The 111572-nt window shown below is 65.0% G+C and carries 107 protein-coding genes (2 of these 107 cut by a window edge); 45 read left to right on the forward strand and 62 right to left on the reverse strand.

Annotation, left to right across the window (positions count from 1 at the left end; translation table 11 throughout):
* From LOY33_RS00830 to LOY33_RS00905, 15 genes are all read left to right on the forward strand, one after another.
* Nucleotides 1-1430, forward strand: the 3' portion of a protein-coding gene (locus LOY33_RS00830; RefSeq protein ID WP_258660694.1) for a TonB-dependent receptor. Its footprint begins 910 nt before the window's first position; the window shows 1430 of its 2340 coding nt (coding positions 911-2340); the start codon falls outside the window, past its left edge; its stop codon occupies nt 1428-1430.
* A 252-nt stretch (nt 1431-1682) separates the two neighbouring features.
* On the forward strand, nt 1683-2483 hold the full coding sequence (locus LOY33_RS00835; RefSeq protein WP_043859904.1) for an energy transducer TonB: 801 nt from the start codon (nt 1683-1685) through the stop codon (nt 2481-2483).
* A gap of 29 nt (nt 2484-2512) precedes the next feature.
* Nucleotides 2513-3235 (forward strand): MotA/TolQ/ExbB proton channel family protein, encoded by a 723-nt coding sequence (locus LOY33_RS00840; protein WP_258660696.1) that lies wholly within the window; start codon nt 2513-2515, stop codon nt 3233-3235.
* A 1-nt stretch (nt 3236) separates the two neighbouring features.
* Nucleotides 3237-3638: a biopolymer transporter ExbD gene (locus LOY33_RS00845; RefSeq protein WP_043859906.1), complete on the forward strand. Its 402-nt coding sequence runs from the start codon at nt 3237-3239 to the stop codon at nt 3636-3638.
* Between the two features lie 226 nt (nt 3639-3864).
* The gene (locus LOY33_RS00850) at nt 3865-4446 is read left to right on the forward strand and encodes an alpha/beta hydrolase (protein ID WP_043859907.1); all 582 of its coding nucleotides are present in this window, start codon (nt 3865-3867) and stop codon (nt 4444-4446) included.
* Between the two features lie 66 nt (nt 4447-4512).
* Nucleotides 4513-5454 carry a sigma 54-interacting transcriptional regulator gene (locus LOY33_RS00855; RefSeq protein WP_258660702.1) on the forward strand — a complete coding sequence of 314 codons (942 nt, stop codon included), beginning with the start codon at nt 4513-4515 and terminating at the stop codon, nt 5452-5454.
* Nucleotides 5455-5617: 163 nt separating this feature from the next.
* Nucleotides 5618-6256 (forward strand): hypothetical protein, encoded by a 639-nt coding sequence (locus LOY33_RS00860; protein WP_258660704.1) that lies wholly within the window; start codon nt 5618-5620, stop codon nt 6254-6256.
* 211 nt (nt 6257-6467) lie between these two features.
* A complete protein-coding gene (locus LOY33_RS00865; protein ID WP_043859910.1) occupies nt 6468-7253 on the forward strand; it encodes a MetQ/NlpA family ABC transporter substrate-binding protein in 786 nt (261 codons plus the stop codon).
* Nucleotides 7254-7703: 450 nt separating this feature from the next.
* Nucleotides 7704-8369: an amino acid ABC transporter permease gene (locus LOY33_RS00870; protein WP_043859911.1), complete on the forward strand. Its 666-nt coding sequence runs from the start codon at nt 7704-7706 to the stop codon at nt 8367-8369.
* Complete coding sequence (locus LOY33_RS00875) at nt 8350-9009, forward strand: amino acid ABC transporter permease (RefSeq protein WP_043859912.1); 660 nt, start codon at nt 8350-8352, stop codon at nt 9007-9009. Before LOY33_RS00870 ends, LOY33_RS00875 begins: the two co-directional genes overlap by 20 nt.
* Nucleotides 9006-9779 (forward strand): amino acid ABC transporter ATP-binding protein, encoded by a 774-nt coding sequence (locus LOY33_RS00880; protein WP_043859913.1) that lies wholly within the window; start codon nt 9006-9008, stop codon nt 9777-9779. Before LOY33_RS00875 ends, LOY33_RS00880 begins: the two co-directional genes overlap by 4 nt.
* A complete protein-coding gene (locus tag LOY33_RS00885; protein WP_054915897.1) occupies nt 9776-10654 on the forward strand; it encodes a transporter substrate-binding domain-containing protein in 879 nt (292 codons plus the stop codon). The genes LOY33_RS00880 and LOY33_RS00885 overlap by 4 nt, the downstream gene beginning before the upstream one ends.
* Before the next feature lie 353 nt (nt 10655-11007).
* A complete protein-coding gene (locus tag LOY33_RS00895; RefSeq protein ID WP_043861586.1) occupies nt 11008-12096 on the forward strand; it encodes an efflux RND transporter periplasmic adaptor subunit in 1089 nt (362 codons plus the stop codon).
* The gene (locus tag LOY33_RS00900; protein WP_043861587.1) at nt 12093-13160 is read left to right on the forward strand and encodes an efflux RND transporter periplasmic adaptor subunit; all 1068 of its coding nucleotides are present in this window, start codon (nt 12093-12095) and stop codon (nt 13158-13160) included. Before LOY33_RS00895 ends, LOY33_RS00900 begins: the two co-directional genes overlap by 4 nt.
* Entirely contained in the window at nt 13157-16204 is a 3048-nt protein-coding gene (locus LOY33_RS00905) for an efflux RND transporter permease subunit (protein WP_058541695.1), read from the forward strand. The genes LOY33_RS00900 and LOY33_RS00905 overlap by 4 nt, the downstream gene beginning before the upstream one ends.
* A 66-nt stretch (nt 16205-16270) precedes the next feature.
* On the opposite strand, the gene LOY33_RS00910 is transcribed toward LOY33_RS00905, so the two are convergent.
* The 12 genes from LOY33_RS00910 to LOY33_RS00965 form a co-directional block, all read right to left on the reverse strand.
* Entirely contained in the window at nt 16271-16726 is a 456-nt protein-coding gene (locus LOY33_RS00910; protein WP_258660710.1) for an REP-associated tyrosine transposase, read from the reverse strand.
* A 651-nt stretch (nt 16727-17377) separates the two neighbouring features.
* Complete coding sequence (locus LOY33_RS00915; protein ID WP_054915900.1) at nt 17378-18022, reverse strand: methionine ABC transporter permease; 645 nt, start codon at nt 18020-18022, stop codon at nt 17378-17380.
* Nucleotides 18012-19133 (reverse strand): methionine ABC transporter ATP-binding protein, encoded by a 1122-nt coding sequence (locus LOY33_RS00920; protein WP_258660716.1) that lies wholly within the window; start codon nt 19131-19133, stop codon nt 18012-18014. Before LOY33_RS00920 ends, LOY33_RS00915 begins: the two co-directional genes overlap by 11 nt.
* 1 nt (nt 19134) lies before the next feature.
* Nucleotides 19135-19941, reverse strand: a complete 807-nt coding sequence (locus tag LOY33_RS00925) for a MetQ/NlpA family ABC transporter substrate-binding protein (RefSeq protein WP_054915901.1) — start codon at nt 19939-19941, stop codon at nt 19135-19137.
* Complete coding sequence (locus LOY33_RS00930; protein ID WP_258660719.1) at nt 19934-21316, reverse strand: LLM class flavin-dependent oxidoreductase; 1383 nt, start codon at nt 21314-21316, stop codon at nt 19934-19936. Before LOY33_RS00930 ends, LOY33_RS00925 begins: the two co-directional genes overlap by 8 nt.
* Nucleotides 21316-22521: an SfnB family sulfur acquisition oxidoreductase gene (locus tag LOY33_RS00935; RefSeq protein WP_258660721.1), complete on the reverse strand. Its 1206-nt coding sequence runs from the start codon at nt 22519-22521 to the stop codon at nt 21316-21318. The genes LOY33_RS00930 and LOY33_RS00935 overlap by 1 nt, the downstream gene beginning before the upstream one ends.
* Before the next feature lie 21 nt (nt 22522-22542).
* Nucleotides 22543-23784 carry an SfnB family sulfur acquisition oxidoreductase gene (locus tag LOY33_RS00940; RefSeq protein WP_054915904.1) on the reverse strand — a complete coding sequence of 414 codons (1242 nt, stop codon included), beginning with the start codon at nt 23782-23784 and terminating at the stop codon, nt 22543-22545.
* Between the two features lie 183 nt (nt 23785-23967).
* Nucleotides 23968-24693 (reverse strand): hypothetical protein, encoded by a 726-nt coding sequence (locus LOY33_RS00945; protein ID WP_258660727.1) that lies wholly within the window; start codon nt 24691-24693, stop codon nt 23968-23970.
* Nucleotides 24694-24875: 182 nt separating this feature from the next.
* A complete protein-coding gene (gene tcyN, locus LOY33_RS00950) occupies nt 24876-25637 on the reverse strand; it encodes an L-cystine ABC transporter ATP-binding protein TcyN (RefSeq protein ID WP_058541691.1) in 762 nt (253 codons plus the stop codon).
* A gap of 3 nt (nt 25638-25640) precedes the next feature.
* Nucleotides 25641-26309 carry a cystine ABC transporter permease gene (gene tcyL / locus LOY33_RS00955; protein ID WP_088514101.1) on the reverse strand — a complete coding sequence of 223 codons (669 nt, stop codon included), beginning with the start codon at nt 26307-26309 and terminating at the stop codon, nt 25641-25643.
* The gene (tcyJ, locus tag LOY33_RS00960) at nt 26306-27100 is read right to left on the reverse strand and encodes a cystine ABC transporter substrate-binding protein (protein ID WP_100632959.1); all 795 of its coding nucleotides are present in this window, start codon (nt 27098-27100) and stop codon (nt 26306-26308) included. Before tcyJ ends, tcyL begins: the two co-directional genes overlap by 4 nt.
* A 21-nt stretch (nt 27101-27121) precedes the next feature.
* On the reverse strand, nt 27122-28135 hold the full coding sequence (locus LOY33_RS00965) for a D-cysteine desulfhydrase (protein ID WP_043861602.1): 1014 nt from the start codon (nt 28133-28135) through the stop codon (nt 27122-27124).
* 193 nt (nt 28136-28328) lie between these two features.
* Between LOY33_RS00965 and epsC the strand changes: the two genes are divergently transcribed.
* Together epsC and betT are read left to right on the forward strand one after the other, a co-directional pair.
* Nucleotides 28329-29261: a serine O-acetyltransferase EpsC gene (gene epsC / locus LOY33_RS00970; protein ID WP_043861603.1), complete on the forward strand. Its 933-nt coding sequence runs from the start codon at nt 28329-28331 to the stop codon at nt 29259-29261.
* Nucleotides 29262-29497: 236 nt separating this feature from the next.
* Nucleotides 29498-31495, forward strand: coding sequence for a choline transporter BetT (betT, locus tag LOY33_RS00975; RefSeq protein WP_054915907.1), 1998 nt, complete (start codon nt 29498-29500; stop codon nt 31493-31495).
* A 150-nt stretch (nt 31496-31645) separates the two neighbouring features.
* On the opposite strand, the gene tauD is transcribed toward betT, so the two are convergent.
* Genes tauD through tauA form a run of 4 tightly spaced genes read right to left on the reverse strand, consistent with a single transcriptional unit; the run spans nt 31646 to nt 35124 of the window.
* Nucleotides 31646-32479: a taurine dioxygenase gene (tauD, locus tag LOY33_RS00980; protein WP_054915908.1), complete on the reverse strand. Its 834-nt coding sequence runs from the start codon at nt 32477-32479 to the stop codon at nt 31646-31648.
* A gap of 21 nt (nt 32480-32500) precedes the next feature.
* Nucleotides 32501-33340 carry a taurine ABC transporter permease TauC gene (tauC, locus tag LOY33_RS00985; protein ID WP_043861606.1) on the reverse strand — a complete coding sequence of 280 codons (840 nt, stop codon included), beginning with the start codon at nt 33338-33340 and terminating at the stop codon, nt 32501-32503.
* Nucleotides 33337-34131, reverse strand: coding sequence for a taurine ABC transporter ATP-binding subunit (tauB, locus tag LOY33_RS00990; protein WP_043861607.1), 795 nt, complete (start codon nt 34129-34131; stop codon nt 33337-33339). The genes tauC and tauB overlap by 4 nt, the downstream gene beginning before the upstream one ends.
* Before the next feature lie 15 nt (nt 34132-34146).
* Nucleotides 34147-35124, reverse strand: a complete 978-nt coding sequence (gene tauA / locus LOY33_RS00995; protein WP_043861608.1) for a taurine ABC transporter substrate-binding protein — start codon at nt 35122-35124, stop codon at nt 34147-34149.
* Between the two features lie 490 nt (nt 35125-35614).
* Between tauA and LOY33_RS01000 the strand changes: the two genes are divergently transcribed.
* From LOY33_RS01000 to LOY33_RS01035, 8 genes are all read left to right on the forward strand, one after another.
* Nucleotides 35615-36955, forward strand: a complete 1341-nt coding sequence (locus LOY33_RS01000) for an OprD family porin (RefSeq protein ID WP_258660737.1) — start codon at nt 35615-35617, stop codon at nt 36953-36955.
* A gap of 160 nt (nt 36956-37115) precedes the next feature.
* Nucleotides 37116-37754: a peroxiredoxin gene (locus LOY33_RS01005; RefSeq protein WP_054915909.1), complete on the forward strand. Its 639-nt coding sequence runs from the start codon at nt 37116-37118 to the stop codon at nt 37752-37754.
* Between the two features lie 277 nt (nt 37755-38031).
* The gene (ssuE, locus tag LOY33_RS01010) at nt 38032-38625 is read left to right on the forward strand and encodes an NADPH-dependent FMN reductase (RefSeq protein WP_043861611.1); all 594 of its coding nucleotides are present in this window, start codon (nt 38032-38034) and stop codon (nt 38623-38625) included.
* Nucleotides 38626-38722: 97 nt separating this feature from the next.
* The gene (locus tag LOY33_RS01015; RefSeq protein ID WP_054915910.1) at nt 38723-39688 is read left to right on the forward strand and encodes a sulfonate ABC transporter substrate-binding protein; all 966 of its coding nucleotides are present in this window, start codon (nt 38723-38725) and stop codon (nt 39686-39688) included.
* A gap of 58 nt (nt 39689-39746) precedes the next feature.
* Entirely contained in the window at nt 39747-40895 is a 1149-nt protein-coding gene (gene ssuD, locus LOY33_RS01020; RefSeq protein ID WP_078481609.1) for an FMNH2-dependent alkanesulfonate monooxygenase, read from the forward strand.
* Between the two features lie 10 nt (nt 40896-40905).
* Nucleotides 40906-41700, forward strand: coding sequence for an aliphatic sulfonate ABC transporter permease SsuC (ssuC, locus tag LOY33_RS01025; protein WP_258660741.1), 795 nt, complete (start codon nt 40906-40908; stop codon nt 41698-41700).
* A complete protein-coding gene (ssuB, locus tag LOY33_RS01030; protein WP_043861615.1) occupies nt 41697-42509 on the forward strand; it encodes an aliphatic sulfonates ABC transporter ATP-binding protein in 813 nt (270 codons plus the stop codon). The genes ssuC and ssuB overlap by 4 nt, the downstream gene beginning before the upstream one ends.
* 28 nt (nt 42510-42537) lie before the next feature.
* Entirely contained in the window at nt 42538-42753 is a 216-nt protein-coding gene (locus tag LOY33_RS01035; protein WP_043861616.1) for a molybdopterin-binding protein, read from the forward strand.
* 78 nt (nt 42754-42831) lie between these two features.
* On the opposite strand, the gene LOY33_RS01040 is transcribed toward LOY33_RS01035, so the two are convergent.
* From LOY33_RS01040 to LOY33_RS01055, 4 genes are all read right to left on the reverse strand, one after another.
* Nucleotides 42832-43458: a TetR/AcrR family transcriptional regulator gene (locus LOY33_RS01040; protein WP_043861617.1), complete on the reverse strand. Its 627-nt coding sequence runs from the start codon at nt 43456-43458 to the stop codon at nt 42832-42834.
* Nucleotide 43459: 1 nt separating this feature from the next.
* A complete protein-coding gene (gshA, locus tag LOY33_RS01045) occupies nt 43460-45046 on the reverse strand; it encodes a glutamate--cysteine ligase (RefSeq protein ID WP_043861618.1) in 1587 nt (528 codons plus the stop codon).
* Nucleotides 45047-45199: 153 nt separating this feature from the next.
* On the reverse strand, nt 45200-45586 hold the full coding sequence (locus LOY33_RS01050; protein ID WP_258660745.1) for a PaaI family thioesterase: 387 nt from the start codon (nt 45584-45586) through the stop codon (nt 45200-45202).
* A complete protein-coding gene (locus tag LOY33_RS01055) occupies nt 45583-47898 on the reverse strand; it encodes a Tex family protein (protein WP_258660747.1) in 2316 nt (771 codons plus the stop codon). The genes LOY33_RS01050 and LOY33_RS01055 overlap by 4 nt, the downstream gene beginning before the upstream one ends.
* Before the next feature lie 242 nt (nt 47899-48140).
* On the opposite strand from LOY33_RS01055, the gene ompR reads away from it, so the two are divergent.
* Together ompR and LOY33_RS01065 are read left to right on the forward strand one after the other, a co-directional pair.
* Nucleotides 48141-48881 (forward strand): two-component system response regulator OmpR, encoded by a 741-nt coding sequence (gene ompR / locus LOY33_RS01060; RefSeq protein WP_043861620.1) that lies wholly within the window; start codon nt 48141-48143, stop codon nt 48879-48881.
* A 124-nt stretch (nt 48882-49005) separates the two neighbouring features.
* Complete coding sequence (locus LOY33_RS01065) at nt 49006-50319, forward strand: ATP-binding protein (RefSeq protein ID WP_043861621.1); 1314 nt, start codon at nt 49006-49008, stop codon at nt 50317-50319.
* Between the two features lie 12 nt (nt 50320-50331).
* On the opposite strand, the gene rimK is transcribed toward LOY33_RS01065, so the two are convergent.
* A complete protein-coding gene (gene rimK / locus LOY33_RS01070) occupies nt 50332-51237 on the reverse strand; it encodes a 30S ribosomal protein S6--L-glutamate ligase (RefSeq protein WP_043861622.1) in 906 nt (301 codons plus the stop codon).
* Entirely contained in the window at nt 51234-51716 is a 483-nt protein-coding gene (locus LOY33_RS01075; RefSeq protein ID WP_054915912.1) for an ATP-dependent zinc protease, read from the reverse strand. The genes rimK and LOY33_RS01075 overlap by 4 nt, the downstream gene beginning before the upstream one ends.
* A 109-nt stretch (nt 51717-51825) precedes the next feature.
* Between LOY33_RS01075 and LOY33_RS01080 the strand changes: the two genes are divergently transcribed.
* Nucleotides 51826-52227 (forward strand): RNA-binding S4 domain-containing protein, encoded by a 402-nt coding sequence (locus tag LOY33_RS01080; RefSeq protein ID WP_043861624.1) that lies wholly within the window; start codon nt 51826-51828, stop codon nt 52225-52227.
* On the opposite strand, the gene LOY33_RS01085 is transcribed toward LOY33_RS01080, so the two are convergent.
* Nucleotides 52224-53027, reverse strand: coding sequence for a phosphatase PAP2 family protein (locus LOY33_RS01085; RefSeq protein ID WP_058541684.1), 804 nt, complete (start codon nt 53025-53027; stop codon nt 52224-52226). The genes LOY33_RS01080 and LOY33_RS01085 overlap by 4 nt on opposite strands.
* A gap of 105 nt (nt 53028-53132) precedes the next feature.
* On the opposite strand from LOY33_RS01085, the gene hslO reads away from it, so the two are divergent.
* Both hslO and LOY33_RS01095 read left to right on the forward strand, forming a co-directional pair.
* Complete coding sequence (gene hslO, locus LOY33_RS01090; RefSeq protein WP_043861626.1) at nt 53133-54035, forward strand: Hsp33 family molecular chaperone HslO; 903 nt, start codon at nt 53133-53135, stop codon at nt 54033-54035.
* Nucleotides 54036-54214: 179 nt separating this feature from the next.
* A complete protein-coding gene (locus LOY33_RS01095) occupies nt 54215-55756 on the forward strand; it encodes a phosphoenolpyruvate carboxykinase (RefSeq protein WP_043861627.1) in 1542 nt (513 codons plus the stop codon).
* A 63-nt stretch (nt 55757-55819) separates the two neighbouring features.
* Here the strand turns inward: LOY33_RS01095 and LOY33_RS01100 are convergent, their stop codons facing one another.
* Both LOY33_RS01100 and LOY33_RS01105 read right to left on the reverse strand, forming a co-directional pair.
* A complete protein-coding gene (locus tag LOY33_RS01100) occupies nt 55820-56107 on the reverse strand; it encodes a DNA-binding transcriptional regulator (RefSeq protein ID WP_054915914.1) in 288 nt (95 codons plus the stop codon).
* The gene (locus LOY33_RS01105) at nt 56107-56421 is read right to left on the reverse strand and encodes a hypothetical protein (protein WP_258660755.1); all 315 of its coding nucleotides are present in this window, start codon (nt 56419-56421) and stop codon (nt 56107-56109) included. Before LOY33_RS01105 ends, LOY33_RS01100 begins: the two co-directional genes overlap by 1 nt.
* Nucleotides 56422-56600: 179 nt before the next feature.
* On the opposite strand from LOY33_RS01105, the gene LOY33_RS01110 reads away from it, so the two are divergent.
* Nucleotides 56601-57029 carry a thioesterase family protein gene (locus tag LOY33_RS01110; protein ID WP_258660756.1) on the forward strand — a complete coding sequence of 143 codons (429 nt, stop codon included), beginning with the start codon at nt 56601-56603 and terminating at the stop codon, nt 57027-57029.
* A 12-nt stretch (nt 57030-57041) separates the two neighbouring features.
* Here the strand turns inward: LOY33_RS01110 and LOY33_RS01115 are convergent, their stop codons facing one another.
* The 13 genes from LOY33_RS01115 to LOY33_RS01175 all read right to left on the reverse strand — a co-directional run bounded on the left by LOY33_RS01115 (nt 57042) and on the right by LOY33_RS01175 (nt 70839).
* A complete protein-coding gene (locus tag LOY33_RS01115) occupies nt 57042-57698 on the reverse strand; it encodes a response regulator transcription factor (RefSeq protein WP_043861630.1) in 657 nt (218 codons plus the stop codon).
* A 39-nt stretch (nt 57699-57737) separates the two neighbouring features.
* A complete protein-coding gene (locus LOY33_RS01120; RefSeq protein ID WP_258660758.1) occupies nt 57738-58805 on the reverse strand; it encodes a chemotaxis response regulator protein-glutamate methylesterase in 1068 nt (355 codons plus the stop codon).
* Nucleotides 58802-59614: a protein-glutamate O-methyltransferase CheR gene (locus LOY33_RS01125; protein WP_258660761.1), complete on the reverse strand. Its 813-nt coding sequence runs from the start codon at nt 59612-59614 to the stop codon at nt 58802-58804. The genes LOY33_RS01120 and LOY33_RS01125 overlap by 4 nt, the downstream gene beginning before the upstream one ends.
* Entirely contained in the window at nt 59615-60127 is a 513-nt protein-coding gene (locus LOY33_RS01130) for a chemotaxis protein CheW (RefSeq protein ID WP_043861633.1), read from the reverse strand.
* Between the two features lie 13 nt (nt 60128-60140).
* A complete protein-coding gene (locus LOY33_RS01135) occupies nt 60141-61763 on the reverse strand; it encodes a methyl-accepting chemotaxis protein (protein WP_043861634.1) in 1623 nt (540 codons plus the stop codon).
* Between the two features lie 2 nt (nt 61764-61765).
* A complete protein-coding gene (locus LOY33_RS01140; RefSeq protein WP_043861635.1) occupies nt 61766-63784 on the reverse strand; it encodes a chemotaxis protein CheA in 2019 nt (672 codons plus the stop codon).
* Between the two features lie 2 nt (nt 63785-63786).
* Nucleotides 63787-64113, reverse strand: coding sequence for a lipid asymmetry maintenance protein MlaB (locus tag LOY33_RS01145; RefSeq protein ID WP_258660769.1), 327 nt, complete (start codon nt 64111-64113; stop codon nt 63787-63789).
* Between the two features lie 5 nt (nt 64114-64118).
* Nucleotides 64119-64484 (reverse strand): response regulator, encoded by a 366-nt coding sequence (locus LOY33_RS01150; protein ID WP_043861637.1) that lies wholly within the window; start codon nt 64482-64484, stop codon nt 64119-64121.
* Between the two features lie 17 nt (nt 64485-64501).
* On the reverse strand, nt 64502-65578 hold the full coding sequence (locus tag LOY33_RS01155; protein ID WP_043861638.1) for a methyl-accepting chemotaxis protein: 1077 nt from the start codon (nt 65576-65578) through the stop codon (nt 64502-64504).
* 325 nt (nt 65579-65903) lie between these two features.
* The gene (locus LOY33_RS01160; RefSeq protein WP_043861639.1) at nt 65904-66383 is read right to left on the reverse strand and encodes a glycine zipper domain-containing protein; all 480 of its coding nucleotides are present in this window, start codon (nt 66381-66383) and stop codon (nt 65904-65906) included.
* Between the two features lie 304 nt (nt 66384-66687).
* The gene (locus LOY33_RS01165) at nt 66688-69024 is read right to left on the reverse strand and encodes an FdhF/YdeP family oxidoreductase (protein WP_258660771.1); all 2337 of its coding nucleotides are present in this window, start codon (nt 69022-69024) and stop codon (nt 66688-66690) included.
* Entirely contained in the window at nt 69021-69857 is an 837-nt protein-coding gene (gene fdhD / locus LOY33_RS01170; RefSeq protein ID WP_043861641.1) for a formate dehydrogenase accessory sulfurtransferase FdhD, read from the reverse strand. The genes LOY33_RS01165 and fdhD overlap by 4 nt, the downstream gene beginning before the upstream one ends.
* 94 nt (nt 69858-69951) lie before the next feature.
* Nucleotides 69952-70839, reverse strand: coding sequence for a LysR family transcriptional regulator (locus LOY33_RS01175; RefSeq protein ID WP_054915921.1), 888 nt, complete (start codon nt 70837-70839; stop codon nt 69952-69954).
* 84 nt (nt 70840-70923) lie between these two features.
* Between LOY33_RS01175 and lysM the strand changes: the two genes are divergently transcribed.
* The gene (gene lysM / locus LOY33_RS01180; protein ID WP_058541679.1) at nt 70924-71364 is read left to right on the forward strand and encodes a peptidoglycan-binding protein LysM; all 441 of its coding nucleotides are present in this window, start codon (nt 70924-70926) and stop codon (nt 71362-71364) included.
* A gap of 83 nt (nt 71365-71447) precedes the next feature.
* On the opposite strand, the gene yrfG is transcribed toward lysM, so the two are convergent.
* Nucleotides 71448-72110 carry a GMP/IMP nucleotidase gene (gene yrfG, locus LOY33_RS01185; RefSeq protein ID WP_258660774.1) on the reverse strand — a complete coding sequence of 221 codons (663 nt, stop codon included), beginning with the start codon at nt 72108-72110 and terminating at the stop codon, nt 71448-71450.
* Between the two features lie 73 nt (nt 72111-72183).
* Between yrfG and nudE the strand changes: the two genes are divergently transcribed.
* Complete coding sequence (nudE, locus tag LOY33_RS01190) at nt 72184-72750, forward strand: ADP compounds hydrolase NudE (RefSeq protein ID WP_043861645.1); 567 nt, start codon at nt 72184-72186, stop codon at nt 72748-72750.
* Nucleotides 72747-73574, forward strand: a complete 828-nt coding sequence (gene cysQ / locus LOY33_RS01195; protein WP_229589770.1) for a 3'(2'),5'-bisphosphate nucleotidase CysQ — start codon at nt 72747-72749, stop codon at nt 73572-73574. Before nudE ends, cysQ begins: the two co-directional genes overlap by 4 nt.
* Here cysQ and LOY33_RS01200 read toward each other — a convergent pair.
* From LOY33_RS01200 to LOY33_RS01250, 11 genes are all read right to left on the reverse strand, one after another.
* Nucleotides 73563-74015, reverse strand: a complete 453-nt coding sequence (locus LOY33_RS01200; protein WP_043861647.1) for a YiiD C-terminal domain-containing protein — start codon at nt 74013-74015, stop codon at nt 73563-73565. The two genes, cysQ and LOY33_RS01200, sit on opposite strands and share 12 nt — an antisense overlap.
* Nucleotides 74015-75427 carry a sigma-54 dependent transcriptional regulator gene (locus LOY33_RS01205; protein ID WP_043861648.1) on the reverse strand — a complete coding sequence of 471 codons (1413 nt, stop codon included), beginning with the start codon at nt 75425-75427 and terminating at the stop codon, nt 74015-74017. Before LOY33_RS01205 ends, LOY33_RS01200 begins: the two co-directional genes overlap by 1 nt.
* Nucleotides 75424-77238 (reverse strand): ATP-binding protein, encoded by a 1815-nt coding sequence (locus tag LOY33_RS01210; protein ID WP_081315192.1) that lies wholly within the window; start codon nt 77236-77238, stop codon nt 75424-75426. Before LOY33_RS01210 ends, LOY33_RS01205 begins: the two co-directional genes overlap by 4 nt.
* Before the next feature lie 144 nt (nt 77239-77382).
* Complete coding sequence (rfbD, locus tag LOY33_RS01215) at nt 77383-78243, reverse strand: dTDP-4-dehydrorhamnose reductase (RefSeq protein ID WP_258660780.1); 861 nt, start codon at nt 78241-78243, stop codon at nt 77383-77385.
* On the reverse strand, nt 78240-78785 hold the full coding sequence (gene rfbC / locus LOY33_RS01220) for a dTDP-4-dehydrorhamnose 3,5-epimerase (protein ID WP_258660781.1): 546 nt from the start codon (nt 78783-78785) through the stop codon (nt 78240-78242). Before rfbC ends, rfbD begins: the two co-directional genes overlap by 4 nt.
* Entirely contained in the window at nt 78776-79657 is an 882-nt protein-coding gene (gene rfbA / locus LOY33_RS01225; protein ID WP_054915924.1) for a glucose-1-phosphate thymidylyltransferase RfbA, read from the reverse strand. The genes rfbC and rfbA overlap by 10 nt, the downstream gene beginning before the upstream one ends.
* Nucleotides 79654-80736, reverse strand: coding sequence for a dTDP-glucose 4,6-dehydratase (gene rfbB / locus LOY33_RS01230; RefSeq protein ID WP_043861652.1), 1083 nt, complete (start codon nt 80734-80736; stop codon nt 79654-79656). The genes rfbA and rfbB overlap by 4 nt, the downstream gene beginning before the upstream one ends.
* A 124-nt stretch (nt 80737-80860) precedes the next feature.
* The gene (locus LOY33_RS01235) at nt 80861-81538 is read right to left on the reverse strand and encodes a metallophosphoesterase (protein WP_054915925.1); all 678 of its coding nucleotides are present in this window, start codon (nt 81536-81538) and stop codon (nt 80861-80863) included.
* On the reverse strand, nt 81519-82496 hold the full coding sequence (locus LOY33_RS01240) for an ATP-grasp domain-containing protein (protein ID WP_258660785.1): 978 nt from the start codon (nt 82494-82496) through the stop codon (nt 81519-81521). Before LOY33_RS01240 ends, LOY33_RS01235 begins: the two co-directional genes overlap by 20 nt.
* Nucleotides 82493-83377: an NAD(P)-dependent oxidoreductase gene (locus LOY33_RS01245; RefSeq protein ID WP_258660786.1), complete on the reverse strand. Its 885-nt coding sequence runs from the start codon at nt 83375-83377 to the stop codon at nt 82493-82495. Before LOY33_RS01245 ends, LOY33_RS01240 begins: the two co-directional genes overlap by 4 nt.
* Complete coding sequence (locus tag LOY33_RS01250) at nt 83374-84063, reverse strand: WbqC family protein (RefSeq protein ID WP_258660787.1); 690 nt, start codon at nt 84061-84063, stop codon at nt 83374-83376. Before LOY33_RS01250 ends, LOY33_RS01245 begins: the two co-directional genes overlap by 4 nt.
* 134 nt (nt 84064-84197) lie before the next feature.
* On the opposite strand from LOY33_RS01250, the gene LOY33_RS01255 reads away from it, so the two are divergent.
* The 4 genes from LOY33_RS01255 (at nt 84198) to LOY33_RS01270 (ending at nt 89651) form a co-directional block, all read left to right on the forward strand.
* The gene (locus tag LOY33_RS01255) at nt 84198-87080 is read left to right on the forward strand and encodes an aminotransferase (protein WP_258660788.1); all 2883 of its coding nucleotides are present in this window, start codon (nt 84198-84200) and stop codon (nt 87078-87080) included.
* A gap of 198 nt (nt 87081-87278) precedes the next feature.
* A complete protein-coding gene (aguB, locus tag LOY33_RS01260; protein ID WP_043861659.1) occupies nt 87279-88157 on the forward strand; it encodes an N-carbamoylputrescine amidase in 879 nt (292 codons plus the stop codon).
* A gap of 2 nt (nt 88158-88159) precedes the next feature.
* The gene (gene aguA, locus LOY33_RS01265) at nt 88160-89266 is read left to right on the forward strand and encodes an agmatine deiminase (protein WP_054915931.1); all 1107 of its coding nucleotides are present in this window, start codon (nt 88160-88162) and stop codon (nt 89264-89266) included.
* A 184-nt stretch (nt 89267-89450) separates the two neighbouring features.
* Nucleotides 89451-89651: a hypothetical protein gene (locus LOY33_RS01270; protein WP_078481589.1), complete on the forward strand. Its 201-nt coding sequence runs from the start codon at nt 89451-89453 to the stop codon at nt 89649-89651.
* A gap of 142 nt (nt 89652-89793) precedes the next feature.
* Here the strand turns inward: LOY33_RS01270 and LOY33_RS01275 are convergent, their stop codons facing one another.
* Nucleotides 89794-91884, reverse strand: coding sequence for a TonB-dependent siderophore receptor (locus tag LOY33_RS01275; protein WP_123753344.1), 2091 nt, complete (start codon nt 91882-91884; stop codon nt 89794-89796).
* A 395-nt stretch (nt 91885-92279) separates the two neighbouring features.
* Here LOY33_RS01275 and LOY33_RS01280 point away from each other — a divergent pair, with 395 nt between their 5' ends.
* Entirely contained in the window at nt 92280-93557 is a 1278-nt protein-coding gene (locus LOY33_RS01280; protein ID WP_258660794.1) for an OprD family porin, read from the forward strand.
* Nucleotides 93558-93584: 27 nt separating this feature from the next.
* Here the strand turns inward: LOY33_RS01280 and LOY33_RS01285 are convergent, their stop codons facing one another.
* Together LOY33_RS01285 and LOY33_RS01290 are read right to left on the reverse strand one after the other, a co-directional pair.
* Nucleotides 93585-95252: an FMN-binding glutamate synthase family protein gene (locus LOY33_RS01285; RefSeq protein ID WP_054915933.1), complete on the reverse strand. Its 1668-nt coding sequence runs from the start codon at nt 95250-95252 to the stop codon at nt 93585-93587.
* A gap of 114 nt (nt 95253-95366) precedes the next feature.
* Entirely contained in the window at nt 95367-96257 is an 891-nt protein-coding gene (locus tag LOY33_RS01290) for a LysR family transcriptional regulator (protein WP_088514127.1), read from the reverse strand.
* A gap of 97 nt (nt 96258-96354) precedes the next feature.
* On the opposite strand from LOY33_RS01290, the gene LOY33_RS01295 reads away from it, so the two are divergent.
* Together LOY33_RS01295 and LOY33_RS01300 are read left to right on the forward strand one after the other, a co-directional pair.
* Nucleotides 96355-97488, forward strand: a complete 1134-nt coding sequence (locus tag LOY33_RS01295; RefSeq protein WP_258660797.1) for an MFS transporter — start codon at nt 96355-96357, stop codon at nt 97486-97488.
* Nucleotides 97489-97666: 178 nt separating this feature from the next.
* Nucleotides 97667-98845: an MFS transporter gene (locus LOY33_RS01300; RefSeq protein ID WP_258660800.1), complete on the forward strand. Its 1179-nt coding sequence runs from the start codon at nt 97667-97669 to the stop codon at nt 98843-98845.
* On the opposite strand, the gene LOY33_RS01305 is transcribed toward LOY33_RS01300, so the two are convergent.
* Nucleotides 98839-99993: a lysozyme inhibitor LprI family protein gene (locus LOY33_RS01305; protein ID WP_258660804.1), complete on the reverse strand. Its 1155-nt coding sequence runs from the start codon at nt 99991-99993 to the stop codon at nt 98839-98841. The genes LOY33_RS01300 and LOY33_RS01305 overlap by 7 nt on opposite strands.
* A 10-nt stretch (nt 99994-100003) precedes the next feature.
* A complete protein-coding gene (locus tag LOY33_RS01310; protein WP_043861668.1) occupies nt 100004-101167 on the reverse strand; it encodes a lysozyme inhibitor LprI family protein in 1164 nt (387 codons plus the stop codon).
* A 148-nt stretch (nt 101168-101315) separates the two neighbouring features.
* On the opposite strand from LOY33_RS01310, the gene LOY33_RS01315 reads away from it, so the two are divergent.
* The gene (locus LOY33_RS01315; protein WP_258660807.1) at nt 101316-101723 is read left to right on the forward strand and encodes a hypothetical protein; all 408 of its coding nucleotides are present in this window, start codon (nt 101316-101318) and stop codon (nt 101721-101723) included.
* Between the two features lie 57 nt (nt 101724-101780).
* On the opposite strand, the gene LOY33_RS01320 is transcribed toward LOY33_RS01315, so the two are convergent.
* The 3 genes from LOY33_RS01320 to LOY33_RS01330 form a co-directional block, all read right to left on the reverse strand.
* Entirely contained in the window at nt 101781-103160 is a 1380-nt protein-coding gene (locus LOY33_RS01320) for an NAD(P)-binding domain-containing protein (protein WP_100632945.1), read from the reverse strand.
* A gap of 379 nt (nt 103161-103539) precedes the next feature.
* Nucleotides 103540-104358: an AraC family transcriptional regulator gene (locus LOY33_RS01325; protein ID WP_258660809.1), complete on the reverse strand. Its 819-nt coding sequence runs from the start codon at nt 104356-104358 to the stop codon at nt 103540-103542.
* Nucleotides 104359-104404: 46 nt separating this feature from the next.
* Nucleotides 104405-105022, reverse strand: coding sequence for a LysE family translocator (locus LOY33_RS01330; RefSeq protein ID WP_043859804.1), 618 nt, complete (start codon nt 105020-105022; stop codon nt 104405-104407).
* Nucleotides 105023-105503: 481 nt separating this feature from the next.
* On the opposite strand from LOY33_RS01330, the gene LOY33_RS01335 reads away from it, so the two are divergent.
* Together LOY33_RS01335 and LOY33_RS01340 are read left to right on the forward strand one after the other, a co-directional pair.
* Nucleotides 105504-105797, forward strand: a complete 294-nt coding sequence (locus LOY33_RS01335; RefSeq protein WP_082405771.1) for a DUF3077 domain-containing protein — start codon at nt 105504-105506, stop codon at nt 105795-105797.
* A gap of 74 nt (nt 105798-105871) precedes the next feature.
* Nucleotides 105872-106219 (forward strand): hypothetical protein, encoded by a 348-nt coding sequence (locus tag LOY33_RS01340; RefSeq protein ID WP_196932874.1) that lies wholly within the window; start codon nt 105872-105874, stop codon nt 106217-106219.
* 143 nt (nt 106220-106362) lie between these two features.
* Here LOY33_RS01340 and LOY33_RS01345 read toward each other — a convergent pair whose 3' ends face one another.
* Nucleotides 106363-106860: an SMI1/KNR4 family protein gene (locus LOY33_RS01345; protein WP_258660813.1), complete on the reverse strand. Its 498-nt coding sequence runs from the start codon at nt 106858-106860 to the stop codon at nt 106363-106365.
* A gap of 181 nt (nt 106861-107041) precedes the next feature.
* Here LOY33_RS01345 and LOY33_RS01350 point away from each other — a divergent pair, with 181 nt between their 5' ends.
* Nucleotides 107042-107869: a DUF2314 domain-containing protein gene (locus LOY33_RS01350; protein WP_258660814.1), complete on the forward strand. Its 828-nt coding sequence runs from the start codon at nt 107042-107044 to the stop codon at nt 107867-107869.
* A 313-nt stretch (nt 107870-108182) separates the two neighbouring features.
* Here the strand turns inward: LOY33_RS01350 and LOY33_RS01355 are convergent, their stop codons facing one another.
* The 3 genes from LOY33_RS01355 to LOY33_RS01365 form a co-directional block, all read right to left on the reverse strand.
* Complete coding sequence (locus LOY33_RS01355) at nt 108183-108470, reverse strand: HigA family addiction module antitoxin (protein ID WP_229589755.1); 288 nt, start codon at nt 108468-108470, stop codon at nt 108183-108185.
* Nucleotides 108471-108482: 12 nt separating this feature from the next.
* A complete protein-coding gene (locus LOY33_RS01360) occupies nt 108483-108761 on the reverse strand; it encodes a type II toxin-antitoxin system RelE/ParE family toxin (RefSeq protein WP_058541662.1) in 279 nt (92 codons plus the stop codon).
* 568 nt (nt 108762-109329) lie between these two features.
* Nucleotides 109330-111572: the 3' portion of an AAA domain-containing protein gene (locus LOY33_RS01365; protein ID WP_088514136.1), read on the reverse strand. It continues 2002 nt past the right edge of the window; the window shows 2243 of its 4245 coding nt (coding positions 2003-4245); the start codon falls outside the window, past its right edge; its stop codon occupies nt 109330-109332.

Below are 111572 nucleotides of genomic sequence, written 5' to 3' on the forward strand. Positions count from 1 at the left end.
GCAAGGTCAACCTGGACGACGACCAGAAGGTCACGGTGTTCCAGGGCGGCACCTCGCTGGAGGCCAACTGGACCCTGGACAACGACTTCACCCTGACCTCCATCAGCAGCTACCGCTGGTGGGACTTCACCCCGCGCAACGACGACGGCCTGGATGTGCCGGCGACCTACAACGCCGGGGTGTCGGTGCAAGACAAGCAGTACTCCCAGGAATTTCGCCTGGCCTCGCCCACGGGCGGCTTCTTCGACTACGTACTGGGCGCGTACTACTTCGGCTCCAACCTGGACAACAAGTCCTTCGCCTTCTACGGCCCCCAGGCCGACGTGTGGAACGGCACGCCGACCGGTGCGCTGGCCAACGTCAGCTCGGTGGGCAAGGGGCACATCAAGACCGACAGCTTCGCCCTGTTCGGCCAGGGCACCTGGCACCTCACCCCGCGCCTGGACTTCACCGCCGGGATACGCGGCACCTACGAAGAGAAAAGCGCCTGGGTCAACCGCAGCGCCCCGGTGGGCGGCGCTGCGGTCAGCGGGGCGGCGGCAGCGGTACGCCAGGGACGGGCCGGTGCGTATGACTCGGGCGACCTTAACCAGTACAGCACCAGCCCCTCGGGCCTGCTCAACCTCAGTTACCGCTTCACCGACGACCTGCTGGGCTACGCCACGCTGTCCCACGGCGAGAAGTCCGGCGGGGTCAACCTGGCGGTGGGCACCGCACCGGTGGCTGGCGCCGACTCGTTGCTGATCGGCACCGAGCGCGCCAACAACGCCGAACTGGGTTTCAAGAGCACCCTGTGGGACCGCCGCCTGCAACTGAACGCCAACCTGTTCTGGACCCAGGTCAACGGCTACCAGACCAACGCCTACGACGACGCCAACCGCGTGCAGTACCTGACCAACGCAGGCTCGGTGCGCTCACGCGGGGTCGAGTTCGACAGCACCCTGGTGCCGCTGCGCGGCCTTACGCTGAACCTCAACGGCTCGTTCAACGACGTGCGTTACCTCGCCTACAAGGACGCCCCGTGCGCGCCGGAGGTGGCTCTGCAACCGGGTGCCCCGGCCGCCTGCGACCTCAGCGGGCATCAGGTGGTCGGCGCCTCCAAATGGATCGCCAACGCCAACGGCCAGTACCAGTGGGACCTGGACAACGGCCTGCAGCCCTATGTCACCGCCAGCTATGCGTTCCGTTCCAGGGCGGTGGGCACGGTCGAGGACTCGGACTTCGCGCAGATCCCCAGCTACGCCGTGGTCAACCTCAGTACCGGCCTGCGCGGCGATGCCGGGGGCGGGCAGTGGGACGTGTCGCTATGGCTGAAGAACGCCTTCGACAAGACCTACTACACCACCCTGTGGAGCGCCGCCAACGGCGGCTACGAAGGGCTGCTCGGCACCCCGCGGACCCTGGGCGTGACCGGTCGCTATGACTTCTGAGGGGTTTTTCGATGCCTTTGGCGAATATTTTCGATGCCGCAAAGGCATTGCCAGATCAGCAATGCCCTCCAGCCCTTGATTGGCGCGGGCTAGAGCGGTTCAGCGGTTTTGTATATGCGATCAGGTTCTATCCATAACTTTAAAGATTACTTTAAGAGATAAGCAGCACGCGTCGATCATCCACCTCAGCGAAGGCCGGCCAGACCGGGCGGCCTCCGATGCACATGCACCGAACTTCCCAGGAGTTGATCAATGGGTAATGTCCAGACCGCCGCCAGTGCTCTCGATGTGCTTTGGCGCCAGGCGCCGGGCGGCGAGCTGGTCGACCTCGGTCGGCCGCACCGGTTGCCGCTGGCGCAACAGCGCTTGCAGCGCACCCCGCGTAGTGCCTTGAAGGGCCGCGAGAAGGTGCTGCTCGGGGTTTTCGCGCTGGTGCTGCATGGTGCCGTGGCCTACTGGGTCAGCCAGGCACCGGCCCCGGTGTTGCCGGTGGTTCCACCGGAAATCCCGCCGATGACCATCGAGTTTTCCCAGCCGGCGCCACCGGTTGTCGAGCCGCCGCCCCCGGCGCCGGCCGAGCCTGTGGTGGAGCCGCCACCGCCGGTGGTCGACGAGTTGGCCGTCAAGCCGCCGCCACCGCCCAAGCCGGTACCCAAGCCCAAGCCAAAGCCGGTGCCCAAGCCCGAGCCCAAGCCTGCGCCCAAACCGGTCGAGCCGCCGCCGGCACCGCCGCAACCTGCCGCCCCGCCTGCGCCACCTGCCCCGGCGCCGGTGACCCCGGCTTCGGCCAGCGCGGCGTACCTGAAGAACCCGGCGCCGGAATACCCGTCGCTGGCCCAGCGTCGCGGCTGGGAAGGCACCGTGCTGCTGCGGGTGCATGTGTTGCCCAGCGGCAAGCCTGGCGAGATCCAGTTGCAGAAGAGCAGTGGTCGCCAGCAGCTCGACGACGCCGCGCTGGCGGCGGTAAAGCGCTGGAGCTTCGTGCCGGCTAAGCAGGGCGACGTGGCTCAGGCGGGCTGGGTCAGCGTGCCGATCGATTTCAAGATTCGCTAAAAATTTCGCGCTAACAGAGAGAAACCATCATGAGTGTATTGGCATCCCCCCTTGAATCCATCGAAAGCGCGGTGATCTGGCTGCTGGTGGTGTTTTCCGTCGCGACCTGGGGCCTGGCCCTGGTCAAGGGCTTGCAGTTCGCCCGTCTCAAGAACCAGGACAAGCGCTTCCACAAGCAGTTCTGGGCGGCCTCAAGCCTTGATTCGGCCGCCGAACTCACCCAGACCCAGCCCGGCGCCGCCGCCCGCGTGGCCCAGGCCGGCTACGCCGCCATCGCGGTGGGCGAGCCCGGCCAGGCCAATGACCTGAGCCAGGCGATCAACCACCAGGACCGCCTCGAACGCGCCCTGCGCCAGCAGATCGTGCGTGAGCGCCGCTCGCTGGAAACCGGCCTGGCGGTGGTGGCCAGTATCGGCAGCACGTCGCCGTTCATCGGTCTGTTCGGTACCGTGTGGGGCATCATGGAAGCGCTCAAGGGCATCAGTGCGGCGGGCTCGGCGAGCCTGGAAACCGTGGCCGGGCCGATTGGTGCGGCGCTGGTGGCCACGGGTGTGGGGATCGCGGTCGCGGTGCCGGCGGTGCTGGTTTACAACTACTTCCTGCGTCGCCTGAAACTCACGGCGGCCGACCTCGACGACTTTGCCCACGACTTCTACAGCCTGGCGCAGAAGAGTGCCTTCCGCGTGCTGGTGCACCCTGCGCTTTACAAAGCTGCAACAGTGAGCGGCCAACCTGTGAAAGAGGCGTCCTGACATGGCCTTTTCTACCCAGGACAGTGACGAGGTACTCAGCGAGATCAACGTGACGCCGCTGGTGGACGTGATGCTGGTGCTGCTGGTGGTGTTCATCGTGACCGCGCCGTTGTTGACCAACGCGATCCCGATCAGCCTGCCCAAGACCGAGGCCGTGGCCCCGGTGGAGCAGAAGGACCCGCTGGTGGTGAGCATCGATGGGGGCGGCAAGTTGTTCATCAACAAGGACGAGATCCAGCCGGACTTGCTGGAGACCAGCTTGCAGGCGGCCAAGGCCAAGGACCCGGAGGTACGCGTGCAACTGCAGGCGGACGACGGTGTGAATTATGGGGAAGTGGCGCGCGCCATGGCCTCGATCGAGCGGGCGGGTATCACCAAGCTTTCGGTGATCACCGCGCGTTGAACACGATGCAACGGTAAGGGCAACGCATTCGGGGGCCGTATCCTGGCAGGGGACGGCCCCTTTTTTTATGCCCGTTCCGAAGGCGCCGATACCAGCGCCCACAGGGTTGCACACAGTATTCGGAAAGCAGTTTTGGTTATTAATAAATAGCTTCTTATTCCTTTACGAATATAACCCCCGCCCTATACTTGCCCTCATGCAATGCAAACCCAGCAGGAGGCATCTCATGCGCAATGAGTCGATTCGTTACCTGATTGTGCCGGGCTGGCAAGGATCGCCAGACGATCACTGGCAAACCCACTGGCAGAACAGCCTGCCCAACAGTGCCCGCGTCGAACAGGCCGACTGGATCACCCCGCGTCGTGAAGACTGGGTTGCCGCGCTCGAACATGCCATCGCCGCCGACACCTCGCCGGTGATCCTGATCGCCCACAGCCTGGGCTGCATCACCGTCGCGCATTGGGCCGCCCACGCCAGCGAAACCCTGCTGCAGCAGGTACGTGGCGCACTGCTGGTGGCCCCGGCCGACGTCGAACGCCCGGCCTGTGCACCGGCCCTGCGCAACTTCGCGCCGATTCCGCAGAACCTGCTGCCGTTTCCCAGCCAGGTGGTCACCTCCGACAACGATCCGGCGGTCAGCGCGCCACGGGCGATGCAACTGGCTCGCGCCTGGGGCGCAGAAGCCGGTGTGCTCGGCGGCGCCGGGCATATCAACGTCAAGTCTGGACACCGGCGCTGGGAGCAGGGCTTTGCCTACCTCTATCGCCTGCAGAGCCGCCTGGAACAGCACGCACTGCGTCGCGCCTGACCCCGGGCGCTACCCTCTTTTTCATCAAGACGTCCGCGCCGTGAGTCGCTCGGGCGGGAGTTTGCCATGAGCCTTCACGACACCTACGGCCAGCCACTGCTGACCTTCCCCGAGAGCGACAAGAGCCCGTTGAGCATCCGCGCCAAGGCGCTGGTGTTCGTCGACCCGCGCTCGCGCCAGCTGCGCGAAGAGCTGGAGCTGCTGGCGCCGCTGGCCTTGCCCGTGCTGATCCGCGGCGAAAGCGGCACCGGCAAGGAGCTGCTGGCCCGGCAGATCCACCGCGCCAGCGACCGCGGCGGGCTGTTCGTCTCGGTCAACTGCGGCGCCATCAGCCCCACCTACGCCGACGCCGAACTGTTCGGCTACAGCGCCGGCGCCCACAGTGGTACCGCCAGCAGCCGCGCCGGCTGGTTCGGCTCGGCCAACGGCGGCACGCTGTACCTGGATGAAATCGCCGACCTGCCGCTGCCGATCCAGGTCAAGCTGCTGGCCGCCCTGGAAAACCGCGAAGTCACCCGCGTTGGCGCCCAGCAACCCAACCCGGTGGACGTGCGCCTGGTGGCCGCCTCCAGCATCGACCTGGCCCAGGCCGTGGCCGCCGGCAAGTTCCACGACCGTCTCTACCACTACCTGCACGAAGGCCGCCTCGAGCTGCCCGCGTTGCGCGAGCGGGTGGGCGATATCCTGCCGCTGGCCGAGTACTTCGTGGGCATCTACAGCCCGCGCCTGAACCTGGCCGTGCCGCCGCTGCTCAGCGAGGCCGCGCAGCGGGTGCTGGAACTGCACAGCTGGCCGGGCAACACCCGCGAACTGGAAAACGTCATTCACTTCGCCCTGCTGGTCAGCAGCGGGGAGGAAATACTGCCCGAGCATCTGAACCTGCCGGAAACCTTGACGCCGCTGGCCACGTTGGAGCGGCAGATCGAGGTGTTGCTGCGCGCAGGTGCAAGTGAGCGCAGTGGCCTGAAGGCCTTGCTGGAGAAGGTGGCGCTGCGGTTGGGTGTGTAGGCGTAACGCACAGGCGGTTGTCTGCGGAGCAACCGTTGCAGATGCGAATGAGGTGGATTACCTTCTTGCTTCGCAAGCCTTGGATCGCTTGAAGCATTGAAAGGATTTTCATGAAAAACCTACCTTGCGCGGTACGTGTCTTCCTTGCCCAGGCCAGCCGCTGATGCGCCTGTCGATGCTGTACATGAGCACGCTGCTCGCTTCCTTTTCGGCAAGCGCCGAGCTGGAGATTCTACCGCTCAGTGGCAATACCCATATCCAGAAGGTCATTGAGAAAAGGGCGGTCTCGCCCACGGCCGAGCCAGAGAAGAACTCGACCTTTCCTGGTTTCGAGCAATTCAGTTCGATGATCACACTCGCCCAGGCGAGCGACAGAAGGCTGGCTCAAGCCGTCCGATTCAAATCGCAATCCCGAGCAGCGATCGAGAAGTTGCAATGTCGGCTGTCCAAAGAACTCCCCTCCGGGGTCGAGATGAAGGAGGGCGGCTTGAACGGCGTCATGTCGCTTTATTCGTGCGGCGATGATTATGTGGTGACCTACGAGACCCACTATGAGCGCGAGCTGACACAGCGCGTGGTGGTTTACGACGATGATTACGCCAAGCCTCAGGACCCCGGCAAGCCCCTGGTGAAAACGTCGGAAAAAGTAATGGGTGGGGTCAGGAGGACGGGATTGCGCTGGATGAATTCCACGCATGAGATCAGGTATGACATCTACGCCAATGTGCAGGGTGATGGTGCACTCGAGAAGGAACTGGCCACTGTCATCACTGAGGTTGCCATCGAGACCGCTAATCGATAGATCGCGAGCATTGTCTGTTGCGGCGCCGGATGCACCTGGCAGGCCAGCCGGTGCTCTCTTCTTTATCAGTCAAAAAGATATAAGCGTCTGCATAAAAGATATTGTTAAGGAATAAAAAATCTCGGTATTGTCGCCTCCACGCCAGCTAGCACAATACTGGCACCCTCTCTTCCGCCGTCGACGATGGCTGTGATTCGAATAAGGACTGCGCATGAAAAAGGCTTTGTTGTTGACTGCATTGGCAGCCGCTCTGTCGGTTGCAGGCTTCGCCCACGCCGGCCAGAAGCTGGTGGTTGCCGCCACCCCGGTGCCCCACGCCGAGATCCTCGAGCTGATCAAGCCAACCCTGGCCAAGGAAGGCGTGGACCTGGAAATCAAGGTGTTCACCGACTACGTGCAGCCCAACGTGCAGGTCGATCAGAAGCGTCTGGACGCCAACTACTTCCAGACCCTGCCCTACCTCAAGAGCTTCAACGAAGGTAAAGGCACCCACCTGGAAACCGTGATCGGCGTACACGTCGAACCGTTCGGTGGCTACTCGAAGAAGGTCAAGAGCCTGGCCGAGCTGAAGGACGGCGCCACCATCGCCATCCCCAACGAAGGCTCCAACAGTGGCCGTGCGCTGATCCTGCTGCAGAAGGCCGGGCTGATCGAACTCAAAGATCCGAAAAACGCCCTGGCCACGCCCAAGGACATCGCCAAGAACCCGCACAACTTCAAGTTCAAGGAGCTTGAGTCGGCCCTGCTGCCACGCGTGCTGGACCAGGTCGACCTGGACATGATCAACACCAACTATGCGCTGGAAGCCGGCCTGAACCCGGCCAAGGATGCCCTGGTGATCGAGGGTTCCGACTCGCCTTACGTGAACTTCCTGGTGGCGCGCCCCGACAACAAGGACAGCGACGCCATCCAGAAGCTGGCCAAGGCCCTGACCAGCCCTGAAGTGAAAGCCTTCATCGAGCAGAAATACAAAGGCGCGGTACTGCCGGCGTTCTGATTCGCCCGCTGTAGACCGCACGATGCAAAACGCCGACTCCGGTTACCGGGTCGGCGTTTTTTTTGAATGGGGTTTCAGCGTGGTGTGTTGACCGCGCGGCGCAGGGCCGTCAGCCATTTGATCAGTTCGCTGGGGTCGAGGGTCGGCTGGTCGCTGTTCATGGTGTTGTTTTCCTTGTGGGTTGAACGGCCCACGGGGCCGCGCACGACAGCTGTTTGATGGCGCGCGCGCGGGAAAGATCCCGCCTGCCACGAGGAAATTTGCGGTTAGTTTTTTGCGTGATATCAATATGCAATAAAGATATTTAAATAAATATTTTTATAGCTTTAGAGTATTACCAAAGTGCTTACCGGCACGCCCAACCCTAGCCGCCACCGCCCGTCTACCCTCGGGCCGGTTCGAGACCACCCCCATGCAGCGCACCCTGTTTCGGACGCCGAGGCCACGCCGATGAGCTTCGACGTCGCATTCATCCTCAGCACATTGCCCGCGTTTCTCAAGGCCGTCGGGGTCACCCTGCAGGTCGGCCTGATCGCCATCGCCACCTCGCTGGTGGTGGCCGTGATCAACACCGCGATCCTGGTCTACCGCACGCCCTACCTGCAGCGTGCCGTGGGCCTGTACGTGGAGCTGGCACGCAACACGCCGCTGCTGATCCAGCTGTTTTTCGTGTACTTCGCGCTGCCCAGCCTGGGCCTGAAGATTTCCGGCTTCGCCGCCGCGATCATCACCATGACGTTTCTCGGCGGGGCCTACCTGACCGAGGTGCTGCGCGCCGGTGTCGAGGCGGTGCCTGCCGCACAGCTGGAGTCCGGTCGCTCCATCGGGTTGTCCGAAGGCCAGCTGCTGCGCCACGTGATCCTGCCCCAGGCTGGCATCCTCAGCCTGCCGGCGCTGTTCGCCAACTTCATCTTCCTGCTCAAGGAAACCACCGTGGTGTCGGCGGTGGCGGTGCCCGAGATTCTCTACACCACCAAGAGCTACATCGCCCTGTACTACAAGACCTACGAAATGCTCGCGGTGCTGACGCTGATCTGCGTGCTGCTGTTCTTGCCGTTGTCGCTGCTGCTGAGCCGCCTGGAAAGGAGGTTGCAACATGGCCAGTTCGGGTCTTGAACTGCTGCTGGTGTCGCTGCCGCAACTGGCCCAGGGCGCCGCGCAAACCCTGTCGATCTCGGCCCTGGGCATCGCCTTCAGTACCCTGGGCGGGGTGCTCTACGGCGTGCTCGCCACCCTCGGCAAGCGCAGCGTGAACCTGGTGCTGCGGGTGTACCTGGAGCTGTTTCGGGCGATACCGGTACTGGTGTGGCTGTACCTGCTGTTCTTCGGCCTGCCGATCTTCTTTGCCGTGAGCATTCCCAGCTTCTGGTGCGCGGTGCTGGTGCTGTCGCTGTGGGGTGCCAGCGAGGTGGGCGAGGTGGTGCGCGGTGCACTGCATTCGCTGCCGCGCGGGCAACGCGAGGCGGGGCTGTCGATCGGCCTGGATGGCTGGCAGCTGTATGGCTACGTGCTGCTGCCCCAGGCACTCAAGCGCATGACCCCGCCGACCATCAACATCTACACGCGCATCATCAAGACCAGTTCGCTGGCAGTGCTGATCGGCGTGGTGGACGTGATCAAGGTGGGCCAGCAGATCATCGAGCGCACCTATGAGTCGGTGCTGATCTACGGTGCGCTGTTCCTGTTCTTCTTTTTCATCTGCTACCCGCTGTCGGCCGCCTCGCGGGCGCTGGAGCGGCGCTGGACACACGCATGAGCGCATTGATCGAGTTCAAGGGTTTCAACAAGTTCTTCGGTGAGCACCAGGTGCTAAAGGGCATCGACCTGCAGGTGCGCAGCGGCGAAGTGGTGGTGATCCTGGGCCCCAGCGGCTGCGGCAAGAGCACCCTGCTGCGCTGCCTCAATGGCCTGGAAGTGGCCCACGGCGGCAGCCTGACACTGGCCGGTAAAGAGTTGCTGAGCAAGGCCACCGACTGGCGCCAGGTGCGCCAGCAGGTGGGCATGGTGTTCCAGAGCTACCACCTGTTCGGCCACATGAGCGTGATGGAAAACCTGCTGCTCGGGCCGCTCAAGGTGCAGAAGCGCGAACGCCTCGAGGCCCAGGCCCAGGCCGAAGCGCTGCTGGCGCGGGTGGGCCTGCTGGACAAGCGCGACGCCTATCCGCGCCAGCTTTCCGGTGGCCAGCAACAGCGTATCGCCATTGTGCGTTCGCTGTGCATGAACCCGCAGGTGATGCTGTTCGACGAGGTGACCGCCGCCCTCGACCCGGAGATGGTCAAGGAAGTGCTGCAGGTGATCCAGGGCCTGGCCCGCGACGGCATGACCCTGTTGATCGTGACCCATGAAATGGCCTTCGCTCGCGCGGTGGCCGACCGCATCGTGTTCATGGAGGCCGGCAGGATCCTTGAACAGAGCCCCCCCGAGAGCTTCTTTACGAACCCGCAGACCGCACGCGCGCAGCAGTTCCTGGAGAAATTCTCCTTTGTCGAAAGCCTGCCCAAGACACCACACAAGGAACTGTCATGAAGACTGCCCACGCTTCAAAACTGCTGCTGTCGCTGTTCACCCTGGCCGTACTGGCCGGGTGCAACAAATCCGAAGCGCCGAGCAAGCCTGCCGCCAATGCCGCAGCGCCGGCCACCAGCTACCTGGAAACCATCAAGGCCCGCGACAAACTGATCGTCGGCGTGTTCACCGACAAGCCGCCATTCGGCTATGTGGATGAAAGCGGGCGCTATGTGGGCTTTGACACCGACATCGGTCGCGAGCTGGCCAAGTCGCTGCTGGGCGACGAGAACAAGGTCGAGTTCGTGGCCGTGGAGCCGGCCAGCCGCATTCCCTTCCTGCAGAGCGACAAGGTCGACCTGATTCTGGCCAACATGACCGTGACCCCGGAGCGCAAGGAAGCGGTGGAGTTCACCAACCCCAACCTGCGCGTGGCGGTACAGGCGCTGGTGCCCGAGGGCAGCGAGGTGAAGAAGCTCGACGACCTGGCGGCCAAGACCACCATCGTCACCACCGGCACCACGGCGGACATCTGGCTGACCAAGAACCACCCGGACTGGAAACTGCTCAAGTTCGAGAAGAACTCCGAGTCGTTGCAGGCGTTGGCCAATGGCCGTGGCGATGCGTATGCGCAGGACAACCTGATCCTGTTCAGCTGGTCCAAGCAGAACCCGGGCTACCGTGTGCTGGACGAGAAGCTGGGCGAGGAAGCGCCGATTGCGCCGGCGGTGAAGAAGGGCAACATCGAGCTGCGTGACTGGGTCAACAGCGAGCTGGCGCGCCTGGGCGAGCAGAAGTACCTGCTCAAGCTGTATGACCAGTACGTGCGCAAGGAGCTTAGCGACGACACCAAGCCGGAGAGCGTGATCGTCGAGGGCGGCAAATGGCAGGGCTGAGGCCCTGACACCGCGTCGCTCTTATCGCGGGTCAAGCCCGCTCCCATACAGACAGCGACGGTCCTTGTGGGAGCGGGCTTGACCCGCGACGGGCCGCCCCGCGGCCCCGCCTTCTCTCCGGCCACCGCCCTTGCCCCACCCCCGCGTCTGCCCCAACGCCTTCTCCAGCACGATGCAGTTGCTCTGCGCATCCTGCTCCAGCGCCGCGATCAAACGCGATGCAGGCGACAGTACCCACCCCTCGCAACGTCGCCGCTGTGCTCAATTGCCCCCAGGACAAGCGGCACGCGGAACCCTGATCTACGCTAACAGTCGCATCTAGCAACTGCCCAGAACCCACGCAAGGAGCCCGCATGACGGTGTCGCCCCCCAACCTGATCGTCTGCCTGGGGCTTGCGCTGCTGCTTGGCTGCGGCGAGAAGAAAGCCGCCGCACCCGACCTGCCCAGGGTGGCGGTGCAACAGGTCAAGGCCGGCGACTTTGCAGCCTCCGTGACCCTCACCGGCGATGTTCAGGCACGGGTACAGGCCGACCTGTCGTTTCGCGTGGGCGGCAAGATCATCGAGCGCAACGTCGACGTGGGCGATCACGTCAGCGCCAATCAGGTGCTGGCGCGCCTGGACCCCAAGGACCTGCAAACCAATGTCGACTCGGCCAAGGCCGAGGTCTTCGCCGAACAGGCTCGCGTGACCCAGACTTCCGCCGCCTTCGTGCGCCAGCAGAAGCTGCTGCCCAAGGGCTACACCAGCCAGAGCGAATACGACGCGGCCCAGGCCGCCCTGCGCAGCAGCCAGAGCGCGCTCAAGGCCGCCCAGGCGCAACTGGCCAACGCCCGCGAACAACTGAGCTACACCGCGCTGATCGCCGAGGCGCCCGGGGTGATCACCGCGCGCCAGGCCGAGGTGGGGCAGGTGGTGCAGGCCACCGTGCCGATCTTCACCCTGGCCCGCGACGGCGAGCGCGACGCGGTGTTCAACGTCTACGAATCGCTGCTGATGGCGCCACCCACCCAGCAGGCGATCATCGTCAGCCTGCTCGACGACCCCAAGGTGCAAGCCAAGGGGCACGTGCGTGAAATCACCCCGACGGTCTCGGCGCAAAGCGGCACGGTGCAGGTCAAGGTCGGCCTGAGCGAGGTGCCGCCGGCCATGCAGCTGGGCTCGGTGGTGAGTGCCACGGCCAGGGCCGAGGGCACCCCGAGCATCGAGCTGCCGTGGTCGGCGCTGACCAAGGATGTGCATGACCCGGCGGTGTGGCTGGTGGGCCAGGACAACAAGGTCAACCTGCGCAAGGTCAAGGTGCTGCGCTACCTCACCGGCAAGGTGGTGGTGGGCGACGGCCTCAAGGGCGGCGAAACCGTGGTGATCGCGGGTGGGCAGTTGCTGCACCCGGACATGCAGGTGGAAGTGGCAGACCCAGCCGATATCGGGGTGACGCAATGAGGACCCTGTGGCTGATGTTCGCTTGTGTGTTGCTGGCCGCCTGCGCCGATGACGAGCCGCCGCCCGAGCCGGTGCGCCCGGTGCTGTCCCAGGTGGTGCAGGCGCAGGACCAGGCGCGCCTGGGGCGCTTTGCCGGCTCCATCCAGGCGCGCTACGAAAGCACCCTGGGCTTTCGCGTGGGCGGGCGCATCGCCCGGCGCTGGGTGGATGTGGGCGCCACGGTGAAGGCCGGCGACACCCTGGCCACCCTCGACCCCACCGACCAGCAGAACCAGTTGCGTGCCGCCGAAGGCGACCTGGCCAAGGTGCAGGCGCAGTGGATCAACGCCCAGGCCAACGCCCGTCGTCAGCAGCAGCTGTTCGACCGGGGCGTGGGTGCCCAGGCCCAGCTGGACATCGCCCAGACCGACCTGAAGACTACCGGCGCCTCGCTCGAACAGGCCAAGGCGGCGGTCAACCAGGCCCGCGACCAGCTCGGCTACAGCACCTTGCAGGCCGACCACCCCGCCGTGGTCACTGCCTGGCAGGCCGAGGCCGGGCAGGTGGTCACCGCCGGCCAGGGCGTGGTCACGCTGGCGCGCCCGGACGTCAAGGAGGCGGTGATCGACCTGCCCGCAGGCCTGGCCGACGAACTGTCGGGCGAGGTGAAGTTCCTGGTGGCCGCGCAGCTCGACCCCAGCGTGAACACCAGTGCCGTGCTGCGCGAGATCGAGCCCCAGGCCGACGCGGCCACGCGTACCCGGCGCGCGCGCCTGACCCTGGCCGACACCCCCGAGGCCTTTCGCCTGGGCACGGCCATCAGCGTCACCCTGAGCTCGGCGATCCAACCGCGCAGCGAGCTGCCGTTGAGCGCCCTGCAGGAGGTCGACGGGCACACCCGGGTATGGGTCGTCGACCCGCAGCAGCATACGGTTTCATTGCGTGACGTGAAGGTCAGCGAGCGGCTGGACAACAGCGTGGTGCTCAGTGCCGGCCTGCAGCCGGGCGAGCGTGTGGTCACGGCGGGGGTCAACAGCCTCAAGCCTGGCCAGAAGGTAAAAATCGATGAGGAAGGCCCGCGATGAAAGGAAGCTTCAACCTGTCGGAATGGGCACTCAAGCACCAATCCTTCGTCTGGTACCTGATGTTCGTCGCGTTGCTGATGGGGGTGTTTTCCTATTTCAACCTGGGCCGTGAGGAGGACCCCTCGTTCACCATCAAGACCATGGTCATCCAGACCCGCTGGCCCGGCGCCACCCAGGACGAGACCCTGCTGCAGGTCACCGACCGCATCGAGAAGAAACTCGAGGAACTGGACTCGCTCGACTACGTGAAAAGCTACACCCGGCCCGGCGAGTCGACGGTGTTCGTCAACCTGCTCGATACCACCAAGGCTGGCGACATCCCGCAGATCTGGTACCAGGTGCGCAAGAAGATCCAGGACATCCGCGGCGAGTTCCCCCAGGGCATCCAGGGCCCCGGCTTCAACGACGAGTTCGGCGATGTGTTCGGCTCGGTGTATGCGTTCACCGCCGATGGCATCTCGATGCGCCAGCTGCGCGATTACGTCGAGCAGGTACGTGCAGAAATCCGCGAGGTGCCGGGGCTGGGCAAGGTCGAGATGATCGGCCAGCAGGACGAGGTGCTGTACCTGAACTTCTCCACCCGCAAGCTGGCGGCCCTGGGCATCGACCAGCGCCAGGTGGTGCAGGCGTTGCAGGCGCAGAATGCGGTGACCCCGGCCGGGGTGATGGAGGCCGGCCCCGAGCGAATCTCGGTGCGCACCACTGGCCAGTTCGCCTCGGAGAAAGACCTGGAGCAGGTCAACCTGCGCCTGGACGACCGCTTCTATCGCCTGGCCGATATCGCCGAGATCAGCCGCGGCTACGCCGACCCGCCCACGCCGATGTTCCGCTACGACGGCAAGCCTGCCATCGGCCTGGCCATCGGCATGAAGAAGGGCGGCAACATCCAGGCCTTCGGCAAGCAGCTGCACGAGCGCATGGAGGCCGCCACCGCCGACCTGCCGGTGGGCGTGGGCGTGCACACCGTGTCGGACCAGGCGGTGGTGGTCGAGGAGGCCGTGGGCGGCTTTACCAGTGCGCTGTTCGAGGCGGTGGTGATCGTGCTGGTGGTCAGCTTCATCAGCCTCGGGGTGCGTGCCGGGCTGGTGGTGGCCTGCTCGATCCCGCTGGTGCTGGCCATGGTGTTCGTGTTCATGGAGTACAGCGGCATCACCATGCAGCGGATCTCCCTCGGCGCGCTGATCATCGCGCTGGGCCTGCTGGTGGATGATGCGATGATCACCGTGGAGGTGATGGTCACGCGGCTGGAGAAGGGCGAGAGCAAGGAGCAGGCGGCCACGTTCGCCTACACCTCCACCGCGTTCCCGATGCTCACCGGCACCCTGGTGACGGTGGCGGGTTTCGTGCCCATCGGCCTGAACGCCAGCTCCGCGGGCGAGTACACCTTCACCCTGTTTGCGGTGATCGCCGTGGCGCTGCTGGTGTCGTGGGTGGTGGCGGTGCTGTTCGCGCCGGTGCTGGGGGTGCACCTGCTCAGCGCCAAGGTCAAGGCCCACGACGCCGAGCCCGGGCGTATCGGTCGCGGTTTCAACCATGGCCTGCTGTGGTGCATGCGCCACCGCTGGATCACCATCATCGGCACCGTGGTGCTGTTCGCCCTGGCGGTGTTCAGCATGCGCTTCGTGCAGAACCAGTTCTTCCCGTCCTCGGACCGTCCGGAGATCCTGGTGGACCTCAACCTGCCGCAGAACGCCTCCATCGACGAGACGCGCAAGGCGGTGGACAAGCTGGAGGCGACCCTCAAGGACGACCCGGACATCTTGCGCTGGAGTACCTACATCGGTCAGGGCGCGATCCGTTTCTACCTGCCGTTGGACCAGCAGCTGGAGAACCCGTACTACGCCCAGCTGGTGATCGTGAGCAAGGGTCTGGAGTCGCGCGAGGCGCTCACGGCGCGCCTGAAGGAGCGCCTGCGCAAGGACTTTGTCGGCATCGGCAGCTACGTGCAGTCGCTGGAGATGGGCCCGCCGGTGGGGCGGCCGATCCAGTACCGGGTCAGCGGCAAGGACATCGACCAGGTGCGCAAGCATGCGATCGAACTGGCGGCGCTGCTCGATGGCAACTCCCATGTGGGCGAGATCATTTACGACTGGAACGAGCCGGGCAAGGTGCTGCGCATCGACATTGCCCAGGACAAGGCGCGCCAGCTTGGGCTGTCGTCCGAGGACGTGGCCAACCTGATGAACGGCATCGTCAGCGGCTCGCCGGTGACCCAGGTGAACGATGACATCTACCTGATCGACGTGATCGGGCGCGCGGTGGACAGCGAGCGTGACTCGCCGCAGACCCTGCAGAACCTGCAGATCGTCACGCCCAGCGGCACCTCGATTCCTTTGTTGGCGTTTGCCACGGTGCGTTACGAGCTGGAGCAGCCGCTGGTGTGGCGGCGTGACCGCAAGCCGACCATCACGGTCAAGGCGGCGGTGCGTGACGAGATCCAGCCGACTGACCTGGTGGCGCAGCTCAAGCCGCAGATCGACGAGTTTGCGCGTAAGTTGCCGGCCGGTTATCAGGTGGCGACGGGGGGCACGGTGGAGGAGAGCGGCAAGGCCCAGGGGCCGATTGCCAAGGTGGTGCCGTTGATGCTGTTTCTGATGGCGACGTTCCTGATGATTCAGCTGCACAGTGTGCAGAAGCTGTTCCTGGTGGCGAGCGTGGCGCCGCTGGGCTTGATTGGCGTGGTGCTGGCGCTGATCCCCACGGGTACGCCGATGGGGTTCGTGGCGATATTGGGCATTCTGGCGCTGGCGGGGATCATCATCCGCAACTCGGTGATCCTGGTGACGCAGATCGATGCGTACGAGGCCGATGGGTATGCGCCGTGGGATGCGGTGGTGGAGGCCACGGACCATCGTCGCCGGCCGATTCTGCTGACGGCGGCGGCGGCGAGCCTGGGCATGATTCCGATTGCGCGGGAAGTGTTCTGGGGGCCGATGGCCTACGCGATGATTGGCGGCATCATTGTCGCCACGTTGCTGACCTTGCTGTTTTTGCCGGCGCTGTATGTGGCCTGGTACAAGATCAAGGAGCCGCAGCGCGAGTGATGGCCCGTTCGCTGGCCGGCCTGCCCCTGTAGGAGCCGGCCTTGCCGGCGAAAGCCGTTGCACGGTTCAAAGCCAGATGGCATCCCAGTGCGGATAGTCCCCGATGTTTTGCACGAGCCCGGCCCGTAGAGGATTGGCCACGATGTAACGTGCCACTGCCTGGACATCTTCATCCTTGCGCAGCGCGCGATCGTGAAAGCCGTGTTGCCAAAGACGACCTTTTCGATGGAATGTCTTGTTCACCAGGCAGGTACTGCGGGATTTGATCTTGCGCATCAGTGACGCCAAAGTGCCGTGTTGCAGTTCGATCAGCCAATGCAGGTGATCTGGCATTAGCACCCAGGCCAGTGACTTGGCCAGGCGCTGGTGCTGGGCGTACTGCAGTTGCTCGACCATCAGGCGGGCGATTTGGAAGTCGCTGAAAACCGGGTGCCGGTGCTCGACCACACTGGTGAGCAGGTACAGCCTGCCGGGTTCGGAGAACCGGCCGCGCCGCAGGAGGTGAGCGTTTGAACGATCCATGTCAGTTTCCTTGAAAGGTAGAGATTTCAAGGTAGCTGTGGCGTTGTTGGTGAGACGTATGGCTTTGGTTCTTAATGTGTTCGGCCTGGCCTCTTCGCCGGCAAGGCCGGCTCCTACAGGTAGGGCGTCGTCTGTAGGAGCCGGCGTTGCCGGCGAAGCAGTCGACGCTGCTCAACGCCTGGCCGTTTCATCCTGGCTGTGTGGGCAGTTATCGAAGGTGCAGAGTAGTTAGCTATTGATGTGTTCTGGCTGGCCTCTTCGCCGGCAAGGCCGGCTCCTACGGGTAGAGCGTTGTCTGTAGGAGCCGGCGTTGCCGGCGAAGCAGCCGACGCTGCTCAACGCCTGGCCGTTTCATCCTGGCTGTGCGGGCAGCTGTCGAAGGTGTAGGTAGTTGGTTATTGATGTGTTCGGCCTGGCCTCTTCGCCGGCAAGGCCGGCTCCTACAGGTAGGGCGTCGTTTGTAGGAGCCGGCGTTGCCGGCGAAGCAGCCGACGCTGTCCAACGCCTGGCCGTTTCATCCTGGCTGTGCGGGCAGCTGTCGAAGGTGCAGGTAGTTGGTTATTGATGTGTTCTGGCTGGCCTCTTCGCCGGCAAGGCCGGCTCCTACGGGTAGGGCGTCGTCTGTAGGAGCCGGCCTTGCCGGCGAAGCGATCATCGCTTGTTCAACCCCCGCGCCAACCGGTCCCCGCCCAGCTGGATCAACGCCACCAGCACTACCAGCATCACGATCACCGTCAGCATGATCTGGCTGTCGAAGCGCTGGTACCCGTACCGGTACGCGATGTCCCCCAACCCTCCGGCACCAATCGCACCGGCCATCGCCGACGAATTGATCATGGTCACCAGGGTGATGGTGAAGCCGCCCACGATGCCCGGCAGCGCCTCGGGTAACAGCACATGCCAGACGATGTGCCAGCGCCGGCACCCCATCGCCTGCGCCGCCTCGATCAGCCCGTGATCCACCTCGCGCAGGCTCACCTCGGCAATGCGCGCAAAAAACGGTGTGGCCGCAATCGTCAGCGGCACCACCGCCGCCCACACGCCATACGTGGTGCCCACGATCAGCCGCGTGAACGGGATCAACGCCACCATCAGGATCAGAAACGGTATCGAGCGGAACAGGTTGACGAACGCCCCCAGCACGCGGTTCACCAGCGGCGCCTCGTAGATGCCGCCCTTGCCGCTGGTTACCAGGATCACCGCCAGCGGAATGCCCGCCAGCAACGCGATCAGCGACGACACGCCCACCATCAGCAGGGTGTCGAGCACCCCCTGCAACAATCGATCAAACCACATAGCCCAGCACCTCCACCTGCGCCGCCCACTGGCGTGCCCGTTCGATCACCTGCGCATGCCCGTGCGCCGAGTTGGCCACCGACACCACCAGCTGCCCCAGCGCACGTTCCTGGATTGGTTCGATACCGCCCTGCAGCAGGCTCACCTGGCCGCCCAGCAACGCGAACAGCGTCGACAGTTCCGGTGCCTCGCGGTCGCGCCCGCTGATGCGCAGGCGCAGTACCAGCGCGGCCTGCGCATTCGGCGCCTCGGGCAGCAGGCGGGCCTGCAGGTGCTGCGGCAAGGCTGGCTGCAGCGGGGCCAGCAAGGTCTTGCTGACCGCGTGCTGCGGGTCGCCGAACACCTGCCACACCGCCCCCTGCTCGACGATGCGCCCGCGCTCGAGCACCACCACGCGATGGCAAATATCGCGGATCACCGCCATCTCGTGGGTAATCAGGATGATGGTCAGGCCCAGACGCTGGTTGATGTCGCGCAGCAGCGCCAGAATCGAGCCGGTGGTCTCCGGGTCCAGCGCCGAAGTGGCCTCGTCGCACAGCAGTATCTGCGGGTCGTGCACCAGCGCGCGGGCAATGCCCACGCGCTGCTTCTGCCCGCCCGACAACTGCGCCGGGTACACCCCGTGCTTGTCCTGCAGGCCCACCAGCTCCAGCAGTTCGGCCACCTTGCGCTGGCGCTGGGCCTTGGGCACGCCGGCCACCTTCAGCGGCAGTTCGACGTTCTGCCACACGGTCTTGGCCGACATCAGGTTGAAGTGCTGGAAGATCATGCCGATGCGTCGGCGCAACGCCACCAGGTGGTCCTCGTTATGCTCGCCGATGTCGACCTGGTCGATCAGCACCCGGCCGCTGCTGGGTTGCTCCAGGCGGTTGAGGGTGCGGATCAGCGACGATTTGCCGGCGCCGCTGCGGCCGATGATGCCGAAGATCTCGCCGCGCTGGATGTTCAGGTCGATGTCCGCCAGCGCCGCCGTGGCCTGCCCGGGGTAGGTCTTGTTGACGCCGATCAGGCGCACTTGCGCGCTGCTCAACTCAGGGTGCAGCGCGTGCCGTGGCGCGGGCTGCGCAGGTGGGCTGGGGTGCGCCGTCTGGCGGGCGGTGGCAGCACTCATCTCAGCTCTCCCAGCCCGGCTGGTAGAGCTTGCCGTAGGCTTTGTCGAGGGCTGCGCGTACCACCGGCGAGTGCTGGTAGATATCCACGAACCTGGCCAGGCGCGGGTCGTCCTTGCTCTGCGGGCGGATCACGAACTGGATCACGTATTCCTTGTGCTCCACGCCGTCGAACATCAGCGCCGAACCTGCATCGAAGGTGTTGGCCAGGCGGATGTAGTGCGGGTAGCCCTGCACCAGGTCGGCATCGTCATAGGCACGTACCAGTTGCACGGCCTCGACCTGCAGGATTCTGAGCTTTTTCGGGTTGGCGACGATGTCGTCCTCGGTGGCCTTGTAGCCCACCCCCGGCTTGAGCGTGATCAGGCCGGCCTTGGCCAGCAGTTGCAGGCCGCGCCCGCCGTTGATCGGGTCGTTGGCGATGGCGGCGGTGGCGCCCTGGGGCAGCTCGTCGAAGCTTTTGTACTTTTTCGAGTACAGCCCGACATTGTTGATGATGCCCGGTGCATACGGCACCAGCGTCGAGCCCGCCGCGGCGTTGGCGTTTTCCAGGAACGGGATGTGCTGGAAGTAGTTCACGTCGAGGTCGCCGGCGGCGAGGCTGACGTTGGGCGCGATCCAGTCGCTGAACTCCACCAGTTCCACCTTGAGGCCCTGCTTCTTGGCCTCGTCCACGGCCGCTTCCAGGGCCGGGGCGAAGGCTGCGGTGGTGCCGACCTTGAGCGGTGCATCGTTGGCATGGGCGCCACCGATCAGGCCGAGGGCCAGGGCCAGGGCCGCGACAGGGCGGGCCAGAAATGTCTTAAGCATGCGGTTGCGCTCCAGTCGGGTTGAGGGTGCGATAGCCCGCGCCGGTATGGTCGGCGGGCAGGTGCGGGCCGGCGGCGAAGAGTTTTTCGCGCAGGCTGCCGTCGGTGTAGGCGGTCTTGTACGAACCGCGACGTTGCAGCTCGGGGATCACCAGGTCGATGAAGTCCTCATAGCTTTCCGGGGTGACGGTGCGGGCCAGGTTGAAGCCGTCCAGGCCGGTCTCCTCGATCCAGCGCTCCAGTTCGTCGGCAACCTGGGTCGGCGAGCCGACCAGGGTGATGTAGCGCCCGCCCAGGGCGTGCTGGTCGAGCAGCTTGCGCCGGGTCCAGTCGTTGTTCTGCAGGTGCTTGGTGGCGGACTGGATGGCGTTGCTCTTGACGTACTGGATCGGCTCGTCCAGGTCGTATTCGGCAAAGTCGATGCCGGTGGAGCTGGCAAAGTGCGCCACGCCGGCCTCGGGGCTGGCATGGCGCAGGTACTCGGCGTGCTTGGCGCGGGCCTGCTCCTCGGTGCGGGCCACGATCACGGTGAGGCCCATGAACACCTTCACCGCGTCGCCATCACGCCCGGCCGCCGTGGCCGCGGCGCGCACCTTGTCGACCTGGGCGCGGGTCGCGGCCTTGTTCTGGCCACTGATGAACACGCATTCGGCATGCTGCCCGGCAAACGCCAGGCCACGCTCGGACGCGCCGGCCTGGAACAGCACCGGGGTGCGCTGTGGCGACGGTTCGCACAGGTGATAACCCTCCACCCGGTAGAATTCGCCGTGGTGCTGCACCTTGTGCACCTTGGCCGGGTCGGCGTACACGCGCTGTGCGCGGTCATTGCGCACGGCGTCGTTTTCCCAGCTGCCTTCGAGCAGCTTGTACAGCACCTGCAGGTATTCGTCGGCCTGGTCGTAGCGCCGGTCGTGCTCGGGCTGCGCGTCCAGGCCCATGGCCTTGGCCGCGCTGTCGAGGTAGCCGGTGACGATGTTCCAGCCCACCCGACCATTGCTCAGGTGGTCGAGGGTCGAGAGCCTGCGCGCGAACAGGTACGGCGGCTCGTAGGTGAGGTTGGCGGTGAGGCCGAAACCCAGGTGGCGGGTGACCGCGGCCATCGCCGACACCAGCAGCAGCGGGTCGTTGACCGGCAGCTGGATGGACTCCTTGAGTGGCACATCGACCGACTGCTGGTACACGTCGTACACCCCGACGATGTCGGCGATGAACAGGCCGTCGAACAGCCCGCGCTCGAGCAACCGCGCCAGGTCGGTCCAGTACTCGAGGGTCTTGTACCGGGTCGAGGTGTCGCGCGGGTGCGTCCACAGGCCGTGGTTGATATGCCCCACGCAGTTCATGTTGAACGCGTTGAGCAGGATCTTCTTTTTCGCCATCAGATGGTGCCCCGCAACGGTGGGTTTTCATCGTTGAGGTAGAAGTTGCCGATGGCGTGGTACTTCCAGCGCACCGGGTCGTGCAGGGTGTGCACGCGGGCGTTGCGCCAGTGGCGGTCCATGCCGTGTTCGGCCAGGGTGGCCTGGCTGCCGGCCAGTTCGAACAGCGTGCTGCCGGCGGCCAGGGAGATCTCGGTACTGATGGCGCGCGCCTCGGCCACGGCGATGGAGGCCGCCGCGACGGTGTCGGCATTGGTCTCGGCCTGGGCTCGGTCGAGGTATTCGCCGGCGCGTTCGAGCAAGGCTTCGGTGGCATGCAGGCGGATCGCCAGGTGACCGAAGGACTTGAGCGTCAACGGGTCGTCGACTGCCTTGTCGATGCCCGAGTCGATCCATGGCCGGGTGCGCGTGCGCACAAAATGCAGGGCATCTTCATAGGCGGCGCGGGCGATGCCGGTGTCGATGGCGGCGTGCAGAATCTGCGCCAGCGGGCCGACCGGGGTCGGGCGCTCGAAGGCGCTCTGGAACGGCACCACATCGTCGGCCTCGACACGCACGTTGTCGAACACCACCGAGCCACTGCCGGTGGTGCGCTGGCCGAAGCCGCTCCAGTCGTCGATCACGTCGAGCCCGGCGCTGTCGGCGGGCACGAAGGCCAGCTGTTGTACGCCCTGTTCGTCGATCACCGAGGTGGGGATGCGCTGCGCGTACAGCGCGCCAGTGGCGTAGAACTTGCGGCCGTTGATGCGGTAGCCGTCACCGTCACGGGTGAGGGCGGTGGTGCGGTCGTGGGCGGTCTTGGTGCCCAGTTCGGCCAGGGCGTTGCCGAAGCGCCTGCCGGCCAGCACCTCGGCGTACAGGCGTGCCTGCTGCTGCGGGCTGCCGTTCACGCGCAGCACTTCAAGGGCGTAGAAATGGTTCTGCGGGATCTGCCCCAGCGAGGCGTCGGCCTGGGCGATACGGGCGATGACCTTGGCCAGGGTGACGTTGGACACGCCCGCGCCACCGAAGGCTTTCGGCACGCTGATGCCCCACAGGCCCGAGCGCGAGAACAGCGCCAGTTCCGGGTGCGGCAGGCGGCGTTCGCGATCGCGCTCGATGCTGTCGCGGCGCAGTTGTTCGGCAATCTGTTCGGCAGTTTCCAACGCCTGGGCATCAGAAGAGATGACCGCCACGAGATCGTGCGGTTGCGGCAATAGGCTCATGAGAGGGCTCCAGTGGTCTGGTCAGATCCAGGAATGCCGGGCAGGCAGGGTCGCGTTGAGGTGGTAGGCGCCCACGGCGTGGTACTTCCAGCGCACCGGGTCGTGAAGGGTGTGCACGCGGGCGTTGCGCCAGTGCCGGTCGAGGTTGAACTCGGCCAGGGTGGCGCGGCTGCCCGACAGCTCGAACAGCTTCTCGCTGGCCTGCAGGGCAATCTCGGTGGTCAGCACCTTGGCTTCGGCCACGGCAATCGAGGCACGTGCGGCAGCGGCGGCATCGATGGGCGCGGCGTTGACCTCGTCGAGCACGCGCGCGGCGCGGCCGAGCAGCGCCTGGGCGGCATGCAGTTCGAGGGTCAGGCGGCCGATGTCGGCAATCACATAGGGGTCGTCACTGGCGCGATCGACCTTGGCGTCGACCCACGGCCGCGCGCGTTCGCGCACGAAGCTGATCGCATCGGCCACTGCGGCCTCGGCGATGCCGGCGTCGATGGCGGCCTGCACCAGCTGCGAGGCGGCGCCCTGGATGTTGGGGCTGTCGGCCTGGCGCCAGTTGTCGAGCACCAGCTCCGCGTCCACCGGCACCTCGTTGAGCAGCACCGTGCCGCTGGCGGTGGTGCGCTGGCCGAAGCCGGACCAGTCGTCGACGATACGCAGGCCCGGGCTGCCACGGCGCACGAAGGCCATGACCTGGCGCCCGTCGTCGTTCAGCGCCTTGACTGCCACCCAGTGGGCGAACAGCGCGCCGGTGGAATAGAACTTCTGCCCGGTGAGCAGAAAGTGATCGCCCTGGCGCACGGCGCGGGCCTTGAGTTCGAGGGTGTTCTTGCTGCCGCGCTCGGGGCCGGCATTGCCGATGCGCCAGCCGTCGAGCACCGACTTGAACAGCAGGTGCTTCTGGCGTTCGTTGCCGGTGTTCTTGACCTGCTGGAGGATGCCGAACTGGTTCTGCGGGATCTGCCCCAGGGCCGGGTCGGCCGCACTGATGATGCGGAACACCTCGGCGATGGTGGCGAAGGAAACGTCCGGCCCGCCGTGCTCGCGCGGGATGCTGATGCTGCCCAGGCCGCTGCGGGTGAACTGCTCGATCTCGGCCCACGGCAGCTTGCGCTGCTGGTCGCGGCGGGCGGCCTGCAGGCGCGCGGCGGCGGCCAGTTCATGGGCGGCCTCCAGGGCCTCTGCGTCATTGCGCAGGACCTTGGCCGGCAGCAGTAATGGGGCGTTGTCCAGATCGCTGTGGACTGCGTCGTGTACCAAGCTGGACATCAGTACCGCTCCTTGGCTGCACTCAATGCCCTGGCGTTGCGCACTGGGGTGATTGTGTTCCTGACCATACCTACCTCACGTATTGGAAACGTCGCCGTGATCGATATGGGCGACAGAAATGCGCTGGTCCGGTGGTCCGGTCTATATACCCTAAGCGTGTATAAAAATTAAATAAACTAACCTTTAGGAATATGCATAGAAGTGCCTCCGCGGCCCTTGGCCGAACACCCGCAGGCGCACGGCCGGGGCCCACTGCGAGCAGTTGCCGACCTTGTCCAGAATGCAGTAGCTGGCGTCCAGGTGCTCGTCGTTGCCGGCTTCCAGCAGCACTTGGGGCGGGATCAGGCCCTGTATCGGGCAGCCGATACCGTCGCTGGGCAGTGGCGCCAGGTCGATGCGCAGGTCGGCCCAGCGCAGGGTGATCGCATCGCCTTCGGCCATGTGCCGGTACGGCGCGATGTTGAACGGTACACCCTGCCCGCAGCGGCTCAGATCCAGCCCTTGGCGCAGCAGCCGGCCAGGCAGGTGCAAGGGCGTCAGGTGCGGGTTCTCCGGGGTGGTCACGTAGCCGCCGGGGCAGTTCAGCTTGACCGCTACCTGCAATGGCGCGGAGCGTCGCGGGTGCTGGCCGGGCTGGAGCAGGCGGTAGTGCAGGGTGTTGAGCCCCGGGTAGAGCATCTGCCTGGGCACGCCGAGGGCGATCGAGGTGCCGGGCTCGCCGGCGCGCAGTAGATGCGCGGCCACGTAGCGGTTGCCCCAGAACAGCTCCAGCAGGTCGCCGGCCTGCAGGGTCGGTGCGGTCTGGATGCTGGCTTGCAGGTGGCTGGCGGTGTGCACGCCAATGCCATGGGGCGCGATATGGAGCAGGGCGGGGGGCGGCAGTTCAGATCCTTTGGCTGCGCGGTGCATGGTCCGTTTCCTTGTGCGGGTGGTGGCACGAGGCTTTGGTTATTGGCTGGATCGGCAGGTGAGTCAAGGTGCCCGATGGCCGTGACCGGGCAGTCGGCAGCGCTTCAGAGCGGTCCTACCCGAAGCGGCATGGGGGCTGTGGATAAACTCGGATTTGTCTGTGCTCGGGCGGTGCATCCGGGTCAGTGGGCGTGGCCCTGCGCGCCGAGAAACTTGCCCAGAAACTGGCGTGTGCGTTCTTCCTTCGGCGCGGCGAACAGGGCCTTGGCCTCGCCCTGTTCGACGATCACGCCCTTGTCGAAAAAGATCACCCGGTTGGCCACGTCGCGGGCGAAGTTCATTTCGTGGGTGACGATGATCATGGTGCGGTTTTCCTGGGCCAGGCCGCGAATGGTCGCCAGCACCTCGCCCACCAGCTCGGGGTCCAGCGCCGAGGTGGGTTCGTCGAACAGGATCACCTGCGGCTCCATGGCCAATGCACGGGCAATGGCCACGCGCTGCTGCTGGCCACCGGACAGGCGCCGCGGGTAGGCATCCTCCTTGCCCGCCAGGCCGACCTTGGCCAGCAGCGCACGGCCCAGGGCCAGGGCCTTTTCGCGGGGGGCCTTCTTGACCACCAGCGGCCCCTCGATGACGTTCTCCAGGGCGGTGCGGTGCGGGAACAGGTTGAAGTTCTGGAACACGAAACCGACCTGCTGGCGCAGGTGGCGAATCAACGTGGCCTGCTTGGCCAGCGGGCGGTCGCCGTCGATCTCGATGTCGGCCACACGAATGCGTCCGCTGCTGGGGGTCTCCAGCAGGTTCAGGCAGCGCAGGAAGGTGGTCTTGCCCGAGCCGCTGGGGCCGATGATGGCGATCACTTCACCGGCCTCGACCGTCAGGCTGATGTCGTCGAGCACGGTCAGGCCGTTGAACTGCTTGCTCAGGCGGGTGACTTCGATCATGCCTCAGGGCTCCAGGTCATGGCGGTTGACCCGCGCTTCCAGACGGTTCTGCAGGTGGGCCAGCGCGCTGGCCAGCACCCAGTAGATCAGGGCGGCGGCCAGGTACATGGTGAAGATCTCGAAGGTGCGTGCGGTAATCAGCTGGGCCTGGCGGAACAGCTCCGGCACCTGGATGGTGGCGGCCAGCGCGGTGTCCTTGACCAGCGAGATGAAACTGTTGCCCAGCGGCGGCAGGGCGGTGCGCGCGGCCTGCGGCAGGATCGCGCGGCGCATCGCCTGGCCGCGGGTCATGCCGATGCTGGCGGCGGCCTCCCACTGGCCGCGGTCGATGGAGCTGATCGCGGCGCGCAGGATTTCACAGGCATAGGCGGCCATGTTCAGGGAAAACCCGATCAGCGCCGCGGGCAGCGGGTCCAGCTCGATGCCCAGCTGCGGCAGGCCGTAATAGATCATGAACAGCTGCACCAGCAGCGGCGTGCCGCGAAAGAACGACACGTAGACCCGCGCCGTCCAGCTCAGCAGCTTGATCGCAGACAGGCGCATCAGCGCCAGGCCGAAGCCGATCAACAGGCCGAAGAACATCCCGCCCAGGCTCAGGAACACCGTGAAGTAGGCGCCCTTGAGCAGAAAGGGCGCGCTGTCCAGGGCCAGCTGCAGGCTCTCTTCGATCATTGCGTCACGTCAGCACTGAAATACTTCTCGGAAAGCTTTTTCAGCGTGCCGTCGGCGCGCAGTTTGTCGAGGGCCTTGTTGATCGCGTCGAGCAGTTCCGGCTCGCCCTTGCGCAGGGCCACGCCGGCTTCCTGGCGCGAGAAGGCGTCGCCGGCGGCGATGGTGTCCTTGGCTTTTCTGGCGTATTCCAGTGCCGCCAGGCGGTCGATCAGGATGGCGTCGATGCGGCCCACGCGCAGGTCCTGGAACTTGCTCGGGTCATCGTCGTAGGTCTTGATGATGGCCTTGGGCACGTTGTCCTTGAGCCATTGCTCGTAGTTGGTGCCCAGGCCCACGCCCACCTTCTTGCCGGCCAGGTCCTGTGCGGTCTTGAGGGTGTCCTTGTTCTTGGTCAGCACCAGGGCCTGGATGCCGGAAACGGTGTAGGGCTCGGAGAAGTCGTATTTCTTCTTGCGCTCGTCGGAGATGGTCACCTGGTTGACCACGATGTCCAGACGCTTGGATTCAAGGGCGGCGAGGATGCCGTCCCACTTGGTCGGCTGCAGCCTGGCCTTGACCCCGAGTTCCTTGGCCAGGGCCTCGGACAGCTCGACCTCGAAGCCGGTCAGCTTGCCGTCGGTGTCGACGAAGCTGAACGGCGGGTAGGTACCCTCCAGGCCGACACTGATGCTGCCGCTGTCCTTGATCTTCTGCAATTGCTCGCCGGCGACCGCCTGGCCAAGCAGGCCCAGGCCAAGTACCAGGGCAGCCCCTGTGCCCAGCAACTGTTTACCGAATACGGAAATCGTCATGACTGGCCCCGCTGATATCAATTAAGCCGTTATTGGTTGACTGCTCCAGACCTCAGGGTAGGCGAATAATGCAGGTGCCCCACCGGTATGCAGAAAAATCAGCGGGCCCTCGTCGAAACGCTGGCGCGCGATGCCGTCGAGCAGCCCGGCCATGGCCTTGCCGGTGTACACCGGGTCCAGCAGCAGGCCCTCGTGGCTGGCCAGCAGGCGGATGGCGGCCAGGGTGCCGGCATTCGGTTCGCCGTAGCGCGGCGCGAAGTACTCGTCCCACAGTTCGACCTTGAAGGCGTCAGGCAGGTCGATGCCCAGCAGCTCGGCGGTGCGTTCGGCCAGGCCCTGCACCTTGGGGCGCTGGGCCTCGTCGCTGCGCGACACGGTCACGCCGATCAACGGCAGTTGCGGCAGCGCTTGGGCCAGCGCCAGGCCCAGGCCGCTGTGGGTGCCCGCACTGCCGGAGGCCAGCACCACCCCGGCGAAGGTCTGCCCGCTGCGGGTGATCTGCTCGGCCAGCTCCAGCCCGGCGCGCACATAGCCCAGGGCGCCACGCGCATTGGAACCGCCAATCGGCACGATGTAGGGCTTGCGCCCGCTGGCATGCAGGCGCACGGCCAGCGCCTGCAACTGGTCATCGGCATCGTCGAGGTTATCCACAAGCTCGACCCTGGCGTCGAACAGCTCCAGCAGCAGGCGGTTGCCGTTGTGCTGGTAGGCGGGGGAATCGGTGCCGATGGGGTTTTCCAGCAGGGCCACGCAGCCCAGGCCCAGTTGCGCGGCCAGTGCTGCGGTCTGGCGCACGTGGTTGGACTGGATGGCGCCGGCGGTGATCAGCGTATCGGCACCGCTGGCCAGCGCGTCGGCGGCCAGGTACTCGAGCTTGCGCAGCTTGTTGCCGCCCAGGGCCAGCGGGGTGAGGTCGTCGCGCTTGATGTAGATGTCGCGCCCGGCCCAGGCCGACAGGCGTTCGAGCCGGTGCAGCGGGGTGGGTGCATCGAGCAAGGGCAGGCGTTTGAAGCGTTCGAGCTGGTGTTCGATCATGGCATCGGGCTGACTGGGGAAACTTCGACTATAGGCAGCCGTGGGCGTCTCTTCCACTGGGCCGGCTTATGCCGGATTTATAGCCAAAGCGCATAAAGGGATATTTTTTCCGCCGTGGCCATTTGCCGTAAAGTGATCCGCAACAAGGCGGCCACCCCCTCCACAAGCCGCCGCCGCGTCAGGAGAGACAACCGTGAGCGACAACGCGCAAACAGGCCATTGGCAGTTGCAAACCCTCGTCAGCCAGCTGCGTTCAGCCCGTGACCAATGGCGCAGCCGCAATGGCCGAAGCAGTGGCGAGCAGGGCGGGCGCGAGCTGCCCTCGCGCGAGGCGATGCGCCAGATTCTCGAGCAGCTGTGCGGCGCGCTGTTCCCCATGCGCCTGGGCCCGGTGGACCTGCGCGAGGAGAGCGAAGACTTCTATGTGGGCAACACCCTGGACGCGGCGCTGACCGCATTGCTGGCCCAGGCGCGCCTTGAGCTGCGCTACGCCGCGCGCCAGGGCAAGGCCGAGTCGCTGGAGATTGACGCCCAGGCGCTGCGCCTGATCCAGGATTTCGCCGCCGCCCTGCCGGGCCTGCGCACGTTGCTCGATACCGATGTACTGGCGGCCTATCACGGCGACCCGGCGGCGCGCAGCGTGGACGAGGTGCTGCTGTGCTACCCCGGCGTGCTGGCAGTGATCCACCACCGCCTGGCGCATCACCTGTACCGCGCCGGGCTGCCGCTGCTGGCGCGCATCAGTTCGGAGCTCGCGCATTCGGCCACCGGCATCGACATTCACCCCGGCGCGCAGATCGGCCCGAGCTTCTTCATCGACCATGGCACCGGTGTGGTGATCGGCGAGACGGCGATCATTGGCGAGCGGGTGCGTATCTACCAGGCGGTGACCCTGGGCGCCAAGCGGTTCCCGGCGGACGAGTCGGGGCAGTTGCAGAAGGGCCAGCCGCGCCACCCGATCGTCGAGGACGACGTGGTGATTTACGCCGGCGCGACTATTCTGGGGCGTATCACCATCGGCAAGGGCTCGACCATCGGCGGCAATGTGTGGCTGACCCGCAGTGTGGCGGCAGGCAGCAACCTGACCCAGGCCAATCTGCAGCATGATGATGGGACGCAGAAGTAGATCTTCAGTGTTTTTGAAGGCCTCATCGCGGGCCGAGCCCGCTCCCACAACGATCACCGCTGTTGTTGTGGGAGCGGGCTTGACCCGCGATGGGTCGCACCGTAACCCCCATCCATGTTTAACTTGAACGCTCGTTCAACTTAAACGGTGGTCCGCTGCCGGTGTTCAACAGGAGGAAACCCTTTGCTGAACCCGTACAACTCAACCCTCACACACCCCCGCGAGGTGCACACGCAATGAGTGCACCGTCTTCGAATACCCCCAGCACTATCCGCATGAACCCCCCGGTGTTCTATTTTGCCGCCAGCTTCATCCTGCTGTTCGGCCTGGCCGTGATCAGCAACCCGCAGGTGGCCGGTGAATGGCTGCTGGCGGCGCAGAACTGGGCCGCCAACACCGTGGGCTGGTACTACATGCTGGCGATGACCCTGTACCTGGTCTTCGTGGTGGTCACCGCCTTGTCCGGCTACGGCAAGATCAAGCTCGGTGCCGACCACGACGAACCCGAGTTCAGCTACCTGTCGTGGGCCGGCATGCTGTTCGCCGCCGGCATCAGCATCACGCTGTTCTTCTTCTGCGTCTCCGAACCCCTGACCCACCTGCTGCAGCCGCCCCAGGGCGAAGCCGGCACCGCCGAGGCCGGGCGCCAGGCGATGCAGCTGCTGTTTCTGCACTGGGGCCTGCATGGCTGGGGCGTGTTCGCCTTCGTGGGCATGGCGCTGGCCTACTTCGCCTACCGCCACAACCTGCCGCTGGCGCTGCGTTCGGCGCTGTACCCGCTGATCGGCAAGCGCATCAACGGCCCCATCGGCTACGCGGTGGACGGCTTCGGCATCATCGCCACGGTGTTCGGCCTGGGCGCCGACATGGGCTTTGGCGTGCTGCACCTTAACTCGGGCCTGGACTACCTGTTCGGCATCCCGCACACCCAGTGGGTGCAGGTGATCCTGATCAGCCTGATGATGGGGGCAGCGGTGGTGGTGGCCATCGCCGGGGTCGACAAGGGCGTGCGGGTGATGTCCGACATCAACATGGTGCTGGCCTGCGCATTGCTGCTGTTCGTACTGTTCGCCGGGCCTACCCAGCACCTGTTCAACACCCTGATCCAGAACCTGGGCGACTACTTGGGCGCGTTGCCGCGCAAGAGCTTCGACGTGTACGCCTACAACGAACCGAGCGACTGGCTGGGCGGCTGGACGGTGTTCTACTGGGCCTGGTGGATTGCCTGGGCGCCGTTCGTCGGGTTGTTCATCGCACGGATTTCCCGCGGGCGCACCATCCGCGAATTCGTGTTCGGCGTGCTGCTGATTCCGCTGGGCTTCACCCTGGCGTGGATGTCCATCTTCGGCAACAGCGCGATCCTGCAGGTGCTCAATGGCGCTACGGCGCTGGGGCAGTCGGCGCTGGAAAACCCCTCGATGAGCCTGTACCTGCTGCTGGAAACCTACCCGTGGAGCAAGGTGGTGATCGCGGTCACGGTGTTCATCAGCTTCGTGTTCTTCGTCACTTCGGCCGACTCGGGCACGGTGGTGCTCTCGACCCTGTCGGCCCGTGACGGCAGCCCGGACGAGGACGGCCCCAACTGGCTGCGGGTGTTCTGGGGTGCGATGACGGCGCTGGTGACCAGCGGGCTGCTGTTTGCCGGCAGCATCGACTCGCTCAAGTCGGCGGTGGTGCTGACCTCGCTGCCGTTCTCGGTGATCCTGCTGGCGATGATGTGGGGCCTGCACAAGGCGTTCTACCTGGAGTCGCAGCGTCAGATCGCGCAGATGCACTCGCTGGCACCGTTCGCCAACTCGCGGCGCGGGCGTGGCGGCTGGCGGCATCGCCTGAGCCAGGCGGTGCACTTCCCCTCGCGGGACGAGGTGTACCGGTTCATGGATGACGTGGTGCGCCCGGCGATTGCCGAGGTGACCGACGTGTTTGCCGAGAAGGGCCTGAATGTCATCACCCAGGAAGACCCGAGCCACGACAACGTGAGCCTGAAGATCGGCCATGGCGAAGAGCAGCCGTTCATCTACCAGGTGCAGATGCGCGGGTACTTCACGCCATCGTTCGCACTGGCCGGGCTGGGCACGCAGGAGTTGAAGAACCGGCGCTACTACCGCGCCGAGGTGCACCTGAGCGAAGGCAGCCAGGATTACGACCTGGTGGGCTACAGCAAGGAGCAGATCATCAACGACATCCTCGACCAGTACGAGCGTCACCTGCAGTTTTTGCATATGGTGCGTTAGGGCTGCCGGCCCCTTCGCCGGCAAGGCCGGCTCCTACAGGAGCCGGATTTGCCGGCGAATGCCTCCCTCTTGCCAGCTACGCCCAACGGGGTGTTTTCATACCTTGATTCGTACCACGTAGTACGTAATCAATGGCCGCGGCGCACCGCCTCAAAATGGCTTGTCGCCCAGAATAGTCGCCCGATGCATTACCCGCCGCTGCGGTCGGTAATCGTCTACCGCGTAATGCTGCGTTACGCGGTTGTCCCAGAACGCCACGTCGTTTTCCTGCCAACGCCAGCGGATGGTGAACTCCGGGCGCGTGGCGTGGGCGAACAGCAGTTTCAGGATCGCCTCGCTCTCGGCCTCGCCCAGTTCGTTGATGCGGGTAGTGAAGCCTTCGCTCACGAACAGCGATTTGCGCCCGCTCACCGGGTGCGTGCGGATCACCGGGTGCGACAGCGGCGGGTTGTTGCGCCGCGCCGCTTCCCAGCGCGCCAGGTCTTCGGCGGTGTTGCCAAAGCGCTCCAGCGGAAACGACTTGGTGAAGTCGTGGGTGGCGGTCAGCCCGTCGAGCAGCTGGCGCAGCGGCGCCGACAGTGCCTCATAGGCGGCAATGCCGCTGGCCCACAGGGTGTCGCCACCATAGGCCGGCAACTGCTTGGCGCTGAGCACCGCACCCAGCGCCGGGGTGGGCAGAAAGGTCACGTCGGTATGCCAGATGGCGTTGTCGCGTACATCGGTGACGGCCGTGTCGAGCACCAGCACCTGTGGCGTTTCGGGCACGTTGGGGTAGATGGGGTGAATGTGCAGATCGCCGAAACGCGCGGCAAAACTGGCCTGCTGCTGCGGGGTCAGCGGCTGCTCGCGAAAGAACAGCACCTGGTGCTGGAGCAGCGCCTGCTCCACGGCGTCACGGTGTTCACGGCTGATCTCGCGGGTCAGGTCGATGCCGCTGATCTGGGCGCCGAGCGCGGGGCTCAGCGGGGTAATGGTCAGGCTCATGTCGGTCTCTTTGTGCAAGTCTCAATGGCTCTGGCCATGCCAGGGCACCAGCTTGCGCTGCAGGGCGCGCAAGCTCATTTCCAATGCGAAGGCGATCAGGGCAATCACCAGAATGCCCAACACCACCACGTCGGTCACCAGGAACTGCGCGGCTGACTGCACCATGAAGCCCAGCCCGCTGGTGGCGGCAATCAGTTCGGCGGCCACCAGGGTCGACCAGCCCACGCCCAGGCCGATGCGCACGCCGGTAAGAATGTCGGGCAGCGCGCTGGGCAGGATCACGTGGCGAATCAGTTGTGCCCGGGTGGCCCCCAGCGACTGCGCGGCGCGCAGCCTGGCCGGGTCGACGGTGCGCACGCCGGTGGCAGTGGCGATGGCGATCGGGGCGAAGATCGCCAGGTAGATCAGCAGCACCTTGGACAACTCGCCGATGCCGCACCAGATCACGATCAACGGCAGGTAGGCCAGCGGCGGGATCGGCCGGTAGAACTCGATCAGCGGGTCGAAGATGCCGCGGGCAATACGGTTGTGGCCGATGGCGATGCCGATCGGGATCGCGGTCAGGATCGCCGCGCCCAGGGCCAGGCCGATACGCTGCAGGCTCGCGCCCAGGTGCTGCCACAGGGTCGATTCCATGTAGCCCTGGGTCATCAGTAGCCAGGCCTTGCCCAGCACCGCCTCGGGCGAGGGCAGAAACAGCGGCTCGATCCATTCGGCGGCGGTCACCGCCCACCAGGCCAGCAGCAGCGTGGCCAGGGTCAGTACGCTGATCCAGCGTGTGCTCAGGCTGCGCCGCACCTTCACGGGCACCGCTGCAGCAGCGGCAGGTTTGGCCGTTACCGGCAGGTCGAGGCTGCTCATGCGAGCTCCTTGCGCGGGGTGGCGCTGCGTTGGGAGAACACCCGCGACAGTACGTGCTCGCGGGTTTCGATGAAGCGTGGGTCGGACTTGATCGCGCGTGCCGATTCGCCTGCGGCGTAGCGCTGGCCGAAGTCCAGTTGCAGGCGCTCGACGATCTGCCCCGGGTTGGGCGCCAGCAGCACCAGTTCGGTGGCCAGGAACACCGCCTCCTCGATGTCGTGGGTAATCAGGAACACCGGCTTGGCGGTGCGTTGCCACACCTGCAGCAGCAGTTCCTGCATCTGTTCGCGGGTGAATGCATCCAGGGCGCCGAACGGCTCGTCCATCAGCAGGATGCGCGGGTCGGCAGCCAGTGCACGGGCCAGGCCCACACGCTGCTTCTGCCCGCCCGACAACTGCCAGATACGCCGGCTGCCGAAGTCGGCCAGGTCCACCAGGGCGAGCATTTCGCGGGCCCTGGCTTCACGTTGTGCACGGGGTACGCCGGCCAGTTCCAGGCCGAAGCCGACGTTGGCCAGTACGTCCTGCCAGGGCAGCAGGGCGTCGTCCTGGAACACCACGCCACGGTCGGCGCCGGGGCCCTGCACCGCTTGGCCATCGAGGGTGATGCGCCCGGCGCTGGGGGTGACGAAGCCGGCGATCAGGTTGAGCAGCGAAGTCTTGCCGCTGCCGGAAGGGCCCAGGGCCACCAGCAGCTGCTGCGGGCCCAGGCTCAGTGAGATGTCGGCCAGTACGGGTTCGGCAGCGCCGGGGTACTGTGCGCTGATGCGCTCCAGTTGTAGCAGGGCCATGAAGGGGCTCCGGTGTCAGTTGGTGATGAACTGGGCGCTGACATAGGGCGCGTAGTCCGGCAGTACCGCGTCGACCTTGCCTTGTTCCTTGAGGAAGGTGGCGGTGTCGGTGATGGCCTTGGTGGTCGGTGCGCCCAGGGCCGCGACCTGGTCGGCGGCCAGCGGGAACACGTTGCCCTGCAGCAGGCCCGGAATGTCCGCGGCCTTGGCGCCGGAAAGCTTGACCAGCTTGTCGACGTTGGCCTTGTCGGCCAGCCAGGCTTGCGGGTTTTTGCGGTAGTCGGCGTAGGCGTCGAGGGTGACCTTGGCGAAGGCCTTGACGATCTCGGGGTGCTTGGCGGCGAAGTCCTTGCGCACGATCCAGGCGTCGAAGGTCGGCGCGCCTTTTTCGGCCAGCTCGCCGGAGGTGATCAGCACCTTGCCGTTTTCCTTGGCCACGCCCAGGGCTGGGTCCCATACGTAGGTGGCGTCGATGTCGCCGCGCTTCCAGGCGGCGATGATCGCCGGTGGCGCGAGGTTGAGGATCTGCACCTTGGACGGGTCGATGTTCCACTGTTTGAGCGCGGCCAGCAGGCTGTAGTGGCCGGTGGACACGAACGGTACGGCGATCTTCTTGCCGATCAGGTCCTGCGGCGAGTTGATGCCGCTGCCCTCGCGAGCCACCAGTGCCTCGGCGGCGCCGATCTGGGTGGCGATCAGGAAGGTTTCCACCGGCAGCTTGCGGGTGGCGGCGGCGGCCAGGGGGCTGGAGCCCAGGTAGCCGATCTGTACGTCACCGGAGGCGACGGCGGTGATCACGTCGGCGCCGCTGTCGAACTTGCGCCAGTCGATGCTGGCCTTGCTGGTCTTTTCATAGGTGCCATCGACCTGGGCCACCTTGGCCGGATCGACGGTGGTCTGGTAGGCCACGGTCAGGTCGGCGGCCTGGACGAAGAAGGCGGCACCGGCCAGGGCCAGGGCGGTGAACAGGCGCAGCGGGGCAGGCAGGGTCATGGAAAACTCCTCGTCAGGCGGGTAGGCGGTGTGGATGAGGAGAAGACTAGTTGATCTAAGAATTCCAAAATAAATAACTTTTTGGCATTAGCTTAGGAGTCATTGGCTGGATGACCCGGGTCAAGGTGGTCGCTGCCAGGGTGGTGAACAATCGCGGGCTGCCGGGGCAATGAGGAAGATGATCGGTATAAAAAATATCTTTTTAAGAAGATATGGGAATTAGCTTATGGGCTATCCTGCAAAACGCTGAAATAATCGGACTATATTCCGTAATAATCTGAAAAATTCACAAAATTGTCTTTTTTGATTTATAGGATTGTCATTATCCTTCGCACCCAAGGCCGGCGCCTTAGACCAAAGTAGTGAAACGACTGGTTACGATTGACTTATCAGTCACGCTTTGGTGCTAATCGCCAATCGTCTTTGGAGCGGAACGACAGAGTCTGCCCATCAAGCGACACACAAAAATTAGAATCGAAAGGAGTGATGCATGAACAAGTCCAGCCTGGCACTTGCCGTGGCCGTAGGGGTACTGGCCCAGCAAGCGGGTGCAGCCGGTTTTGTGGAAGACAGCAAGGCAACTCTCAAGCTGCGCAATTTTTACATCAACACAGATAACCGTGATTCCAGTGCACCTAAAAACGCCAGCTACCAAGAGGAATGGGGCCAAGGCTTCCAGCTTGATTTCGCTTCGGGCTTCACCGAAGGGACTGTTGGTTTCGGTGTCGATGCTATCGGCCTGATGGGTATTCGACTGGACTCCGGCAAGGGGCGTCATGGCAACCGCAGCAGTGGTGCCTTCGGTGGCACAGTGTTTCCAACCGACAGCGACGGCCGCGCAGTAAATGATTATTCCAGCGTTGGCTTGACCGCCAAAGCCAAAGTTTCCCAGACAGAGTTGCGGTACGGCACCCTGATGCCGAAGTTGCCTGTCATTTCTTACAACGATGGTCGCTTGCTGCCACAAACCTTCGAGGGTGGCCAGATCACGTCCAATGAGATCAAAGACCTGACTTTGATCGGTGGGCAGATCGAGCATGTCAAGGGTCGTAACTCAAGCAACAATGAAGGGATGTCCATTGGCGGTGCCAACGGAGGCTCCAGCAGCGCTCGCACCGGCCAATTCAGCAACAAGTTCATCTACGCTGGTGCTGACTACAAGGTGAACAAGGATCTGTTGCTGCAGTACTACTACGGCAACCTGTCTGACTTTTACAAGCAGCACTTCTTGGGCGCTGTACACAACTGGTCGATTGGCCCAGGCGTACTGAAGACTGATCTGCGCTACTTCCACAGCACCGACGACGGTGCCAACTCGAACGACTCCGACTATTTCAGCTCTGGCTACTACGGCAGCGGCGTCACCAGGGGGAAGGTTGACAATGACCTGTACAGTGCCCTGTTCCTTTACTCGGTTGCCGGTCACACCTTCGGTGGTGGTTATCAGGTTAGTCAGGGCAGCAGTGACTTTCCTTGGCTGAACCAAGGTGATGGTTCGTCGAACTACACCATTACTGACTCTCAAATCCAGAAGTTTGCCCGCGCCGGCGAACGTACCTGGCAAGCGCGATACTCCTACGATTTCGCCAAGGTTGGTCTGCCAGGCGCGACTGCCGGCGTGACTTACCTGAAAGGCGACAACATCGATACTGCTAACGGTGATCGCACCGAGTGGGAACGCGATATAACCCTAGCTTACGTTGTGCCAGAAGGTACGCTGAAGGGCTTGGGTATCATGTGGAAAAACGCGATGTGGCGTAACGATATCGAAGGCCAGCGCGATCAGGATGAGAATCGCCTGATCCTGAGTTACTCGATCCCGCTGCTGTAAGAATCGAGAACAGCCCGCTCAGTCTTGCGCTGCGCGGGTTTTTTTTGCGCACAAATTGATAGTTGTTTCAGTTATAAATAAATCGATATTTATTCTTTTTAACCTTATGCACAGGCAGGCTACAGTGAGGTCATAAACAACCCAGCCAAGGAGCCGCACCATGAGCCTCAGACTCGGCGATATCGCCCCCGATTTCGAACAGGATTCCAGCGCGGGCAAGATCCGCTTCCACGAGTGGCTGGGCGACAGCTGGGGCGTGCTGTTCTCGCACCCCGCCGACTTCACCCCGGTGTGCACCACGGAACTGGGCTTCACCGCCAAGCTCAAGGACCAGTTCGCCGAGCGCGGGGTCAAGGCCATCGCGCTGTCGGTCGACCCGGTGGACTCGCACCACCGCTGGATCGAAGACATCAATGAAACCCAGAACACCCTCGTCAACTTCCCGATCCTGGCCGACGCCGACCGCAAGGTGTCGGACCTGTACGACCTGATCCACCCCAACGCCAGCGACACCCTGACGGTACGCTCCCTGTTCGTGATCGACCCGAACAAGAAGATCCGCCTGACCATCACCTACCCGGCCAGCACCGGCCGCAACTTCAACGAGATTTTGCGGGTGATCGATTCGTTGCAGCTCACCGACAACCACAAGGTCGCCACCCCGGCCAACTGGCAGGACGGTGACGAGGTGGTGATCGTGCCGTCGCTCAAGGACGAAGAGGAAATCAAGCGGCGCTTTCCGAAGGGCTACCGGGCGGTCAAGCCGTACCTGCGCCTGACCCCGCAGCCTAACCGTTGAATGTTTTGATGTAGCCACAGCAGGGCATTTCGGGGCCGTTTCGACGGCCCTTTTTTTATGTCCGCGCGGGCCTCTTTCGCCGGCAGGGCCGGCTCCTGCAAGGTTGCACTGCCCCCTGTAGGAGCCGGCCTTGCCGGCGAAGCTCTTATAGTTCCAGATAGAATAAACAAATGAAAAAATATGATTTATTGGTATATATGCCGAGCTGTTATGGTCACTCCACTCCAGCGAGATCCAATCTCGCGGCCCTCTAGAACACGATCAAGGAAGTGCTCCAATGCTGGTTGTTTCTCTCGGCGGTAGTCCCAGTCTGCGTTCGCGCTCCGGCGTCCTGCTCGACCGCGCGCGGCAATGGCTGAACAGCCAGGGCGTGGAAGTGGTGAGCTTCCAGGTGCGTGATTTCCCCGCCGAAGACCTGCTGCACGCACGTTTCGACAGCCCCACGGTGCAGCACTTCCTGCAACTGGTAGCCCAGGCCGACGGCCTGGTGGTTGCCACCCCGGTATACAAGGCGTCTTTCGCCGGTGCGCTGAAGACCCTGCTCGACCTGCTGCCCGAGCGTGCGCTGGAACACAAGGTGGTTCTGCCCATCGCCACCGGTGGCAGCATCGCCCACATGCTGGCGGTGGACTACGCGCTCAAGCCGGTGCTCTCGGCGCTCAAGGCCCAGGAGACCCTGCAGGGGATCTTCGCCGACGACAGCCAGATCGCCTACGGCGAAGGCAGCGCCGCCGCCCAATTGGCGCCGGTGCTTGAGCAGCGTCTCAACGAATCGCTGGAGCTGTTTCACAGCGCCCTGGCGCGCCGCCCCAAGCCGGTGGCCCCGGGCCTGCTCAACGAACGTCTGCTCAGTGCTCGCTGGAGCATCTGAAGCGCTACACCGGCTTTACCGTCTTACCCCACCTTACTCGCCCGCCAACGGGCAAGCAGGTGCAGCCTGAACCCCCCACAGCAAAAAGGAGAGCGCTATGCGCACTGTCGTTTTGCGTCGCGGTCTGGTCGCTCTGTTTGCTGCGGCTGTGTCCTTCGGCGCCATCACTCAAGCCCAGGCCGAGAGCCTGCGCATCGGTTACCAGAAGTACGGCACCCTGGTGCTGCTCAAGGCCAAGGGCTCCCTTGAAAAGCGCCTGGCTGCCCAGGGCGTGCAGGTGCAGTGGACTGAATTCCCCGGCGGCCCGCAGCTGCTCGAGGGCCTCAACGTGGGCTCCATCGACTTTGGCGTGACCGGCGAAACCCCGCCCGTGTTTGCCCAGGCCGCCGGTGCCGACCTGCTCTACGTGGCCTACGAGCCGCCGGCCCCCACCAGCGAGGCGATCCTGGTACCCAAGGGTTCGCCGATCCAGTCGGTGAAGGAACTCAAGGGCAAGAAGGTCGCCCTGAACAAGGGCTCCAACGTGCACTACCTGCTGGTGCGCGCCCTGGAAGACGCCGGCCTCAAGTACACCGACATCACGCCGGTATTCCTGCCGCCAGCCGATGCCCGCGCCGCGTTCGAGCGTGGCAGCGTCGACGCCTGGGTCATCTGGGACCCGTACCAGGCTGCCGCCGAGCAGCAGTTGCAGGCACGCACCCTGCGCGATGGCAGTGGCATCGTCGACAACCACCAGTTCTATCTGGCCACCCGGCCCTATGCGCAGCAGCACCCTGAAGTGATTGCCGCGCTGGTGGACGAGGTGCGCGCGGTGGGCGAGTGGTCCAAGGCCAACCCGCAGGAGGTCACCGACCAGGTGGCGCCGCTGCTGGGCCTGCCGGCCGACATCACCCTGACCTCGGTCAAGCGCCAGGGCTACGGTGCGCATTTCCTGACCCCGGACGTGGTCACCGCCCAGCAGAAGATCGCCGACACCTTCCATACCCTGAAGCTGATTCCCAAGCCGCTGAGCATCAAGGATGTGATCTGGACGCCACCGGCCAAGGTCGCCACCGCGCCTTGACGTTCGACCGCACCGGGGCGCCGCCCCGGCTTGCGCCACCCCTTAGGAGACAACTCCAATGAGCCTCAATGTTTTCTGGTTTCTGCCAACCCACGGCGACGGTCATTACCTTGGCACCGCCGAAGGTGCTCGCGCTGTCGATCATGGTTACCTGCAACAGATCGCCCAGGCCGCCGACCGTCTGGGCTTCGGTGGCGTGCTGATCCCTACCGGCCGCTCGTGCGAAGACTCGTGGCTGGTGGCCGCGTCGCTGATTCCGGTGACCCAGCGCCTGAAGTTCCTGGTGGCCCTGCGCCCGGGAATCATCTCGCCGACCGTGGCGGCGCGCCAGGCCGCGACCCTCGACCGCCTGTCCAATGGCCGTGCGCTGTTCAACCTGGTGACCGGTGGCGACCCGGAAGAGCTGTCCGGCGACGGCCTGTTCCTCAGCCACGAAGAGCGCTACCAGGCCTCGGTGGAATTCACCCGCATCTGGCGCCGCGTGCTGGAAGGCGAAACCGTCGACTACGATGGCCAGCACATCAAGGTAAAAGGCGCCAAGCTGCTCTACCCGCCGGTGCAGCAGCCACGCCCGCCGCTGTACTTCGGTGGCTCGTCGGAAGCGGCGCAAGACCTCGCCGCCGAACAGGTCGAGCTGTACCTGACCTGGGGCGAGCCACCGGCCGCCGTGGCCGAGAAAATCGAACAGGTGCGCGCCAAGGCCGCCCAGCAGGGCCGTAGCGTTCGTTTCGGTATCCGCCTGCACGTGATCGTGCGCGAGACCAACGCCGAGGCCTGGCAAGCGGCCGAGCGCCTGATCTCGCACCTGGACGACGACACCATTGCCCGTGCCCAGGCCTCGCTGGCGCGCTTCGACTCGGTGGGCCAGCAACGCATGGCTGCGCTGCATGGCGGCAACCGCGACAACCTGGAGGTCAGCCCCAACCTGTGGGCCGGGGTCGGCCTGGTGCGTGGCGGTGCCGGCACCGCGCTGGTCGGCGATGGCCCGACCGTGGCTGCACGGGTCAAGGAATACGCCGACCTGGGTATCGACACCTTCATCTTCTCCGGTTATCCGCACCTGGAAGAGTCCTACCGCGTTGCCGAACTGCTGTTCCCGCACCTGGACATCCAGCGCCCCGAGGCCCCGGCCGGTGCCAACTACGTAAGCCCGTTCGGTGAGATGGTCGCCAACGACATCCTGCCCAAAGCCGCGGCCAAGGCGTGAGGATCGAAGCATGAAACGATCCTCCATTCCCTTGTCGCATCGCCTGGCGCCGTGGGCCCTGCCCGTGCTGCTGCTGGCGGTGTGGCAGCTGGCGGTCAGTGCCGGTTGGCTGTCGACGCGCATCCTGCCGGCGCCGAGCGCGGTGCTCAGTGCCGGCGTAGAGTTGGTGCGCAGCGGCGAAATCTGGACCCACCTGGCCATCAGCGGCTGGCGCGCCGCGGTCGGCTTCGTGGTCGGCGGCAGCATCGGCCTGGCGCTGGGCTTCATCACCGGCCTGTCGAAGTGGGGCGAACGCCTGCTCGACAGCTCGGTGCAGATGATCCGCAACGTGCCGCACCTGGCGCTGATCCCGCTGGTGATCCTGTGGTTCGGCATCGACGAGTCGGCGAAGATCTTCCTGGTGGCCCTGGGCACCCTGTTCCCGATCTACCTGAACACCTACCACGGCATCCGCAATGTCGACCCGGCGCTGGTGGAAATGGCCCGCAGCTATGGCCTGAGCGGTTTTGCGCTGTTTCGCCAGGTGATCCTGCCCGGTGCGCTGCCCTCGATCCTGGTGGGCGTGCGCTTCGCGCTGGGCTTCATGTGGCTGACCCTGATCGTGGCCGAAACCATCTCGGCCAACGCCGGCATCGGCTACCTGGCGATGAACGCCCGCGAATTTCTGCAAACCGACGTGGTGGTGCTGGCGATCGTGCTGTACGCCGTGCTCGGCAAGCTCGCCGACCTGGCCGCCCGTGGCCTGGAGCGTGTATGGCTGCGCTGGCACCCGGCCTATCAAGTCAGCAAGGGAGACGGCGCATGACCGTGCTCAAGGAACAACCGCCACGGCTGCTGCGCGGAATACCGCTGGCCGTGCACAAGCTGCAAAAGACCTTTGGCCAACGTCAGGTGCTGCGCGACATCGACTTGCACATCCCGGCGGGCCAGTTCGTTGCCATCGTCGGCCGTAGCGGCTGCGGCAAGAGCACCCTGCTGCGTCTGCTGGCCGGGCTCGACCAGCCCAGTGCCGGCGAGCTGCTGGCCGGTTCTGCGGCGCTCAGCGATGCCCGCGAGGACACCCGGCTGATGTTCCAGGAGGCGCGCCTGCTGCCCTGGAAGAAAGTCATCGACAACGTCGGCCTGGGGCTTACCGGCAACTGGCGTGAGCGTGCGTTGCAGGCGCTGGAGGCGGTGGGCCTGGCAGACCGGGCCAACGAGTGGCCGGCGGCGTTGTCCGGTGGGCAGAAGCAGCGCGTGGCCCTGGCCCGTGCGCTGATTCACCAGCCGCGCCTGCTGCTGCTGGACGAGCCGCTGGGCGCACTGGATGCGCTGACCCGGATCGAGATGCAGCAACTGATCGAGAACCTGTGGCGCAAGCACGGCTTCACCGTGTTGCTGGTGACCCATGACGTCAGCGAAGCGGTGGCGGTGGCCGATCGGGTGATCCTGATCGAGGACGGCGAGATCGGCCTGGACCTGCTGGTCGACCTGCCGCGTCCGCGGGCACGCGGCTCGCATCGCCTGGCGGCGCTGGAAACCGAAGTGCTGAACCGTGTCCTGTCGGTGCCGGGCACCCCGCCCGAGCCTGAACCTGTAGCACCTTTGCCCACGCAACTGCGTTGGGCCCATTGATCTTTCGTCTTTAAAAGGAAACCTGCACATGACCATCAAAGCGATCAACGTACGTAACCAGTTCAAAGGCACTGTGAAAGAAATCCTGGAAGGCCCTGTACTGTCGGAAATCGACGTGCAGACGGCATCGGGCATCGTCACCTCGGTGATCACCACCCGTTCGGTCAAGGAGCTGGAACTGGTGGTGGGCAGTGAGGTGATTGCGTTCGTGAAGTCGACTGAAGTGTCGATCGCCAAGCTCTGAAAAAGCTTCGCCGGCAAGGCCGGCTCCTACAGGTTTACAGCGGACCTGTAGGAGCCGGCCTTGCCGGCGAAAGGGCCGTCAGCGTTTGGGCAGAAAGGGCGGCAGGTACAATCCCAGGTACGCATCGAACACCCGCATTCCTTCCTCCGCCATGCGCGGGGTGATCTGCCCGTGCAGCTGCACCGAGCGGGCATACACCCGGTCTCCCAGCTCCATCGCCAGGGCAAACACATCCACATCGTCCGGCAACGCCGGCAGCCGGAAGTGCTCGGCAAACAGCTTGTGCATCAGGTCGCCCAGCTCGATGTCGTGCTGGCGGTCGGCCTGGGTCACTTCGCTCAGCCCATGCTGCGCCAGAATCAGCTGGCGCGCCGCCGCATCCTGGTTGTAGATGCTCAGCATGCGCTGCTCCACCAGGCGCGACAGGTCGCCCCAGTGCTGCAGGCTGCCAGGCTCGATCGGCGCCTGCAGGCAGGCGCGAAAGGCGCTGTGCACATCCGCCGTCAAGGCTTCGAGCAGCGCCGGCACACTGGCGAAGAAGTGGTACACCGACGAGGGTGGGATCTGTGCGCGTTCGGCCACTGCATAGATCGACAGGCTGGCCACGCCTTCGCTGGCCAGCAGGTCGCGTGCGGCGGCCAGGATCGAGTCGATCCGGGCCTGGCTGGCAGCGCGCGGTTTGCGGGGCGTGGCTGCACGGCTCATGTCAGTTGCTGATCGCCAGGATGCTGGCCTGGTAGGCGCCCACGAACAGGTCGAAATCGACCACGTCCTCTTCGCGCTCCAGGGTGGCCTGGGCCTCCAGCGATTCACGCGCCAGGGCCTCGAAACGCTGCTGCGCCTCGCTGCTCAGCGGCGTGCCGCGCAAGTAGTCGGCATGCGCCTGGCTCTGGCGCAGGGAGAAGCGGCTGAAGCTCTCCTTGTGCTCGGTCATGCTCGCCAGCACCTGGGCCGACGGCGTCAGCGACGGGTCGCTGACCTTGGCCGCCTGCGCGGCCAGGGCCTTGGCGTGCTCGTCGCTGGCGTGGCTGCGGTCGAGCAGTTCGGCCAGCGGGGCGATACGTTGCAGCAGCTCGTCGGCCCACTGCTTGAGCGCGACCGGCTGGCCGTCACGTTGCAGTTCCAGGCCAGGCTTGCGGCCCTGCTTGACCACGCTGAGGAAGTTGCTGGTGCACTGGCCGCACTCGCCATTGTCCAGCAGCGGGCTCTGCTCCAGTGCGCAGAACAGCAGGAAGGCGTCGAGGAAGCGCGCTTCGGTGAGGTCGATGCCGGTGGGCAGGAACGGATTGATGTCCAGGCAGCGCACTTCGATGTACTGGATGCCGCGGGCCATCAGCGCCTGGATCGGCCGCTCGCCGCTGTAGGTCACGCGCTTGGGGCGGATGTTGGAGTAGTACTCGTTTTCGATCTGCAGGATGTTGGTGTTCAGCTGCACCCACTCGCCATCCTTGTGCGTGCCGATCTCGACATACGGCGCATAGGGCGTGGCGACGGCCTTGCGCAGGCTGTCGGTGTAGCTGGCCAGGTTGTTGTAGCACGGCGTCAGGCCGGCCTGGGCGTTGCTCTGGTAACCCAGGTCGCTCATGCGCAGGCTGGTGGCGTAGGGCAGGTACAGGGTGTCGGCATCGAATTGTTCGAGCTGGTGCGCGCGGCCGCGCAGGAAGCCTGCGTCCAGCGCCGGGGAGGCGCCGAACAGGTACATCAGCAGCCAGCTGTAGCGACGGAAGTTGCGGATCAGTGCGATGTACGCCGACGACTGGTAGTCGCGGTCGTCGCCCGCCTGGCCTTCGGCCTGGCGCAGCAGCGGCCAGATCTGTTCTGGCAGCGAAAAATTGTAGTGGATGCCGGCAATGCATTGCATGGTGCGCCCGTAGCGCAGGGCCAGGCCCTTGCGGTACACGTACTTGAGCTGACCGATGTTCGAGGTGCCGTACCAGGCGATCGGGATGTCTTCCTCGGCCGGCAGCGGGCAGGGCATCGACGGGCTCCACAGGTACTCGTTACCGAGCTTGCTGTAGGCGAAGCGATGGATGTTCTCGAGGCTTTCGAGGGTCTGGGCAGGGTCGGCCAGGGCAGGGGTGATGAACTCCAGCAGCGACTCGGAATAGTCGGTGGTGATCTGCTCGTGGGTCAGGGCCGCGCCCAGGGCTTCGGGGTGCGGGGTCTGGGCCAGACGACCGTCCTCGGTCACGCGCAGGCATTCACGCTCGATGCCGTGCAGGCACTGCTTGAGCAGGGAGAGGTTGTCGCCCTGGCCGAGCAGGCTCAGGCGGCGGTTGAGAAGTTCGCTCAAGATGGATTCCTTCACGCGTCAGTCGCCCCAATATGGGGGTGGAAACGACGGTCTACAAGGGTGGACAGAGGAACTGGCGTGGTCGCCTGGTTTTCGCAGGGTTCCGGCAGTGCCCGCGCACTGCCGAAAGTACCGCACATTGGGCGTTTGCGGCTAGAGCACGGTGAAGGTGCCCTGGGCCCTGGCCATCAGTTTTTCGCCTTGCAGCACGTCGGCATCGACCACCAGGATGCGCCGCCCGGCCTGCAGCACGCGGGCCACGCACAGCACCTCGCCGTCGCTGACCGGACGCAGGTAGTTGATCTTGCATTCCACGGTGACGCTCTGCTTGTCGAAGCCATGGGTGCTGGAGCAGGCCAGGCCCATGGCGATGTCGACCAGGCTGAAGATCGCCCCGCCATGCAGCTTGCCGCCGCGGTTGCGCAGGTGCGGCTCAAGGGCCAGGGCCACCTCGGCAACGCCCTGGTCGAGGCGTTGCAGGCGACAGCCGAGCAGTTGGCTGAATGCGCTGCGCACCTGCTCTTCGGGCAGGTCGGTCACTTCTTCTTCAACTGCTTGGCGTTGGCGAACAGCGAGGCCATGGCGTTGTTGGCCGGGGCCGGGGTCTCCTTGGCGCGTGCCGGCTGCTGCTGGCGCGGTGCCGAGCCCGGGCGGCTGCCGCGGGCGCCGTCGATTTTCTCGCCCGGGGTGTCGCCCATGCGCATCGACAGGCCCACGCGTTTGCGCGGAATGTCCACTTCCATGACCTTGACCTTGACCACGTCGCCGGCCTTGACCGCTTCACGCGGGTCCTTGATGAACTTCTCCGATAGCGCCGAGATGTGTACCAGGCCGTCCTGGTGCACGCCGATGTCGACGAAGGCACCGAAGTTGGTCACGTTGGTGACCACGCCTTCGAGGATCATGCCCAGTTGCAGGTCCTTGAGGTCTTCGACGCCTTCCTGGAACTCGGCGGTCTTGAACTCGGGGCGCGGGTCGCGGCCGGGCTTGTCCAGCTCTTGCAGGATGTCGGTGACGGTCGGCAGGCCGAAGGTTTCGTCGGTGAATTTTTTCGGGTCCAGGCGCTTGAGAAAGCCGCTGTCGCCGATCAGCGAGCGGATGTCGCGGTCGGTGTCGGCGGCGATGCGCTGTACCAGCGGGTAGGCTTCAGGGTGCACCGCCGAGGCGTCCAGCGGGTTGTCGCCGTTCATCACGCGCAAGAAGCCTGCGGCCTGCTCGAAGGTCTTCTCGCCCAGGCGGCTGACCTTTTTCAGCGCGGCGCGGGTCTTGAAGGCACCGTTGGCATCGCGGTGTGCCACGATGTTCTGCGCCAGGGTGCTGTTGAGGCCCGAGATGCGTGCCAGCAGCGCCACCGAGGCGGTGTTGACGTCCACGCCCACGGCGTTCACGCAGTCCTCGACCACCGCATCCAGGCCACGGGCCAGCTTGAGTTGCGACACGTCGTGCTGGTACTGGCCCACACCGATGGATTTGGGATCGATCTTGACCAGTTCGGCCAGCGGGTCCTGCAGGCGACGGGCAATCGACACCGCGCCGCGGATCGACACGTCCAGGTCGGGGAATTCCTTGGCCGCCAGCTCGGAGGCCGAGTACACCGAGGCGCCGGCTTCGGAGACCATGATCTTGGTCATCTTCAAGGCTGGGTATTTCTTGATCAGCTCGGCGGCCAGCTTGTCGGTTTCACGGCTGGCGGTGCCGTTGCCGATGGCGATCAGCTCGACCTTGTGCCTGGCGCACAGGGCGGCGAGCACGGCGATGGTCTGGTCCCACTGGTTCTTGGGTACGTGCGGGTACACCGTGGCGGTGTCGAGCAGTTTGCCGGTGGCATCCACCACCGCCACCTTGCAGCCGGTGCGCAGGCCCGGGTCCAGGCCCAGGGTGGTGCGCGGGCCGGCCGGGGCGGCCAGCAGCAGGTCATGCAGGTTGTGGGCGAACACGTTGATCGCCTCGCTCTCGGCGTTGTCGCGCAGCTCGCCGAACAGGTCGGTTTCCAGGTGCGTGTAGAGCTTGACCTTCCAGGTCCAGCGCACCACTTCGCCCAGCCACTTGTCGGCTGGGCGGTTCTGGTTTTTCACGCCGAAGTGCTCGCCGATCATCATTTCGCAGGGGTGCAGGGTGCCGGGCAGCTCTTCGCCGACCTTGAGGCTGGCCGACAGCACGCCTTCGTTGCGCCCGCGGAAGATCGCCAGGGCGCGGTGCGAGGGCGCGCTCTTGAGCGGCTCGTCGTGTTCGAAGTAGTCGCGAAACTTTGCCCCTTCCTCTTCCTTGCCGGCCACCAGGCGAGCGCTGAGCACCGATTCCTGCTTGAGGAAGTTGCGCAGCTTGGCCAGCAGGCTGGCGTCTTCGGCGAAGCGCTCCATGAGGATGTACTTGGCGCCTTCGAGGGCCGCCTTGACGTCGGCCACGCCTTTTTCGGCGTCGACGAAGCGCGCCGCTTCGGTATCCGGGTTCAGCTGCGGGTCGTTGAACAGGCCGTCGGCCAGCTCGCCCAGGCCGGCTTCCAGGGCGATCTGGCCCTTGGTACGGCGCTTCTGCTTGTACGGCAGGTAAAGGTCTTCGAGGCGGGTCTTGGTGTCGGCCAGCTTGATCTCGCGGGCCAGCTCCGGGGTCAGCTTGCCCTGCTCCTCGATGCTGGCCAGGATGCTGGCGCGGCGGTCGTCGAGTTCGCGCAGGTAGCGCAGGCGCTCTTCCAGGTTGCGCAGTTGGGTGTCGTCCAGGCTGCCGGTCACTTCTTTACGGTAACGGGCGATAAAGGGCACCGTGGAGCCTTCATCAAGTAGAGCCACGGCCGCTTCGACCTGTTGCGGGCGGACACCGAGTTCCTCGGCGATGCGGCTGTTGATGCTGTCCATAAAACCACCTGACAATTCGTGAATGCAAAGGCCGCAGGCCGGCGCCACGGGGCGCGCTCGAGCAGGGCGACGCTGGATCAAAGCGGCGCATTATACCCAGCGATCCTGGCTTGCGGGGATCGCGGCGCGCCAGCCTGTCGGGGCATGCCGCTGGCGACTTGGGAAAAATCTGCTAACAATGCACACGGCACGCTCAAATGGCGCCTAAGCCATAATGCCCGCCGAGATTAAAGGAGCTACCCATGAGCAGCACTGCACAACCCGCCGAAGGCGAGAAAATCCTCATCGTCGATGACGACCCGGGCCTGAGCAGCCTGCTGGAGCGTTTCTTCACCAGCAAGGGCTACCGTGCCCGCGCCGTACCCAACACCGAACAGATGGACCGCCTGCTGGCGCGTGAAGTGTTCAACCTGATCGTGCTCGACCTGATGCTTCCCGGCGAAGACGGCCTGACCGCCTGCAAGCGCCTGCGCGGGGCAAACAACCAGGTGCCGATCATCATGCTCACCGCCAAGGGTGACGAACTCAGCCGCATCAAGGGCCTGGAACTGGGCGCCGACGACTACCTGGCCAAGCCGTTCAACCCCGACGAACTGATGGCGCGGGTCAAGGCCGTGCTGCGTCGTCAGGCCCCGGTGGTACCGGGCGCACCAGGCAGCGAGGACGAAACCGTCACCTTCGGCGACTACGCGCTGTCGCTGGCCACCCGCGAACTCAAGCGCGGCGACGAAGTGCACATGCTCACCACCGGCGAATTCGCGGTGCTCAAGGCGCTGGTGATGCATGCCCGCGAGCCGCTGACCCGCGACAAGCTGATGAACCTGGCGCGCGGTCGTGAGTGGGACGCCCTGGAGCGCTCCATCGATGTGCAGATCTCGCGTTTGCGCCGCATGATCGAACCCGACCCTTCCAAGCCACGCTATATCCAGACCGTCTGGGGTGTGGGCTATGTCTTCGTGCCGGATGGCAATGCCGGCAAGTGAAGCCTTGTACAGGAGCAGGTCAGCATAGGCAGGGCGCCCCTCGGGTTGCCCTGTTTTTGCCTGTGCCGAAATCCGCAACGCCTGCGAGCCGCGCTCGCTCCTGCCAACCGTGTAGCCGTCGCCCATGAAAACGCCATTGTGGTTCCCCCAAAGCTTCTTCGCCCGCACGCTGTGGCTGGTGCTGGCCGTGGTGCTGTTCTCCAAGGCACTGACGCTGGTGTACCTGCTGATGAACGAGGACGTGCTGGTGGACCGCCAGTACAGCCACGGCGTCGCACTGACGCTGCGCGCCTACTGGGCGGCCGATGAGGAAAACCGCGAGAAGATTGCCGAAGCCGCCGGCTTGAAGCGGGTGGTCGGCACCGGTGTGCCCGAGGGTGAGCAGCACTGGCCCTACAGCGAGATCTACCAGCGCCAGATGCAGGCCGAACTGGGCGAGGACACCGAGGTGCGCCTGCGCATACATGCGCCGCCGGCGCTGTGGGTACAGGCCCCGAGCCTGGGCGATGGCTGGCTGAAGGTGCCGCTGTACCCGCACCCGTTGCGCGGCCAGAAGATCTGGAACGTGCTGGGCTGGTTCCTGGCCATCGGCCTGTTGTCCACGGCTTCGGCCTGGATCTTCGTGCGCCAGCTCAACCAGCCGCTCAAGCGCCTGGTGTTCGCCGCCCGGCAACTGGGCCAGGGGCGCAGCGTGCGCCTGCCGATCAGCGACACGCCCAGCGAGATGACCGAGGTCTACCGGGCCTTCAACCAGATGGCAGAGGATGTCGAGCAGGCGGGGCGCGAGCGTGAGCTGATGCTGGCCGGGGTGTCCCATGACCTGCGCACGCCGCTGACGCGCCTGCGCCTGTCGCTGTCGCTGCTGGCCAACGAAAGCGACCTGACCGATGACATGGTGCGCGACATCGAGGACATGGACGCGATTCTCGACCAGTTCCTGGCGTTCATCCGCGATGGCCGCGACGAGCCGGTCGAGGAGGTGGACCTCAGCGACCTGGTACGCGAGGTGGTCGCGCCGTTCAACCAGCCCGAAGAGCAGGTGCGGCTGTGCCTGGAGCCGATCCCGCCGTTTCCGCTGCGCCGGGTTTCGATCAAGCGCCTGCTCAACAACCTGATCGGCAATGCGCTGCATCACGCCGGGCAGGGCGTGGAAGTGGCGGCCTATGTCTCGGGTGACACCAGCGCGCCCTACGTGGTGCTGAGCGTGCTCGACCGCGGCGCCGGCATCGATCCGGGTGAGCTGGAGGCGATCTTCAATCCGTTCATTCGCGGTGATCGCGCCCGCAGCGGCAAGGGCACCGGCCTGGGCCTGGCTATCGTCAAGCGCATCGCCGCCCAGCACGGCGGCAATGTGGAGCTGCGCAACCGTTCCGGTGGCGGCATCGAGGCGCGGGTACGCTTGCCCCTGGGCCTGCTGCTGCCACGCGACGCGGTCTAGGGACGCAGGGGCTCAGCCCTTGCCCTTGGTGCGGGTCAGGTTCGGCCCGCCGTTCTTCTCCAGGTGTTCGATGATCATCCCGGCCACGTCCTTGCCGGTGGTGACCTCGATGCCTTCCAGGCCCGGCGAGGAGTTGACCTCCATCACCAGCGGGCCGTGATTGGAGCGCAGGATATCCACGCCGGCCACGCTCAGGCCCATGACCTTGGCAGCGCGGATGGCGGTCATGCGCTCTTCCGGGGTGACCTTGATCAGGCTGGCGGTGCCGCCCCGGTGCAGGTTGGAGCGGAACTCGCCGGGCTTGGCCTGGCGCTTCATCGAGGCGATCACCTTGTCGCCCACCACAAAGCAGCGAATGTCGGCGCCACCGGCCTCCTTGATGTACTCCTGCACCATGATGTTCTGCTTCAGGCCCATGAAGGCCTCGATCACCGACTCGGCTGCCTTGGTGGTTTCGCACAGCACCACGCCGATGCCCTGGGTGCCCTCGAGCACCTTGATCACCAGGGGGGCGCCGTTGACCATCTGGATCAGGTCGGGGATGTCGTCGGGCGAATGGGCAAAGCCGGTGACCGGCAGGCCGATGCCACGGCGCGACAGCAGCTGCAGCGAGCGCAGCTTGTCCCGCGAGCGGGCGATGGCCACCGATTCGTTGAGCGGGAACACGCCCATCATCTCGAACTGGCGCAGCACCGCGCAGCCATAGAACGTCACCGACGCGCCGATGCGCGGGATGACGGCGTCGAACCCTTCCAGCGGCTTGCCGCGATAGTGGATCTGCGGCTTGTGGCTGGCGATGTTCATGTAGGCGCGCAGGGTATCGATCACAACCATTTCATGGCCTCGTTGCGTACCGGCTTCGACCAGACGACGAGTGGAATACAGACGCGGGTTCCGCGACAGCACAGCGATCTTCATGCAACACCTGTGGAGGGGGTAATGGTGGCCGGAGAGGCCGGCTTGTCCTGTACGTATTTGAGGCCCGGGTTGACCACCAGCTGGCCGTGTACCAGGGCCTTGGAGCCGAGCAGCAGGCGATAGCGCATGGCCTTGCGGCAGGCCAGGGTGAACTCCACTTCCCACACCCGGTCGCCGAGCGCCAGGGGCGTGCGGATCACGTAGCGGGTCTGGGCATGGCCATTGGAGCTCTTGATGGTCTTCATCGTCACCAGCGGCGCTTCGCAGCGCCGGTGACGCAGTTGTACCACCGAACCCAGGTGCGCGTTGAAGCGGACCCAGGTTTCACCATCGCGTTCGAAGGTTTCCACTTCGGTGGCGTGCAGGCTGGAGGTGCTGGCGCCGGTATCGATCTTGGCGCGCAGGCCTGCCACGCCGAGGTCGGGCAAGGCCACCCACTCGCGCAGGCCGATCACGCTCAAATGGTCAAATGTCTTCAAGATGCACAACCTGGGTAAAAGTCGGTGAACTGTAAGCACGCCGCGTATTTTTTGCATCCGCCAGTTACGGTAGTACAGTTCCATGAAACAAATGAATCGGGGAAATGCCATGGCACAAAAGCCGGAAGAGGACGACAAGGTTCGCCTGGACAAATGGTTGTGGGCGGCGCGCTTCTACAAGACCCGCGCCCTGGCCAAGGCGGCGATCGAGAGCGGCAAGGTGCATTGTCGGGGCGAGCGTTGCAAGCCGGGCAAGGAGCCGCGGGTGGGTGACGAGTTCGTGCTGCGTACCGGTTTCGACGAGCGTACCGTGGTGGTCACGGCGCTGTCGGTGGTGCGCCGCGGCGCACCCGAGGCACAGGCGCTGTACGAGGAGACCGCACAGAGCCTGGCACGCCGCGAGCAGGCCGCGGCGCTGCGCAAGGCCGGCGCCCTTGGGGTAAGCACCGACGGGCGGCCCACCAAGAAGCAGCGCCGCCAGCTACATCAGTTGCACGACAGCGCCGGTTAGCCCCGCGCGCCGATCACGCTCAGGCGGCCGAGCAGCGGCAGCCGTGCCAGCCAACCGAACAAGGGCGCGGTGGCACGCACCAGGCCGGCGCTGGTCCGGGCAGCAAACGGCGTATAGTAACTCCAGCCCAGCGCCAGGATGGCCATGCCCAGGCCGCCGATATAGTCGTCCTGGCCCCAGTGGGCACCCGCCACCAGGCGTGGCAGCATGAACAGCACCGCCAGTGCCCAGATCAGCACATGCTGCATCAGGCGGCGGCTGAACAGGCTCATGAACAGTGCCCACAGCAGCAGCACCGAGGCGTGGTCGCCGGGGAAGCTCTGGCTGGAACGGTCCTTGAGCTCCCAGCGCGCTTCGAGCGCCGGGTAGTAGTCGCTGAGCATGATGGCGTCACTGAACACCATCGACGGGCTATGGTGCTGCCAGCCCATCAGGCGTACCAGCTTGGAGAAAAGGGCGCGGATCACCACCAGCACCAGCAGGGTCACCAGGAAGCCGAAAAAAGCCCGGCGCACCTCGACGGCCTTGAATACCCAGTCGCCGCGAATCAGCAGCATCAGCATGATGAGCCCGACCACGATGTCGAACGGGCGCAGGCTGCCCAGGGTCCAGATGCTGCGCCACAGGGTGTTGTCGGCCAGTGGGCGATTGAGGGCGTGGAACAGCCATTCGTCGAGCGCCATGCAAAGGGCCTGGCCAACGGGCCATAACCAGAAACACAGTAGTGCAACGGGAATCAACGTAGCCAGACACAGGGGGCCCCAAGCCCACCTGGCTTGGAACAGGGGTGGATTGTCCATAAACTACCTCTTTTACAGCGCTATCGTTCGCACCATTCTGGTGCTCTAAACGGGGCTTTATAGGCCCTTGAAATTATTTTGTCATCTTTCAGAAAGCCAGAAACCATGTCCGATTTGCCAGATACCGACTTCACCCAACGCTTCATCTTCGACGAGCGCGACGTACGCGGCGAACTGGTTTCGCTCGAGCGCAGCTACGCCGAAGTCCTGGCCAAGCACCCCTACCCGCAGCCGGTGGCGCAACTGCTCGGTGAGCTGATGGCCGCGGCGGCGCTGCTGGTGGGCGCGCTCAAGTTCGACGGCCTGCTGATCCTGCAGGCACGCTCCGAAGGGCCGATCCCGCTGCTGATGATCGAGTGCTCCAGCGAGCGCGACATCCGTGGCCTGGCGCGCTACCACGCCGAGCAGATCGCCCCCGATGCCACCCTGGGCGACCTGATGCCCGATGGCCAGCTGGCGCTGACCATCGACCCGGCGCAGGGCCAGCGCTACCAGGGCATTGTCGACCTGGATGGCGAGAACCTCTCGGAGTGCTTCACCAACTACTTCGTGATGTCCCAGCAGGTGGGCACGCGCTTCTGGCTCAACGCCGATGGCCAGCGCGCCCGCGGCCTGCTGCTGCAGCAGTTGCCGGCCGACCGCCAGAAGGACGAGGACGACCGCGAAGACAGCTGGAAGCACGTCACCGCCCTGGCCAACACGTTGAAGGCCGAAGAGCAACTGGGCCTGGACAACGAGACCGTGCTGCACCGTCTGTACCACGAGGATGCCGTGCGCCTGTTCGATATCCAGCCGCTGCAGTTCCGCTGCAGCTGCTCGCGTGAGCGCTCGGGCAACGCGCTGGTCAGCCTCGGCCAGGACGATGCCCTGGCCCTGGCGGCCGAGCATGGCGGGGCGATCGAAATCGACTGCCAGTTCTGCAACCAGCGCTACCTGTTCGATGAAACCGAAATCGCACAATTGTTCGCCGGCGGGGGGGTTGACGCACCGTCAGATACTCGTCACTAAAACGTTTAAGCTCAGGTAAATCTCCTGTCGAACGCCGGAAACACGCCGTTCTGACAGGAGGGCCCTACTTTTTTTGGGCGTTTCTGGCATAATCCCGCCACTTTTTTCGCTGTAGTAGTTTTAAAAGCTCTACTACAAAACGTTCGGAGCACTCGGCCGCAGGCCGGATGGGGAATCTCATGACGCAAGCCAACAACACCGTGTACACCGACCTGAGCGTCGATGAACTGGTAAAAGAAGCGCTGAACCGCGGTGAAGGCGAGCTGGCCGATACGGGCGCGCTGGTCGTGAAAACTGGTCACCGTACCGGTCGTTCGCCGGTCGATCGTTTCATCGTCGACGAGCCGTCCACCTCGTCTGCCATCGCCTGGGGCCCGATCAACCGCAAGTTCCCGGCCGACAAGTTCGATGCCCTGTGGGACCGCGTCGAGGCGTTCAACAACGCCCAGGATCATTTCGTTTCCCACGTGCACGTAGGTGCGGCTGCCGAGCACTACCTGCCGGTACGCATGACCACCCAGACTGCCTGGCAGAACCTGTTCGGCCGTTGCCTGTTCATCAACCCGGCGCAGTACAACCCGGCCGGTCGTGATGAGTGGCAAGTGCTCAATGTCGCCAACTTCGAATGCGTGCCCGAGCGTGACGGCACCAACTCCGACGGTTGCGTGATCCTCAACTTCGCCCAGAAGAAGGTACTGATCGCTGGCATGCGTTACGCCGGCGAGATGAAGAAAGCCATGTTCTCGGTGCAGAACTTCCTGCTGCCGGCTGCCGACGTGCTGCCGATGCACTGCGCCGCCAACATCGGCGAAGCAGGCGACGTGACCCTGTTCTTCGGCCTGTCGGGCACCGGCAAGACCACCCTGTCGGCCGACGAAAGCCGTTACCTGATCGGTGACGACGAGCACGGTTGGGGCGAGGGCGTGGTGTTCAACATCGAAGGCGGTTGCTATGCCAAGTGCATCGACCTGTCGGAGAAGAACGAGCCGGTCATCTGGAAAGCCATCAAGCATGGCGCCGTGCTGGAAAACGTCGTCATCGACGACGCCAAGCACGCTGACTACTCCGATGTCAGCCTGACCCAGAACAGCCGTGCGGCCTACCCGCTCGAGCACGTTGCCAAGCGTTCCGAGAAGAACCTGGGTGGCGAGCCCAACGCAGTGATCTTCCTGACCTGCGACCTGACCGGCGTACTGCCACCAGTATCGATCCTCAGCGAAGAGCAGGCGGCCTACCACTTCCTGTCCGGTTACACCGCGCTGGTGGGTTCCACCGAAATGGGTTCGGGCAGCGGCATCAAGTCGACCTTCTCCACCTGCTTCGGCGCGCCGTTCTTCCCGCGTCCGGCTGGCGAATACGCTGAACTGCTGATCAAGCGTATCCGTGGTTTCGGTTCCAAGGTGTACCTGGTCAACACCGGCTGGACCGGTGGTGGCTACGGCGTGGGCAAGCGCTTCAACATCCCGACCACCCGTGCGGTGATCGCGGCCATCCAGAGCGGCGCACTGGTCGGTGCTGAAACCGAGCACCTGGACATCATCAACCTGGACGTGCCGAAACTGGTACCGGGTGTTGAAACCGTACTGCTCAACCCGCGCAACACCTGGGCTGACAGCGCTGCCTACGACGAAGCGGCCAAGGGCCTGGCTTCGCTGTTCATCGAGAACTTCAAGAAGTTCGACGTTTCCGACGCCATCAAGGCAGCGGGTCCGCAACTGTAAGTTGCTGCTCGCCAGCTGAGAAAAAGCCGCCCGAATGGGCGGCTTTTTCGTTTGGGCTGTGATTCAGGCCAATGCGGCCAGAACATGTTCCGGGTCATTGTGAATCGCACGCAGCAGTGCCCGTGCTGGCCCTTCTGGAGCACGGCGTCCTTGCTCCCAATTGCGCAACGTACCCAGCGGTACATCGATACACTGCGCAAATCTTTCCTGGGTAAGCCCGGTTGCCTCGCGTATGGCCCTGACCTGCATGGCGTCTACCTTGAACTCGCGTGAAGGTTTGCGCTCCCCACGATCGATTTCAGCCATCTCGGTCATGCTGTCAACGAGGCGACCGAAAAGATTCCTGTCCATCATTTCCACCCTTGGTTGAGGCTTCGAAGTACGGCTTTCTGTTTTTTAGTCAATGTATCGTGGATGCCTTTGCGGTAGATAAGCAGCAAACGGATCTGGCTGGCTGACACGGCGTAGTAATAGATCACTCGAACCCCGCCGCTTTTTCCTTTGCTTTTTGCTGCCCATCGAATTTTTCGCAGCCCGCCGGTATCTTCGATCAGGTCACCTGCTTCAGGGTGCTCGGCAAGATACACCTGAAGCGACAGGTACTCGTGATCATCGAGATGGCTTGAAACGTCGCTGGTAAATACGCTTGTTTCGATGAAGAGCATGCCAACCTTTGTACGCCATTGGCGTAGTTAGAGTCTATGCCTTGCGCAGTAGCGGCGCAACCGCATGGATGTTTCGAGTAGGCGCCCATGCTATTCAGCCCTGTTACGGTTTACTGTCACCGTGCTTCTGAATTCGTTGTGGGATGCTTCCCGCCCCCTTCACTGCATACAGGTCATTCATGTCTGCCACACCCGAACGCCACCACTACCCCCACGTCCACCCCCTGCCGACCCGCTGGCAGGACAACGACGTCAACGGCCACATCGCCAGCGCCACGGTCTACGCCTTCTTCGACAGCGCCGTGCAGGCCTACCTGATCGAGCATGCCGGGCTCGACCCGCAGGATGGCGAGGTGGTGGGGTTCGTGGTCAGTTCGGGGTGCGACTTCTTCGCCTCGGCCGCCTTCCCCGAATGCCTGGAAGTCGGCCTGCGCGCGGTGCGGGTGGCCGGCAGTTCGGTGGAGTACCAACTGGCCCTGTTCAAGGTCGGTGAAGCTCAGGCCTGCGCCGCCGGACGCATGGTGCAGGTGTTCGTCGAGCGTGCCACCGGCCAGCCCGCCAGCCTGCCGACGGCCCTGCAAGGCGCCCTGGTAGCCCTGCAAGGCTGAAACCCGGCGCGGTCAGTCGTTGATGCGGATGATGCCTTCGCGCACCGCAAACAGCACCAGGCCCGGTATGTCGTGTATCTGCAGGCGGTGCATGATCTGCGAGCGGTGCGCCTCCACCGTCTTCACGCTCAGGCCCAGGCCATCGGCAATCGAGCGGGTCGACTCGCCTCGTGCAATCAGGCGCAGGATCTCCAGCTGGCGGGTGGTCAGTTGCATGGTGCTGCTGCCGGCATGGCGCTTGCGGCTGTGCTTGACCGCCTGCCCGATCACCAGCGGCAACACCGCCGACGACAGGTACTGGCCGCCGTTCTTCAACGCCTGCAACGCCAGCTCCAGTTCCAGCACGGTGGCAGTCTTGAGTAGAAAGCCGTGGGCACCCTGCTGCAGGCACTTCATCACGAACTCCAGCTCCGAGCGCGCCGACAGCATCAGCACCATGCTTGCCGGCACGCGCAGGCACAGCTCGCGCAGGATCTCTTCGCTCTCCAGCGCATCCAGCGCCATGTCCAGCATGATGATGTCCGGCTTGAGCTGTTCGGCGAGCTCGACGGCGCTCACGCCGTCACCGGTTTCACCCACCACTGCGTAATCTTGTTTTTGTTCGAGCAGCGCGCGCAGCCCCGCTCTGAACAGGGGCGACTCGTCTGCAAGGAGTATTCGGCAAAGCATAGGTAGGCCTGTGTCGCAAGGTAAGGGGCGGTGTATGGCTCAGCTGGCACGTGGGTTGTCGCTGAACTGGGCGATCAGCGCCGGCAACCGTGTCAGCGGTTCCACCGCCTGGGCCGCACCCAGCCGTATGGCTTCCTTGGGCATGCCGAACACGATGCAACTGGCCTCGTCCTGTGCCACGGTGGCGGCGCCTTGCTCACGCATGCTCAGCAGGCCTCGGGCACCGTCATCGCCCATCCCGGTCATGATGATGCCAAGGGCATTGCCCCCGGCATGCCGGGCGGCGGAGCGAAACAGGACATCGACCGAGGGTTTGTGCCGATTGACGGCGGGACCGTCGAGCACCTCCACCAGGTAGTGCGCACCACTGCGTTTGAGCTGCATGTGCAGGCCCCCCGGGGCCAGCAGTGCCAGGCCGCTGTGGACACGGTCCAGATGCCTGGCCTCGCGCACCTCGATCTGACAGAGGCTGTTCAGTCGCCTGGCGAAGTCGGCAGTGAACCTGGCCGGCATGTGCTGCACGATCACGATGCCCGGGCAATCGCGCGGCAGCTGACGCAGGATGAATTCCAGCGCCTGGGTGCCGCCGGTCGAGCAGCCAAGTGTAACGATTCGCTGGGTGGTTTTGCTTGGGGTTGCAGGCAGTGCACTGGTTTTTTCTTTCGCCTGCGACAGAGGTAACAATACCGGGCGGGTGCGGGCCGCTTCCTCGATGCTGCGGATCAGCCCGCTGGCGAGGTTTTCCAGGCTCTGGCGCAGGCCCAGCCGGGCCTTGGTGAACACGCCGACCGCCCCGGCGGCCAGGGCCTGGAGGTTGAGGTCGGTGCCGGCTTCGGTGAGGGTCGAGCAGATGATCGTCGGCGTGGGGCGCTCGGCCATGATCTGGCGCAGAAAGGTCAGGCCGTCCATGCGCGGCATCTCGATGTCCAGCACCAGCACATCGGGCCAGTCCCGGCGCATCTTCTCGATGGCATACAGCGGGTCGGCGGCCATGCCGATCACGCGGATGCGCGGGTGGTCGTTCAGGCACTGGTTGAGCACCTGGCGCACCAGCGCCGAGTCGTCGACGATGAACACCCGCACCGGCGCCGCCGCACGCTCGGTCATACGCGCTCGAACACCGAGGGGTGCACCAGCCTGAGCGGCAGCTCGAAGCCGTGGATGCTTTCGGCGTGCCCGATGAACAGCAGCCCGCCGGGGCGCAGCTGGTTGACCAGGCGCTGCACGATCAGCTGTTTCTGCGGGGTGTCGAAGTAGATCAGGATGTTGCGCAGGAATATCACGTCGAACGGCCCCAGGCCCTCGGGCAGCGGCTGCACCAGGTTGATCTCGCGCAGGCTCACCCGGGCTCGCAGGTGCGCCTGCACGCGCAGGCGCCCGTGCATGTCGCCGACCCCGCACAAGCAGTGGCGCTGCATCCAGCCATCGGGAAAGTAGCGCGCCTGGGCGATGTCGTAGATGCCTTGCTCGGCCAGCGCCAGCATGCTCTGGCTGAGGTCGCTGGCCAGGATCGACCAGTCGCTGCCGGCGGCGTGCTCGGCCACGGTCATGGCCAGGCTGTAGGGCTCCTCGCCCGACGAGCAGGCCGCGCTCCACAGCCGCAGCGGCCTCTTGCGCCGGCCCAGCCACTGGCCAAGGAATTCGAAGTGCGGGAACTCGCGAAAGAAGTAGGTCTCGTTGGTGGTCAGCAGGTCGATCACCAGGCGCCGCTCGCGGCTGTGGGTCGGGCGCTCGATCAGGTGCAGGTAGTCGCGGTAGTTGTCCAGGTGGTAGTGACGCAGGCGTTTCATCAGGCGCCCGGCCACCAGCGAGCGCTTGTTGCTGGCCAGGTGGATGCCCGAGGCGCTGCTCATCAGCGTCTGCAGGCGGCTGAACTCCTGTTCGCCCAGCACCGGCAGTTTGAAGGTCGAGGGCATTCAGGAGCCCTTCGCGGCCTGGCTGAGGTAGCGGATATCTTCCAGCGACAGCACCTGGGGCATGTTCAGGATGATCAAAAAACCCTGCTCCTGCTGGGCCATGCCGGCAATGAAGTCGGCACGGATGCCGGTGCCGAACGGTGGCGCCGGCACCACCCCGTGCGGGTCGATGTCGAGTACCGCGTCCACCGCATCCACAACCAGGCCGATGCGCTGCACACCGTCCTCGAGGGGCAGGGCGATGATCACGATGCAGGTGCGCTTGCCGGCCTCGGTCAGTTCCATGCCGAAGCGTGCTGCCAGGTCCAGTACCGGCACCACGTTGCCGCGCAGGTTGAGCACGCCGTGAATGTAGGCGGGCATCATCGGCACGCGGGTGATCTCGGCGTACTCGATGATCTCGCGCACCAGTTCGATGGGCAGTGCATAGCCGGCCTCGCGCACGCGAAAGGTCAGGTGCTGGACACTGGTGGGCAGGTGCGGCGCGGGCGCCGCAGACTCTAGGGTGTGCATGGGGACGCCTCGGTCAAGTGAAGCTGACGAACTGGCCTTCATCGATCAGCGCCTTGTGGGTGGGCTTGTAGGCGCCGACTTGCGGTTCGCCCACCCGGGGCAGGGCACGCGCAGTGCTGCCGGCCTCGAAGCGGAAGAAGCCGATCAGCTCCTGCAACTGGCCGGCCTGGGCGTTCATCTCTTCGGCGGTGGCGGCCAGCTCTTCGGAAGCCGAGGCGTTCTGCTGGGTGATCTGGTTCATCTGGCCCATGGCGATGTTGATCTGCCCGGCGGCGCTGCTCTGCTCCTGCGAGGCGGCGGTGATTTCCTGCACCAGGTCCGAGGTCTTCTGGATGTTGGGCACGATCTCGCTGAGCAGGCTGCCGGCCTGTTCGGCCAGTTGCACGCTGCTGGAGGCCACCTGGCCGATTTCCTGCGCTGCCACCTGGCTGCGTTCGGCCAGCTTGCGCACCTCGGCGGCCACCACGGCAAAGCCCTTGCCGTGATCGCCGGCACGGGCGGCCTCGATGGCGGCGTTGAGCGCCAGCAGGTTGGTCTGGTAGGCAATGTCGTCGATGATGCCGATCTTCTCGGCGATCTGCTTCATCGCCAGCACCGTGTCGCCCACTGCGCCGCCGCCCTGCACCGCGTCGTTGGCCGCCTTGCCGGCGATGCCGTCGGTGACCTTGGCGCTTTCGGTGTTCTGCGCGATCGAGGCCGACATCTGCTCGACCGAAGCGCTGGTCTGTTCGACGCTGGCGGCTTGCTCGTTGGCCGCCTGGCTCAGCGATTGCGAGGTCGAACTGACCTGTTCGGAGGCCGACGACAGCGCATCGGCGGCGCTGCGCACATCGCCCAGGATGCTGCGCAGGCGCAGGGTCATGTTCTGCATCGAGCCCAGCAACTGCCCGGTCTCGTCCTTGTGGGTCACTACCAGGTCCTGGCTCAGATCGCCGGCGGCCATGCGGTCGGCGGCCTGCACTGCGCCTGCCAGCGGCCGGGTGATGCTGCGGGTGACCAGCACGCCGATCAGCATGCCGATCAGGGTTGCGGCGGCGACCAGGGCGATCATCTGCACCCGCGAGCGTTCGTAGATGACGCTGATCTCGGCGTTCGCCTCGCCGGCGCGCGCCTGCTTGGCAGCGCTGGCCTCACCCAGCAACTGGTCGACCACGTTGGCCGCCGCGACGTTCTGCGGCATCAGCGCCAGCGCTTCGGAAGCAATCTGCAGGTCGCCCGACTGCTGGTGCACCCCCAGCAACTGGTTGGCCACGCTGATGTAGGCCTGCAGCGGCGCGTCGATTCTTTCCACCTGGGCGCGGCCTTCCTTGGTGATGAAGTGCTCGCGCGCCTTGATCAGCAGTTCGCGGGTCTTTTCCATCGCCGCACGGGCGGTGGCGGCCGACTGGTCGCGCTCCTGGGCGGTGGTGGAGAGCAGGCTCTGGCGCACGGCGCGGTTGGCCATCAGCAGCTGGATGTTGGCTTGCTGCAAGGTGCTCAGGCCGGCCACGTCCAGCTCGTACATGCGGTCCGACAGGCCGTTGACCTGCTCCAGGTTGCGCAGGCCGATGACTCCGATGAGCGCGGTCAGCGCCACCACCAGCAGAAAGCCGAGGGTCAGGCGCACGCCTATCTTCATATTGCTGATCAACTGCATGTCTATTCTCCGGAAGGGCTTGGCAACAGGTGCGGCGTCTCGCCTTCGGCGCGTTGCTGCGACTGGCGGAACAGGCTGGGGATATCGAGTATCAGCGCCACCTGGCCAGAGCCGAGGATGGTCGAGCCGCTGATGCCACTGAGGTGTTGGAACAGTTGCCCCAAGGGCTTGATCACGGTCTGCAGCTCGCCGTGCAACTGGTCGACGATCAGCCCGGCATGCTGCCGACCCTGGCTGACCACCACGATGTTGCGGCGCACGCAGGCGCTGCGCGGCAGGCCGAAATGCGGTTGCAGGTCGATGCACGGCAGCGGCCGCCCGCGCAGGTTCAGGTGGCCCTGCTCGGCCTGGTTGGCGGGGGCCTCCATGCATTCGGTGACCATGTCCAGCGGGATCACGAAGTGCTCCTCGCCCACGCTCACCAGAAACCCGTCGATGATCGCCAGGGTCAGCGGCAGGCGGATGCGGAAGGTGCAGCCATGGCCGGCCCTGGAGTCGATCTCGATGACCCCGCGCAACTGGTCGATGGCGCTGCGCACCACGTCCATGCCCACCCCGCGTCCGGACAGGTTGGACACCTGCTCGGCGGTGGAAAAACCCGCTTCGAAGATCAGCAAGTGGATGTCCTGTTCGCTCATCGGCGAATCGCTGTCGAGCATGCCGCGGGCGATGGCCTTTTCGCGGATCTTCGCGGTGTTCAGGCCGCGCCCGTCATCCTGGATCTCGAGCACGATCATGCCCGAGTCGTGGTAGGCGTTCAGGCGCAGCTGACCCTGCTCGGGCTTGCCGGCGGCGCGGCGCTCGGCAGGGGCCTCGATGCCGTGGTCGATGGCGTTGCGCACCAGGTGCACCAGCGGGTCGGCGATGCGGTCGATCAGGGTCTTGTCCAGCTCGGTGTCGCCGCCGCTGATGGTCAGCGCAATCTGCTTGTCCAGCGCCTGACTCACATCGCGCACCACGCGGTGGAAGCGGTTGAAGGTCTCGCCCACTTCGACCATGCGCAGTTTCAGCGCCCGCTCGCGGATCTGCTCCACATGTTGCTGCACCGCCTGCACGCTTTCGATGCAGGCGGCGTGGGCACTGCGCAGGGCCTGCATCTGGGCGCCGGCGGTGGCGATGACCAGCTCGCCGACCAGGTTGATCAGCTCGTCGAGCTTTTGCGCAGCCACCTTGACCTGGCTGCTGGAGGCAGTGCGCGGCTCGCCGGCGGGCATCGATGGCAAGGGTGTGGCGGTTGCAGGCGCCAACGTTTGCGCCGGTGCGCGGGGTTCGGCCGGCAAGGCGGTATCGGTCGGCTCCTGGGCCTGCAGGCGCAGGGTGCAGAAGTCCTGCACCAGGGCGAACACGTCTTCGAGCTGCTCGCGGCTGGCGTCGCTGTGCAGGCTCACTTCGAAGCCCAGGTAGCAGGCCTCCGGGTCGAGGCTGTCGAGCTCCGGCACGGCCCAGGTGAGGGTCTGCAGGCTGAGGATGTCGCCCAGCCGCGCCAGGTAGCGGATGAACGCCGCCGGGTCGAAGCCGTTGCTCAGCAGCTCGCTGGCAAAGCGGATCGACAGGTGCCAGGTACGCAAGCGGGGCGCACCGTGCGGGGCTGCCAGCGGGTTGTCCACAGACGCGGGCAGCTCGCCCTGATGCGCCTGCAATGCCGCCAGCAGGGCGGCCTGGCGTGGCGTGTGCGCTGGCATGCTGACCTGCTGCGGGTCGATGCTGTCGAGCATCACCCCCAGTTCGTCCATGCACTGCAGCATCAACGAGGTGAGCGGAGCGTCCAGCACCCGCGCACCGTCGCGTACCCCCATCAGCAGGTTTTCCAGCTGGTGCGCCAGCGCCACCAGTGGGTCGAGGGAGAAGATCCCCGCCGAGCCCTTGAGCGTGTGCACGGCGCGAAACAGCGCGTTGATCGCCGCGTCGTCATCGGGGCGGGTTTCCAGGCGCAGCAGGCTGTCTTCGGCTTCCTTGAGCAGGTCGCGGGCCTCTTCGAGAAAGCCCTGCAGCAGCTGGCTCCATTGCTCGGCGTCGAACATGCTCACTCCTCGCACGGCACGGGGGTACCGGCCGGGCACAATGCGGGCAGGCGCAGCAGCTCCAGCAACGCCCGGGCGTTGCCCGGCAGGGCGATCACCTCGGCCTCGTGGCCATTTGCGCAGAGGGTCTTGTGCAGGCTCAGCAGCAGTTGCACGCCGGCACTGTCGAGCTCGTCCAGGCCGCCCAGGTCCAGTTGCCAGGGCACTGGCTGAGCGGGCAACAGGGCCAGCAACTGCTCGCGTGCGGCGCGCACCTCATAGATGGTCAGGTCGCCGTCCAGGCGTAGCCGTGCGGGGGTGTCGGCGGTGGCTGCGGCGAGTGTGAACATGCGCGTCAGCCAATCAGCTTTTCGACAGCCGCCAGCAACTGCTGGGGCTGGAACGGCTTGACGATCCAGGCCCGCGCTCCGGCGGCCTGGCCCTCGGCCTTCTTGGCCTGCTCGCTTTCGGTGGTGAGCATCATGATCGGGGTGAAGCGGTATTCGTTGCGCGCCTTGAGCGCCTTGACCAGGCCGATGCCGTCCAGGTTGGGCATGTTCACGTCGCTGATCACCAGGTTGATCTTCTGCCCGGTGAGCTTGTTCAGCGCGTCGCGCCCGTCACAGGCTTCGATGACCTGGTGGCCGGCGCTGGCCAGGCTGATTTTCACGAGTTGGCGCATCGAGGCGGAGTCGTCCACGATCAGGATGGTCTTGGCCATGTTCAGGGCTTCCGGAGTTAGAAAAAGGTCACGTCGCTGCTGGATGCCGACTGGCTGTGGCCAGCCCGTTCCTCGCTGGTGGTGAAGCGCTGGCGCAATTGCTGCAGCCAGCCTTGCGGGTCGTGCAGGCGCGGGTCGTCGTGCGCCAGGGCATCGAGCAGTTGCAGCAGGTCGGCCTGCAGGTGGTCGAGCATCTGGTCGGCGCGATCCTGGAACTGCAGGCTGACCATGATCGCGTGGATATCTGCCTGGGTGGCGCGGGCATCCTGTTGCAGCGCCCGCGAGGCGCCGTCGAGGGCGTCGAGGTTGCCGCCCAGGTCGCTGATCACCTCGTCGAGCACCTGCTCCAGCTCGCGCAGGTTGGCCTGCTCTTCGCTGCCCAGCGCGGTGGCGGCATCGATGCTGGACTGGATCGACTGGTTGATCTCGCCCACCTTGGCGTCCATCGACTGGCCGGTCTCGGCCGACAGGCTGGAGAGCTTGCGCACCTCGTCGGCGACCACCGAGAAGCCGCGGCCGAACTCGCCGGCGCGGGCAGCCTCGATGGCGGCATTGAGCGCCAGCAGGTTGGTCTGGCTGGCAACTTCCTGCACGCGCTTGGCCATCTGCTGGAGCTGGCCGGCGTAGCTGCCCAGATGATTGATGGTGGTCAGAAATTCATGCTGGCGCTGGCTGCTGGCGGCGAAGCTTTCGGTGACCCGGCGCAGACGCTGGTTGGCCTCGCGCAGGTTCTCGCCCACGCCGCCATTGGCCAGCACGTTGTCGGCGTCGTTGAGGCTGTGTTCCAGGCGTTGGTTGATGGCGCCGAAGCGTTCGAGCAACTGGCTGATGTTGTCGCCCAGCAGGGTTCGGCTCTGTTGGAGGCTGTCGATCCAGCTGGGCGCCACCACCGGCAGCAGGGTGTGCAGTGGCGGCTGTTCGAGCACGATGGGCGCGTCGCTGACCGCAGCCACCTGTGCCACGGGGCGCGGGCGCAGCAAGGTGCTGGCAAGCAGCACCAGCGACAGCCCGGCCAGGCCCAGGGGCAGCAGGTCGAGCAGCAGGCCGCAGGCGCCGAGGGCCGTGCCGATCCATATTCCCAGGTACATCCGCATTCCGTGCGCCCACTGCGTCGCTTAAGGTGGGGCGGATCATAGCGATTGCTATTTGACGTCAAAATCGGGACGCCCCTTAAGCCGACCCATCAGTCACAAAACAGCCGACGCAAACAGGCCCCTGCCGATGTTGATCGGACAGTCAATATAAAAGGCTGGAAAGCTGGCCGGACAACAGGCTCGAAGGTTTTCGCGCAGGGGGCGGGGCGGGGAAAGGCTTAGGTGAATGGCTTAAGCCAATGGCGTGATGGCACATGGCTTGATTGCTACGTTTGCGGGTACAACTGCGGCGCTGCCGGCGCGGGGCCGGCAGCGTCGATGGAATTCAGCGGTGACGCCAGCGTTTGTCGTGCTTGCGATGGCCGTAGTGGTGGCCGCGATCGCGGTAGTGGCGGCGGTCGTCGTAGCCGCGGCCGCGGTTGTTGTAGCGGCGGTCTTCGTCGTCGCTCTTGTTGCCCATGTAGTTGCCCAGTGCACCGCCCGCACCGCCGCCGGCTGCGGCGCCGATCAGGCTGCCGGTGTTGCCGCCCACGCTGCGGCCCACCACGTTGCCGCCGGCCGCACCCAGTGCGCCACCGATGGCCGCCTCGCCGCGGCTGCGCTTGTCGGCACCTACCGCGCTACCGGCTGCACCGCCCAGGCCGGCGCCGATGGCCGAACCGGTGCTGCCACCGATCGACTGGCCAACCACCGAACCCAATACCCCGCCCAATGCGCCGCCGATACCGGCTTCGGTGGAGCCACCTGCCGAGGCAACGCCACTGAGCAGGCCGAGAGACAACAGCAGAATCGAGGAGTACTTCATAAGGGAGCCTCAAAGGGATGACGAGGCGATCCTGAGGCTCTGCAACACGCGCTGGCAACGCAAATCCGACGATTGGCACGACGTGTATACAATTTTATAAGTTACTGTTTTTACAGTGAAACTTAATGCGTTTTTGCGGGTCTGAGCTTACTTGGGACGAAGGCCCTGGCAGTGATGCCAGGGCCTTTTTCTTGCCTGCAGTTATCCGCTGAACGAACTGGCCTCTTCGCTGGCAAGCCAGCTCCCACAGCGTTCTGCATGCGCCGCAAGACCCTGTGGGAGCCGGCGTTGCCGGCGAAGGGGCCTAGATGATCCTGGCCGTGGCGCTGGCCGCCTCGATCCTGATCGCCACGAACTTCGACGTCGGCGTATGGCTGCCATCGCCCACGCTTTCCAGCGGCACCAGCGGGTTCACCTCGGGGTAGTAGGCTGCCGCCTGCCCCGCCGGAATGTCGAACGCCAGCAAGGTGAAGCCCTTGACCCGGCGCTCGCGGCCATCGCCCCACAACGACACGATATCGGCCTTGTCACCGGGGTTGAAACCCAGCCGGATGATATCCGCCTCGTTGGCGAACAGCACGTCGCGCTGCCCCTTGACCCCACGGTAACGGTCATCCAACCCGTAGATGGTGGTGTTGTACTGATCGTGGGAACGCATCGACTGCATGATCAGGTCCGGCACCTGGCCGCTGGCGCGCACGCTCTCGTGCAGCAGGTCGTCGGGCAACGCATTGGCCTTGAAGTTGGCCCGCCCGCTGGGTGTCTTCCACTGGCGCTGGCCGGCGCTGTTGCCCAGGTAGAAGCCACCGGGGTGCTGCAGGCGCTGGTTGAACCCCTCGAACCCTGGAATGGTGTCGGCGATCAGTTCGCGAATGCGCCCATAGTCGGCCACCAGCCAGTGCCAGTCCACCGGTTTGCTGCCCAGGGTGGCGGCAGCGATTCCGGCGATCACCGCCGGCTCCGAGCGCATCTGGCGCGACAGCGGTTTGAGCTGGCCGTTGGAGGCATGCACCATGCTGAACGAGTCCTCCACCGTCACTGCCTGCGGGCCTTCGCCCTGCAGGTCGATATCGGTGCGTCCCAGGCAGGGCAGAATCAGCGCCTGCTGCCCGTGGATCAGGTGGCTGCGGTTGAGCTTGGTGCTGATCTGCACCGTCAGCTCGCAGTTGCGCAGCGCCTGTGCAGTGCGCTCGGTGTCGGGGGTGGCCTGGGCGAAGTTGCCGCCCAGCCCGATGAACACCCGCGCCTTGCCATCGAGCATGGCGCGAATCGCCTCCACCGTGTTGTGGCCGTTGTGGCGCGGCACGGCAAAGCCGAAGCGGCGCTCCAGCGCATCCAGCAGCGCCACCGGCGGGCGTTCGTTGATGCCCATGGTACGGTCGCCCTGCACGTTGCTGTGGCCGCGTACGGGGCATAGCCCGGCCCCTGGCACCCCAAGGTTGCCGCGCAGCAGCATCAGGTTGGCGATTTCCTGGATGGTCGGCACCGAGTGACGGTGCTGGGTGATGCCCATGGCCCAGCACATGATGACTTTTTCGGCCCGCGCATACATGCGTGCGGCCTGCTCGATATCGGCCAGGCCCAGGCCCGACTGCTGCACGATCTGCTCCCAGCTGCTGGCCTCGACCACTTCAAGGTAGGCCTCCACGGCCGCAGTGTGCTCGGCGATGAAGGCATGGTCGAACACCGCTGGCGCACCTGTTGCCTGCGCCTCGCGCTCCCACTGCAGGAGGAACTTGGCCATGCCGCGCAGCAGCGCCATGTCGCCGCCCAGGGCGGGGCGAAAATAGGCGGTGTTGGTCGGACGATCATCGTTGGTGAGCATCTCCAGCGGGTGCTGCGGGTGCTGGAAGCGCTCCAGGCCGCGCTCCTTGAGCGGGTTCACGCACACCACCTGGGCACCGCGCTTGACCGCTTCGCGCAGCGGTTCAAGCATGCGCGGGTGGTTGGTACCAGGGTTCTGGCCCCACACGAAGATCGCGTCGGCGTGCTCGAAATCGTCGAAGGTCACCGTACCCTTGCCGACCCCGACGCTCTGGCCCAGGGCCACGCCGCTGGCCTCGTGGCACATGTTCGAGCAGTCCGGGAAGTTGTTGGTGCCGTAGGCGCGCACGAACAACTGGTACAGGTAGGCCGCCTCGTTGCTGGCCCGGCCCGAGGTATAGAACTCCGCCTGGTCGGGGCTGGTCAGGCCGTTGAGGTGGCGCGCGATCAGGGCGAAGGCGTTGTCCCAGCTGATCGGCTGGTAACGGTCGTTGGAGGGGTTGTACACCATCGGCTCGGTGAGCCGGCCCTGGTACTCCAGCCAGTAGTCGCTCTGGCCCAGCAGCGAGGTGACGCTGTGGCGGGCGAAGAAGGCCGCATCGACCCGGCGCTTGGTGGCCTCCCAGTTGACCGCCTTGGCGCCGTTCTCGCAAAACTTGACCATGCCGCTTTCCGGCGAGTCGCCCCAGGCGCAGCCCGGGCAGTCGAAGCCGCCGTTCTGGTTGGTCTTGAGCAGGGTGCGGATGTTCTTCAGCGCGTTGTCGCTGCCGATCCAGGCCTGCGCCACACTGCGCAGCGCGCCCCAGCCGCCGGCGGCGCCGTGGTAGGGCTTGTAGCGGGGGACCGGCTTCTGGTCGGCTTGATGATGCAGGCTCACGGGCGACTCTCCTGCGCCGGGCTGTAGACCCTTGGCGCACTGTGGTGCGGCAGGTGGATAAGGTTGAGCTGGTGGCGGCGCGCCCATTGCAGCGCCAGGCCGGTGGGCGCAGACAGGCTCACCAGGGTCTGGATGCCGGCGCGCAGCACCTTCTGGATCAGCTCCAGGCTGCAGCGGCTGGTGACTACCGCCAGGCCGCCGTCGAGGGCGATGTGCTGACGCACCAGGGCGCCGATCAGCTTGTCCAGGGCGTTGTGCCGGCCGATGTCTTCGCGGCCCAGCAGCAGTTCGCCCTGATCGTTCATGAACAGTGCCGCGTGCACCGCGCCGCAGTGCTGGCCCAGTGGCTGGAAGGCGCTGATGCGCTGGCGCAGGCCGTCCAGCCAGTGCGGCGGCGGCAGGGGCGCGCCAGGTAGCACCTGCAGATCGGGCAGCGCCTGCTCCACCGCCTCGACGCCACACAGGCCGCAGCCGCTGGTGCCGGCCAGTTGGCGGCGCTGATTCTTGAGGTTCCAGAAGGCGCGGCTGGCTATCTGCACCTCGGCATGGATGGCCGAGCCGCTGGCCGTGAAGCTCACGTCATAGATGTCGTCGGGGGAGGCGATGATGCCGCTGCCGATGCTGAAACCGACGATGAAGTCGTGCAGATCGGTAGGGCTCACCAGCATCACCGCCTGGCTGATGCCGTTGTAGGCGATCGCCAGGGCCACCTCTTCGGCGAGGTCGGCGCCACCCTGGCTGTTGTCGTCAAGCTGGCGGTAGTCATAGCGGTTGCTGGCAGCGGGCGCGGCCAGGGGCGTGGACGCCACGCAGGCCGGGGGTTTGATGGTCATCGGCAGGTACCGGCAGGCAGGTCAGCCTTAAGCCTAGGCCTGCACTCGGGTATCGTCTAATCGCTACTGCCGATGCATTGATAGAGCGCGTCGATCACGCCGGGTCGAGCGACAGGCGGTACTCGGCGATGCAGGCCTCGGCCAGGGCCGAGCGCGGCGCGCTGCGGCGCATGATCAGCCCCAGAGGCGCCAGCGTGGTGGCCTGGTCTATCGGTTGCAGGCGCAGGTGCCCGGTGAGTGCTTCGAGCCCGGCGTTCAGCGGCATCACCGCGCAGCACAGGCCACCCTCCACCGCTTGCACCAGCTGATGAACGGCGTCGGTCTGCAACAGCAACTGCGGGGCCAGGCCGCGGGTATGGAAGGCGTGGTCGATGGACTGGCGAAAGTGCATGCCGGCGGTCAGCAGGCCCAGCGGCAGCTCGGCCACGGCCTCCCAGCTCAACGGCTGTTCGGCGAATGCGAAGTGACGTGGGTCGAACAGCAGGCCCATGCGTGTGTCGCCCAGGGGCAGGGCCTCGAAGCGCTCGCTGTCGAGACGCTCCAGGTACGACACGCCCAGGTCCAGGCGGTTGCTCGCCAGCTGGTCGAGAATCTGTTCGGAGCTCAACGCGCTCAGCTCGAAACGCAGCTCGGGGTGCTGGCGGTGCAGGCGCTGCAGTAGCGGCAGCGGGTCGAAGCTCGACAGCGGCACCACCCCCAGGCGCAACGTGCCGGCCAGGTGCCCGCGACAGGCGGCGGCCTCGGCGTACAGGCCGTCGTAGGCCGAGAGTACCGAGCGCGCCCAGGCCAGCACGCGCTCGCCCTGGGCGGTGAAGCCCTCGAAACGCTGGCCGCGGTTGACCAGCGGCAGGCCCAGTTCGCGCTCCAGGTTGCGCAGGCGCATCGACAGCGTGGGCTGGGTCACGTGGCAGCGCGCGGCGGCCTGGCCGAAGTGGCGGGTTTCATCCAGGGCGATGAGGAATTTGAGTTGTTTGATATCCATCGTCGTTCCGGGGCATTGGCAGGCGAAGCATTCTATCTTGTCCTAGACTGCCTGCTCCGGTCATTGATACCTAAGGAGCACAGGATGAGCATTTTTAGTTTCGTGAAAGAAGCGGGTGAAAAACTGATCGACCTGCTCACCCCCGGCAACGCCAAGGCTGACGACCAGTTGAAGGAGCACGTGCAGAAGGTCGGCCTGGGCAACCCGAACATCCAGACCACCGTCGACGGCGACAAGGTCACGGTCAAGGGCGAGGTAGGCAGCCAGGAAGAGAAGGAGAAGATCCTGCTGGCGCTGGGCAACATTGCCGGCGTGGCGTCGGTGGACGACCAGCTCACCGTGACCGGCCCGGTCGTGGCGGCGGCGCGTTTCGTGGTGGTGAAGAAGGGCGACACGCTGAGTGCGATTTCGTTGGCGGTGTATGGCAATGCCAACCAGTACAACAAGATCTTCGAGGCCAACAAGCCGTTGCTGAGCCATCCCGACAAGATCTACCCGGGGCAGACGCTGCGTATTCCGGAGTAAGGCTCCAGCTTGGTGGTGCGGTCTTCGCCGGCAACGCCGGCTCCTACAGGTAAGGTGCCTTGTGTAGGAGCCGGCGAAGCGGCCTACAGCCCCTGCAACAAGTCCCGATAATCTTCCTGCGCCGCAAACTCCGCCGTATCCCGCGGCCCCTTGCGGCTGTCCGGCTGGCGCACTGCCAGCAGGTGCGCCACGCCAAAGTCGCGCGCGCTGCGCAGTATCGCCAGGGTGTCGTCGATGAACAGGCTGCGTGCCGGGTCGAACCCGGTATCCGCGTGCAATGCGTTCCAGAATTGCTGGTCTTCCTTGGGGAAGCCATAGTCATGGGAGCTGATCAGCCGCTCGAAATAGGGCGCCAGCGCCACCCGCTCCAGCTTCAACGACAACGAATCGCGATGGGCATTGGTGATCAGGATCACCCGCTTGCCGGCCTGGCGGATCGCCTGCAGAAAGGTGTCGGCGTCCGGGCGCAGCGCGATCAGGTCGGCCGTTTCCAGTTTCAGCTCGCGCACCGGCAGCTTCAGCTCGGCACTCCAGAAATCCAGGCAGTACCAGTTCAGCGAGCCGGCGTGGCGTTCGAACAACGGCTGCATTTCCAGCTCGGCCATCGCACGGCTGATGCCATGCAGCTCGGCGTAGCGCTGGGGCAGGTGCTCCAACCAGAAGTGGTTGTCGTAGTGCAGGTCCAGCAGGGTGCCGTCCATATCCAGCAATACGGTATCGATGTCGTGCCAGGCCAGGGAGGGCATGTGAAATATTCTCGTTCGATCCAGACTCGGTGGACGGTATAGTACCCCGTTACCGCCAAGGAGCCGCCCCCTCATGCGCCAGAAACCCACTGTCCTCAGCCGCGAAATTGTTGCAAGCAGCCGCCTGTTCCGTGTCGAAGCGGTCGAGCTGCGCTTCAGCAACGGCACCGAACGTACCTATGAACGCCTGGTCGGGCGCGGTAACGGCTATGGCGCGGTGATGATCGTGGCGATGCTCGATGCCGAGCACGCGGTGCTGGTGGAGGAATACTGCGGCGGCACCGACGAATACGAGCTGTCGCTGCCCAAGGGCCTGATCGAGCCCGGTGAAGACGTGCTGGCGGCGGCCAACCGTGAACTCAAGGAAGAAGCCGGCTTCGGCGCCCGGCAGCTGGAACACCTGACCGAGCTGTCGCTGTCGCCCGGCTACATGAGCCAGAAGATCCAGGTGGTGCTGGCCACCGACCTGTTCGAAGAGCGCCTGGAGGGCGACGAGCCCGAGCCGATGCGTGTCGACAAGGTCAACCTGCGCGAGCTCTCGGCCCTGGCCCAGCATCCGCAGTTCTCCGAAGGGCGGGCGCTGGCGGCGCTGTACCTGGTGCGTGACCTGCTGACCCAGCGCGGCGTGTTCGGCGCATGAACGACCGCGAACTGATGCAGCAGGTGGTGCAGCTGACCCGACAGGCGGGCGCTGCCATCCTGCCCTTCTGGCGTGCGGACGTGGCCGTGCAGACCAAGCTCGATGCCTCGCCGGTGACCGCAGCCGATATCGCCGCCCACGACGTGATCGCCGCCGGCCTGCAGCGGCTGGCGCCCCATATCCCGGTGCTGTCCGAGGAAGACTGCGACATCGGCCTGGCCGAGCGCCAACAGTGGCAGCGCTGGTGGCTGGTGGACCCGCTGGACGGCACCAAGGAGTTCATCGCCGGCAGCGAAGAGTTCACCGTCAACATCGCCCTGATCGAACAGGGCCGGGTGGTATTCGGCGTGGTCGGGGTGCCCACCACGGGGCGTTGCTACTACGGTGGCCAGGGCCTGGGCGCCTGGCACGAAGACCCGCACGCGCCGGCAGCGCCGATCAGCGTGCGTGCGGCGCCGCCTGCCGGCACCCCGTTCACCGTGGTCGCCAGCCGCCGCCACAGCAGCCCCGAGCAGGAGCGCCTGTTGGCCGGCCTGAGTGCGGCGGTGGGTGAGCTGGAGCTGACCTCCGTGGGCAGCTCGCTCAAGTTCTGTCTGCTCGCCGAAGGCGCCGCCGACTGCTACCCGCGCCTGGCGCCGACCTCGCAGTGGGACACCGCCGCCGCCCAGGGCGTGCTCGAAGGCGCCGGCGGCGAAGTGCTGGGCCTGGACGGCCAGCCGTTCGCCTACCCATCCCGCGAAAGCCTGCTCAATCCTTTCTTCCTTGCCCTGCCAGCCGCAGCGCCGTGGCGCGCCAGCCTGCTGGCGCTCGCCTCAGCGGTGTAGTACGTACTGCCCGCCGAACTGCACGGCGGGCGTTTCACTGCCTTCGTTGAACACCTGGGTGTGCAGGGTCAGGCGCGCGCGGCCGTAGCGCTGGTAGGTGGCCACGAAGCGCTCCCAGACCTTGGCCTCGGGCGCCGCGCACACCGCCACGCCGGCGCCGGTGACCGGCAGCGGGTAGCTGATCTGGCCTTCCTGGATGACGATATGCCCGTCGCCGATGCCCGCCTCGCGCAGGCGCAGGTGCAGCCAGCCCCAGCCTGCCAGCACGGCCGCGCAATACAGGCTGCCGCCGAACATGGTGCTCTTGTGGTTGACGTTGGCCGCCAGCGGCAATTGCAGGCGCAGCCGCTGGTGCTGCCAGTCGAGCACCTGCAGGCCCATCTCGCGGGTCAGCGGGATGTCGGCGTGCAGCACGTCCTGCAGGTAATGGCTCGGGTTCATCAGCGGTTGTCCTCGGTGTCGTCGGTGCCACTGGCATTGCTGTCGGCAAAGCTCAGGCCGTGTTTGCGCAGCTTGTCGTGCAGGGTCTTGCGCGGCACGCCGAGGGCTTCGGCCAGGCTGCGCATCGAGCTGTGCGGTCGGGTCAGTTCGGCGGCGATCAGCGAGCGTTCGAACTGCTCGACCTGGTCGCTGAGGTTGCCGCTGCCCGGCGCTGCCTGCGCCTGATCGACCGGGCCTGGGCTGTCGCCGTCCAGGGCCAGCTCCAGGCCCAGGGCGAAGCGCTCGGCGGCGTTCTGTAGCTCGCGCACGTTGCCCGGCCACGCATGGCGCAGCAGCGTCGCACGTTGCGCCGGTTGCAGCACGTGGGGGGGCAGGCCGTGGCGTTCGCTGGCGGCGTCGGCAAAGTGCTGGAACAGCATCAGCACATCGTCGCCGCGCTCGCGCAGGGGGGGGATGCGCAGCGGCGCGACGTTTAGGCGGTAATACAGGTCGGCGCGAAAACGCCCCTGGTCGGCGGCCTGGCGCAGGTCTTCCTTGGTGGCGGCGATGATGCGGATATCCAGCGGGATCAGCTGGTTGCCGCCCAGGCGCTCGACCACCCGCTCCTGCAGCAGGCGCAGCAGCTTGACCTGTACATCCAGGCTCATGCTCTCGATTTCATCGAGAAACAGCGTGCCGCCATTGGCGAATTCGAACTTGCCGATGCGCCGCTTCTGCGCCCCGGTAAAGGCCCCGGGCTCGTGGCCGAACAGCTCGCTCTCGACTACCGATTCGGCCAGGGCACCGGCGTTGATCGCCACGAACGGGCCGTCGCGCCGGCTCGACAGGTCGTGCAGCGCGCGCGCCACCACCTCTTTGCCGGCGCCGGTCTCGCCCAGTATCAGCACATCGGCGCGGGTGCCGGCCAGCGCGCCGATCTGCTCGCGCAGCCGGGCCATCGGGGTCGACTGGCCCACCAGGCGCGTGCTCAGTTGCTGGCGATCGCTCAGGGCCAGGCGCAGGCTGCGGTTGTCCAGCACCAGGCGGCGCAGCGCCAGGCCGCGGCGCACGCTGTCGAGCAGGGCGTCGCTGGCGAAGGGCTTTTCGAGAAAGTCGTAGGCCCCGGCGCGCATCGCCTGCACCGCCAGCGGCACGTCGCCGTGGCCGGTGATCAGCAGCACCGGCAGGTCCGGGTCCTGGGCATGCAGTTGTTCGAGCAGTTGCAGGCCGTCGATGCCGGGCATGCGGATATCGCTCACCACCACCCCGGGCCAGTCGCTTTCCAGGCGCGCGGCCAGGCCCTGGGCGTCGCTCAGGGGCAGCACGCGCAGGCCGGCGAGGTCCAGGGTCTGGCTCAGGGCCTGACGCAGGTGCGGGTCGTCATCGACCAGGACGACCTGGGTGCGGCTGTCGATCAGTGTGTCGGTCGTCATGCCGAGGAGTCCTCCGAGGTTTGAAGCGCGGCGCCGGGGGTGGCCACGCGCAGTTGCAGGGTCAGCAGCGCACCGCCTTCCGGGTGGTTGGCCAGCACCAGCTCACCGCCCAGCGCGTTGATCAGCGTATCGCAGATCGCCAGGCCCAGGCCCAGGCCCTGGGTGCGCGTCTTGGTGGTGAAGAACGGCTCGCGTGCGCGCAGCAGGGCCTGGCTGCTGAAGCCCGGGCCGTTGTCGCGAATGGTCAGGTAGACGCTGCCTTCGCGGCGTTCGGCACTTAGCCAGAGCTTGCGCGGGTTGGCCTTTTCGGTCAGTGCGTCGAGGGCGTTGGCCAGCAGGTTGCCCAGTACCTGGCGCAGGCGGGTTTCGCCGGCCTGCACCCACAGGGTGGCCTCGGGCAGGTCGCGCACCAGTTCCACCGCCATCGCCCGGCGCCGCTTGGCCAGCAGGGCCAGGGCGTCGTCCAGTGCCGGCTGCAGCGCCACGCTTTCCGGCGCATGCCGGTCACGCCGGGCGAAGGCGCGCAGGTGGGCGATGATCGAGGCCATGCGCCCGGTTAGTTCGCTGATCAGCTTGAGGTTGCTGCGCGCATCGTCGGTGCGCTGGTGGTCGAGCAGGATCTCGGCGTTCTCGGCGTAGCTGCGGATCGCCGCCAGCGGCTGGTTGAGCTCATGGCTGATGCTTGCCGACATGGTGCCCAGCACCGACAGCTTGCCGGCCTGCACCAGCTCGTCCTGGGCGCGTACCAGTTCCTGCTGGGCCTGCTCGCGCTCCAGCACTTCGGTCTTGAGGCGGCTGTTGAGGCCTTCGAGGGCGGCGGTGCGTTCGGCCACGCGCAGCTCCAGCTCCTGGCGGGCGCGGGCCTCGAAGTCGAGGCGGTCCATGTAGTTGCGCCGGCGCTGCATCACCAGCCCGAGCAGCAGCATCACCACCAGCAGGGTGGCGGCGCCGATGAACAGCACCGTGCTCACCGAGCGGTCGACCAGGGTGCGCGGGGCCAGGATGCTGACCTGCCAGCCGGTCTCGGGGATGGCCTGGGTCTGGGTCAGCCAGGCATCGGGGTTGAGCCTGAGGGGCTTGGGCGTGGTGGTGGGGTAGGGCTGGATCGCCACGATCGCATCGCGCTCGGCCTCGCTGAGCGGGCGCGTGGCGCGAAAGCGCCAGTCGGGGCGCGAGGTGAGGATCACCACGCCGTTGTGGTCGGTCACCAGCAGTTGCTCGGGGGTCTTGCCCCACAGGGTTTCGGTGTGGTCCAGGTCGATCTTGGCCACCAGTACGCCGATCACCTGGTCGCCGTCACGCACTGCTGCGGCGAAGAAGTAGCCGCGCTTGGCCGAGGTGGTGCCCTGGCCGAAGAAACGCCCCAGCCGGCCCTGCATGGCTTCGCTGAAGTAGGGGCGGAACGAGAAGTTGCGCCCGGCAAAGTTGTCGTGCTTGTTCCAGTTGGAGGCCGCCAGGGTGTTGCCGTTGACGTCCATCAGGTACATCACCTCGGCGCCGGTCTGCGCGCAGATGTCGTCGAGCAGGCGGTTGGCGTTGGTCAGGGTCTCGAGGCGTATCGGGTCGGCCAGCACCGCGCGCAATGCCGGCAGGTCACCGAGGATCTGCGGCAGGGTCTCGTAGCGGTGCAGGGTGCCCAGCAGGTTGGCCACGTACAGGTCCAGGGTCTGGCGGTTCTGGCTGGCCAGTTCCTCCTGGTAGTAGTGCTCGGCCAGACGTTGCAGCGGCCACAGCAGCGGCGCCAGGCACAGCGCCAGGAGGGCCAGGCTGCGCCAGCGCGGACGGCGGGGGAGGGTCGGGGTCATGGTCATCGCAAACCGGGCTTTGGTGGGGGGCCGCGTTGCAGCCCATCGCGGGTCAAGCCCGCTCCCACAAGGTCATTGATTATCCCGTGGGAGCGGGCTTGACCCGCGATGGCGTCGCAAAGGGCGCAGAAACGTTGGGCGCATTATGCGCTACTTCAGGCACTCGATCAGCGCTTGACGCCAGTCTGGCTGCTCCACCTGCCACTGCTGGCGCAGGCGGCTGCAGTCCAGGCGCGAGTTCAGTGGGCGCTGCGCCGGGGTCGGGTATTCGCTGGACGGGATCGGCAGCAGCTGCGCGCAGGGCCTGCCCTGAGCCTTCAGATGCTCGCCGATGGCCTGGGCGAAACCGAACCAGGAGGTCTGGCCCTGCGCGGTCATGTGGTAGGTGCCCCACGCACCCGCCTGCCCGGCCTGCCAGCGCTGGATCAACGCCAGGGTGCTGGCGGCCAGGCTACCGGCCCAGGTCGGTGCACCGATCTGGTCGGCGACCACGCGCAGCTGCGGTTTTTCCTGCAGCAGACGCTGCATGGTCAGCAGAAAATTGCGCCCGTGCAACGAGTACACCCAACTGGTGCGCAGTGTCAGGTGCGCAGCGCCCACGGCATGGATGGCCTGCTCGCCAGCCAGCTTGCTGCGTCCGTACACGCTCAGGGGGTTGGGCGCGTCGTCTTCGGTGTAGGGCGTGGCCTTGCTGCCGTCGAACACGTAGTCGGTGGAGTAGTGCAGCAGCGGTACGCCCAGCCGTGCGGCCTCCTCGGCAAGTACGCCGGGTGCAGTGGCGTTGATGGCGAAGGCCAGCGCAGGTTCGTTTTCGGCCTGGTCGACTGCGGTATAGGCGGCGGCGTTCACCAGCAGGTCGGGGCTCAGCTCGCGTACTACCTGGCGGATGCGTTCGGGCTCGGCCAGGTCGAGCTGTTCGCGGCCCAGTACATGCACCTGGCCCAACCCGGCCAGGCGCTGCTGCAGGGCCTGGGCGAGCTGGCCATTGCGCCCGGTGATGAGGATTTTCATGGGAACAGGTCGGCGTCCTTGAGCAACTGGCCGACCTGATCCTTGGCCGACAGCTGCGGCGGTGCGTTCAGTTGCCAGTCGATGGCCAGCTGCGGGTCGTCCCAGCGAATGCAGCGCTCGGCGCTCGGGTTGTAGTAGTCGGTGGTCTTGTACAGGAACTCGGCGCTGTCGCTGAGCACCCGGAAACCGTGGGCAAACCCCTGGGGGATCCACACCTGCCGGTGGTTGGCGGCCGACAGGTGTACCGCCACCCATTGCCCGAAGGTCGGCGAGCTGCGGCGGATATCCACCGCCACGTCCAGCACCTCGCCCTGGGTCACGCGCACCAGCTTGCCCTGGGGGTTGTGCACCTGATAGTGCAGGCCGCGCAGCACGCCGCGCAGCGAGCGCGAATGATTGTCCTGCACGAACTGTGCATCGATGCCGGTTGCGGCCCTGAAGGCCTGGGCGTTGAAGCTCTCGTAGAAGAACCCGCGGTCATCGCCGAACACCCTGGGTTCGAGGATCAGCACGTCCGGTAGCGCGGTGGCGATCACTTCCATTGCTGGTCTCCGGTCAGGCCGTACAGGTACTGGCCGTAGCCGGTCTTGCCGAAGGCCTTGGCCCGTTCCAGCAGACGCTCCTGGCAGATCCAGCCCTGCTGGAAGGCGATCTCTTCAAGGCAGGCGACCTTCAGGCCCTGGCGATGCTCGATGGTCTGCACGTACTGCGAGGCCTCCAGCAGGCTGTCGTGGGTGCCGGTGTCGAGCCAGGCGAAGCCACGCCCGAAGCGCTCCACGCGCAGGTCGCCACGGCGCAGGTAGGCATTGTTGACATCGGTGATCTCAAGCTCCCCACGCGGCGAAGGCTTGATGTCGCGGGCGATGCGCACCACGTCGTTGTCGTAGAAGTACAGGCCGGTGACCGCGTAGCTGGACCTGGGCTGCGCGGGCTTTTCTTCGATCGACAGGGCGTTGCCTGCCGCGTCGAACTCGATCACGCCGAAACGCTCCGGGTCCTTGACCCAGTAGCCGAACACCGTTGCGCCGCTGGAGTGGGCGGCGGCGCGCAGCAGTTGCTCGGTGAAACGCTGGCCGTGGAACACGTTGTCGCCCAGGATCAGGCACACCGAGTCGTCACCGATGAACGATTCGCCGATCAGGAACGCCTGGGCCAGGCCGTCGGGCGAGGGCTGCTCGGCATACTCGAAGTGCACCCCGAACTGGCTGCCGTCGCCCAGCAGTTGGCGGAAGTGTGGCAGGTCGTGAGGGGTGGAGATGATCAGGATCTCGCGGATGCCGGCCAGCATCAGCACCGAGATCGGGTAGTAGATCATCGGCTTGTCGTATACCGGCAGCAGCTGTTTGGAAATGCCCAGGGTGATGGGGTGCAGGCGCGTGCCGGAGCCGCCTGCCAGTACGATGCCTTTGGTCATGCAATCAGGTCCTTGAAATCGCTGTTGCCCAGGCGCTGGCCCTGGTAGCTGCCGTCCTGCACATGGCGGCACCATTCCAGGTTGTCCAGGTACCACTGCACGGTCTTGCGCAGGCCGGTGGCGAAGGTTTCTTCAGGGCGCCAGCCCAGCTCGCGCTCGATCTTGCCGGCGTCGATGGCGTAGCGCAGGTCGTGGCCGGGGCGGTCCTGCACGAAGGTGATCAGGTCGGCATAGCGCGCCACGCCCGCCGGGTGTGCGGGGGCCAGCTCTTCGAGCAGTGCGCAGATGGCGTGCACCACCTCGAGGTTGGTCTGCTCGTTGTGCCCGCCGATGTTGTAGGTCTGGCCCACCTCACCTGCGGTGACCACCTTGAGCAGGGCGCGGGCATGGTCCTCGACGAACAGCCAGTCGCGCACCTGCTGGCCGTTGCCGTACACCGGCAGCGGCTTGCCCGCCAGGGCGTTGAGGATCACCAGCGGGATGAGTTTTTCCGGGAAGTGGTACGGCCCGTAGTTGTTCGAGCAGTTGGTCAGCAGCACCGGCAGCCCGTAGGTGCGCTGCCAGGCGCGCACCAGGTGGTCGGACGCGGCCTTGCTCGCCGAGTAGGGCGAACTGGGTGCGTAGGGGGTGGTTTCGGTGAACAGGTCGTCGACCCCATGCAGGTCGCCATACACCTCGTCGGTGGACACGTGATGGAAGCGAAACGCCTCGCGCTCGGCGGCCGGCAGCGTGCCCCAGTAGGCGCGGGTGGCTTCGAGCAGGCTGTAGGTGCCGACGATGTTTGTCTGGATGAACGCCGCCGGCCCGTCGATGGAGCGGTCGACATGCGACTCGGCTGCCAGGTGCATGATCGCCTGGGGCCGGAAGCGCTCCAGCACCGCGCTCACCGTGGCCTGGTCGACGATATCGGCCTGCACGAACTCGTAGCGGGTGTTGCTGGCGATGCTGTGCAGCGACTCCAGGTTGCCGGCGTAGGTCAGCTTGTCCAGGTTGAGCACGTGGTGGTCGGTGTGCTCGATCAGGTGGCGGACCAGCGCCGAACCGATGAAGCCGGCACCGCCGGTGATGAGTATGCGCATGTCGAATGGCCTTTGGTGCAGCGGGTGGTGTTCAGGTGGCTCGTAGCTTGTCGCCAGGCGCCGGCCGGTGCAAGGGCAACGCAGCGCTGGCCGACGTCAGGCTATCGGCCGGATGCCCGCGTAGTTAATAGTGGCTGATCCTGCCGCCGATCTGCGCGCCGAGGGGCAGGTTGTCGGAAAAGTACGCGGTGAACCCGGCGTCGCTCATCGCCTGCTGCATGCGCGGGATGTCGTAGGCCACACGGTGCAGGGTGAACTGGCCGGCGTGCCAGGTGGCGAAGGCCGCACGCGGGTCGCCGTCGCGTGGCTGGCCGACCGAGCCGGGGTTGCAGTAGACCTTGTCGCGGCCCTGCCAGAGCATCTGCACATGGGTGTGGCCCGAGGCGAAGTGCGTGCCGGGCAGCGCCTCGAAATACGCCTGCGAGGGGCGCAGGTACTCTTCGATGGGGTCGTTCCAGCCGCCGTGCACCAGCTCGATGCCGTGTTGCCGGCCGCGTGCGGGCAATGCCGCGAGCCATGCCGCGTTGGCGGCCGTGAGGATGCCCTTCTGGTAGTCCAGGCAGGCGTTGGCACTGTTGGAGCGTGGGCAGGGCGTGTTGCTCGACAGGTACCAGTCGTGGTTGCCCATCAGGCTGAAGATGCCGCGTTCGCGCAGCGCGTCGCAGCACTCGTTGATCTGGCAGTAGTACCCGGCCGTGTCGCCCAGGCAGATGATCTGCGACACGCCCAGGCGCTCCAGCTCGTCGAGCACCGCCGAGAGTGCGACGAAGTTGCCGTGGATATCAGAAATGATCCCGATCATGGACCACGAGCTCCTCGATGTAGCGCACCGCGAACCCCGGTCGGATCTCGGGAGTGGGGGGCGCCTTGCGGTTCAGGAAGAAGTCCAGGCACATGGCCGCCTCGTTGTAGCCGAAGGCCCGGCGCATGGAGCTGGTGGAGGAGATACGCGGGTTGATCTCCAGCAGTTTCCAGCTGCCGTCGGCGTCGCGGCGAAACTGCAGGTTGGTCGGGCCCACGGGCCTGAAGTGTGCACACAGGCGCGCCACCACTTCATCCAGCGAAGCCTCCTGGCGCACCCAGGCCTTGGCGGTTGAACCGTCGGCGGCCAGCTTGCGCTGCAGGGTGATCGACCCGAAGCTACCGCCTTCGCCATCGCCGAACACCGCCACGGTGAACTCCTGCTCGGCGCTGCCGATGATCGGTTGGGCCATCAGCACCTCGCCCAGCAGGTGCGCATGGGGTTCGAAGTCGCTGGCGCTTTGTACCCACACCAGGCCCTTGGAGGCATAACTGCGACGTGGCTTGAGCAGGAAGGGCAGGCCCAGGGTCCGGACCAGCTCGGCGAAACTGCCCGACAGGTAGCTGGGGATTCGCGCCGGCTCGTCGGCGGCGGCCAGCGCCTGGTCCATTGCCCACTTGTCGCGGGACAGATCGATCAGCGCTCGGCTGTTGAGCACCACGCCACAGCCCAGTTGCGCCACCTGTTCACGGTGGTCCGAAAACCAGTGCAGGTCCTGCTCGATGCCAGGTATCACCAGGTCGACCGCGTGCTGCCTGATCACCCGTTCGAGCCACGCCGGGTAGTCGGCGCTGACGGTCAGGGGCGCCTGCGCGAAGGCGTCGCACCAGGCCCTGCCGGCGGCATCGTCGTAGATATCGGTGCCTACCAGCACCACGGCCGGGTCGCTGGCACGCAACGACTTGAGCAGGCCGTAGCCCATGATGGCGCCCACGCCGGTAACCATGACCGTGCTCATGCCGTGCGCTCCCGATGCTGTCGGATCATTTCGAAACCCTGGTGGATATTCACCTGCGGCATGAAGTCGATGGCGGCGTGCAACGCCGGGTCGAGCAGCTGCGCTGGCAGGTCGGGCACATCCGGCTTTTCGCGCAGAAAGCGCACCTGGCCCTGCTGGCCGAAGGCGGACAACGCGGCCTGGGCGATTTCGCTCAGTGCAGGGCTGTCGGGGTGGACACAGTTGAACAGCCCGGTGGTCGTGGTGGCGGCCACACGGGTGCAGATCTGCACCAGGTCGTCCAGGTGCAGGTAGTTGCGCCGCGCGTCGTTGTTGCCGAACAGGCTGATGTCGTTGCCGGCCTGGGCCTGGTCGGCGAAGGCATACAGCAGCGGCTGATGGGTGCGGCAGGCACCGGCGGCGTCATACACCTGGCTGGGGCGCAGGATGGTCAGGGCGATGCCGTGCGCGCTGCATAACAGGCTGGCGAGCTCCTCGGAGTGGCGTTTGGATAGCGAGTAGATGCTGTAGTGAGGGTCGCCCGGGACGTGGCTGGCAAACACCGACGAAATCAGTATCAGGTGCCTGGCCCCGCTGCGTTGTGCCAGTCGGCAGGCGGCCAGCGTGCCGACCGCGTTGACCTGCTCGGCGCGGATCAGGTCGTCGATGCCGGGGCCGCCAAAGTCGGCGGCGGCCAGTACCACCACGTCGAACGGCGGCACGCTGGCGGGTACGCAGTCGGGCTGGCTCAGGTCGAAGAACACGTCGGCATCACGCCGCCCTGCGGTCTGCACCGGGCCCAGTTGCGCCAGGCCGTGGGCGATGGCCTGGCCGATCACGGAGGTGCTGCCGATGACCAGGCTGCCGAGAGGTGGACGTGGGGTGGAAATGTCGCGGGTCATCGTGGGGCATACCTCATGTAGTGCGCGGCGCGGGGCCCGCAGTTGAACAGCAGGTCGAGAATGCTGACCGCGTGACTGAAATCGCCCCATTGCTGTGGATAGGTGGGATAGCCGTCATAGTCGAACCAGCTGAGCTCGATGGCGCTGTCGGCGAACTGTCGTTCATCAAGGTAGTCCCTGGCTGCCGGCCCGGACACATAGTGCGTGGCTCCGGCCTGCTGGCACAGATCGACCAGACGTTCGGTCTTGCCTTCGCCCAGGGTGTAGTCCCACGAGCGGGTGATGCGCGTGGTGATGCCCAGGTAGTCGCACACGGCCTGTATCAGCAGCACGTTGAGCTCGCTCAGGTTGCGGTGCTGGCGGTCCAGGTACAGCGGTTGCAGCCGAGCGGCCACTTCGTGCCAGCAAGGCGCCTTGGCGTAGTTGGCCACCAGGCTCTTCCAGTGCTTGGCCTGCCAGTTGCCCGGGGCCAGCTCGACGTCGCGGATGCGCCGGTTGATGTTCTGCCCTGTCGGGATGGTCAGCCACTCCAGGCCGTTGGGGGTCTTGATGCGGTTACGGTTGCGCCAGTCGTTCTTGGTGTACTGCATGTCGTCGTAGACGATGAACTCGTCCACGGCCGCAATCAGGTCGAAGTACCCCTTCCAGGGAATGTAGTTGGATTGGAGGATGGCAACCTGCTTCAAGCGTCTGTCCCGGGGTTGGAGGGCGAAATCGACGGCGGGTCAGAATACGTTCAATTCTTTCCCTTCGTCACTCCCCTTGCTTATCGGCAGCAGCGGTGGCGATATAAGCGACAAAAAAAATCGAGGCCTTCTCCATGTCGCTGAACACCCTCATTCACCGCGCCAGCCTGCCATGCCCCGATCTCGACCCGGCCCAGGCGGCGCAGCTGCTGCAGGCGCATTACGGGCTGCAAGGCACGCTGCAGCCGCTGGGCAGCCAGCAGGACCTGAACTTTCGCGTCGATACGCCCCACGGGCGCTTCGTGCTCAAGGTCTGCCATGGCGACTATGCGCAGCAGGAGCTTGAAGCCCAGCATGCGGCGCTGGAGCACCTGCACCGTCAGGGTGTGCCGGTACCGACCGTTCGTCGTGCCAACGGTGGCGAGCCGTTGCTGGCACTGACGGTCGACGGCCAGCCGGTGCGCGCCCGGGTGCTCACCTACATCGAGGGCCACACCCTGACCCGCCTGCCGTACATGGCGCCGCGCCTGATGCACGAGCTGGGGGCGCTGTGTGCACGGGTCGACCTGGCGCTGGCGGACTTCACCCACCCCGGGCTGGAGCGCACCCTGCAATGGGACCCGCGCCATGCCCAGGCGGTGATCGCCCACCTGCTCCCGGTGCTGGCCGACGGGCCGCGCAAGGTGCGGGTGCAGGCCATTGCCGAGCAGGCCCGCGTGGCGCTAGAGCCGCTTCTGGCGCAGCTGCCGACGCAGGCGGTGCACCTGGACATTACCGATGACAACGCCGTGTGGCAGCGCGATGGCGCACGCGAGTGGCAGTTACAGGGGGTGATCGATTTCGGCGACCTGCTGCACACCTGGCGCATCGCCGACCTGTCGGTGACCTGCGCGGCGCTGCTGCATCATGTCGACGGCGACCCGCTGCGCATCCTGCCGGCCATCGCTGCCTACCATGCGCTCAACCCGCTGCACGAGGCCGAGCTGCGAGCGCTATGGCCGATGATCGTGGCGCGCGCGGCGGTGCTGGCGCTCAGTGGCGAGCAGCAGGTGGGCGTCGACCCCGGCAACACCTACAGCCGCGACAACCTGGCCCATGAGTGGGAGATCTTCGAGGTGGCAGCCGGTGTGCCGTTTGCATTGATGGAGGCTGCGATCATGCAACTGGCCGGCCTTGCGCCCGCGCCGCTGCCGGCCACGGGCATGCTGCCGGGGTTGCGCGACCAGGCTGTGGCGCGGGTCGATCTTGGCGTGCTGAGCGAGCACTTCAGCGCCGGCAACTGGCAGCAGCCCGGCATCGACCAGCACCTGCTGCGTACCCATGCGGCCCCGGCCAGCACGTTGTATGCCCAGTACCGCCTGTCGCAGACCCATATCGACAACCCGCTGGAACCGCACACCTGTGCGCTGCACGTGGAGCTGCACCTGCCCGTGGACAGTGCGCTGGTGGCGCCGTTTGCCGGCACCTGGCGCCACGGCGAGCAGGGCTGGGCGTGCCTTGAAGGTGACGCCTCCAGCCTGTGGCTGCGCGGGGTGGTGCAAAGCCCCGCATCGGGCGCGGTCATCGCCCAGGGCGAGCCGCTGGGGCACGCCACCGAGCTCGAGGTGCAGCTGTGCCGCGTGGCCGGCCTGCAACCGCCGAACTTCGTCGCGCCTTCGCGTGCGCTGGCGTGGCAGGCGCTGTGCCCTTCGCCGGCTGCGCTGCTGGGCTTTGACTGCGACGCCGCGCCACTGCCCGACCCGCATGCCCTGCTGGCGCGTCGCGACGCCAGCTTCGCGCGCTCGCAGAAGCACTACTACCAGCAGCCGCCACATATCGAGCGCGGCTGGCGCAACTACCTGATCGACATGCAGGGGCGCTCGTACCTGGACATGCTCAACAACGTCGCGGTGCTGGGCCATGGGCACCCGCGCATGGTGAGCGAGTCGGCGCGCCAGTGGTCGCTGCTCAACACCAACTCGCGCTTTCACTATGCGGCCATCGCCGAGTTTTCCGAGCGCCTGCTGGCGCTGGCGCCGCCGGGGATGGACCGGGTGTTCCTGGTCAACAGCGGCACCGAGGCCAACGACCTGGCGATCCGCCTGGCGTGGGCGGCCAGCGGCGGGCGCGACATGCTCAGCGTGCTGGAGGCGTACCACGGCTGGTCGGTGGCCACCGATGCCATCTCGACCTCCATCGCCGACAACCCGCAGGCATTGAGCACTCGGCCCGACTGGGTGCACCCGGTGACCGCACCGAACACCTACCGCGGCAAGTACCGTGGGCAGGACACCACCGCCGACTATGTGCGCGATGTCGACGAACGCCTGGCCGAGATCGGCGAGCGTCAGCTGGCGGGGTTCATCTGCGAGCCGGTGTACGGCAATGCCGGCGGCATTCCGTTGCCGGCGGGGTATCTGCAGCAGGTGTATGCCAGGGTGCGCGCGCGGGGCGGGGTATGCATCGCCGACGAGGTGCAGGTGGGCTACGGGCGGCTGGGCGAGTACTTCTGGGGCTTCGAGCAGCAGGGTGTGGTGCCGGACATCATCACCATGGCCAAGGGCATGGGCAACGGCCAGCCGCTGGGCGCGGTGATCACCCGGCGCGAGATCGCCGAGGCGCTGGAGGCCGAGGGTTACTTCTTCTCGTCGGCCGGTGGCAGCCCGGTGAGCTGCCGTATCGGCATGGCAGTGCTGGACGTGATGGAGGAGGAGGGCCTGTGGGACAACGCGCGCGAGGTGGGTGGGTACTTCAAGGCGCGTCTGCAGGCGCTTGTCGATAAGTATCCGCTGGCGGGTGCGGTGCATGGGTCGGGGTTCTACCTGGGCCTGGAGCTGGTGCGCAATGCCGTCAGCCTGGAACCGGCCACCGAAGAGACGGCGGCGCTGTGCGAGCGTCTGCGCGAGCTGGGCATCTTCATGCAGCCGACCGGTGACTACCTGAACATCCTCAAGATCAAGCCGCCCATGTGCACTACGCGGGCGAGCGTGGATTTCTTTGTGGACAGTGTGGAGCGGGTGTTGATGCAGGGGGTGTAGCGGCGGAGTCGGGAGGGCGCTGTCCTGCATTCGCTGGCTTGCCAGCGAAGCAGTCAACGAACCCTCCCTTGCGCCGATTAATATCGATTAATAATCGGGCGAACCTGAGTGGTTTAATTATTTTTGGCTTTTAAAGCCGATATTTATCGGCTATAAAGTGCTCATCGTCTTCCCTTGTACCTTCCCAAGGAGGTTCCCATGAGCCGTACCGTCACCGTCGCCGCCACCCAGATGGCTTGTTCCTGGGACCGCCAGGCAAATCTCGCCACCGCCGAAAAGCTGGTGCGCGAAGCCGCCGCCAAGGGCGCGCAGATCATCCTGATCCAGGAATTGTTCGAAACCCCGTACTTCTGCCAGAAGCCCAACGCCGACTACCTGCAACTGGCTACGCCCACCGAAACCAACGCCGCCATCGCGCACTTCCAGACGCTCGCCAGGGAGCTGCAGGTGGTGCTGCCCATCAGCTACTACGAGCTGGCCGGCCGCGCCCGCTTCAACAGCATCGCGATCATCGACGCCGACGGCAGCAACCTGGGCGTGTACCGCAAGAGCCACATCCCCGACGGCCCCGGCTACCACGAGAAGTACTACTTCAACCCCGGCGACACCGGCTTCAAGGTGTGGCAGACCCGCTACGCCAAGATCGGCGTGGGCATCTGCTGGGACCAGTGGTTCCCCGAGTGCGCCCGCAGCATGGCGCTGCTGGGCGCGGAGATTTTGTTCTACCCCACCGCCATCGGCAGCGAACCGCACGATGCCAATATCCTCTCCCGCGAGCACTGGCAGCGTGTGCAGCAGGGGCACGCCGGCGCCAACCTGATGCCGCTGGTGGCCAGCAACCGCATCGGCCGCGAAGAACAGGACGGCTACGCCATCACCTTCTACGGCTCGTCGTTCATCGCCAACCAGTTCGGCGAAAAGGTCGAGGAACTGGACCAGACCGAAGAGGGCGTGCTGGTGCACAGCTTCGACCTGGACAAACTGGAACACGTGCGCAGCGCCTGGGGCACCTTCCGTGACCGCCGTCCGAACCTGTATGGTGCGATCAAAACCCTCGACGGTTCACTGGAATCCTGACCATGAAGACCCTGAACACTACCCCGCGCGCCGACGGCTTCCACATGCCTGCCGAGTGGGCACCGCAAACCCAGGTATGGATGCTGTGGCCCGAGCGCCCGGACAACTGGCGCCTGGGCGGCAAGCCGGCCCAGGCCGCCCACGTGGCGGTGGCCAAGGCCATCGCGCGTTTCGAGCCGGTCACCGTGGGTGTGTCGGCCGGCCAGTACGAAAACGCCAGTGCGCAACTGGACATGCCCAACATCCGTGTGGTGGAAATCAGCAACGACGACGCCTGGGTGCGTGACACCGGCCCGACCTTCGTGATCAACGACAGCGGCGAAGTGCGCGGCGTGCACTGGGGCTTCAACAGCTGGGGCGGCTTCGAGGGCGGCCTGTACGCACCGTGGAACCGCGACGAACAGGTGGCGGCCAAGGTGCTGGAAATGGAGCGCTGCCAGCGTTACCGCACCGAGGGCTTCGTGCTCGAAGGCGGCTCGATTCACGTGGATGGCGAAGGCACCCTGATCACCACCGAGGAGTGCCTGCTCAACCACAACCGCAACCCGCACCTGAATCGCGAGCAGATCGAGGCGATCCTGCGCGATCAACTGGCGGTGGACACCATCGTGTGGCTGCCCGAGGGCCTGTACAACGACGAAACCGACGGGCATGTGGACAACTTCTGTTGTTACGTTCGCCCGGGCGAAGTGTTACTGGCCTGGACCGATGATTCGCAAGACCCCAACTACGCACGCTGCCGCGCCGCCCTGGCGGTGCTGCAAAGCCAGCGCGATGCCAAGGGCCGTGAATTCGTGGTGCACAAGATGCCGATCCCGGGCCCGTTGTACGCTACCGAAGAGGAGTGCGCCGGGGTCGATCTGGTGGCCGGCAGCCAGGAGCGCAACCCGTCGGTACGCCTGGCCGGTTCCTACGTGAACTTCCTGATCGTCAACGGCGGGATCATCGCGCCGAGCTTCGACGACCCCGCCGATGCCGAGGCCAGAGCGGTCCTGGCACGTCTGTTCCCCGATCACGAAGTGGTCATGGTGCCGGGCCGCGAGCTGTTGCTGGGCGGTGGCAACATCCATTGCCTGACCCAGCAGCAACCCGCCCCTGCCAAGCGCTGAGAGCGGCCTGGCAAATCAAGCCCGTCATCGACGGGCTTTTTTTTGCCTGCGCGATGGCCGGCGACGCAACTGGCACACCTCTTGTATTCGTTTTGCCTTGTATTTCAAGCAAGTACGACGGCGCAGTTCTGTCACAAAGTTTGATTAAGGTAGCCGCTCACACTTCTGGGGAGTACGTGTGGAAATGAATGCGACAAGTGAACCGGTTTCGCACCCGTCGGTGGTGAACCTCGAGGCGCTTGAGGCAGTGGCGCAGTGGTTGAAACACCATGGAACCCTCCGGGTCAGGAAGACCGATCCACGACGTGCACTGGTGGAACGTTATCCACAGGGGTTGATCACCGAGGCAGAGCTCGATGCGCTGCTGGGGGTGTGCTACCGCTGAACTGGAAAGGGCGCCACCGATTGCGGTGGTGCCCTTTTTTGTGGAGGCTTTACTGGCCTCATCGCGGGTCAAGCCCGCTCCCACAGGGGGTGGCGCGGTCTTTGTGGGAGCGGGCTTGACCCGCGATGGCAACACCGCAGTTCTAGAAGTTGTAGGTACCCGTCACCACCAGGCTGCGCGGATCACCGAACTGGATCTGCCCGGCACTGGTCGCCGAACTGTAGTAGGTCTTGTCGGCAATGTTGCTCAGCGCCGCGCGCACATCCCAATCCTGCGTGCGCCAGCCGACCAGCGCGTCCCAGCTGCCATACCCCGGCAGCACGATGGTGTTCCTGGTATCGGCATAACGCTGCCCCACCAGTGTCACACCCGTTTCGGCGTACCAGCCCATTTCCGGTTTCCAGGTGACGAACAGGCTGGCGTTGCGCCGCGCCACGTCGTTGATGCGGTTGCCGGCATTGCCTTCGGTGTCCTCGACGATGGTGGCGTCCTGCAGGCCGATGCCCCCGCGCACATACCAGTTGCCTCCCAGCTTGCCGGTGGCGGTCAGTTCGACCCCGCGCGAGCGCTGCAGGCCGGTGAGGATGTAGCGGTCGGCGTTGTCCGGGTCGCGGCTGCGGCGGTCGTACAGCTCCAGCTCGTACACCGCCAGGGTGGTGCTCAGGCGCTCGTCCAGCCACTCGCTCTTGACCCCGATCTCCTTCTGCCGGGTATGTTCAGGCCCGGTTTCGTTGGCGTTGCCCGCCGCCCCCGGGGTGATGCCGATCAGGCCGCCACCCACCGGGGAAAAGGTCTTGCTCCACGAGGCATAGAAAGCGTGGTCCCTGAGCGGCGTCCACACCACACCCAGGCGCGGGCTGGTGCTGTTGCTCTGCTGCTTTTCGCTCAGGCCGCTGACCTTGCTGGTGGTGTCCACCTCGAACCGATCATGGCGCAGGCCCACGAGCAGTTGCCACTGATCGTTCAGGCGGACCTGGTCCTGCACATACAGGCCACGGCTGTGCACGTCTGTATGGTTGTTGCTGGACACCGCCAGCACGCCATTGTGTTGCTGGCCGCGGTCCGGGTTGAACAGGTCGACGCCCGGCACGCCCTTGCCGCTGCGCAGCAGCGAGTGACGGCGCTGCTCGCCCAGTTCGAGCCCCGTGAGCAGGGTGTGCTCCAGGCCGAAGGTCGACACGTTGCCTTCGATTTCCACGGTGTTGAACAGGTTGCGCGTGTTCAGGTCCTGCTGCCAGCGCTGGCGCCCGACCAGGCCGGTGCTGGCGTTGTAGCCGGTGAGGTAGGTGTTGTCGAAGTCGCTGTCGAGCTGGAACAGGCCCAGGGTATGGCGCAGTTGCCAGGCATCGTTTAGCTGGTAGTTCAGGCGCGAGCGCAGCGACTGCGCGGTGTCGTCGATGTAGTCGCGCTGCGGGTCGCCATAGGTGGTGCTGCGGCTGACATCCACCGGGCGACCGGTGCGCGGATCGCCGGGGATACCGCGGTCGGGCGTGCGGTTGTAGCGGCTGTATTCGTACTGCACCAGCCAGTTCAGGTCCGGGCTGAGCTGCCAGCTCATCGAAGGCGCGAACAGCTGGCGGCTGCCGTCGATGCCGTGGCGGAAGCTGTTGTTGTCGCGGTTGCCCATGTTCAGGCGCAGGCTGAGGGTGTCGCTGGGGTCGGCACTGAGGTCGGCATACAGGCTGCGCAGGTCGTCGCTGCCGCCCTGGGCCTCGATGCTGGAGTGTCGGCCGGCTTCGGGCGCCTTGCTCACGCGGTTGATGATACCGCCCTGGCTGCCGCGGCCGTACAGCACCGCCGCCGGCCCCTTGAGCACCTCGATCCGTTCGATGTTGTACAGGTCGCGCACGTACTGGCTGTCGTCGCGGATGCCGTCCAGGTAGAAGTCGTTGCTGGCGTCGAAGCCTCGGATGCGCAGGCTGTCGAAGCGGGTGTCGGCGCTGTTGCTGACGTTGGGGATGCCGCTCAGGGCCTTGCCCAGGTCATGGGTGCCGTAGTCGTGCACGCTGGCGGTCTTGATCGAATCGATGGCCTGGGGCACGTAGCGCGCCGGGGTGGAGGTGCGGGTGGCGGTGGTCACTTCCTTGACCCGGGGGTCATCCCGGTCGCTGTCGGCGGTTACCGACAGCTCGGGCAACGTGGTGCTGGCAGCACACGCCAGGCTGGAGCTGAACAGGGCGCAAAGCCCCAGAGACACAGGGGAAAGACGGCAAGGGACGGGCGTGGCACGCATCGGCAAAGGTACTTGGTGATGAAAAGGGTGCGAATGGTAATGCTTTGCATTCCCAAATGTTAGCGCTATTTACGCACCTTTGTGGTGCGGTCGTATCCAGGTATTTCCAGCGGGACGCAACCGATTGCGTGCTGCCTTGTCTGCGCCGCTGAAGACGGCGTAATGGCCATATGACTTGTAGTTTTCACGAATTTTTGACATGGCCTTGTACGCACGGCTAGGATCGGACCCAACGCCTGTAGGCCCATCGGCCAAGAGTCCCAAGAAAAGGCCCGCTGCACCCTTGTTGCAGGCGGGCTTTTTATTTGCAGACCCGTGAGCGTCAACCCACGCAGGGGGCGTGGTTCCTGGCGTTGGTCGCAGAGCGTAAAACACTCCGAAATAAGGAAAATAACATGTTGAAAACACGGATCAGTCTGATCGCGCTGGGGCTTATGGCGGCGACTCAGGCAATGGCCAACGACCAGGCCGCGTCGAACGGTTTCCAGGAAGACAGCAAGGCCAGCGTTCTGCTGCGCAACGCGTTCATCAATCGTGACAAGAAGCATGGCAGCAGTGACCAGTCCGAGTGGGGCCAGGCCTTCATCGGCAAGTTCTCGTCGGGCTTCACCCAGGGCACCGTGGGCGTGGGCGTCGACGCCTTCGGCCTGTACGCCATCCGCCTGGACGGCGGCAAGGGTCGTAACGGCGGCCAGGGTATTGACTTCTTCAAGCCAAGCGATACCGAACCGAGCAACTCCCCGCACAACCTGGCGCGTGCCGGTGCTGCGATCAAGTTCCGCGTCTCCAATACCGTACTGACCTACGGTGACCAGATGCCGACCTTGCCGGTACTGAACTACGACGACGGCCGTCTGTTGCCAGAAAGCTTCACCGGCACCTCGATCACCTCCAAGGAGATCGAAGGTCTGGAACTGACCGCTGGCCGTTTCACCCAGGAAGCACGTAAAAGCGCCGAAGGGCGTGATAGCGGTGGCCTGAAGTCGATCAACGTGTTCGGCGGCAAGTACGCCTTCACCAAGAGCTTCAGCGCAGCGCTGTACACTTCTGACATCGAAGATGTGATGAAGAAGCACTACCTGGGCCTGAACTACGTTCACGCCATCGCGGACGATCAGTCGCTGACCCTGGACTTCAACGGCTACAAGTCGGATATCGACAAGAAGTTCGTCAACAGTGCAGACCTGGCGGGCGACAACAACACCATCTGGAGCCTGGCAGCGACTTACGCTTTCGGCCCGCACTCGCTGACCCTGGCGCACCAGCGCAGCACTGGTGACACCGGCTACCAGTACGGCTGGTACCAGAATCGTCGTGGCGGCGTAGGTGACGGTGGTTCGACCATCTTCCTGGCCAACTCCTACTGGTCCGACTTCAACGCCGAAGACGAGCGTTCGTGGCAGATCGGCTACGGCCTGGACTTCAGCGCCTTCGGCGTACCGGGCCTGACCTACAACGTGGCCTACGTGCGTGGTGACAACATCAACACTCACGGTGCCGGTGAAGGCAAAGAGCGCGAAATCTTCAACCAGTTCAAGTACGTGGTTCAGGAAGGCCCTGCCAAGGACCTGTCCGTCAAACTGCGTAGTTCGTTCCTGCGTGGCAGCACCAATCTGGACACCGACGGCAACGAAGTCCGCGTGTTCGTCGAGTACCCGATCAGCATCCTCTGATCGATTCGACCTTCAAACAACCCCGGCCTAGGCCGGGGTTGTTTGTTTTCGGCGTACCGCATTCGCCGGTGCCACGGGCGCATCCTGCAATTGCGGCGCGAAGCTGTCGCTGCGGGCCATCCGCCACATCCGTGCATAGAATTCGCTGTCGATCGAGCCGCTGAGCAATTCGCCGGGCTTGAGGAACACGTGTAACTGCGAAAACAGCCGGATCTCGCTGGCGCTGACGCGGCGTACCAGATGCTTGGGCTTGAGTTCGCTGGGGTGCTCGAGGCCGGCGGCCGCGAGCATCTCGGCCAGCGCATGCAGGGTATTGCGATGAAAGCTGAACACCCGTTCGGCCTTGTCGGGCACCACCAGTGCACGCTGGCGCAACGGGTCCTGGGTGGCCACGCCGGTGGGGCACTGGTTGGTGTGGCAGCTTTGCGACTGGATGCAGCCGATGGCGAACATGAAGCCGCGCGCCGAGTTCACCCAGTCGGCGCCTAGGGCCAGCACGCCGGCGATGTCGAACGCGCTGACGATCTTGCCGGCGGCGCCGATGCGCACCTTGTGGCGCAGGTTCAGGCCCACCAGGGTGTTGTGCACGAACATCAGGCCCTCGCGCATGGGCACGCCGATGTTGTCGCTGAATTCGCGTGGCGCAGCGCCGGTGCCCCCTTCCTTGCCGTCGACCACGATGAAGTCGGGCACGATCTGGGTGGCCAGCATGGCCTTGGCGATGCCCATGAACTCCCAGGGGTGGCCCAGGCAGAACTTGAAGCCCACCGGTTTGCCGCCGGACAGCTCGCGCAACTGCGCCACGAACTCGAGCAACCCTACCGGCGTGCTGAAGGCGCTGTGGGCGGCGGGCGAGATGCAGTCTTCGCCGGGCGCCACACCGCGCGTGGCGGCGATCTCGGCGCTCACCTTGTGCCCCGGCAGGATGCCACCGTGGCCGGGCTTGGCGCCCTGGCTGAGCTTGATCTCGATCATCTTCACCTGCGGGTCGCGGGCCTGTTCGGCGAAGCGCTGCGGGTCGAAGCGGCCGTGGGCGTCGCGGCAGCCGAAGTAGCCGCTGCCGATTTCCCAGATCAGGTCGCCGCCATGTTCGCGGTGGTAGGGGCTGATGCTGCCCTCGCCGGTGTCGTGGGCAAAACGGCCTAGGCTGGCGCCCTTGTTCAGCGCACCGATGGCGTTGGCGCTGAGGGCGCCGAAGCTCATGGCCGAAATGTTGAAGATCGATGCCGAGTAAGGCTGGCGGCATTGCGGGCCGCCGATGGCGATGCGAAACGAGGCCGGGTCGGGGGTGTTGACCGGCAGCATCGAATGGCTGATGAACTCGAAGCCCGGGCGGTACACGTCATTGAGCGTGCCGAAGGCTTTCTCGGCGCTTTCGTTCTTGGCCCGTGCGTACACCAGCGAGCGCTGCGCGCGGGAGAAGGGCAGCTTGTCGTCGTCGCCTTCGAGCAGGTACTGGCGGATCTCGGGTCGGATGGTCTCGATCAGGTAGCGCAGGTTGCCCAGGATCGGGTAGTTGCGCCGCACTGCGTGCTGGCGCTGGCGCAGGTCGTTCAGGCCCACCAGCGAGAGCAGCGTGCCGATCAGGGTCAATGGCCAGAGCCAGGCGTGAGTGGCAAGAAACGGCAGGCTGGCCAGGCTGAACGTGAGGCACGCCGCCAGGCAGGCATAACGGCTGGGAAACGAGAGGCGCATGAATCTTCCGCTGATGGTGTTTGTCGCGCCTAGGATAGGCAAAGCACCGCGGCGGAAAACCCGTGGTTTCGGTAAAACAGTTTTATCCGCGCCGTGCTTGCCAGGCGCCGGGGCTCATGGGCCCGGCTGATTGATGATCGCCAGGAACGCCTCGGCCGCCCGCGAACGGCCGTGCCGGCGGCTGATTGCATGCAGCGCGATGTGTGCATCGGCATCGCTCAGCGGGCGGTAGCACACGCCCTTGCGTTCCAGCGCGCTGGTGCAGGCCGGCACCACCGCCACGCCCTGGCCGGCGGCGACCAGGGCGATGATGGTGGTGGTCTGCTGGCCGCTGGGGCCGCGGTGCAACGGCAGGCCGGCGTTGGCGAACAGGGTCTCGATGGCCAGGTTGAGGCCGGTGCCGTGCTGCTCGGGGTAGAGGATCACCGGGCGCTGCTGCAACTGCGCCAGGCTGACCTGTGCCTGTTCACTGAGCGGGTCGCTGACCGGCAGCGCCAGCAGCAGGGGTTCGTGCTCCAGGGTGTCGGTGTGCAGGTTGTGCTCGGCGGGGGGCGGCAGGCGGCTCAGGCCGATGTCCAGGGTGCCGTCGCGCAGCTGCGCCCACTGGTTCATCGACGCCTGTTCGATCAGGTTCAACTGCACCTCGGGGAAGGCCTGGGCGAAGCGCTGGATGGCCTGGGTAAAGCGGTCGCTCAGGGCTACGGAGCTGGCATAGCCCAGGCTCAGGTGGCCGGCCATGCCGCTGGCGAGCCTGGCGGCCATGGTTTCGGCCAGCGCCAGTTGCTCGATCACGTTGCGTGCATAGGGCACGAAGGCCTGGCCCTGCACGGTGAGGCTGACGTTGCGGCTGCTGCGCTCGAACAGGCTGAACCCCAGCTGGGCTTCCAGCGCCGAGATCTGCCGGGTCAGCGCGGGCTGGGCCAGGTGCAGGGCCTGGGCGGCACGGCCGAAATGCAGGGCCTGGGCCACGGCCAGGAAATAGCGCAGTTTGCGGAGGTCGAGCATGGTGCACCTTGAGGTATCGATCGGTCCGAAATCGGTATTGGCCCGGGGCGAGTGGGGCGCCGTATAAAGGGCGCCACACACTTTAACGAGTTTTGCCATGCCGGCGCCTTCTTCGGCTGCGCGGGTCGCGATGTTGTTGTGCGGCTGCGCGGCGTTCCTCCCCTTGTACGCCACCCAGGGCATCCTCGCGCAACTGGCCCGGCAGTTTGCCGTGGACATTGGCCAGGTGAGCTGGAGCCTGACCATCACCACCCTGATGGTGGCGTTGACTGCGCCCTGGGTCGGCTGGCTGGCGCGGCGCTGGTCGCCGGTGACGCTGATCGTGGCGGCGGCGTTGCTGCTGGCCACCCCGGTGCTGGTGATGGCCACGGTGGGCAGCTTTGCCGAGCTGCTGCTGTGGCGGGCGGTGCAGGGCTTGCTGATACCGGTGATCTTCGCCTGCAGCGTGGCGCTGATTGGTGAGCGGTGGCAGGGCGCTAGCGTGACCGAGGTCACCAGCCTGTACGTGACCGGCACCATCCTGGGCGGCTTTGCCGGGCGCTTCGTGGTGGCGTGGGTGACCGAGTACTGGGGCTGGCGCGAAGCGTTCGAGGTGCTGGCGCTGGTGGTGCTGCTGATGGGGCTGGGGATTCGCTGGCTGCTGGTGCTCGAACCGATGCCGGCGAGCACGCGCAGGGCCAGTGCGCCACCACGGTTTGGCTGGCCATTGTGGTCGGCGTGTGCGGTGGGGTTCTGCGTGCTGTTTTCACAGGTGGCGTCGTTCACCTATGCGGGGCTGCACCTGAGCCGGGCGCCGTTCGGGCTGGGGGCGGCGGCGCTGGGGTCGATCTATGCGGTGTTTCTGCTGGCGCTGGTGGTCACGCCGATTGCCGGCCGCCTGGCCAGGGCTCGCCCGCCGTTGCACCTGCTGATGGTGGCGGGCGTTGTCGGCGCGGTGGGCATCGGCCTGACGCTTGTGCCCACGCTGTGGGTGATCGTGCTGGGGCTGGCGTTGAGTTCGACCGGGGTGTTCCTGGCGCAGGCGGCGGCCAACACCTTCATTGCGACCACGGCCGGCGCGAACAAGGCCGGGGCGATCGGGCGCTACCTGACCTGCTATTACCTGGGCGGGAGTGCCGGCGCGCTGTTGCCGGCGGTGCTGTGGCAGCAGTGGGGCTGGACCGGTTGCGTGGTGCTGATTCTGGGGTTTCAGGCGGTGTTCATGTTGATCGGGCGGGTGGGCTGGCGCTGAACCCTTCGGCCCCTTCGCGGGTCAAGCCCGCTCCCACAAGGACAGCGGGGATCCTTGTGGGAGCGGGCTTGACCCGCGATGCGTTAGTCCGGTCGGCACAGATCCCAACTCCGGTACATCCACAACTGCCACCGCCAATCCCCATGCTAAAACAGCCATACCCATCGGCGGACCCACCATGACAAAAACAACCACCCCGCATTTCGGCCTGCTGTGCCTGGCCAGCTACCTGCTGTCGCTGTCCTACGGCTCGACCTTTCTGCTCTCGCTGCTGGTCACTTCCCGAGGTGGCAATGAACAGGACGCCGGCAGCATCATCGCCATCGCCATGCTCAGCACCGTGATCGCCGTGCTCGGCAGCGGCCATCTCGCCGACTGGCTCGGCACCGCCCGCGCCATCGCGCAGTCGGCGCTGTGCCTGATCGGCGCCTGCCTGGGCTTTGCCCTGGTACCCGGTGTCGACTTCAGCCTGTGGCTGTGCGGCCTGCTGCTGGGCCTGGGCTGGGGCGCGTTCTACACCCTGGGCCCGATCCTGGTTGCCGCGCTGGTCGAGCCGGCCCGGCGCACCCACTGCTTCGCGCTGCTGTCAGGCAGCATGATGAGTGGCATCGGCTCCGGCCCGCTGGCCGGCAAGCTCGCCTCGCTGCTGCACCTGCCACTGGAAACCGCGTTCTACACCGCCGCCCTGGCCGCCGCTGTGGGTATGCTGGTCTTCGCCTGGCTGGCACGCCAGCACCCGGCACAGGCGGCCAGCGCCCGCATCAGCCGCCACGCCGGCATCCAGGTGCTGCGCTCGTCGGCGCGCTGGCCGATCCTGATGGTGGGCCTGGGCGGCGCGGTGTTCGGCGGGCTGGGCAGCTTTCAGACCACCTACGCGGCCAGTCGCGGGCTGGACTATTCGCTGTTCTTCGTCGGCTTCATGCTCGCCGCCATCGGCTGCCGGCTGCTGATCGCCGGCTGGGTGGTGCGGCATGACGCCTACCGCACCTCGTGCCTGCTGGCCGGGCTGATGGTGCTGGCCGTCATCGCACTGGGCTGGTGGGTGCAGGACGCCCTCAGCTACCTGCTGGCGGCGGCGTTGCTGGGGGTGGGTTACGGGCTCAACTATTCGGTGATCAACGGCCTGGCGGCCAACGAAGCGCCTACCGGCTACACGCCGCAGGCACTGCTGCTGTTCAGCCTGGGGTACTTCATCGGCGTGTTCGGCTTCCCGCTGCTGGCCGGCACCCTGATCGTGCAGGGCGGCCCGCATGCGCTGCTGCTCAGCGTGCTGTGCGTGGCGCTGCTCAACTGGCTGGTGAGCGTGGGCCGGCTGTTCGGTCGCTGGCGGGCCCGAGCGTTGCCACAGGGTTACTGATCCGGGGCGATGGCGAACATCAGCTGGCTCTCCTGCACATACACCAGCGCTTCGCGGCCATTGATGTCCACCGGGCGGGCCGAAACCGCCTCGTGCTCGGGCACGACCTTGGACAGCACCTTGTTCACCAGGTCGACCCGCCAGACGCAGGCCATGCCGCCACTGTTGTCGAAGTACAGCACCGGGCGGTGTTCGCTCCAGGTCGGGTTGACCAGGCTCCAGCCACTGGAGTCGGGCGCCATCACGCTCTCGTAGCCGCGCGAGTTGCCGTCGCTTTCGTAGGCCAGGCGCAACTGGTCGTTGGCCACGTTGAGGTCTTCGAGCACACGCGCCTTGGCAAAGCGCACGGTGTTGGAGCCGGCGTGATAGCCCTGGGTGGTCGGTTGCGGCGGCTGCTGGCTGCCCACGGCATACACCATCGACTGCTCCAGCTCGCCGTTGCTGCGCTGGCGGTAGTAGAACGCGCCGTCCTGCACCCCGGCATAGCGCTCGCGCTGGTCGTTGAAGCCGCTGTGGGACCAGCCGGCAAAGCGCACGTTGCGCGCGATCACATGCCAGCCGGGGTGATCGTCGGCGTATTCGAGCAGGGTACCGGAGGTGGCCCGCATCACGTGTTTGTCCTGCACGTAGGTGGGCCCGTCAGGGTCGCCGGAGACGTACACGAACGCGTGCAGTACGCCGTCCTTGACGGTCACATCGATCAGTTGCGCCACCGAGTCCTCGCTCATGCCGATGAACGGGGCCAGGGCAAAGCGCTGCCACGGCGCGTCCTCGACCTTTGCGTACACCTCGCCCTTGGGCAGCGGTGCGAGGCTGTCGGAGGCAACCGGCGCCGGTGCCGGCACGGCGGTCAGCCGGCGGATCTGGCGGTCGTAGGCGCTCTCCAGGCACTCGGGGGTCTTGCACTGGTTACGCACGTTCTTCAGCCAGTCGGTTTCCAGCTCGCGGAATATCTTCTGCGCCTTGAGCGGGGTGTACAGCGCATTCAGCTGGTCGTCCTTGGCCGACAGCGAGGGCGTGTTGCAAATCGCGGTTTCCAGAATCGTGTTGGCTCTGCTGCAATCGAAACCGGCGGCCGAGGCCACCGGCGCGTGCAGGGCCAGGGCCAGCAAGGCGGGCAGGGTGAGCAGGCGGGTCACGGTGTGCATGGAGGTGTCCTTACAGGTCGGGCGACAGGGCGAACATCAACTGGTCGTGCTCGACGTACACGATCGCCTCACGGCCGTCGAGCTCCACCGCCAGCGGTTGTCCGGCCGTGTGTTCGGGCACGATCTTGGACAGCACCTTGCCGCTCAGGTCGACCCGCCAGATGCAGGCCATGGCGCCGCTGTTCTCGAAGTACAGCACCTGGCGGCGCTCGCTCCAGGCCAGGTTGGACAGGCTCCAGCCGCCGCTCTCGGGGTCGAGCACGGTTTCGCTGGCGGGGCGCGGCAGGGCGTGTTCGTAGTTCAGGCGCAGGTCGCTGTTCTCGTCGTTCATGTTGCCCAGCACCCTTGCCTTGGCAAAGCGCAGCGTGCGCGACTGGGCGTGGAACACCGTGGTGGTGGCCTGCGGCGGCTGGCGGCTGCCCAGGGTGTAGACCATGGCCTGCTGCAGCTCGCCCTCGGTGCGCTGGCGGTAGTAGAACGCGCCGTCCTGGATGCCGGCATAGCGTTCACCCTGGTCCATCAGTTCGCTGATGCGCCAGCCGGCAAAGCGCACGTCGCGGTCGATCACATGCAGGCCGGGGCGGTTGTCGGCGTATTCGAGCAGCACGCCCGAAGACGGCTGCACCGACCAGTTGTCCTGGTTGTAGCCGGGGCCGTCGGACGAATTTGCCACGTAGAGCAGTGCGTACAGCACGCCGTCCTTGATGCCCACATCGATCAGCTGGGCCAGCGAATCGGGGTACATGTCCGGGATAGCCGCCAGCGCAAAGCGCGGCCACGGCTCGTCCTGCAGGGTACGGTAGGCGCTGCCCTGGGGCAGCGGCACCGCGTCGCGCAGGCCGGGCACGGGCGGTGGCGGCAGCGCGGTCAGGTTGCGGATCTGCAGGTCGTAGGCGCGCTCAAGGCAGGTGGCGGTCTGGCAGCGGTCGCGCACCTCGTTTACCCAACGGGTTTCCAGTTCGCGATAGATGCGCCGGGTCATCAGTGGCTTGTACAGCGCGTTGAGCTGGTCGTCCTTGGCCGACAGCGTTGGCGTGTCGCACACCGACTTTTCAATGAGGGTGCGTGCCTTGCTGCAATCGAAGCCGGCGGCGACGGCGGCCGGAGTGTGCAGGGCAAGGGCAAGCAGGGTGCTGGAAGCCAGCAGGGTGAACAGGCGGGCGGCGGGGGTCATCGGACGTCCATGTGGGCCGGGGCAGGGGGCGGATGATACGTGAGCGCCACGGGCGACGGAAAGGCACCTGCGTGTCGATGTCGACGCTTCTGCACAAATTCGGTCACGCAAGTAGACTGCCGTGTTTCAGGCCTTGCAGGAGCTTGCCATGACAGTCCGATTCCGCTGGTGGAGGTACACCGCTTTGCCCGCGCTGTTGCTGCTGCAAGGCTGCATGCCGCGCTCGGTGATCGTGCACGACGGGCTCGACACCACGGTCGTCGATCAGCACACCCGGCAGCCACTGGCCGGGGTGAGCATTCTTGATGCAGGGGTGGTGGTGGCCCGCAGCGACGCGCAGGGGAGGGTACAACTGGCGCCCAGGCGCACCCTCAAGCTGGAGCCGCTGATGGGCGAGGCGAACGTGATGCTCAACCTGCTGGCCTGCAAGGGCGGCTATGCGCCGCAGCCGGTGGCCGAACGCCGTGGCTGGAATGCCGACTACGGGCCCAGCCAGGTGCATCGCGAGGTCATCGGCCTGCAGCGGGGGCAAACCGGTTACCAGTGCCCGCAGTAGAGGCCGCGCCGGCAAGGGCCGGTCTTGTGGGGGCACCGGTTTCGGGCGTCGGCGGGGCTACCCGCGCAGTGCCTTCACTTCGCCCTTCTTGCCGTCCGTTTCGCGCAGGTACTCCTCCAGCGAATCGTCCATCGCCTTCAGCCACCGCGTATGGTGCGGCACCGCTGCCGTGCCGGTGATCACCGAACGGTACGACTTGTCGCGATAGCCCATGATGTCGCTCTTCTTGTCGCTCTTCCACTTGAGGAAGATGCGGTTCACGGCATCGATGTCGAAGCTGGGGTAGTCGGTCTGCGCGATCAGGTGCTTGATGTAGCGGCCCTGGAATTCGTACATCGAGGCGGTGGTGTCCAGGGCCTCTTCATCGGCGCGCCAGCTGGCACTGTCGGCCTGCATGTCGGCCTTGGCCGGCAACTTGATGCGCCCCAGCATGTAGTCGCGGGCGAACCAGGCCTGGGCGTCGAACAGGTTGAAGCTGTACCACAGGTCCTGCATGCCCAGGTAGATCAACTGCGGGTTCTGCTCCCACACCACGCCCTGGTACAGGCCGGTTGGCCACAGGCGGTTGTTGGTCTTGAGGGTCAGTTCGTCGGGCAGGAACGGGAAGTGATGCTGGTAGCCGGTGCACAGGATGATCGCATCCACGCGCTTGTTCGAGCCGTCGGCGAAGAACGCCAGGTTGCCCTCGACACGCACCAGCTGCGGGCGCTCCTCCCAGCCCTTGGGCCATTTGTAGCCCATCGGCTGGGTGCGGTAGGCCGTGGTGATCGAGCGCGCGCCGTACTTGTAGCACTGCGAGCCGATGTCTTCGGCCGAGTAGCTGCTGCCGACGATGAGCAGGTCCTGGCCCTTGAACTCCATCGCCTCGCGAAAGTCGTGGGCGTGCAGGATGCGCCCGGCGAAGCGCTCGAACCCTTCGAATTCCGGTACGTGCGGCGTAGAGAAGTGCCCGCTGGCGACCACCACGTAATCGAACACCTGCTCGATGCCCTGCCCGGCGCTGTAGTCGTAGGCGCTGACGGTGAACTCGCGGGTGGTTTCATCGAAGCTGACATTCTTGACCGCGGTGTTGAAGCGGATGTAGTCGCGCACCCCGGCCTTTTTCACGCGGCCCTGGATGTAGTCCCACAGCACTTCGCGCGGCGGGTACGAGGAGATCGGCCGGCCGAAGTGTTCGTCGAAGCTGTAGTCGGCGAATTCAAGGCATTCCTTGGGGCCGTTGGACCACAGGTAGCGGTACATGCTGCCGTGCACCGGTTCGCCGTGCTGGTCGAGGCCGGTGCGCCAGGTGTAGTTCCACATGCCGCCCCAGTCGGCCTGCTTTTCGAAGCAGACGATTTCGGGCATGGGGGCGCCCTGGGCATGGGCGGATTGGAAGGCACGCAGTTGCGCAAGGCCGGACGGGCCGGCACCGATGATGGCTACACGAAGAGTCATAGAGATTCCTGAACAGTTGAACGCTGAAAAAAATGCAAAGGCTCCCCAACCCCGAGCGGCAAAAGCCGAGGGTGGTGGAATTCAGGCGCTACGGTGCAGGTGGAGGGACGGGGCGCTTGCGCATCTGGGCCAGCAGGATGTTGCCTGGCGGAATCGACAGTGCGTGGAACAGTGTCGAGAGCGGGGAAGGGGTGACTGTGTTCGGCCCGTAGCCATCAGCGCAGGGCGCAAAATGGGGGCCTGAAGGGCGAAAGATGCGTGTGATCTCGTTCATGGGGGGCTGGAATGGCCTCTTTTCGTTATGGTTTCCTTTTTATCTATAACGGATGGGGGTGGGGATATCAAGGTCGGCGACCCCACCACCCGCCAGCGCGCAAACTCAATCAAGGCGCCCGAGCAGGGGTTTGCACCAGCGCGAGGGCGTGATGCCGTAGGCGTTCTTGAAGTGCCTGGACATATGGCTCTGGTCGAAGAAACCGGCCTCTACGGCTGCGTCCGCCAGGCACCTACCGGCGAACACCGAGGCCTTGAAACGGTCGAGGCGACGCAGGGTCAGGTAGCGATGGGGGCTGGTGCCGAAGTAGGCGCGAAAGTCCTTGGACAGGCTCCAGCGGTCGCGGTTGGCGCAGGCGGCCAGGTCATCCAGGGTGATGGGCTGCTCCAGGCTGTCATCCATGTACTCGCGGGCACGCCGGGCGGCGGCGTAGTCGTGGGCCTGCCTTGATGCCGGGCGCCCGCACACGGCCTGCAGCGCGCTTACCAGGCCCAGCAGCGCGTCGTCCTCTTCGAGCGGGTCTAGCCTGTCGTCCATGCTCGCGAGCATCGCGTGGGTGGCGGCCGCCAGGCGCGGGTCGCGGGAGATCCCGCCCTTGAGAAACGGCAACGGCTGGCCCCCGAGCACCTCCTGCACCAGCGCCGGGGTGAGGTAGAGCATGCGATAGCGAAACCCCGACGCCGAGCCCGCATGCCCGTCGTGCACCTCGTCCGGGTGCAGCACCAGGATCTCCCCCGGCAGGCTGTGCCGGCTGGCGCCGCGGTAGCTGAAGCTCTGCACCCCGGCCAGGGTGCGGCCGATGGCATAGGTATCGTGGCGGTGCGGGTCGAAACCGTGGGCGCTGAAGAAGGCCTCCAGGCGTTCGACCCTGGGGGACGGTGGGGCGTGTTTCACCCAGTCTTGCGGTGACGGTAGATCGAGCATTCTGCTCACCTTTCGAGCGATAGAGTCAGGCCGGCGACAACACAGGTTACAGCGTGCCGGCGTTTGCCTGAATGTGAATGTAGAAATCATGGAACATGAAGGCGGCGCACACGGCCAGGGCGATGCCCATCAGGCGGTTGAACAGGTTGAAGTACACCTCTTTGCTGATGCGCTTGCCCAGCACGGCGCCCAGCAAGGCGTAAAGGCCCGGCGCGCCGGCAGCGCCCAGGGCTATCAGCGCCGACACGGCGGCGATGCTGGCGCCGCTGAGGTGCGCGGCGGGGAACATCACGCTGGTGATCGGCAGCACCACCATCATGCCCTTGGGGTTGAGGGCCTGGATCAGAAAGCCGTTCCAGAAGGTCAGCGCCTTGGCGGGGGCATCGGACGATTGGGTGAGCTGGACCCTGGCGGTGTAGACCTTGAAGGCCAGGTAGCTGGTGTAGAGCCCGCCGGCCAGGGCGAGGTAGGGCAGCGCGGCCTTGGAGATGATGGCTTCGCCGGTGTAGCCGAACAGGATGAACAGCACGAACATCGCGCCGCCCACGCCGACGAAGAAGCCTGCGGTACGGCGGAACTGGCCTGTAAGGCCGGCGTTCAGCCCCATCACGTTCACCGGGCCGGGGCTGTACATCACGCTGAAGGCGTAGAGAAAGATTTCCATTGTGTCCCCTGCGAGTGTGGGTAGGTGGTGTGCAGGTGACGTTAAACGGCCAGCCTTTGGCTGGCTTGTACGTTTGTGGGTGCCACCCAGCAGGAGCCGGCCTTGCCGGCGAAGAGGCCGCCCACTGCGGCGCAGGGCTGCGTTTACACACGCTTGGCCAGACACGTCTGAAGGACTGTAATATGCGGACAGATTTTGCGTGGGCGGTGCGCCTTGCTGGGATTCAGGCAGGCCGTTAGGCTCCTGCGGTCGCTGAGCATCAGCGATCGGGTTTGGTCGCCCGAAACCAGTACGCAATTCTATGCAGTCAATCGACGTGACGGCGTTAGTTCGCCAGTTATCTCGAGTTATGACGGCTGTACGTGGGAGGCATTCGTGCCTGCCGGTTTTGCCTGCTGATCCGGTCGACCAACCTGCGTACAGCTGTCACCTATTTGTTTGGTCGCAGTGGGTGATGGCTCCTTCCAGCAGGAGTTTCATCGTGAAAAAACTTGTTCCCGATCCCCCGACTTCTCCCCGTTGCAACACTGGTGTCTTCTGTACCGGGCATGCCCCATTCTTCCTGGTACGCGCAGACATACCCGAAGAAGACGCCCTGATGCATGCCTCGCTGTTGCTCAGAGGCATCTTCGACACCCTCCAGAAAGCCTGTTTGCACCCCGAGGACTCCACCAGCAAAGTTTTGCTGTGGGTCTCGTTGCATTCGACGGAATTAGCCAAGGTGCTGGTGGATGCGGTGCTCGACGGCATGGGCAATCGCAAGGCCACTGCGTAGAGGAAGCGACAGGGGCCGACCTGTTCAACCCCTGTTGTGACAGACTTTCCGATCATGCACGGAGCACGATGCCGATGACCCAATTTGAAACCCAATCCACCTCACCCGACGGCCGCTATCGCATCGAGGCTGCGCCGTGGGAAGCCGGCAACTCGCACTGGGTGTATCCGCCGCGGATTGTCGATGCCGTGTCGGGTGCCTGCCTGTTCGAGTTCCAGGACCAGCGCTGGTCCCTGGACCGCGCGGCATGGTTGAGTGATACGCAGGTCGAGCTGATGTTGCGCAAGTATCCAGGGCAACTCACAGGGCAAGGCTTACGGGTGAGGGTTGATTGCGCGGGGCGTGTCGCGAGGTGCGGTGAGGGTGCAGGTGTTGAATTGGCTGACCTTGAGACTGCACTCGAGCGCCATGCTTGTGGGTAACTGAAAAACCATCGGCTACCAGCGATTCGAAGTGCAGGGCTTGATCAAGCCATGGCCGGATGTTGGGTCTTTCTGGATGACGACCGGGATTTCATTGTTCGGGCGAATACCCGGCGTGGGTGCGCCTGGGTATTCGTTTCATGTCAGGGCTGTACGCGACTGTCGAACGGTTCGAAGTGGCGCTCGGTGAACGCTTCGGTCAGCACATTCGAACTGCACAGCCATTCGATCGTTTCCACCAGCCCGTTACCCGCGACGAGGGCGGCTTCACTGTGACGTGGCAGCACATAGATGCGCTCCGGGTCGCTGGGGTGAATGATGAGTTCGTCGCCGTCGTAGGTGTCGCCAATGATGATGCACTGCAAGGCCTTTTCCTTGGGCATCAGCTCCTTGTCGTCGTCCCAGAACCAGTACTGGTTGATGCGCTCAACCCACTGGGCCTGGCTGTTTTCGCCGTGCAGCAGTTGATGGGGCGGGTAGATGCGCACGTACACGCCGCCAAGAATGCCTTCGCCGAACTGCGTGATGTACTCGCGGTAGCCAGTGGGGAAGCGGGTACCCAGCACAGCTTGTGCCTGGTCCACTTCGGCGTCTGTGGACAGCACCAGCGGGCTGCCGGTAACAGTGATGTTTTCAAACATTGGGCCTGTCCTTTTGCGTGGTATCCAAGGGTGCAGGTTTTTAGCGTAACGGGGGCTTGGGGGCAAGGCTGCCACGTTCGCTGGATCAGGTTATCCTGCTCCCGTTTTTCAAGTGGCGGTACAGGCCGCAAGTGCTCTGGCTTGAGCATTTCAGTGAACCAGGCGATGGAACGATTTACCTATGACCGAACAGATCATCTACGGTGTTGAAGGCGAAAGCGACGAGTTCAAGGCCGCCGTGGCCAGTGCTCAGGCGACGTTCAAGTATTTCTGGCGAGAGCTGTCGTGGGAGGCGCGCAGGATCGTGAAGGGCCTGGACATGGCGGCTGTAAAAATGTCCTTCCCCATCGAGAGCGACGACCCCGAGGTACCCAGCGTCGAGAACATGTGGGTGAGCGAGATCGAGTTCGATGGGCAGTCCATCACCGGCGTGCTGATGAATGAACCAAGCTGGGCCACCTCGTTCAAGGCCTGGGAGCCTGTGACGCTGCCGTTGGCCTTGCTGAACGACTGGATGTACGTGCGCCAGGGCCATGTGTACGGCGGCTTCACCGTCGATGCGATACGCGCGGCCATGCCCGAAGACGAGCGCCTGGAGCACGATGAGGCCTGGGGTATGGATTTCGGTGAGCCGGGTTTGGTCGAAGTCGTCCCGGCTGCAGAAGGTCAGCAGCCTTGGCTGCTCTCCCGTACGTTGAGCCGTGCTGAAGACCGGCAGACACTGGCGGTGCTGGAATGCACCGAGCACCCGATGGCCTTGAACATGCGCGACAAGATCGAGGAGGGCGTGAGCGCACAGCCGCAGGTGGCCCGAGACCCGGATGACGAGGGATGGCTGATGCTGCACCGCGAGGTGCTGGCGGGCAATTACACGGTGGTGGATGCGCTGTTGCGTCATGGCGCTGACCCGTTGCTGCCCAACGGCAACGGCCAGACTTCGCTGGCGTTGGCAGGTATGGCGGGTTGGCCGCGGATTCTGGCGTTGCTTGAAGGGCAGAGCGCCCACTAGCGTGGGGTGCCATTCGCCAGCAAGGCTGGCTCCTACCGACGGCGTGGTCCTTTGTAGGAGCCGGCCTCGCCGGCGAAGAGGCCCGCCAACTCGCGTACAGCTGCCACCCCATGAGCGATAGGTAGGTCGAGCTGATGTTGGGCAAGTATCCAGGGCATCTGACAGGGGAAGGGTTACGGGTGAGGGTTGATTGCGCGGGGCGTGTCGCGAGATGCGGCGAGGGGGCAGGTGTTGAGTTGGCTGACCTTGAGCGTGCGCTCGAGCGCCATGCTTGTGGATAACTGAAAAACCATCGTCGTCGGCTTTTTCAGTATCACGCGATAGACGCAAAGCGCTCGATCACAGGTTGTTCGCGATGCTCGGCCTGCCACAGATCCCAGTCAGCCTGAATGGCCAGCCAGGTTCGAGCCTTGCCGATGCCGGCCCGCTCAAGCCGGACGGCGAGGTCCGGGCTGACAGGTGCATGGCCGTGAAGGATTCGAGACAGTGTTTCTCTGGCGTAACCGAGCCGACGTGCAAACTCGGCCACCTTGATATCCAGGGCGGGCAACACATCTTCGCGCAAGGTTTCGCCTGGGTGCGGGGGGGTGAACATGGCCATTTGGGGAACTCCTCAGTGGTAGTCGAGGTAATCAACCAGTTCAACGTCTGTGCCGTCGAATCGGAAAATTACCCTCCAGTTTCCGCTGATGGTCACTGACCAATACAAGGTCAAGTCGCCTTTGAGCGGGTGGAGCCTCCAACCGGGCATGTCGATGTCGCCCGCACAGGTTGCGCGATCCAGAAATGGAAGCAGGCGCGCAAGCCGCTTGGCATGGTCGGCCCGGATCCGTCGAGTCGAGCCGGTTTCGTAAAACGCCTTGGGGCCTTTGTGTTGAAAGCTCTTTATCATCGATAAAGTGTGATGTATTACATCACACTCTACAATCGCCCTGCAATATCAAGGCACAAAGAGAAATTCGCTTCAATTTGGGCTTCGGTTCAGGACGATTACTCTGTAGTCGTGTACGAGGGAGGCTGCGGCCCATGGGTGCGCTGCCATCGCCGGTGGTACCTGCCCAACCGGTGGGCCTGCCAGCTTTGACGGAGGCCAAAGCTACACTGCGTATCGAATTGTCGGTGGTTACAGCTTCGTAGGAAGGGGCCGCTGCACACTAAGTACGATTAACACGAAAGAACCCGCCAAAAGGCGGGTTTTTCGTGGTTTCAGAAACAATGAAAATTGTCTCTGCAACCTTGTGATGGTGCGGCACCAGGAGTCGAATGGTCACGCAAGTAATTAATTAGTATGGAAATTATGTTCGTTTACTATTCAGGCTATCTCTAAAAGTATCCCAGTTGCTCTTTGGATTTCTTCAGCCGCGTTGCTGACTGGGTAGCCATGTTTGGGGTTGTGGTCGGTATCGGCTAGGGACGGTTGCTCATGAATGAAAGCTAACGCCCTAGCCAATAGCCAGGAATCAGGATCTGTAGCGGATCTGGACGCTGCGGTTGCCCAAGGGAGATTGCAACATGTCGTCTACTCGCTGATTGCAAAAATCCTCCACAAAATCCTTGATAGCAAAGGCTGTTTCAAGCGCTCGCTTGTCCTCTGGCACATGAGCAGCAAGTGCTCGTGGCATGACGACGATACACTTTGCCATCGCGCGGGAGATCGCGACGTTGGTGCGCTCTAACTGCATTAAGAACGTTTCTTCTCCGCTAATGACGTCAACATCTGCGACGCCGAAGGTCACTATGATGGTATGACGCTCCCCCCCTTGGAACCGTTCAACGGTGTCGACCGCATCCGAAATATGGTCCGCCTCAGTGGGCCATATCTCAGTTAATGCCTGTACCACCAAAGCCCGCTGCGCGCGGTGGGGGGTCACGATGCCCACGCACTCAGACCAGAACTCTAGAGCGCTCGGTGTGAAGTGGGATTGGGGATGCAGGCCCCAATTGTCGAGCGCACCGCTTACTGAGTGTCTCAGGCCACGAACCAAGTTAGCCACAATTTGTGCCTCGTACCTGTTTCCTTGCGATGAGATATCATCATCGTGCAAAACGGTGGCGACTCTTGTATCAGCGTGCAGTACGCGGTCGAATACCTGTGCCCATGGAAAGCCAGGCCAGTAGTCAGGGCGTAAGGCGGGTGGCTGTATCATATGAAGACGGCAGTTGCCGTAGGCGGCTGTAAGACTCTGCGGATAGCCGATGGTGCGAGCAAAGTCTACGATGTGGTCGGCAGAACGATAGTTGGTATCCAACACGCATTTTTGCACGCGAACCGCAAAAGGACGATCTAGCAAATAAGTCTGAATGCTCCCAACCAAGTAAGCAGCATCTTTAGGTGCCTCGATTGAGGAGATTGGGGGCATTTGCAAATGATCCCCGGCTATTATCACCCGCGCATCGTCTCGCAGTCCGCTGAATGCCGCAAGCGCCTTAGGCACAGGAACTTGGGAGCTTTCATCTACGACTACTACATCAAACACTGGATGAAGCGGGCTTGCGCCAAGTGCTTTTGCGAACTGACGGCTCTGCATAACCTGACAGCCGACGATAGTCACCCCTGAACCACCTGCAAGAAGCTGGATGCAATTTTGCCACTCAGCGTTGCCTACCTCAAACACCATGCTGTCATAGGTAATGTGTGAACCAATACCTTGAGGCGCAGATCCCAGCGCCCTCCCTTTTGAATAACCAACGAACATCGCGCATCTTGCGATAGGGTCTTGAGACAAGAACTTAGCAGCGCGGTGCATTACCTCTTCAACCGCCTTGTAAGTTGGCCCTGTTACTAGAATTCGCAAAGGCGTACTAGATGTAACTGCCTGCACTGTCATGGCGTGGAGCATCGCAGCAAGAGTATTTGTCTTACCTGTGCCAGGTGGTCCCCAGATAACAGTTAGCTGCCTTTCCAAGGCATGCACAATTGCGTCGCGTTGTGAATTGTTCAGAGAGTGAGAGGTCTGAACGGCGTTGGCGAGTGCACCAGCAGTAGCTCCCGTCAAAACAACTTGCTGCTGAAGGACTCCAGGAGCCCAGAGAACTCTCGCTGCAGGGGATTCTGTATCGTATGTGCGACGGGCAGGGGGCGCTACGCCGATCGCTCGCACTGCGTTGGGATCCGGTGTCGCGATACGAGGGTTACCAATGGCCTGAAGAATTGGCTGGCTAAATTCTGCCCAGTTAAACATTTTTGGCTTTTTGGCTTCGACGAGGAATATGTCGTTCAAAAGCGAGAAGCAACTGTGCTGCATTAGGTACGGCACGAGGCTGGCGTCCCTACGACAAATAATTTCAACTTGTGCGGTAAGACGCACACGATCGAATGCAACTAGGCGAGCCTCTACTGCAGACCAAATAGGCATTTGTAGCACCTCTGGCGTACCATGAAACGGAGGTGCACTAGAATCAACAATGCTACCCACCCGTTGCAGTGGCATTCCCGGCGTGCCTATCTTGCCAATAGTCAGCCTCGAGTCCTCTTTAAACTTTGCCTCAGACGAGCTTGGGGCGACGCTGAACTGGTAGAGATTACCGCTGAAGTGCGTACCAGTATGTAGAACGATGGCTTCATATATTGCCTCTCGCCTCTCGCCATCCATCGAAAGCCCGATATGAGCGTCGAGTTGCGAAGTGTTGAAATCCAGATCGTCCCACCACAGCCAAAGCTTGGCGTCAAAGGCTACACTCGAGGCCCCGCGAGGGACCGAGA

The sequence above is a fragment of the Pseudomonas sp. B21-036 genome (assembly GCF_024748925.1).
Lineage (GTDB): Bacteria > Pseudomonadota > Gammaproteobacteria > Pseudomonadales > Pseudomonadaceae > Aquipseudomonas > Aquipseudomonas palmensis.

What these genes read in the sequence shown, in the direction of transcription:
- LOY33_RS00835 (WP_043859904.1), top strand. Translation starts at nt 1,683, where the DNA reads ATGGGTAATGTCCAGACCGCCGCCAGTGCTCTCGATGTGCTTTGGCGC.
- LOY33_RS00840 (WP_258660696.1), top strand. Translation starts at nt 2,513, where the DNA reads ATGAGTGTATTGGCATCCCCCCTTGAATCCATCGAAAGCGCGGTGATC.
- LOY33_RS00845 (WP_043859906.1), top strand. Translation starts at nt 3,237, where the DNA reads ATGGCCTTTTCTACCCAGGACAGTGACGAGGTACTCAGCGAGATCAAC.
- LOY33_RS00850 (WP_043859907.1), top strand. Translation starts at nt 3,865, where the DNA reads ATGCGCAATGAGTCGATTCGTTACCTGATTGTGCCGGGCTGGCAAGGA.
- LOY33_RS00855 (WP_258660702.1), top strand. Translation starts at nt 4,513, where the DNA reads ATGAGCCTTCACGACACCTACGGCCAGCCACTGCTGACCTTCCCCGAG.
- LOY33_RS00860 (WP_258660704.1), top strand. Translation starts at nt 5,618, where the DNA reads ATGCGCCTGTCGATGCTGTACATGAGCACGCTGCTCGCTTCCTTTTCG.
- LOY33_RS00865 (WP_043859910.1), top strand. Translation starts at nt 6,468, where the DNA reads ATGAAAAAGGCTTTGTTGTTGACTGCATTGGCAGCCGCTCTGTCGGTT.
- LOY33_RS00870 (WP_043859911.1), top strand. Translation starts at nt 7,704, where the DNA reads ATGAGCTTCGACGTCGCATTCATCCTCAGCACATTGCCCGCGTTTCTC.
- LOY33_RS00875 (WP_043859912.1), top strand. Translation starts at nt 8,350, where the DNA reads ATGGCCAGTTCGGGTCTTGAACTGCTGCTGGTGTCGCTGCCGCAACTG.
- LOY33_RS00880 (WP_043859913.1), top strand. Translation starts at nt 9,006, where the DNA reads ATGAGCGCATTGATCGAGTTCAAGGGTTTCAACAAGTTCTTCGGTGAG.
- LOY33_RS00885 (WP_054915897.1), top strand. Translation starts at nt 9,776, where the DNA reads ATGAAGACTGCCCACGCTTCAAAACTGCTGCTGTCGCTGTTCACCCTG.
- LOY33_RS00895 (WP_043861586.1), top strand. Translation starts at nt 11,008, where the DNA reads ATGACGGTGTCGCCCCCCAACCTGATCGTCTGCCTGGGGCTTGCGCTG.
- LOY33_RS00900 (WP_043861587.1), top strand. Translation starts at nt 12,093, where the DNA reads ATGAGGACCCTGTGGCTGATGTTCGCTTGTGTGTTGCTGGCCGCCTGC.
- LOY33_RS00905 (WP_058541695.1), top strand. Translation starts at nt 13,157, where the DNA reads ATGAAAGGAAGCTTCAACCTGTCGGAATGGGCACTCAAGCACCAATCC.
- LOY33_RS00910 (WP_258660710.1), bottom strand. Translation starts at nt 16,726, where the DNA reads ATGGATCGTTCAAACGCTCACCTCCTGCGGCGCGGCCGGTTCTCCGAA.
- LOY33_RS00915 (WP_054915900.1), bottom strand. Translation starts at nt 18,022, where the DNA reads ATGTGGTTTGATCGATTGTTGCAGGGGGTGCTCGACACCCTGCTGATG.
- LOY33_RS00920 (WP_258660716.1), bottom strand. Translation starts at nt 19,133, where the DNA reads ATGAGTGCTGCCACCGCCCGCCAGACGGCGCACCCCAGCCCACCTGCG.
- LOY33_RS00925 (WP_054915901.1), bottom strand. Translation starts at nt 19,941, where the DNA reads ATGCTTAAGACATTTCTGGCCCGCCCTGTCGCGGCCCTGGCCCTGGCC.
- LOY33_RS00930 (WP_258660719.1), bottom strand. Translation starts at nt 21,316, where the DNA reads ATGGCGAAAAAGAAGATCCTGCTCAACGCGTTCAACATGAACTGCGTG.
- LOY33_RS00935 (WP_258660721.1), bottom strand. Translation starts at nt 22,521, where the DNA reads ATGAGCCTATTGCCGCAACCGCACGATCTCGTGGCGGTCATCTCTTCT.
- LOY33_RS00940 (WP_054915904.1), bottom strand. Translation starts at nt 23,784, where the DNA reads ATGTCCAGCTTGGTACACGACGCAGTCCACAGCGATCTGGACAACGCC.
- LOY33_RS00945 (WP_258660727.1), bottom strand. Translation starts at nt 24,693, where the DNA reads ATGCACCGCGCAGCCAAAGGATCTGAACTGCCGCCCCCCGCCCTGCTC.
- tcyN (WP_058541691.1), bottom strand. Translation starts at nt 25,637, where the DNA reads ATGATCGAAGTCACCCGCCTGAGCAAGCAGTTCAACGGCCTGACCGTG.
- tcyL (WP_088514101.1), bottom strand. Translation starts at nt 26,309, where the DNA reads ATGATCGAAGAGAGCCTGCAGCTGGCCCTGGACAGCGCGCCCTTTCTG.
- tcyJ (WP_100632959.1), bottom strand. Translation starts at nt 27,100, where the DNA reads ATGACGATTTCCGTATTCGGTAAACAGTTGCTGGGCACAGGGGCTGCC.
- LOY33_RS00965 (WP_043861602.1), bottom strand. Translation starts at nt 28,135, where the DNA reads ATGATCGAACACCAGCTCGAACGCTTCAAACGCCTGCCCTTGCTCGAT.
- betT (WP_054915907.1), top strand. Translation starts at nt 29,498, where the DNA reads ATGAGTGCACCGTCTTCGAATACCCCCAGCACTATCCGCATGAACCCC.
- tauD (WP_054915908.1), bottom strand. Translation starts at nt 32,479, where the DNA reads ATGAGCCTGACCATTACCCCGCTGAGCCCCGCGCTCGGCGCCCAGATC.
- tauC (WP_043861606.1), bottom strand. Translation starts at nt 33,340, where the DNA reads ATGAGCAGCCTCGACCTGCCGGTAACGGCCAAACCTGCCGCTGCTGCA.
- tauB (WP_043861607.1), bottom strand. Translation starts at nt 34,131, where the DNA reads ATGGCCCTGCTACAACTGGAGCGCATCAGCGCACAGTACCCCGGCGCT.
- tauA (WP_043861608.1), bottom strand. Translation starts at nt 35,124, where the DNA reads ATGACCCTGCCTGCCCCGCTGCGCCTGTTCACCGCCCTGGCCCTGGCC.
- LOY33_RS01000 (WP_258660737.1), top strand. Translation starts at nt 35,615, where the DNA reads ATGAACAAGTCCAGCCTGGCACTTGCCGTGGCCGTAGGGGTACTGGCC.
- LOY33_RS01005 (WP_054915909.1), top strand. Translation starts at nt 37,116, where the DNA reads ATGAGCCTCAGACTCGGCGATATCGCCCCCGATTTCGAACAGGATTCC.
- ssuE (WP_043861611.1), top strand. Translation starts at nt 38,032, where the DNA reads ATGCTGGTTGTTTCTCTCGGCGGTAGTCCCAGTCTGCGTTCGCGCTCC.
- LOY33_RS01015 (WP_054915910.1), top strand. Translation starts at nt 38,723, where the DNA reads ATGCGCACTGTCGTTTTGCGTCGCGGTCTGGTCGCTCTGTTTGCTGCG.
- ssuD (WP_078481609.1), top strand. Translation starts at nt 39,747, where the DNA reads ATGAGCCTCAATGTTTTCTGGTTTCTGCCAACCCACGGCGACGGTCAT.
- ssuC (WP_258660741.1), top strand. Translation starts at nt 40,906, where the DNA reads ATGAAACGATCCTCCATTCCCTTGTCGCATCGCCTGGCGCCGTGGGCC.
- ssuB (WP_043861615.1), top strand. Translation starts at nt 41,697, where the DNA reads ATGACCGTGCTCAAGGAACAACCGCCACGGCTGCTGCGCGGAATACCG.
- LOY33_RS01035 (WP_043861616.1), top strand. Translation starts at nt 42,538, where the DNA reads ATGACCATCAAAGCGATCAACGTACGTAACCAGTTCAAAGGCACTGTG.
- LOY33_RS01040 (WP_043861617.1), bottom strand. Translation starts at nt 43,458, where the DNA reads ATGAGCCGTGCAGCCACGCCCCGCAAACCGCGCGCTGCCAGCCAGGCC.
- LOY33_RS01055 (WP_258660747.1), bottom strand. Translation starts at nt 47,898, where the DNA reads ATGGACAGCATCAACAGCCGCATCGCCGAGGAACTCGGTGTCCGCCCG.
- ompR (WP_043861620.1), top strand. Translation starts at nt 48,141, where the DNA reads ATGAGCAGCACTGCACAACCCGCCGAAGGCGAGAAAATCCTCATCGTC.
- LOY33_RS01065 (WP_043861621.1), top strand. Translation starts at nt 49,006, where the DNA reads ATGAAAACGCCATTGTGGTTCCCCCAAAGCTTCTTCGCCCGCACGCTG.
- rimK (WP_043861622.1), bottom strand. Translation starts at nt 51,237, where the DNA reads ATGAAGATCGCTGTGCTGTCGCGGAACCCGCGTCTGTATTCCACTCGT.
- LOY33_RS01080 (WP_043861624.1), top strand. Translation starts at nt 51,826, where the DNA reads ATGGCACAAAAGCCGGAAGAGGACGACAAGGTTCGCCTGGACAAATGG.
- LOY33_RS01085 (WP_058541684.1), bottom strand. Translation starts at nt 53,027, where the DNA reads ATGGACAATCCACCCCTGTTCCAAGCCAGGTGGGCTTGGGGCCCCCTG.
- hslO (WP_043861626.1), top strand. Translation starts at nt 53,133, where the DNA reads ATGTCCGATTTGCCAGATACCGACTTCACCCAACGCTTCATCTTCGAC.
- LOY33_RS01095 (WP_043861627.1), top strand. Translation starts at nt 54,215, where the DNA reads ATGACGCAAGCCAACAACACCGTGTACACCGACCTGAGCGTCGATGAA.
- LOY33_RS01100 (WP_054915914.1), bottom strand. Translation starts at nt 56,107, where the DNA reads ATGGACAGGAATCTTTTCGGTCGCCTCGTTGACAGCATGACCGAGATG.
- LOY33_RS01105 (WP_258660755.1), bottom strand. Translation starts at nt 56,421, where the DNA reads ATGCTCTTCATCGAAACAAGCGTATTTACCAGCGACGTTTCAAGCCAT.
- LOY33_RS01110 (WP_258660756.1), top strand. Translation starts at nt 56,601, where the DNA reads ATGTCTGCCACACCCGAACGCCACCACTACCCCCACGTCCACCCCCTG.
- LOY33_RS01115 (WP_043861630.1), bottom strand. Translation starts at nt 57,698, where the DNA reads ATGCTTTGCCGAATACTCCTTGCAGACGAGTCGCCCCTGTTCAGAGCG.
- LOY33_RS01120 (WP_258660758.1), bottom strand. Translation starts at nt 58,805, where the DNA reads ATGACCGAGCGTGCGGCGGCGCCGGTGCGGGTGTTCATCGTCGACGAC.
- LOY33_RS01125 (WP_258660761.1), bottom strand. Translation starts at nt 59,614, where the DNA reads ATGCCCTCGACCTTCAAACTGCCGGTGCTGGGCGAACAGGAGTTCAGC.
- LOY33_RS01130 (WP_043861633.1), bottom strand. Translation starts at nt 60,127, where the DNA reads ATGCACACCCTAGAGTCTGCGGCGCCCGCGCCGCACCTGCCCACCAGT.
- LOY33_RS01135 (WP_043861634.1), bottom strand. Translation starts at nt 61,763, where the DNA reads ATGCAGTTGATCAGCAATATGAAGATAGGCGTGCGCCTGACCCTCGGC.
- LOY33_RS01140 (WP_043861635.1), bottom strand. Translation starts at nt 63,784, where the DNA reads ATGTTCGACGCCGAGCAATGGAGCCAGCTGCTGCAGGGCTTTCTCGAA.
- LOY33_RS01145 (WP_258660769.1), bottom strand. Translation starts at nt 64,113, where the DNA reads ATGTTCACACTCGCCGCAGCCACCGCCGACACCCCCGCACGGCTACGC.
- LOY33_RS01150 (WP_043861637.1), bottom strand. Translation starts at nt 64,484, where the DNA reads ATGGCCAAGACCATCCTGATCGTGGACGACTCCGCCTCGATGCGCCAA.
- LOY33_RS01155 (WP_043861638.1), bottom strand. Translation starts at nt 65,578, where the DNA reads ATGCGGATGTACCTGGGAATATGGATCGGCACGGCCCTCGGCGCCTGC.
- LOY33_RS01160 (WP_043861639.1), bottom strand. Translation starts at nt 66,383, where the DNA reads ATGAAGTACTCCTCGATTCTGCTGTTGTCTCTCGGCCTGCTCAGTGGC.
- fdhD (WP_043861641.1), bottom strand. Translation starts at nt 69,857, where the DNA reads ATGACCATCAAACCCCCGGCCTGCGTGGCGTCCACGCCCCTGGCCGCG.
- LOY33_RS01175 (WP_054915921.1), bottom strand. Translation starts at nt 70,839, where the DNA reads ATGGATATCAAACAACTCAAATTCCTCATCGCCCTGGATGAAACCCGC.
- lysM (WP_058541679.1), top strand. Translation starts at nt 70,924, where the DNA reads ATGAGCATTTTTAGTTTCGTGAAAGAAGCGGGTGAAAAACTGATCGAC.
- yrfG (WP_258660774.1), bottom strand. Translation starts at nt 72,110, where the DNA reads ATGCCCTCCCTGGCCTGGCACGACATCGATACCGTATTGCTGGATATG.
- nudE (WP_043861645.1), top strand. Translation starts at nt 72,184, where the DNA reads ATGCGCCAGAAACCCACTGTCCTCAGCCGCGAAATTGTTGCAAGCAGC.
- cysQ (WP_229589770.1), top strand. Translation starts at nt 72,747, where the DNA reads ATGAACGACCGCGAACTGATGCAGCAGGTGGTGCAGCTGACCCGACAG.
- LOY33_RS01200 (WP_043861647.1), bottom strand. Translation starts at nt 74,015, where the DNA reads ATGAACCCGAGCCATTACCTGCAGGACGTGCTGCACGCCGACATCCCG.
- LOY33_RS01205 (WP_043861648.1), bottom strand. Translation starts at nt 75,427, where the DNA reads ATGACGACCGACACACTGATCGACAGCCGCACCCAGGTCGTCCTGGTC.
- LOY33_RS01210 (WP_081315192.1), bottom strand. Translation starts at nt 77,238, where the DNA reads ATGACCATGACCCCGACCCTCCCCCGCCGTCCGCGCTGGCGCAGCCTG.
- rfbD (WP_258660780.1), bottom strand. Translation starts at nt 78,243, where the DNA reads ATGAAAATCCTCATCACCGGGCGCAATGGCCAGCTCGCCCAGGCCCTG.
- rfbC (WP_258660781.1), bottom strand. Translation starts at nt 78,785, where the DNA reads ATGGAAGTGATCGCCACCGCGCTACCGGACGTGCTGATCCTCGAACCC.
- rfbA (WP_054915924.1), bottom strand. Translation starts at nt 79,657, where the DNA reads ATGACCAAAGGCATCGTACTGGCAGGCGGCTCCGGCACGCGCCTGCAC.
- rfbB (WP_043861652.1), bottom strand. Translation starts at nt 80,736, where the DNA reads ATGCGCATACTCATCACCGGCGGTGCCGGCTTCATCGGTTCGGCGCTG.
- LOY33_RS01235 (WP_054915925.1), bottom strand. Translation starts at nt 81,538, where the DNA reads ATGATCGGGATCATTTCTGATATCCACGGCAACTTCGTCGCACTCTCG.
- LOY33_RS01240 (WP_258660785.1), bottom strand. Translation starts at nt 82,496, where the DNA reads ATGAGCACGGTCATGGTTACCGGCGTGGGCGCCATCATGGGCTACGGC.
- LOY33_RS01245 (WP_258660786.1), bottom strand. Translation starts at nt 83,377, where the DNA reads ATGACCCGCGACATTTCCACCCCACGTCCACCTCTCGGCAGCCTGGTC.
- LOY33_RS01255 (WP_258660788.1), top strand. Translation starts at nt 84,198, where the DNA reads ATGTCGCTGAACACCCTCATTCACCGCGCCAGCCTGCCATGCCCCGAT.
- aguB (WP_043861659.1), top strand. Translation starts at nt 87,279, where the DNA reads ATGAGCCGTACCGTCACCGTCGCCGCCACCCAGATGGCTTGTTCCTGG.
- aguA (WP_054915931.1), top strand. Translation starts at nt 88,160, where the DNA reads ATGAAGACCCTGAACACTACCCCGCGCGCCGACGGCTTCCACATGCCT.
- LOY33_RS01270 (WP_078481589.1), top strand. Translation starts at nt 89,451, where the DNA reads ATGAATGCGACAAGTGAACCGGTTTCGCACCCGTCGGTGGTGAACCTC.
- LOY33_RS01275 (WP_123753344.1), bottom strand. Translation starts at nt 91,884, where the DNA reads ATGCGTGCCACGCCCGTCCCTTGCCGTCTTTCCCCTGTGTCTCTGGGG.
- LOY33_RS01280 (WP_258660794.1), top strand. Translation starts at nt 92,280, where the DNA reads ATGTTGAAAACACGGATCAGTCTGATCGCGCTGGGGCTTATGGCGGCG.
- LOY33_RS01285 (WP_054915933.1), bottom strand. Translation starts at nt 95,252, where the DNA reads ATGCGCCTCTCGTTTCCCAGCCGTTATGCCTGCCTGGCGGCGTGCCTC.
- LOY33_RS01290 (WP_088514127.1), bottom strand. Translation starts at nt 96,257, where the DNA reads ATGCTCGACCTCCGCAAACTGCGCTATTTCCTGGCCGTGGCCCAGGCC.
- LOY33_RS01295 (WP_258660797.1), top strand. Translation starts at nt 96,355, where the DNA reads ATGCCGGCGCCTTCTTCGGCTGCGCGGGTCGCGATGTTGTTGTGCGGC.
- LOY33_RS01300 (WP_258660800.1), top strand. Translation starts at nt 97,667, where the DNA reads ATGACAAAAACAACCACCCCGCATTTCGGCCTGCTGTGCCTGGCCAGC.
- LOY33_RS01305 (WP_258660804.1), bottom strand. Translation starts at nt 99,993, where the DNA reads ATGCACACCGTGACCCGCCTGCTCACCCTGCCCGCCTTGCTGGCCCTG.
- LOY33_RS01310 (WP_043861668.1), bottom strand. Translation starts at nt 101,167, where the DNA reads ATGACCCCCGCCGCCCGCCTGTTCACCCTGCTGGCTTCCAGCACCCTG.
- LOY33_RS01315 (WP_258660807.1), top strand. Translation starts at nt 101,316, where the DNA reads ATGACAGTCCGATTCCGCTGGTGGAGGTACACCGCTTTGCCCGCGCTG.
- LOY33_RS01320 (WP_100632945.1), bottom strand. Translation starts at nt 103,160, where the DNA reads ATGACTCTTCGTGTAGCCATCATCGGTGCCGGCCCGTCCGGCCTTGCG.
- LOY33_RS01325 (WP_258660809.1), bottom strand. Translation starts at nt 104,358, where the DNA reads ATGCTCGATCTACCGTCACCGCAAGACTGGGTGAAACACGCCCCACCG.
- LOY33_RS01330 (WP_043859804.1), bottom strand. Translation starts at nt 105,022, where the DNA reads ATGGAAATCTTTCTCTACGCCTTCAGCGTGATGTACAGCCCCGGCCCG.
- LOY33_RS01340 (WP_196932874.1), top strand. Translation starts at nt 105,872, where the DNA reads ATGACCCAATTTGAAACCCAATCCACCTCACCCGACGGCCGCTATCGC.
- LOY33_RS01345 (WP_258660813.1), bottom strand. Translation starts at nt 106,860, where the DNA reads ATGTTTGAAAACATCACTGTTACCGGCAGCCCGCTGGTGCTGTCCACA.
- LOY33_RS01350 (WP_258660814.1), top strand. Translation starts at nt 107,042, where the DNA reads ATGACCGAACAGATCATCTACGGTGTTGAAGGCGAAAGCGACGAGTTC.
- LOY33_RS01355 (WP_229589755.1), bottom strand. Translation starts at nt 108,470, where the DNA reads ATGGCCATGTTCACCCCCCCGCACCCAGGCGAAACCTTGCGCGAAGAT.
- LOY33_RS01360 (WP_058541662.1), bottom strand. Translation starts at nt 108,761, where the DNA reads ATGATAAAGAGCTTTCAACACAAAGGCCCCAAGGCGTTTTACGAAACC.